This is a genomic window from Microbacterium timonense (assembly GCF_900292075.1).
Lineage (GTDB): Bacteria > Actinomycetota > Actinomycetes > Actinomycetales > Microbacteriaceae > Microbacterium > Microbacterium timonense.
Genome location: NZ_OLMV01000008.1, coordinates 1 through 113,721, shown reverse-complemented (window position 1 = coordinate 113,721; position 113,721 = coordinate 1). Strand labels below are relative to the sequence as shown.

Sequence of the window (113,721 nt, the reverse complement as noted above, 5' to 3'; positions counted from 1 at the left end):
TGTGCGGCATCGGCAACCGCAAGAACATCGTGTTCGAGCGCGTGCTGCGCGCCGAGGGCATCGCCGCCTACCCGGGGTCGCTGCGGCTGCTGGACGTGCTGGCCGCCGCCGGCACGCCGGTCGCCGTGGTGTCCAGCTCGAAGAACGCGCAGGAGGTGCTCGCCGCGGCCGGCATCCGCGACCGGTTCGCCGTCGTGATGGACGGCGTCATCGCCGAGCGCGACCACCTCGCCTCCAAGCCCGCACCCGACGTCTTCGTCGAGGCGGCACGGATGCTGGGGGTGGATCCCGTCCGCAGCGCCGCCGTCGAGGACGCGCTGAGCGGTGTCGAGTCCGCCGCCGCCGGCGGGTTCGGTCTCGTGGTCGGCGTCGACCGAGGTGCCGGCGCGCAGGCCCTCTCGGACGCGGGCGCACATGTCGTGGTGAAGGATCTGGAGGAGTTCGCACGATGATCGATCGCGATCGGTTCCCCGTCGACCCCTGGCGTCTCGTCGAGAAGTCGGTCGGGCTGGACGATGCCGGCGTCACCGAGACGTTGTTCGCCGTGGGCAACGGCTATCTCGGGCTGCGCGGCAACCACTCCGAGGGGCGGTTCGCGCACGAGCACGGCACGTTCATCAACGGGTTCCACGAGACGTTCCCGATCCGTCACGCCGAGCAGGCGTACGGGTTCGCGGAGGTCGGGCAGACCATCATCAACGCCCCCGACGCGAAGGTCATGCGGGTGTATGTGGACGACGAGCCGTTGTCGTTGGACATCGCGGATCTGCGGGAGTACGAGCGGGTGCTCGACATGCGCGACGGGATCCTGCGCCGGCATCTGCTGTGGGTGACTCCTTCGGGCAAGGAGGTGCGCATCGATGTGGACCGGATGGTGTCGTTCGAGGAGAAGCACCTCGCGGTGATGAGCGTCGAGGTGACGGTGCTCAACGCCGACGCGCCGGTGACGGTGTCGTGTCAGATCATCAACCGGCAGGACGGTGAGGACGTCTACGGCGGCACGCCGCCGGCGGCCACCCGCGCGGCGGCCAGGGCCGCGTTCGATCCGCGCAAGAGCGAACGGTTCCAGGAGCGGGTGCTGCAGCCGCAGGAGTACTGGCAGGCCAAGCTCCGCTCCGCTCTGTCGTACCGGGTGACGGATTCCGGCATGACGCTCGCGGTCGTGGCCGACCACCTGGTGGAGACCGAGAACCCGTACAGCGCCCGCACGCTGATCGAGCCGGACATCGCCAAGAACGTGTTCCGGGTGCAGGCAAAGGCCGGGGTGCCGATCCGGGTCACCAAGCTGGTGACGTACCACACCTCCCGCGGCGTGCCGGCGCGGGAGCTCGTCGACCGTGGTCGCCGCACGCTGGACCGCGCGCTCGCTGTGGGAGTCGACACCATCCGCGCCCGGCAGCGGGCGTGGCTGGACGGGTTCTGGGAGCGCTCGGACGTGCGCATCGGCGGGCACGACGATCTGCAGCAGGCGACGCGCTGGTGCCTGTTCCAGCTGGCGCAGGCCTCGGCGCGCGCGGACAGCCTGGGCGTGCCGGCGAAGGGGATGACGGGGTCGGGGTACTCGGGTCACTACTTCTGGGACACCGAGATCTACGTGCTGCCGTTCCTGGCGTACACGACGCCGCTGTGGGCGCGCAACGCGCTGCGCATGCGGTACCTCATGCTCCCCGCGGCTCGTCGCCGCGCCTACCAGCTGAACGAGGCGGGAGCGCTCTTCCCCTGGCGCACGATCAACGGGGAAGAGGCATCCGCGTACTACGCCGCCGGTACCGCGCAGTACCACATCAACGCCGACGTCAGCTATGCGCTCGCCAAGTACGTGCGCGCCACCGGTGACGAGGAGTTCCTGTTCCGTGAGGGCGTGGACATCGCGGTGGAGACGGCGCGGCTGTGGGCCACTCTCGGGTTCTGGCGCTCCAGCGACGGCGTCGTGGACGGCGAGGGCGAGACCTTCCACATCCACGGCGTCACCGGGCCCGACGAGTACACCACGGTCGTCAACGACAACCTCTTCACCAACGTCATGGCGAGGTTCAACCTGCGGTTCGCCGCCCGCACCGTGCGTGACATGGCCGAGGCGGACGGCGAGGTGTACCGGCAGATGGTCGACCGGCTCTCGCTGGATCCCGGCGAGCCGGACGCGTGGGAACGGGCCGCAGAGGCCATGCACATCCCGTTCAGCCCGGCCCTGGGCATCCACCCCCAGGACCACGTGTTCCTGGAGCGGGAGATCTGGGACCTCGAGAACACCCCGCCGGACCAGCGGCCGCTGCTGCTGCACTTCCACCCGCTGGTGATCTACCGGTACCAGGTGCTCAAGCAGGCCGACGTCGTGCTCGCACTGTTCCTGCAGGGCAACCACTTCTCCGCCGAAGACAAGCTCGCCGACTTCGAGTACTACGACCCGCTGACCACGGGCGACTCGACACTGTCGGCCGTGGTGCAGTCGATCCTGGCCGCCGAGGTCGGCTACCAGGACCTCGCGCTGGAGTACTTCCGGCAGTCCATCTTCGTCGACCTCGGCGACCTGCACCACAACGCCGCCGACGGCGTGCACGTCGCCTCCGCCGGCGGCGTGTGGACTGCGCTCGTCTCCGGCTTCGGCGGCATGCGCGATCACTTCGGCGAACTCTCCTTCGACCCGCGGCTGCCCGCCGACTGGCCCTCGCTCGAGTTCGCGCTGCAATGGCACGGCACCCCTCTTCACATCACCCTCACGCGCGACCAGCTGCGCGTGCGCGCCGGCCAGGGCGACCCCGTCGGATTCAGCGTCCGCGGCGTCGGCTACGTCGTCGGGCCGGACGAAGAGGTCACCGTGCCGCTCGACGGGCAGGGTCCGGTGATCTCCGGCCGGCCGACTCTCCGCGCCCTCGGCGACGCCCGCCGCGAGGACGGTTCGCTGCTGTCGGCCTCCGTCCCGACGGTGACCTCGACGATTCCGATCATCGTGGGAGCGGATGTCGAACACGGCGCGGACGTGTGATCGTGGCGCGGGTGCCCACGGTCGTGAGCGCCCGCGCCCGGCCCGCCGCGCTGCGACGCGTCGAGCCTGCCGCAGTGTCGGCGCCAAGCCGTAGGCTGGGGGAGTGACCACCGCCCTCTACCGCCGCTATCGGCCCGAGTCGTTCGGCGAGATGATCGGTCAGGCGCAGGTCACCGAGCCGCTCATGACCGCGCTGCGCAGCGACCGCGTGGGGCATGCGTACCTGTTCTCGGGTCCGCGCGGCTGCGGCAAGACCACGTCTGCCCGCATCCTGGCGCGCTGCCTGAACTGCGCGCAGGGGCCGACCGACACGCCGTGCGGCGAGTGCGACAGCTGCATCGAGCTGGGGCGCGGCGGCGGCGGCTCGCTCGATGTCGTCGAGATCGACGCGGCGAGCCACAACGGCGTCGACGATGCCCGCGACCTCCGCGAGCGGGCCGTGTTCGCGCCCGCCCGCGACCGGTTCAAGATCTTCATCCTCGACGAGGCCCACATGGTGACCCCGCAGGGCTTCAACGCCCTGCTCAAGCTCGTCGAAGAGCCGCCCGAGCACGTCAAGTTCATCTTCGCCACGACCGAGCCCGAGAAGGTCATCGGCACGATCCGCTCGCGGACGCACCACTACCCGTTCCGCCTGGTGCCCCCGGCCGCCATGCTCGAGTATGTCGAGCAGCTGTGCGCACAGGAAGGCGTCGAGGTCGAGGCGGGCGTGCTGCCCCTCGTCGTCCGCGCCGGAGGCGGCTCGCCGCGAGACACGCTCTCCCTCCTGGACCAGCTGATCGCCGGCTCCGACGCTGAAGACGGCGAGATCGTCGTGAAGTACGCGCGCGCCGTCGCCCTCCTCGGGTACACCCACGCGGAACTTCTGGACGAGGTCGTCGACGCGTTCGCGGCTGCCGACGCGTCCGCGGCGTTCGCGGCGGTCGACCGGGTCGTGCAGACCGGGCAGGATCCTCGCCGTTTCGTCGACGACCTGCTCGAGCGTCTGCGCGACCTCATCGTCGTGGCGGCGACGGGTCAGGGCGCGGCTGCAGTGCTCCGCGGGGTGTCGGCCGACGACCTCGCGCGCATGCAGCGGCAGGCGGACGCTTTCGGACCCGCGCGGCTGTCTCGCATCGCCGACCTCGTGATCGCGACGCTCGACGACATGTCGGGGGCGACCTCGCCGCGCCTGCAGCTGGAGCTGATGGTCGCGCGCGTGCTCGCGCGGGGCGCGGATGCCGCAGCCCCGGCGACTCCCGCCGCGTCCACCGCTGCGCCACCGGCTGTGCCGGCCGCGGCGCCGACGGGCCCGGCTGCCGCACCCCCGGCCGCACCGGCGCCCGCGGCGCCATCGACGCCCGAGGAGCGGGCCGCCGCTGCACCGGCCGTCGTCGCGCCGGAAGATGCGCCCGCGGCCGCGCGGACCCGCGAGCTGACCTTCGATGAGCTCGTGCACGCATGGCCCGACGTCCTGTCCCGCCTCGAGGGCATCAGCCGGTCCTCCTGGATGGTGGCCACCGGCGCGCGGCCGGTGGCGGTCACCCATAACGGGTCCGATCACGTCGTGACGCTCGAGTTCGCCAGCGCTGGTGACCTCACGAAGTTCAAGCCCAAGCCGCAGGGTCAGGGCGCGTTCCTCGACGTCCGCGGTGCGATCGAGCAGCTGTTCGGAACCCAGGTGAAGTTCCTCACCCGTCTCGGCGAGCCGGGACCGACGGGCCCGGGTCGGTCGGATTCTGGTGCAGCCGGCCCCAGCGCTGTGAGTCCCGCGCCGTCGGGTCCGGCCTCGAGCGCACCGGCTGCTCCTCCCTCAGCCGCGCCGGCCGGCGGTTCGACGACGTCCCCCGGCGCACGCGTCGCGCGGGCAGCGGCATCTTCGCCCGTTCCGCCGGCAGCTGCTTCGCCGTCCGCTGCCGCCGTGACCGAATGGGCGGTCGCCCCGATCCCGTCCGACGATGACGCCCCGCCGCCCGACCCGGGTCCCGCGGGAATGCCTGCCGGCGCCGTGCCGCAGTTCGCCGTCGACGACGAGCCCGAAGACGCCGCGGCGCGCGCGCGCACCGCGACCCTCGCGCCTCCGCGTGAGGGCGAGGTGCTTCCGCCGGCCGATGTCGCCCCGTCCGTGGAGCGCGACGACGAAGACGACGACACCGACGCGATCGCCGACGTCCCCGTGCCGCCGGTCGTCGCCCCGCCCCTGGCGCCGGTCGTGACGACGCGAAACGGCGGTGTGCAGCGCTACGGAGAGGCGGTCGTGCGCCAGGTGCTCGGCGCCACCTTCGTGCGCGAAGAGCCCTACCAGCCGCCGACGAGGTTCAGCTAGCCCATGTACGACGGCATCGTCCAAGACCTGATCGACGAGTTCGGGCGGCTTCCCGGAATCGGTCCCAAGTCGGCGCAGCGCATCGCGTTCCACATCCTCCAGACACCCAACTTCGACGTCTCGCATCTGGCCGAACTGCTCAGCGTGGTGCGCGAGAAGGTGCGCTTCTGCGAGGTGTGCGGCAACGTGTCCGAGCAGGAGCGCTGCGCCATCTGCCGCGACCCGCGGCGCAACCAGACGCTCATCTGCGTCGTCGAGGACGCGAAGGACGTCGCCGCGATCGAGCGCACTCGCGAGTTCCGCGGGCTCTATCACGTGCTGGGCGGATCGATCAGTCCCATCGCCGGGATCGGTCCCGACGATCTGCGCATCACGCAGCTCATGCAGCGCCTCGCGGACGGCACCGTGCAAGAGGTCATCCTCGCCACCAACCCGAATCTCGAGGGCGAGGCCACCGCGACCTACCTCAGCCGCCTGCTGCACACGCTCGACATCACGGTGACGCGCCTGGCGTCGGGACTGCCCGTCGGCGGCGACCTGGAGTACGCCGACGAGGTGACCCTCGGGCGCGCCTTCGAAGGCCGCCGGTCCGTCTGAGCACCATCGCCGGCGTTGCAGTGTCGGATGTCGGTGGTCCGCCGTAGATTGGCGGTCGTGCGTCTCGCCGGTCCGGGGCGCGCCTCGCAGACTGAATGGATGACGACGGTCATCACGAGAGACGAGACATGAACTCTTCGCAGCGGTTCGACACGCGGGCGTGGCTCCTGTTCGGCGCGATGGCGCTGCTGTGGGGCATCCCGTACCTGTTCATCAGCGTCGCGGTGGACTCCTACTCGCCGGCCGCGGTGGTGGCAGGCCGCACGCTGCTGGGCGCCCTCATCCTGCTGCCCTTCGCGCTGCGTCAGAAGGCGCTGCGCCCGGCGTTCGCCAAGATCGGCTGGGTGCTGCTGTTCGGCGCGATCGAGATGGCCGGGCCGTTCCTGCTCCTGGGCCACGCCGAGCAGACCCTGCCCTCGGGGCTGACCGGCCTGCTGGTGGCGACCGTGCCGCTGTTCGCCGCCATCATCGCCCTCGGCGGCGGCGATCGCTCGGTCCTCAACCCGGCGCGCGCCGTCGGGCTGCTCGTCGGGTTCATCGGGGTGTTCGTGATCGTCGCCGGACCGGGACTGGCCGTCGAGGGCGGCGGCGGCCTCATCGCGGTCGGCGAGGTGCTCCTCGTCGCGCTGCTGTACGCGATCGCGCCGTTCGTCATCGCCACGAAGCTGCGCGACGTGCCGTCACTCGGCACGATCACCCTGGCGCTGCTGGCGGTCGGGCTGTTCTACACGCCGATCGCCTTCCTCACCCAGCACGAGGTGCCGACCGTCGAGAGCACGGTGTCGCTGGTCGCCCTGGCGGTGCTGTGCACAGCGGTCGCGTTCATCACGTTCTTCGCGCTCATCGCGCGGGTCGGTCCGGTGCGCGCGCCGCTGTTCACCTACGTCAACCCTGTCGTGGCCATCGTGCTGGGCACCATCATCCTCTCCGAGCCGCTCACGATCGGGCTGCTGATCGGCTTCCCGCTAGTCGTCGTGGGCTGCTGGCTCGCGGCGACCGGCGGACGCCTCCGGGCGCCGCGGCCGCAGCCCGAGGGCGAACTGCCACCCGTCGCGTCGGGCTGATCCGCCGGCTCGTCCTGGGCCCGGGTTCGTCAGCGAAGCACCTCGACGAGCACGATCCACGACACCATCAGCGCGGCCATGATGGCGACGATCGAGCCCACCGCGAACCACGCCAAACCTCCGTCCCATCCTGCGGTCAGCAGAGCGCCACCGACGAGATACGCGACCGGAGCGATGAAGCCCACCGCGGCCTTGGCCACGCGCAGCCGGTTCGCAGGATGCCGGTTCTCGAAGATGCGCCGCGAGGCCTGCGCCTGGAACGCGGCCGCTCCCAGCGCCAGCGCGATCATCGCGACGCCGTAAGCCGGCGCGCCGATGTCGGGAATGAGACCGACCGCCGATCCGGCGAGAGCGAGCACGAGTCCGGCGATGCCGGCCGCCAGCCGCGCGGTCAGCGATGCCTCCTTGATGATGTCGCCGATGTTGACGCTCGCCGCCACGATCACCAGACCGGCCAACGCGGCGGTCGCTCCCACCATGGCGACGTTGAACTCCGACCACGCGGCGATCTGCTCCATGCGACGGATGCTAGCGCTCGCCCCCGTCACATGGCCGGCGGCGCATGAGGGCGTCCGTAAGATGGAACGTCGGGTGAGGCGCTCGTGCGCACCGACGCACGAGACGGTGCGTTCCTCCTCGCCCGCCCTCGAGACACGCGTGGAGACTCATCGTGGCGCTGATCGTCCAGAAGTACGGCGGATCGTCGGTCGCGGATGCCGAGAGCATCAAGCGCGTCGCCAAGCGCATCGTCGACACCCGCCGGGCCGGTCATGACGTCGTCGTGGCCGTGAGCGCGATGGGCGACACCACGGACGAGCTGCTCGATCTCGCCGCGCAGGTGGCGCCGATCCAGGCTCCGCGCGAGTTGGACATGCTGCTGTCGAGCGGAGAGCGCATCTCGATGGCGCTGCTGGCCATGGCGATCCACTCGATGGGGTTCGAGGCGAGGTCGTTCACGGGCAGCCAGGCGGGCATGATCACCACGGCCGATCACGGAGCTGCCCGCATCGTCGATGTGACGCCGGTGAGGCTGCGCGAAGCGCTCGACGAGGGCGCCATCGTGATCGTCGCCGGGTTCCAGGGTTTCAACCGTGACACGCGGGACATCACGACGCTCGGGCGCGGCGGGTCCGACACGACCGCCGTCGCGCTGGCGGCGGCGCTGGACGCCGATGTCTGCGAGATCTACAGCGACGTCGACGGCATCTTCACCGCCGACCCCCGCGTGGTGCCCAAGGCCCGCAAGCTGGGAGTCGTCTCGGCAGAGGAGATGCTCGAACTGGCCGCCAACGGCGCCAAGGTGCTGTACATCCGCGCCGTCGAGTACGCCCGCCGTCACGGCGTCCTGATCCATGCCCGCTCCACGTTCAGCTCGGGCGTGGGGACCTATGTGCTGGGGCCGGGGATGAGCGTTCCCGACGGCCAAGAGGGAGAACAGATGGAAGAGCCGATCGTCGCCGGAGTCGCCACCGACCTCGGCCAGGCCAAGATCACGATCATCGGCGTGCCCGACGTGCCCGGCAAGGCCGCCGAGATCTTCAAGGTCGTCGCGAAGTCGGGCGCGAACGTCGACATGATCGTGCAGAACGTGTCGGCCGCGACCACCGGCCGCACCGACATCTCGTTCACGCTGCCCAAGACCGACGCGGCGACGGCGCTCAAGGCCCTGGCCGCAGAGCAGGCCGAGATCGGCTTCGAGAGCCTCGTGCACGACGACCAGATCGGCAAGCTGTCGGTGGTGGGTGCGGGGATGCGCACGCACTCCGGCGTATCGGCGACCCTGTTCGAGGCGCTGTCCGTGGCCGGCATCAACATCGAGATGATCTCGACCTCCGAGATCCGCATCTCGGTGGTGGTGCGCGGAGACGACCTCGCCGAGGCGGCCCGCGTCGTGCACACCGCCTACGGCCTGGATGGCGACATCGAGGCCACCGTGTACGCCGGCACCGGCCGCTGACTCGCGTCGACGGTCGGATCGGATCGTCGGCGAACGGCAGGAATCCTGCGCACGATGGCCGCACGCCGCGGTAACACCAGGATCCGGGCCCAGGGTGGGCCGGTAGAATCGCGGGAACCCCGCGCGTCCGACGGTGCCCGCGCGTCCGCTCCCATTGCCCCGCTGAGGAACACCATGACCCGCATCTCCGATTCAGGACTCTCCGTCGCCGTCGTCGGCGCCACCGGCCAGGTCGGTGGCGCGATGATCGACATCCTCGAGGAGCGCGGCTTCCCGGTGCGGGAACTGCGTGCCTTCGCCACCGCGCGCTCAGCCGGATCCGACATCGTCTTCGCCGGTCAGGCCGTGACGGTGGAGGATGTCGCGACCGCCGACCTCGACGGCATCGACGTCGCCCTCTTCTCCGCCGGTGCCACCGGCAGCCGCGCGCACGCCCCGCGCTTCGCAGAGGCCGGTGCGATCGTCATCGACAACTCCAGCGCGTGGCGCATGGACCCCGACGTTCCGCTGGTCGTCAGCGAAGTGAACCCCCACGCCATCGGGGAGGCGCGCAAGGGCATCATCGCCAACCCGAACTGCACCACGATGGCCGCCATGCCGGTGCTGAAGGTGCTGGATGCCGAGGCCGGCCTCGAGCGGCTCATCGTCAGCACGTACCAGGCGGTCAGCGGCTCGGGCTTGGCGGGCGTGCAGGAGCTGCTCGGCCAGGTCGAGGGGGTGCTCGCCCAGGGCGACGTCGAGCGGCTCGCCCGCGACGGCTCGGCGCTGGATTTCCCGCAGCCCGAGAAGTACATCGCCCCCATCGCGTTCGATGTCATCCCCTTCGCCGGAAACCTCGTCGACGACGGCCTGAACGAGACCGACGAAGAGAAGAAGCTGCGCAACGAGAGCCGCAAGATCCTCGAACTGCCCGACCTGCGCGTCGCGGGCACGTGCGTGCGCGTGCCCGTGTTCACCGGCCACTCGCTCAGCATCAACGCCGAGTTCGCGCGCGAGATCACGCCCGAGCGTGCCCGCGAGCTGCTCGCGAGTGCACCGGGCGTGAGGCTCGAGGAGGTCCCCACTCCGCTGCAGGCGGCAGGCACCGACCCCAGCTACGTGGGCCGCATCCGCGCCGACCAGTCGGCGCCGGAAGGCAAGGGGCTCGTGCTCTTCATCTCGAACGACAACCTCCGCAAGGGGGCGGCGTTGAACGCGGTGCAGATCGCCGAGATCGTCGCAGCTCGCTCGCTGAGCCTGTCGACGGATGGCGCCAGCGCCTGACGGACGTCGGCGGTCGGGGGTGCATTCCGGCGGAACTAGGATTGACTGGTGACCGAAACGCCCTCCGACGCCCTCCCCAGCCCTGACGACAGCGACCTGCCCGGCGGCACGGTCGACGTCCTGCTGATCGGCGGCGGGATCATGAGCGCCACCCTGGGCACACTGCTGCACGAGGTGCAGCCGGACCTCAAGATCGCCGTCTTCGAGCGACTGAGCGACGTGGCGCTGGAGAGTTCGAACGCGTGGAACAACGCCGGCACCGGCCACGCGGCGCTCTGCGAGCTGAACTACATGCCCGAGGGCAAGGACGGCTCCGTCGATCCGGCGAAGGCCATCTCGATCAACGAGCAGTTCCAGCAGAGCCGCCAGCTGTGGACGTCTCTGGTGGAGGAAGGCGTCCTGGACGCGCCGTCGACGTTCATCAACTCCACCCCGCACATGACGTTCGTGCGCGGCGAGAAGGATGTCGCGTACCTCAAGAAGCGCTACGAGGCGTTGAAGGATCAGCCGCTGTTCGCCGGCATCCAGTACAGCGAGGACTCCCGCGTGATCAACCAGTGGGCGCCGCTGCTGATGCAGAAGCGTCGCAAGGGTGAGCCCTTCGCAGCGACGCGCGTGCCGGCGGGCACCGACGTCGACTTCGGTGCGTTGACCCACCAGCTCTTCGACCGCCTCGCCGAGAACGGCGCGGACGTGCGCACCAACACCGAGGTGCGTCGCCTGAAGCGGCTCTCCGACGGCACATGGCGGGTCCGGTACCGCCGGACGATCGGCCGCACGCCGGGCGAGATCCGCGCGAAGTTCGTCTTCGTGGGAGCGGGCGGCTGGGCGCTCAAGCTCCTGCAGCGCTCCGGCATCCCCGAGATCTCGGGCTACGGCGTGTTCCCGATCGGCGGTCAGTTCTTGAAGACCTCCAACCCTGCCGTCGTCGCGCAACACAAGGCGAAGGTGTACTCGCAGGCGTCTGTGGGGGCGCCGCCGATGTCGGTGCCGCACCTGGACACCCGCGTCGTCGACGGTGAGGCGTCGCTGCTGTTCGGTCCCTTCGCGACCTTCAGCCCCAAGTTCCTCAAGACCGGCTCCTGGTTCGACATCGTCGGTCAGGTGCGCCCGGGCAACATCGGCCCGATGCTCAAGGTCGCGTGGGACAACCCGGGTCTCATCAAGTACCTCGTCGGCGAGCTGCTGAAGAACCACAAGAAGAAGGTCGACAGCCTGCGCGTCTTCATGCCGACGGCCAAGGACGAGGACTGGGAGCTCATCCAGGCCGGCCAGCGTGCGCAAGTGATGAAGAAGGACCCGGAGAAGGGCGGCGTGCTGCAGTTCGGCACCGAGGTCGTCACCGGCGCTGACGGCACGATCGCCGGCCTGCTCGGGGCGTCCCCCGGAGCATCGACGGCCGTGTCGATCATGCTGGGGCTCATGAAGACGTGCTTCCCCGACCGGATCGCGGCGTGGGAACCGCGGCTGCGCGAGCTCATACCGAGCTACGGTGAGACGCTCAACACGCGACCCGAGGTGGCGCGCGAGACGCTGGACGAGACGGCCGCCACCCTGGCCCTCACCGCCTGAGCCTGCGCCATGCGGCTGTGGTCGTTGCATCCGTCGATGCTCGACCGCGCCGCGCTCGTGGCGTGCTGGCGCGAGGGGCTGCTCGCGCAGCGCGTGCTCGAGGGCGGCACCCGCGGATACACGCGTCATCCGCAGCTCGAGCGCTTCCGCGCCTGCGGCGATCCGCTCGACGCGATCGGCCACTACCTGCGCGCACTTCAGTCCGAGGCCGTTCACCGCGGCTACTCGTTCGACGGTTCGAAGGTACTGCGGCCGGATGCCGCGGCTCCGGGCATCCCGGTCACCACGGGCCAGCTGGCCTTCGAGCTGCTGCACCTGCGCGCCAAGGTGGCGGTGCGCGACGCCGTGTGGCTGCCCCGTCTGCCGGAGGCGGCGAGGGCAGCGCCGAGCTTCGCGGAGGTCGAGGGTCCGGTGGAGACGTGGGAGCGCGGCGTGGTCGACCCCTAGGGTGGGGACATGCGGGCACGGCTCTCCTGGCGGTCCTGGGCGATCGCGATCGGACTGGTCCTCGTCGTGATCCTGGCCGTGACCGTCTCCGTCTTTCGGGGGGCGACGTCCGCGTCCGCCGCTTCGCCGGGCATCGCCGCCCGTTCGGACGGGGTCGGCGCTGCCGCCGCCTTGCGGGTGAGCGGCTCGGTCGAGGACTTCTCCTACGACTCGTTCGAGGCGCAGTACTGGCTCGCGCGCGGCGCCGGGGGCCGCAGCGAGCTGTTCACGACCGAGAAGCTCGTCGCGCGGTTCCCGGACGCCGACCAGAACAAGGGGATCGTGCGGTGGATCCCCAAGTCGGACTCCGGGGTCGCGCACGACCCGCAGGTCATCGGCGTGACCGGGGCCGAGGGTGCCGCCATCCCGTGGTGGACCGAGGAGGACGAGGACTTCATCTACATCCTCACCGGTGACGACAGCTTCGTCCACGGTGCCCAGACGTACGTGATCTCGTACACGATGACGGACGTGGTGCTGCGGTACGACGACACCGACGCCGACGAGTTCTACTGGGACACGATCGGCACCGATCACGCCCAGCCGTTCCAAGACGTGCGAGCCCACATCCGCGTCGTCGGGGACGCGGCCGCCGGTGTCCTGCCCGACCGGACGTTCTGCTACACCGGACCTGCGCAGTCCACCGAACGATGCGGCATCCAGCCGTCGGAGGCCGTCCCCATGCCCGGCGAGGTGCTGGCGTGGGCGGCGGGCCGCGGCGTGATCGATGCCGCGCAGACACAGGTCGCCTTCACCGCCGGCGACACCGACCTGGGTGCCGACGAGAACGTCACCGTGGCGGTCGGCTTCGCCCTGGGTACCTTCAACGCTCCCACTCCGCCACCGCCGCCACCCTACCCGTGGTGGGAGTGGATCCTGCCCGGGCTGGGACTTCTCACGGGTTTCGGCGGACTCGCGTTCGTGTTCGTCATGAAGGCCGTTCTGCGCCGCAACCCCGACCGCTCGCCGGTGATCGTGCAGTACTCGCCGCCCGTCGACGAGTCGCCGACGCTCTCTGCCGGAGTCCTCGGGGTGCCCGCGCGGGCGCTCGCCGCGCACGTGGTCGACCTCGCGGTGCGCGACAAGGTCGAGATCACCGCCACCGGCGACAGGTCCGATGCCGACGACTTCCGCGTGGTGCTGCGAGATGTCGCAGGCCTCGAGCACGACGACCGCCGGATCGTGACGACGCTGTTCGGGAAGGATGCTGCGCCCGGTGATCGCGTCGACCTCGGCGCCTTCGCCGCCGACCCACCGGTGCGCGCGGTGACCTATGTGCGGCGCATAGAGGATTCGACGGTCGACCGCGGTTATCGCAGCCGGACCCCCGGATGGATCGCGGCTGTGCGCGGGTTTCTGCAGTTCGGAGGGCTCGCGGTCGGCGTCATGCTCGCCTTCTTCCTCGACGCCGTGCCGTCGGTGCTCACGGACCTCGGTCCGCTGGGCGGGTGGATCAACCTCCTGGCGATCGTCGGTGCCTTCGGCGCGTTCATCGTCCTGCCGTTCTTCACGCTCCCACGCACGACCTTGACCCTCGCGGGCGGCCGGCACCGGACCTACCTCGAGGGCATCCGGGAGTATCTCGCGCTCGCCGAAGAGGAGCGGCTCAACGCGGCGCAGGCGCCGCGGACGGCCGACCTCGTCTCGGCCGGGCGGCGCCAGTTCGGAGATCCCGCCAACGCCCCCGGCGCCGACGTCGTGAACCTGTACGAGCGTCTGCTGCCGTACGCGGTGCTCTTCGGGATGCAGCGGGAGTGGGCGGCCGTCATCCGCTCCGCGCAGTCGCTCACCGGCGCGGCGACCACGGGAACGCGGCTCGCGCTTCTGGACTCCGTCACCTCCGACTCGCTGTCGGACGCCTCGTCGTCCATCGGGCGCCTCTCGGCGACGCCGGTCTCGCGCGGCAGCTCGACCAGCTCGTCCGGCTCGTCATTCTCGAGCAGCTGGTCGTCGTCGGGTGGGTCTTCCGGCGGCGGCTTCTCCGGCGGCGGTGGGGGAGTTCTGGCGGTCGGTGAGGGCCGCCCCCGGCCGCCGGGCACCACCACCGACTACGCTCGGTTCGTGGCCAAGCTCTACTTCCGCTACGGCGCGATGAACTCCGGAAAGTCGACATCGCTTCTGCAGGCCGCGTACAACTACGAGGAACGCGGCCAGCACGTGCTCCTGGCCAAGCCCGCCATCGACACCAAGGGTGCCGACCAGATCGAGAGCCGGCTCGGCGTCACGCGCACGGTGGACTTCCTGATCGCGCCGGACGATGATCTCCGCGCACTGTTCGCCGAGCATCGCGCACGGGTGAAGGCGGATGCCGCGGCCGCCCTGGTGCCGGAGTCGGACGAGCACGAGGTCGACGTCGCGTGCCTGCTCATCGACGAGGCGCAGTTCCTGACCCGCCAGCAGGTGGACGACCTGCTGCGCATCGTCGTCCTGGACGGCGTGCCCGTGCTCGCCTACGGCATCCGCACGGACTTCCAGACGCAGGCGTTTCCCGGCTCTGCGCGGCTTCTCGAGCTGGCACACAGCCTCGAGGAGTTGAAGACCATCTGCCGCTGCGGACGGAAGGCGCTGTTCAATGCCCGGCTGGTGGGTGGGCGGTTCGTCTTCGACGGCGATCAGGTCGCCATCGACGAGCTGAGTGCCGATCGCGTCACCTACGAATCGCTGTGCGCGGAGGACTACCTGCGCGCCTCCGGCGGCCGCTTGGAGTGAGCTGCCGACACGGGGTGGCTCACGCCGGCTTCGGAGCTCGTCCTCGCCGGCGGGGGAGCGGGATCAGCATCGACGTCGTGCGTTGGTAGTCGCGGTAGGCGGGGTACTTGGACGCCGAGATCGACTCGGTGAAGATGGTCGATCCGATGAACAGCACCGTGAGAAGCGCCGCGCCGGCAATCGTCCAGTTCAGCCACGATCCGCCGCTCACGACGAGGGCGACCGCGCCGAGGGCGTAGAACACCCACCACTGCGCCTGCTCGAAGAAGAAGTTCGGGTGGCGGCTGTACGCGAACAAGCCGGTGGTGACGAAGCCCGGCTCCAGAGTGCCGCCGGCGGACGCCTTCGCCCGGTGGAAGTTCCACTGCTGCTGATCGGCGATGGTCTCACCGACCAGGAACGCGGCGAACAGCACCGCGAACGCGGCATCCCATCCGGTGGACGGGACGGGATGCTGCCACGCGATGTAGGCGGGGAGCGTGATGAGCACGAGCAGCGCGCTCTGGAACAGGACGATGAAGAAGATGTTGAACAACTGGAACTGCCACGTCGTCATCCGCCCGCGGAGGATGGCCCACCGGTAGTCCTCCATGCCGGTGTACCCGCCCTTGCGAGCGAAGTTGAACGTGAGACGCGCACCCCACGCGGTGACCAGCACCGCCATCACGACCAGTCGGGTCGCGTCGATGCCCGCGACGAGAGCCGCTCCGGCGAAGATCCAGACATAGACGACCGGCACGACCGACCACAGCCGGTCGATCCATGACGTCTCGTTCGTCACGAGCGAGGTGATCCAGCAGAACGCGGCGGCGACGCCCGCGACGATGAGCACGAGAAGCAGCGGATCCATGGCGCCAGATTAGCGGTCCGTCGGCGTCACATGGGTTGCCTGTGGTCGGACCACAGAGTATCGTGGTCAGACCACACCGCCCTTCACCGGAGACGGCGGCAATCCGACAGTGATGAGGAGATCCGTGGCCGGCACTGCGACCTCCGCGGCAGCGGGCGCACCCCCCGCGGCGCGCGCGTGGCGTGTCGTGCTCGAGAGGATCGAGCGCGACCTGCTCGAAGGTGCGCTGCAGCCGGGTGATCGGCTGCCGCCGGAGCGCGAGCTCGCAGCCACGCTGGGGGTGGGACGCTCCAGCGTGCGTGAGGCGCTGCGGGTCCTCGAGGTGATGGGGCTGATCCGCACCGGAACCGGCTCGGGCCCGACCTCCGGCGCGATCATCATCGCCACCCCGGAGGGCGGGATGTCGGCGCTGCTGCGGTTGCAGGTCGCGGCGCAGGGCTTCCCGCTCGATGACGTCGTCGCCACCCGTCTCGTGCTGGAGTCCGCGGTGGTCACGGCGCTCGCCGGCGACGCCGGCCGGTCGACGACCGCTGCCCGCGCCATGGTGGACGCGATGGATGCCGATGACCTGACCCCGAGCGAGTTCCTGGCGCTCGACGCACAACTGCACCTCGCGCTCGCCGAGGCCTCCGGCAACGTCGTCATCGCGGCGATGATGGGCGGCCTGCGCACGGCGATCGAGTCGTATGTGCAAGAGGGTGCGGCGCGCATCGCCGACTGGGACGCCACCGCCGATCGCCTGCGCGGCGAGCACCGCGCGATCCTCGAAGCAGTCGAGGCCGGCGATCCTGCGCGCGCTCGCACACTCGTCCATGACCACATCGCCGGCTATTACGCGCACGCGGGCCTCGCCCGCACCACCGCCGGCGCTCCCGCCCCCGCCACGACCCAGATCTGACCCTCGGAAAGGCTCCCATGGTCACCCGCCAGTTCCCCAGGCCCGCCGAACTGCTCGAGCTCATGCAGTTCCGCAAGCCCGAGTTCGACGCCAGGAAGCGCCGGCTCGAGTCCGCGCTCACGATCTACGACCTGCGCGCGATCGCCAAGCGCCGGACTCCCAAGGCCGCCTTCGACTACACCGACGGCGCGGCGGAGGGGGAGCTGTCGCTCGCCCGGGCGCGTCAGGCGTTCGAGGATGTGGAGTTCCACCCCGACATCCTGCGTCCGGCCGCGAATGTCGACACGTCGACCGAGATCCTCGGAGGCCCGTCGGCGCTGCCCTTCGGAATCGCACCGACTGGTTTCACGCGACTCATGCAGACCGAGGGCGAGACCGCGGGTGCCGGTGCGGCAGGTGCCGCCGGCATCCCGTTCACGCTCTCCACGCTCGGGACGACCTCGATCGAGGATGTGAAGAAGGCGAACCCGCACGGGCGGAACTGGTTCCAGCTGTACGTCATGCGCGACCGGGAGATCTCCTAGGCCCTGGCGCGCCGGGCTGCCGCCGCCGGCTTCGACACGCTCCAGTTCACCGTCGACACACCGGTCGCCGGGGCTCGCCTGCGCGACAAGCGCAACGGCTTCTCGATCCCGCCGCAGCTGACCCTCGGGACGATTATCAACGCGATTCCGCGGCCGTGGTGGTGGTACGACTTCCTCACCACGCCGAAGCTCGAGTTCGCGTCGCTGTCGACGACGGGCGGCACGGTGGGCGAGCTGCTGGATGCCGCGATGGATCCGACCATCAGCTACGACGACCTCGCGATCATCCGGGACCTGTGGCCGGGCAAGATCGTCGTCAAGGGCGTGCAGAACGTGGAGGACTCCCAGCGGCTCATCGACGCCGGTGTCGACGGCATCATCCTCTCCAACCACGGTGGCCGTCAGCTGGACCGGGCTCCGATCCCGTTCCGCCTACTGCCCGAGGTGGTGCGAGAGGTCGGCAAGGATGCGACCGTGATGATCGACACCGGCATCATGAACGGCGCCGACATCGTCGCCTCGATCGCGCTCGGTGCGAAGTTCACCCTCATCGGCCGGGCGTACCTGTACGGCCTGATGGCCGGAGGCCGACAGGGCGTGGACCGCACCATCGCGATCCTGCGCAGCGAGATCGAGCGCACGATGAAGCTGCTGGGCGTCTCGACTCTCGCCGAGCTTGAGCCGCGGCATGTCACGCAGCTCACGCGCCTCATGCCGCTCGCCGGCGCTCCCGCCGAAGCGGTGGGCGGCGGTGCGCCGCGCGTGCGCGTCGCGTCGGGGACGACCGCCCGTGCCCCGAAGGCGTCGGCGTCAGCATCCAAGGGCACAGGCTCGCGCGCGAAGAACTGACCCTCACACGTTCTCCATCACCCGGTCGTTGAGCGAGCGAAGCGAGACGAAACGCGCGAAGCATCCCGGTCGTTGAGCGAGCGAGGCGAGTCGAAACGCGCGAAGCATCCCGGTCGTTGAGCGAGCGGGGCGTTTCGTCTGGTCGCTGCGCTCCTCGCTCAACGGCCGGTGCTTCCCGCATCCCGGTCGTTGAGCGAGCGAAGCGAGACGAAACGCCCGACGCCTTGGGCGAGGCGTCAGATGCGGATCGTCCTCGGGCGTTTCGTTTTCGTCGCTGCGCTCCTCGCTCAACGGCCGGTGCCTCCGGCACCCCGGTCGTTGAGCGAGCGGAGCGAGTCGAAACGCGCGAGGCCCGGGGAGGCTTCAGATGCGGAGCGACCTCGGGCGTTTCGTCTCGTCGCTGCGCTCCTCGCTCAACGGCCGGCGCTTCCCGCAGCCCGGTCGTTGAGCGAGCGAAGCGAGTCGAAACGCGCGACGCCTTGGGGGAGGCACCAGATGCGGAGCGACCTCGGGCGTTTCGTCTCGTCGCTGCGCTCCTCGCTCAACGGCCGGCGCTTCCCGCACCCCGGTCGTTGAGCGAGCGAAGCAACCCGGTCGTTGAGCGAGCGAAGCGAGTCGAAACGCGAACCCCGGTCGTTGAGCGAGCGAAGCGAGTCGAAACGCGCGAAGCCCGGGGGAAGCGTCAGACGCGGACCGGGAGGGTGGGGATGAGGCTCTCGAGGTAGTCGGCGGTGTCTTCCCAGCCCTCGACCGCGTGGCAGGCGACTCCCATGGCGAGGACGGGGTAGTCGTTGCCGTCGGGGTCGAGGCGGTCGCCGACGAACAGCATGTCGTCGAGGTCGATCCCGGTCTGCTCTGCGAGCCGGCGCATGCCGTAGGCCTTGTCGATGCCTTGCTCGGTGATGTCGACGGACGTCGATCCGCCCGAGCGCACCTCGAGGTCGGGCAGGAGTGCGGCGACCGCCGCGCGCAGTGTGTTCTTCTTCTCGCCGGTGGGGTCCCACGCCATCTTCTCGGCGACGGGGGCCTTCTGGCCGAGCGCGGAGAAGGTGATCTGCGAACCGCGGTCCTCGAGGATCTCACCCCACGTGTTGCTCTCCCACAGGCCCAGGCGACGCGCCTCGCTCTCGACGGCGGCCAGAGCGCGGGACTTCTGGTCGTCGGTGAGAGACCGCCGGTAGACGGTGGTCACGCCGTCCTCCGAGAGCCGGTAGTACTGCGTCCCGCACGTGGGCAGGAGGTGGAACCGGGCGCGGACCTCGGCCGGAGCATCCGGCAGGCGGTCGACGACCTGTGTGGTGAATTGGGCGAGCTGACCACCGGAGATGATCGCCACCTCGACCCGCTCGGCCAGCGCGATCAGCAGCTCACCCATGCGCGCGTCGATGGGGCTCTTGGAGGGGGCCAGGGTGTCGTCGAGGTCGAACGCGACGAGGCGGGGAGGGTTGCTGTCGGCCACGCGGTCTGTTCCTTTCGCACAAGAGGCCCCGCCTTCCGGCGGAGCCTCTCTCTGGTCGGGGTGACAGGATTTGAACCTGCGGCCTCTTCGTCCCGAACGAAGCGCGCTACCAAGCTGCGCCACACCCCGTTTTGCAACCCTCCGAGTCTAACCGATCGGACGGGGTGCGCCTAACCGGCCCGAGGCCGCACGCCGACCCGGCCGAGGAGACGCAAGGAGCGCCACCCCGAGCGTCAGCAGGCCGATCGCCATCGCCGCCGAGGTCCGGATCATCTCGTCTCCGAGACCGGTCGCGGCAAGCGACGCACCGGCGGCGGGCGGAGGCGTCGGTGCCGTGACCCGGCTCGTCTCGTTCTCGATACCGCACCGGCCGGTGTGGACGAGGGCGCCGGCTGCGTCCGCCGCCGTCTCCTGCCAGTAGTACGTGCCGGCATCCGCCACGCGGGGTGAGGTGACGACGTGCTCGCCGGCAGCCGCGAGATGAGCGGGCTCACTCTGCCAGACGAGGTTCTCCGGTGTGCACGACTCGCCCGGTGGCACACCGTCGACGGCGCGGTAGAGCGCCGAACGCACCCAGAGGCCGCCGGAGGGAACGCCGCCCGTCACCCGGATCGTGTCGCTGAGCGGCTCCCCGACGAGCGCAGCCGGCGTCGCCTGGGTGCTGACCGCCGGCACGAGGGTCACCTGCGTCGGCTCACCGAAAGGCTCGGTCCACGTGTAATCGGCCCCGAGATGCAACGCCACTTCGGGTGTCTGGTCCGCGGCGCGGACCGTCCATACTGCGGTGTAGAACCCCGGAGCATCCATCGACCACTCCGACGTGACCGCGTAGGGCGCCTCGGGGCCGGTCGCAGGATCGGTGACCAGCTCGAGGATGCCGGCCGCGTGCGCGTCAGCGGGGACCGCCGAGCCGGGGACCGGTTCACTGTCGGTGCGGTACACCGTCGCGCTGGCGCGGACCGGCAGGTACGCGCCGTCCTCGGCGCGGGGCCACGAACCGCGTTCGGTGCTGATCGTGACGTGATCCACATACGCGCCGCCTGCCGCGTATCGCGCCGGGACGGTGGTGGTGATCGACGGCGCGAACGGCGGCACACGCGGCGCGGCATCGGCTCCCGCGACGTCGAAGTCGACGCTACCGGCGGGTCCGGCCGTCTCCTGGCCACCGGGAGTCGTGTAGTGGCGGACGGCCGCCGCTACGCCGGCCGAGAACCGGCCGCTGGCACTGACCGTGTACGGACGGCCTTCCGCCGACGGTGTCGTGCGGATCGCGTAGTCGGTGCCGGTGGTGACCCCGTCGCGCGTCGGTGACCCGGTGTCGGCGAAGACGGCGTCGACCAAGGTCAGCGATCCCGTCGCCGGAACGGTCGCGTCCACTCGCACCGTGCCGGTGCGATGGTCTGCGGCATCCGTCGTGAACACCACAGTGCCGGTCGCTGACGCGGCGGCCCCCGATACCCGTAGGGCCTCGTCGTAATAGGCGACGGCACGCTCCTGCACGGCGCGGTCCACGTGCGGAGCGAGGGCCGAGAACGTCCAGTGGATGGCTCCCGCGAGCGAGTCACCGCGGTAGCCGAACGCGTGGAGGGTCTCTTCCCGATTCGCGATGGCCTTCACCGCCCACGCGACGGCGGCCGCCTGTACGGGGTCGTCGGTCTGGCCGTATCGCGTGACGAGGAGGTTGATGCCGGCGAGCTGCTGCGGAGAAAGCCCGGCCGCCGAGCCGCTGATGCCGTGATCGCTGCTGGGACCTGTGGGCGCAGGAGCGCCCGGCGTGATGCAGTACGTGTGCACGCCGTCGATGAGCATCGAGCCGTGCCAGCCGTACGCCGAGATCGGCGCCCACGTGCCGAAGCCGACGCCGCGCTCGGCGGCTCGTGCCGGGGCGGGAGAGGCGAACTGGAGGGCCAGGAGGATCGCGGTCAGGGCCGCGAGCAGGAAGCCGGCGCGGCGGGCGAGCGGGGAGGGACGAAGCGGAATCGGAGTGTTTCTCGGCACGCTCCGAGACTGGACGCGCGGCACAGCTCGTGGCGCCCGGCCGGGACGATCGGTGGAGTTCGGCTGGCAGGGCCGGCCTGGGGAGGAACCGGCGAGATCAGGGCTTCGGCACGAGCGTCAGCAGCGACGCCTCGGGACGACACGCGAAGCGAACGGGCACGTAGATCGAGTGCCCGAGCCCTGCGCTGACGTTGAGCGGCACGGTTCGGCCCGCGTGCGTCCAGTCGCTGAGGCCCCGTGCTTGCTTCAGCGGGATGTCGCAGTTCGCCACGAGCGCGCCGAAGCCCGGCAGCCGTACCTGGCCCCCGTGGGTGTGACCGCCGAAGAGCACATCGGCTCCGAGATCGACGAACTCGTCCAGAACGCGACGATACGGCGCGTGCGTCACCCCGATGGTGAGATCCGGGCCCGTCGCGCGCAGCTCCGCCACCGGTTCGGGGAGTGCGTCGAGCTGATCCCAGTCACGGTGAGCGTCGCTCACGCCGAATGCGGCGATGCGAAGACCTCCGGCATCCAGCGGCGCGGCAGCGTTGTTGAGGTTGAGCCAGCCGAGCTCGTCGGTGAGATAGTCGTCGAGCGCGTCGGTGTCCAGCGGCTCGGACGTGTCCTTCACCTCGGACGGGCCGGTGAAGTACTTCACGGGGTTCCGCGGAGACGGCGCCGTGTGGTCGTTGGAGCCGTGCACGAAGACTCCCGGGATGCCGCGCAGCGGGTCGAACGCCGCGCGCAGGCCGCGCAACCCGTTCCTGTGCCCCATGTTGTCGCCGGTGTTCACGACGAGGTCGGGCTGAAGCTCGGCGAGAGCCGCGATCCACTCCTGCTTGCGTCGCTGCCATGGGGCCATGTGCGCGTCGGAGAGGTGGAGAACCCGGATGGGCGTCGCACCCCGGGGGAGTACGGCCACTTCATGGAATCGGACGGTGAAGAGATACCGCTCGATACCGATGCCCCAGACTGCGGTGGCAGCACCGACCGCCCCCACCGTGCCGAGCACGGTGAGGGCGGTGCGAGTCGCTGCGGGCGGCACTAGCCGTTGCCGCCGCCGTTGCCCCGGCCTCCGCCGCAATTCGGCGCCGAGTAATTGACGACGATCGCCGCATTCCTGTTGACGACGGTGCCGGCGCCGGGGTCGGTCGTGGACGACCGGCCATCCGGCGGAGCACCGGCATCCGCCGTGCACGTCCCGTCGCCGACATTGCCGAAGCCCGCGCTGCGCAGAGCCTTCTTCGCGTCCTCGAGCGAGCGTGCCGAAACGTCAGGTACGGCGATGCCCTGGCCGTTGCTCGGGTTGATCGTGACCGTCGTGCCGCCCGCGACCTTCCCGGCGCCCGGGTTCTGCGCCCCGACGACGCCCTCCGGCTGGTTGGAGTCAACGGGGTCACCCACCTGGACGGTGAAGCCGGCATCGGTCAGCGTCTGGGTGGCCTGGTCAACCGGCATTCCGACGACGTTGGGAAGGTCGGTCAGCTGCACCTTCGTGAGCTCATTATCGGGCTTGGCGAAGTCGCCGCCTGGATAGGCGTCGTTGGCAGCAGCCTGAATCGCTCGGGTGATCGGGAAGCGGATTTGGTTCAGTCGCGTGCCGTTGTACGAGGTCTTGGTGATGTCGCCGCCACCCTGGACGTTGCCTACCCAGGTAGCCGTGGCGACGCGCGTGCTGGATTCGATCATCCAGGTCGTGATCTCCTCGTGGGTACCCGTCTTGCCGATGAGCGGCGTGCCGTCGTTAGGGTTGCCGTCGCGGCCTGTGCCGCCGGAGTTCATGACGCCTTGCAGCGCATAGGCGGCGGTTGCGGCCACGTTCGGCGCGATCACCTGGGTGCAGGTGCGGACGGGCTTGGGCAGCTCGTTCCCGTCTGCGTCGGTGACACGGTCGATTGCCTGCGGCTGGCAGTAGACGCCGTTATTGGCGACGGTCGCATACGCCTCCGCCATTGCCATCGGGGAGACGAAGTTCGTGCCGATGACCGAGTTGAGGTTAGTCATCTCCACCTCGTCACCAGTGGCCTTCGTAACCCCCATCCTCGTGGCGACCTTCTTGATGTCGCAGAGGTCGAGCTTCTCGGCCATCGCGAAGAACCCGGTGTTCAGCGAGTCCTTGGTGAACCGCATGGGCGTTCCCATGTACCCCTTGTTGTTGCCGAAGTTCTTGATCAGGTCCTTCGAGACGTTGTACCAATCGCCTTCGCAGGAGTTCTTCATCTTCGGGAACACGTGCAGAGTGCCGTTGAGCGTCTCGTTGACTGAGTGGCCCTTCTCGAGCCAGTCGATGAGCGTGAACAGCTTGAACGTCGATCCCGCGGGGAAACCGGACGAGGTGCCGTACTTCATGTCGCCGGCGAACACGAGCGACGCGTAGTTCGGGTCGCTCGACAGCGCCGCGTCTTCGCTGAACTTGGTGTTCTGCGCGATGGCGAGGATCCTGCCGGTGGTCGCTTCGATGCTCACCGAGGTCGCTCCGAATCTTCCCGGGGACGGAACGGTGCGGCCGATCGGCATATCGGCGGAGGTTGGGGCGTACTTGCTCATCGCGTCCTGGGCCGCCGTCTGCACGCGCGGGTCGAGCGTGGTGTAAACGTTGAGGCCCCCGCGCTGCAACAGCGCCTGGCGTTCGTCCTGCGTGGCGCCGAACGCCTCATCGTGCAGGATGACATCCTTCACGTATTGGCAGAAATAGGCTGCGCCGCCGGCATTGCCGCAGCCGGTCTTCGGCTCGACGATGTCGGGTGTTATCGGCCAGACAGCCGCCTCGACGTACTGCTCACGCGTGATCTTGCCGTCGTCCAGCATGCGGCTGAGCACGTACAGCTGGCGGACCTTTGTCGAGGTGTACCCGTCCGCAGCCGCCAGCCGCTGTTCCTCCGTGATGTCGCCAGACTTCACGAGGTTGTCGAGTGCCGTGAGGTTGGCGCCCTCATCGATCACGCCGTCGGGCGCCTTGTTGAACGTCGCGCCATCAGAGCCGGTGATGGAGCCGCCGGGCCGGTCGATACGGTAGTTGTTCGGGTTCTGCACCATTCCGGCGAGGGTCGCTGCCTGGGCGACCGTCAAGTTAGCGGCCGTGGTGTTGAAGTAATGACGCGCCGCGGCCTCGATGCCGTACGTGATGCCGCCGAAGTTCGCGATGTTGAGGTAGCCGAGAAGGATGTCGTTCTTCGAGTACTTCTGCTCGAGGGCGATCGCGTACCGCATCTCCTGCAGCTTGCGCGCGTAGCCCTCCGTGCCTTCTGCGGTGGTCGCGTCGACCCAGCACTGCCGCAGGGCCTCGTCGCGGCTGACCTGGACAGTCTCGCCCTTTTCGTTCGTCTCCTCGTGCGCCTTCGCGTTCTGCTCGCACTTCTGGATGAGCACGTTCTTTACGTACTGCTGGCTGATCGACGATCCGCCCTGGGTCTCGCCGCCGCCCTGCGCGTTGGAGAGGAGGGCTCGGGTCGTGCCGATGAGGTCGATTCCACCGTGCTGGTAGTAGCGCGGGTCCTCACTGGAGAGGAGCGCGTCGTACATTACGGGGTTGATCTGCTCGAACGCCACCGGCGTGCGGTCCTGCTCGAGGAATTGCGTCAGCAGCACCGGCTGCCCCGTGCCGGGGTCGGTTGCGTAGAAGTTGCTCGGAAGCATGAGCTTGTCGATCTCGAGGACGCTCGGGAGATTGTCGAACATCGTGATCGCGCGCTCTGCCGCAGTGCTCGTGACGGCGACCGCGGGGGTGACGGTCGCAGCGATGAGGACACCGGCTGCGGCGCTGAGCCCGACGAGCCCGGCGAGTCCGCCGAGCACACCGGTGGCCGTGCGTTTGGTAACAGGCATAGGCTTGATCGTAGGGGAGATACCTGGGCGAATCCCTCAGAGACGTGCGCCCGCGGAGGTGTTTCCCAGCCTTCAACCGCTGTCACTTTCCCCCTATCGAGGAGTCGCGATGACGACGTGGGAGTACCTCACCACGCCCCTTCTGATCCACAACACGGCCGCGATCCTCAACAACTGGGGCAAGCAGGGCTGGGAGCTGGTGCAGGTCGTGCCCGGCCCTGAAGGCGGCCTCGTCGCCTACTTCAAGCGCCCGTCGGGCGGCGGCCAGGAGAACGCGGGACTGGATGCCGCGGCCCAGGCCGCCCGGCAGTTCGAGGAGGCGTGAGCATGAGCGTGAGCGCCCGTCTCGCCGAGCTCGGCATCGACCTTCCCGACGTCGTGCCGCCGGTGGCGGCATACGTCCCGGCCAAGGCGCACGGCGATCTCGTCTACACCGCCGGCCAGCTGCCGATGGTCTCCGGTGCGCTGCCTGCGACCGGCAAGGTGGGGGAGGGCCACGGTCTGGTGCCCGCGGCCGACGCTCAGGGCTACGCCCGGCAGAGCGCGCTCAACGCCATCGCTGCCGCCGCGGCGGCTGTCGGCGGCGTCGACCGGCTCACCGGCGTGGTGAAGGTGACCGGCTTCGTGGCATCCGTTCCGGAGTTCACAGGCCAGCCCGGCGTCATCAACGGAGCGAGCGAGGTGCTCGGCGAGATCTTCGGCGACGCGGGCAAGCACGCTCGTTCGGCCGTGGGCGTGCCCGTGCTTCCGCTCGACGCGCCCGTCGAGGTCGAGGTCGTCTTCTCCTTCGCCTGACCTCATCCTCGGGCGTTTCGTCTCGCTTCGCTCGCTCAACGACCGGGCCCGTTCGTTGAGCGAGGAGCGCAGCGACGAGACGAAACGCCCCGTTCCTTCGCGGAGATCCCAGGACGACCCGCCCCGCTCGTTGAGCGAGGGGGCGCAGCGACGAGACGAAACGCCCCGTGCCTTCGCGGGGGCCCAAGGGCGACCGGCCCCGTTCGTTGAGCGAGGAGCGCAGCGACGAGACGAAACGCCCCGTGCCTTCGCAGAGATCTCCGGACGACCGGGCCCGTTCGTTGAGCGAGGAGCGCAGCGACGAGACGAAACGCCCCGTGCCTTCGCGGAGCTCCCAGGACGACCGGGCCCGTTCGTTGAGCGAGGAGCGCAGCGACGAGACGAAACGCCCCGAGCTTTCTCGCACAGCCCAGGGCGTCTCGCTCGCTCAACGACCGGTCGGTGCTACTTCACCTGGGCGGAGATCACCGACATCACCGCAGTGTCGGCGAGGGTGGTCGTGTCGCCGACCTCGCGACCTTCTGCGACGTCGCGCAGAAGGCGGCGCATGATCTTGCCCGAGCGCGTCTTGGGCAGTTCGCCCACGATGTAGACGTCCCGCGGGCGGGCGATCGGGCCGATCTGCTCACCCACCCACAGTCGGAGCGTGTTCGCGAGGCCCTCTGCCGAATGCTCCGACAGGTACGACTGCTTGATGATGACGAAGGCCACGACCGCCTGCCCGGTGGTCTCATCCGACGCGCCGACGACGGCGGCCTCCGCGACCGCCTCGTTGCCGACGAGGGCCGACTCGATCTCGGTGGTCGACAGGCGGTGTCCTGACACGTTCATGACATCGTCCACGCGACCGAGCAGCCAGACGTCGCCGTCATCGTCGAGCCGCGCGCCGTCGCCGGCGAAGTAGTAGCCCTGCTTCTGGAACTTCTCCCAGTACGTCTCGACGAAGCGCTCGGGGTCGCCCCAGATGCCGCGCAGCATCGACGGCCACGGCTCGGTGATGACGAGGAGGCCGCCGTTGCCGTTGCCCACGTGGGTGCCGTCCTCGTCCACGACGTCGATCGAGATGCCGGGAAGCGGCACCTGCGCCGACCCGGGCTTCGTCTCGGTCACCCCGGGAAGGGCGGAGACCATGATCGAGCCGGTCTCGGTCTGCCACCAGGTGTCGACGATCGGCGCCGTCTTTCCGCCGATGATCGTGCGGTACCACATCCATGCCTCAGGGTTGATGGGTTCACCCACCGAGCCGAGGACGCGCAGCGAAGACAGGTCGAACTGCTTGGGGATCGCGCGGCCGAGCTTCATGAACGAGCGGATGGCGGTGGGGGCGGTGTACAGCACGGTCACGCCGTACTTCTGCACGATCTCCCACCAGCGGCCCGGGTGCGGGGTGTCGGGAGTGCCCTCGTACAGCACCTGCGTGGCACCGTTGGCGAGCGGCCCGTACGTCACATACGTGTGGCCGGTGACCCAGCCGATGTCGGCAGTGCACCAGTACACGTCCGTCTCGGGGTGGATGTCGTGCACGACCTTGTTCGTGAACGCAGACTGTGTGAGGTAACCGCCCGACGTGTGCAGGATGCCCTTCGGCTTACCCGTGGTTCCGGAGGTGTACAGGATGAACAGCGGGTTCTCGGCGGGGAAGGGCCGGGCCTCGTGGTCCGCGGGCGCGTGCGGCACCACGTCGTGCCACCACAGGTCTCGGCCCTCCGTCCACTCCACCTCGTTCTCGCCGCGCTTGACGACGAGCACGTGCTCGACGGTCTCCTGTGCGCCGGATCCCCGGTCGCCGAGAGCCAGATCGACGGCCGGCTTCAGGGGCGAGACCTTGCCCTTGCGGTAGCCGCCGTCGGCGGTGATGACGAGCTTGGCGCCGGCGTCATCGATGCGCGCACGCAGGCTGTCGGCCGAGAAGCCGCCGAAGACGACCGAGTGGATGGCGCCGATCCGCGCGACCGCGAGCATCGAGGCCACCGCCTCCGGGATCATCGGCAGGTAAATCGCCACCCGGTCGCCCTGGCCGATGCCCAGGCCCTCGAGCACGTTGGCGAGCCGCTTCACCTCGTCGGTGAGCTCGGCGTACGTCACGCGGCGCTCGTCGCCCGGCTCACCCTCCCACAGCAGGGCGACGCGGTCGCCGTTGCCGGCTTCGACGTGCCGGTCGAGGCAGTTGTACGCCACGTTCAGTTCCCCGTCGGCGAACCACTTCGCGAACGGCGGGTTCGACCAGTCGAGCACCTCGGTGAAGGGTGTGTGCCAATGCAGCTCGCGCGCCTGATCCGCCCAGAATCCGAGCCGGTCGGCCTTCGCCTTCTCGTAGAGCTCGGCGGTCGCCACGGCTTGGGCGGCGAACTCGGGGCTCGGCGCGAAGCGACGGTCCTCCGTGAGGAGGTGGTCGATCTGGCTGCTGCCCTGCCGTGCGTCGGCGGCCTGCGCTGTCGTCGGGTTCTGTTCGCTCATGGGAGCGCGCTCCTTTGCGGGCTGATGGGGCCGACGGGAATCGGCGAGTCTGCCAGGAAATGTACTCAGGCGACGGGGCGCCGACTACCTCCGATAGTAGGTGGCGGCTCGAATCTTGGACCCGACCGATATATCAGTGAGAATCCTCTCCTTTTCGTTTTGTCCGCACCGGCACCTCGCATATGCTGACCCGTGGCCGAACATCGATTCTGGCATTGCGGCGCCCGACGTCACCCCCCGAAATCGGGGCCGCGCACGGCGGCATCCCATTCCCCCCATGGGATGCCGCCTTCTTTTTGTCGCGCCAGCGCTCCTGGTCGCGCCCCGTTCCTCCCCAATCGGTCTGCGCGTCGCCTCATCCACTGATCCACCGCCCGGCCGGTCACTCGCACGGTCAAGCTCCTAGCTTCGGAGCATGTCCGCTCCCTTCGTCGTCCGCCCGCGTGCGGACACCGGCGCGCGTGCCGAGGCCCGCACACGTTCGGACGCGCGCGAGGTTTCCGAGGTGCCCGCGCGGACGGCGGAGCCGGGAAGCCGATGGGTGCCACGGCGCGCTGCCGCGGGGGAGGCCTCTTCCATGCCGGGCGAAGGGGCGGAGCGCCGCGCGAGCCGCGGTGCCAGCGCGATCGCGCGTCGCCACGAAGCGAGGCATCCGGTGCTGGCGCCGTTGGCCCCGTACCTCGACGACCCGAACGTCACGGATCTGTTCGTCAATGGCGCCACGGGTCTGTTCGTGGACCGTGGCGCGGGTGTCGAGCGGGCGCCCGAGTGGCGCGCGACAGAAGAAGAGGTGCGCGACCTGGCGGTCGCCCTCATCGGCCTCGGCGGCCGTCATATCGACGACGCGTCGCCGTGCGTGGACGTACGCCTGACGGGCGGCATCCGGGCACACGCGGTGCTGCCGCCGGTCGCGCCTGAAGGAACGCTCATCTCTCTCCGGGTGCCACGACAGGATGTCGCGACCCTCGACGACCTGGAAGAGAGAGGCATGTTCCCCGCCGGTGTCAGGCGCCATCTCGAGCGGGCCATCGGGGATCGGGTCAACCTGCTCATCACGGGCGCCGCCGGCGCCGGCAAGACGACGCTGCTGGCGGCCCTGCTGTCCCAGACGCCGTCGTACGAGCGGATCGTCACCATCGAGGACGTGGCCGAGCTGCGCATCGCCCACCCTCACCACGTCCGGCTCGAGGCCCGTCAGCCCAACATCGAAGGGTCGGGCGGCGTGGGTCTTGCCCGACTCGTCCGCGAAGCACTCCGCATGCGGCCGGATCGCCTCGTGGTCGGAGAGTGCCGCGGTGAGGAAGTGCGCGAACTGCTCTCGGCCTTGAACACCGGGCACGACGGAGGTGCCGGGACCCTTCACGCCAACGGCCTGCACGACGTGCCGGCGCGACTGGAGGCCCTGGGCGCTCTGGCCGCAATGGACGATCTGGCGCTCGCCCGCCAGGTCGTCAGCGCCATCGGTCTGGTCGTGCACGTGGAGCGTCGCCCGGATGGGGCGCGCCGGGTCGCGGGAGCCGGCCGGCCGGCGGTCGACGGTGCCGGGCGGCTCACCATCGAGGAGGCCCGATGGGACTGAAGACGCGGCTCGAGGCGCGGCGCGCGACCTCCCCGCCCGAGACACGCACGAATGGGCATGCCACGCTGCTCGGTGCGCGTCGTCACCGCCGGAACGCGGACGCAGGTGATGGCGATGCGGCAGGCACCGTCCTGCAGCTGGCGGTGCTGCTGCAGGCGGGCGTCGCGCCCGCGCGGTCATGGGAGCATGTGGCGTCGACGGGCGACGCCGCGGCGGCGCGCGTCGCGGCGGCCATCACGGCCGGCGCGTCGCCGGCGGACGCGCTCGCGGATCTGGGCACCGACGCGTGGCGCGAGGTCAGCGCCGCGTGGCGTGTCGCGTCGGTCGTCGGTGCTCCGCTCGCCGAGTGCCTCCGCGCGCTCGCTGCCGCCCTGCGCGACGCCCAGCAGGCGGCGGACGACGTGCGTGTCGCACTCGCCGAGCCGGCGGGCACCGCGCGCCTCATGGGCTGGCTCCCGTTGGTCGCCGTCGCGCTGGGCGCTGCGCTCGGTTTCGACACCTTCACGACACTGTTCACGAATCCCCTCGGCTTGATGTGCCTCGTCGGCGGCGCTGTTCTCATCGTGGTGTCACAACGGTGGACGGCACGTCTGGTCGCGCGCGCCCGGAGCGGCCGGACAATTCCCGGCCTGCACGCCGAGCTCATCGCCATCGCCCTGAGCGGCGGCGTCTCGCTCGACCGGGCCCGACGGGTCGTCGACGACGCCCGGGCCCGAGGCGGACCCGGGGCCCGAGGCGGACCCGGGGTCCGAGGCGGACCCGGCATCCCCGTCGGGCCTGCCGGGCCTCGCGGCGCGCCGGCATCCGCAGCGTCCGGGGACGAACGCGACGTCGACGCCGTCCTGGCGCTGTCGAGATCGGCCGGCGTCCCGGCCGTGGAGCTGCTGCGGGCCACGGCCGCCCACGCCCGGCACACCGCTCGAGTCGAGGGGCGCTTGCGGGCGGCCCGCCTGTCGTCCCGGCTGCTCATCCCGCTGGGCGTGTGCACCCTGCCCGCCTTCATCCTGCTCGGCGTGGCTCCCATGCTGCTGAGCGTCATGTCGACGATGTCGGTCTCGCTGTGAGCAGACCCCGTCCCACAGACCGTGCCCGCACCTCACCCGAACGATCGAACGGAGAACGTCATGTCCTTTCCCCGAATCCACCGGACCATCCCGCGTCTGACGCGCCGCCGGGCCGAGCGCCTCTTCCTGCGCCGTGACGCGGACGACACCGGTGCAGCCACCGCCGAATACGCGATCGCGACCATGGCCGCGGTGGCCTTCGCCGGGCTGCTCGTGGTCATCATGCGATCGGACGAGGTGCGCGGCATCCTCACCGATCTCGTCCGCCGCGCGCTCACGGTGGCGTGATGCGCCAGCGACGGGGTGACGAACGGGGATCGGTCGTCGCGGAATTCGCGGTGGCGCTCCCCGCCGTCGCCCTCGTCGTCGCGATCGGCGTCGGGGCACTCGCCGGCGCCGCCCGGCAGGTGCGCCTTCAGGATGCCGTCGCCGATGCGGCGCGGCTCAGCGGCCGCGGCGAGTCGGAGCAGCGCGTCCGCGCCGCCGTGACAGCGGCCGTGGCCGAGGCATCCGTCGCCATCTCGCCGCGCGGCGACCTCGTCTGCGTCACCGCCTCCGCGCCGGCCATGCTCGGCCTCCGGGTGGCGGCGTCGGGGTGCGCGCTGGCAGGTGGGCTGTGAGCCGCCGCGGCGCCGCGCGCGGCGAGAGGACCGGGTGATGGCCGGCAGCGTCGCCGCAATCGGCGTCATCGCCGCTGCGGCCGTCCTCGCGGCCGGACTGGGCCTGGGCGGTACGGCATCGGTCGCAGGGCAGCGTCTCGCGTCGGCGGCCGACGGCGCTGCCCTGGCCGCCGCCGATGCTGCATCGGGCGCGGTTCCCGGGGTGCCCTGCGACCGCGCCGCAGAGATCGCGGCCTCATTCGGTGCGATCATCGAAGTCTGCGATCTGGACGAACTGGTCTGCACCGTGACCGTCTCGGTGCAGTTCGGCCCCCTCACCGCCCGCGCGTCAGCACGCGCGGGGCCGCCACCCGGTCCGGACTCACAGCCCTCGCACCGGTAACCGGCGTGTATGGTTTGCGTCGAAGAAAGGACGCCCCCGTTGGCACAAGGCAAGAAGCTCGTCATCGTCGAGTCTCCGACGAAGATGAAGTCGATCCAGGGCTACCTCGGCGACGGCTACGAGGTGCTCAGCTCGGTCGGTCACATCCGTGATCTCGCGGACAAGCGCGACATCCCGGCCGACAAGAAGCAGGCGTACGGCAAGTATTCGATCGACATCGACAACGGCTTCGACCCGTACTACGTCGAGAGCGAGCGCGGCAAGAAGACCGTCGCCGAGCTCAAGCGCGCGCTGAAGGGGGCGGACGAGCTCCTGCTCGCCACCGATGAAGACCGCGAAGGCGAAGCCATCGCGTGGCACCTGCTGCAGACGCTGAAGCCCAAGGTGCCGGTCAAGCGCATGGTGTTCCACGAGATCACCAAGGACGCCATCCAAGCTGCGGTCAGCAACACGCGCGAGCTGGATCTGGCCCTCGTCGACGCTCAGGAGACCCGCCGCATCCTCGACCGGCTCTACGGGTGGGACGTCAGCCCGGTGCTCTGGTACAAGGTTCAGCAGGGCACGTCGGCGGGTCGCGTGCAGTCGGCGGCCACCCGGCTCGTGGTCGACCGGGAGCGCGAACGCATGGCGTTCGTGTCGGCGTCCTACTGGGACATCGAGGCGCTCGCGGCGCCCAACCGCCCGCAGGGGATCGACGAGTCGTTCTCGACGCGCCTGGCCCGTGTCGACGGAGCCGTCCTGGCACGCGGAACGGACTTCGACGACCGCGGTGAGCTGAAGAAGGCGGTGCTGGTCCTCGACGAGGCGGAGGTGCGTGAGCTCGCCGCCGCCATCGAGACAGCGGCCGAGGCATCCGTCACCGCGCTCGAATCCAAGCCGGGAACCCGCAGCCCCAAGCCGCCGTTCACGACCTCCACGCTCCAGCAGGAGGCGGGCCGCAAGCTCTCGATGAGCGCCAAGCACGCCATGGGTGTTGCGCAGCGCCTCTACGAGAAGGGGTACATCACCTATATGCGCACCGACTCCACCGCGCTGTCGACGCAGGCGGTGCAGGCGGCGCGTGAGCAGGCCGTGACCCTCTACGGCGCGGCGTCGGTTCCACTCAATCCCCGCACGTATCGCAACAACAGCAAGAACGCGCAGGAGGCGCACGAGGCGATCCGGCCCTCGGGCGAGACGTTCCGGACGCCGTCCGAGGTGTCGGGCCAGCTCGACCGCGACGAGCTGCGACTCTACGACCTCATCTGGAAGCGCACGATGGCCAGCCAGATGGCCGACGCGAAGTACGAGACGACCACCGTGACCCTCGAGGTCACCGCCGCGGGCCGCCGCGCCGAGTTCACGGCATCCGGAACCGTCTACACCTTCAAGGGCTTCCTCGAAGCGTACGAAGAGGGCCGCGACGAGAAGCGCAGCGACGCCGACAGGTCCGACGACCAGTCGCTGCCGGCCATGGCCGTCGGCGACGTGCTGCGTCTGCGCGAGGTCGAGCCGAAGGGCCACGCGACGAGCCCGAAGCCGCGCTACACCGAGGCGAGCCTGGTCAAGGCGCTGGAAGAGAAGGGCATCGGGCGTCCCTCCACGTTCGCGAGCATCATCGATGTGATCCTCAACCGCGGCTACGTCACCAAGCGGGGGCAGGCGCTCATCCCGAGCTGGCTGGCCTTCAGCGTGGTCCGGCTGCTCGAGCAGCACTTCGCCGACCTCGTCGACTACGACTTCACGGCGGCGCTGGAGGACGACCTCGACGCCATCGCCCGAGGAGAGCAGAAGCGGCAGGACTGGCTCAAGGAGTTCTACTTCGGCTCCTCGGACCACGTGGGGCTGCGCAACATCGTCGACAACCTCGGCGAGATCGACGCCCGGGCCCTCAACTCGACCCCCATCGGCGACGTCGCGACCCTGCGCTTCGGCAAGTACGGTCCGTACCTCGAGGTCGCCGACAAGGACGACCCGGATGCCGAGCCGCGCCGCGTGAACATCCCCGAAGACCTTGCGCCCGACGAGCTCACGCCCGCCAAGGCGAAGGAGCTGATCGACGCGCCCGTCGCCGGCGATCGCGTGCTCGGAGAGAACCCCGCCAACGGCAAGCTCGTCGTCGTGAAGGACGGGCGGTTCGGTCCGTACGTGCAGGAGATGGACCCGCCGGCGGCCGAGGAAGTCGATGAGGCGACGGGTGAGGTCGTCGCCGTCGAAGCGGAGGCCGCGCCCAAGAAGCGCGGAGCGAAGAAGGAGGCGGCGCCCAAGCCGCGCACCGCCTCGCTCTTCAAGTCGATGTCGGTCGACACCATCGACCTCGAAACCGCTCTGAAGCTCCTCGATCTGCCTCGCGTCGTGGGCACCGACCCCGAGACGGGCGCCGAGATCACCGCGCAGAACGGACGTTACGGTCCGTACCTGAAGAAGGGCACCGACTCGCGCACGCTGCAGAGCGAGCAGCAGATCTTCGACATCACCCTCGACGAAGCGCTGGCCGTCTACGCACAGCCGAAGTACGGCGCGCGCGGTGCCAGTTCGGCGCTCAAGGAGTTCGAGGCGGACCCGACCAGCGGCAAGCCGATCAAGCTCAAGGACGGCCGCTTCGGTCCGTACGTCACCGACGGTGAGACGAACGCCACGATCCCGCGCGGCGAGGACGCGATGGAGGTCACGTTCGAGCGTGCCGTCCAGCTGCTGGCCGACAAGCGCGCGAAGGGCCCCGCGAAGCGCCCGGCGCGTCGCACCACGACGCGCAAGACCGCGGCGAAGAAGTGAGCTCGGTGCCGGGCACGGGTGCGCGCCCGTCCGCGCGGACGCCTCCGCACCCCGCAGGGCTGTTCATCACTTTCGAGGGCGGCGACGGCGTCGGCAAGACCACCCAGGCTGCTCTGCTGGAGGAGTGGCTGACGGATGCCGGCCGCACGGTCGTGCGCACCCGCGAGCCGGGCGGAACCGAGGTGGGCGTGCTGATCCGCGACATCGTCCTGCATCACCGGGGAGAGGTGTCCGCGCGTGCCGAAGCGCTGCTCTACGCGGCGGACCGCGCCCATCATGTCGCGACGCTCGTCCGCCCGGCGCTGGCTCGCGGGGACGTCGTGATCCAGGATCGGTACCTCGACTCGTCGGTGGCCTATCAGGGGGCTGGGCGAGTGCTCGGCACGCAAGAGGTGCGGGACCTGTCGCTGTGGGCGACCGAGGGACTCCTGCCGGACCTCACCGTGCTCCTCGACCTCGACCCCGCGACCGCCCGGGCACGGCTGGACGCCGACGACAAGCCGTTCGACCGGCTGGAGGCCGAGAAGGAGCACTTCCACGCCCGCGTGCGGGAGGAGTTCCTCGCCTTGGCCGACGCCGAGCCCGAGCGCTTCCTGGTGCTCGACGCCTCCCGCCCCGCCGTCGATCTCGCCGCAGCCGTGCGAGAACGAGTCGAGCTTCTCCTCCACGCCGCGTAGCCCGCCGCCCGCGCGGCGCCGGGCACGGTCGGTGGGGTCGGGCATGGTCGGCGCCGCGGGCGGGCGGCGGCGTCGGCGGGGGACGGAGACCGGGACGGATCGGGTCGGGGCGTCGGTGGCCGCGGTTAGGCTGGGCGGGATGGATGCCGCAACCCCGCCCGCTGCGTCGGGCGCACCCGCTGCGCGCGACGACGCCGACTGCGTGCCCTGGGGCGAGGTGTGGGGGCAGGATGCCGCTGTGGCCGCCCTGCGCGAGGCCGCATCCGATCCGGCCTCGATGACGCACGCCTGGCTGATCACTGGTCCGCCCGGATCCGGCCGCTCCACGCTCGCCCACGCTTTCGCGGCTGCGCTCATCGCCGAGCCGGGCGACGAGCGCACGATGCGTCAGGTGCTGGCCGGAACCCACCCCGACCTCACCGCGCTGCGCACCGAAGGCGTCATCATCTCCATCAAGGACGCGCGCTCCCTCGTCGAACGGTCGTACTTCGCCCCGTCCCTGGGCCGGTACCGCGTGATCGTCATGGAGGATGCCGACCGCATGGCCGAGCGCACCTCGAACGTGCTGCTGAAGGCGCTCGAGGAGCCGCCCGAGCGCACGGTCTGGATCCTCTGCGCGCCGAGCGATGCCGACCTGCTTCCCACCATCCGCTCGCGGGTGCGCACCCTGCGCCTGCGCGAACCCGACGTCGCAGATGTCGCCGAGCTCATCGTGCGGCGAAGCGGCGTCGATCCGGCGGTGGCCGAGCAGTCCGCGCGGCATGCCCAGCGCCACATCGGCATGGCGCAGCGGCTGGCGACGGATGCCGCGGCCCGCGCCCGACGCGACTCCATGCTGCGAGCGGTGCTCGCTGTGCGCGGGGTCGGGGACGCGGTGGAGGTGGCGGGGGCGATCGTCGCCGCCGCCACCGAGGACGCCAAGGCGCTGACGGCCGAGCGCGACGAGGCCGAGCGGGCCTCGCTGCTGCGCACCCTCGGCATCGCCGAGGGCGCCGCGATCCCGCCGGCGGTCCGATCCCAGCTCTCGGCGCTCGAGGACGAGCAGAAGCGCCGGTCCACGCGAAGCCTGCGCGACGGTATCGATCGGGTGCTCACCGATCTGGAGTCGATGTTCCGGGACGTGCTGATGCTGCAGTTCGGCCGGGACACGGGCCTCATCAACCGGGAGCTCGAACCGGACCTGCGCGCGCTCGCCGGCGCCTGGGCGGCCGAACGCACGCTCACCGTCGTCGACCGGATCGCGGTCACGCGCGAGAACCTCGAACTCAACGCCGCGCCCGCGCTCGCCCTCGAGAGCATGCTCATCACCGTCGCCAGCGGAAGGATCCCGTGAACACGACCCGTCCCCGCCCAGCCCGGTCCGCGCGCAGGGCGAAGGTCCTCGCCCTGCTGACCGGCCTGGTCGCGGCATCCCTCGTCCTCAGCGGGTGTCTGTACGCGATGATCCCCGATGCGTCCCCGCGGCCCACGACCAGCAAGTCGCCCGACACGGCGGGCGTGGCGGCCGACCTGCTGCCCTTCTACGAGCAGACGCTCGATTGGACCCCGTGCAACGAGGCGTTCGACTGCACCACGGTCACGGCGCCCCTGGACTGGTCCGACCCCGGCCGCGGCGAGATCGAGCTATCGGTGATCCGCAGCCGGGCCGAAGGGACCGCCGAGCCGACCGGATCGCTGCTCGTCAACCCCGGCGGCCCTGGCGTCAGCGGTGTGGCCCTCATCCGCGACTCCGTGTCGTTCGCAGTGAGCGACCCGGTGCGTCAGCAGTACGACGTCATCGGGTTCGACCCGCGCGGGGTGGGGGAGTCGACCGCCGTCACGTGCTACGACGACGCCGACATGGACGCGTACCTGTTCGACATCCCCCGCAATCCGCGCGGGACGGATGCCTGGACCGACGAGCTGCTGAGCCGCCACTCCGCGTTCGCGGAGGCGTGCGAGGCAAACAGCGACGGCATCCTCCCGTACATCACGACCGAGAACGCGGCTCGCGACATGGATCTGCTGCGTGCGGTCCTCGGAGACGAGCAGCTGAACTATCTCGGGTACTCGTACGGCACCTTCCTCGGGGCGACGTACGCGAAGCTGTACCCCGAGAAGGTCGGCCGGCTGGTGCTCGACGGTGCGATCGACCCGTCGGTGTCCGGGCTCGACGTCGGCATCACGCAGGGCATCGGCTTCGAATCGGCGCTGCGCGCGTACATGGCCGACTGCCTCGCCGACGACGGATGCCCGTTCCGCGGCACCGTCGACGAGGCCATGGCGGACCTCGGCGCGCTGCTGGCCGGCGTCGACCGAGACCCGATCCCGAATTCCGACGGGCGCCTCCTGGGCGCGGACTCGCTCATGACCGCGATCGTGGCGGCCCTGTACGCGCGTGAGACGTGGGACTACCTGACGACGGCGCTGGCCGATGTGCTCCAGGGCAAGCCCGAGATCGCCTTCCAGCTCGTCGACTTCTACGACAACCGCGAAGACGGCGTCTACGTCGACAACTCCACGGAGGCGTTCCGCGCTTACAACTGCATGGACTATCCGGTGGATGCCACCGACGAGGAGCAGGCCGACGCGCAGGCGCTCCTGGAGGCCGAGGCGCCCACCATCGCCCCGTACTGGGAGGGCCCCGACCCGTGCGAGGTATGGCCGTACCCGGCGACCGGTGTGCGGGAGCCGATCACCGCCGACGGCGCTGCCCCCATCGTCGTGGTGGGCACGACCAACGACCCGGCCACGCCGTACGAGTGGTCGGTCGCGCTGGCCGATCAGCTGTCGTCCGGTGTGCTGGTCACCCGCGTCGGCGAAGGGCACACCGGCTACAACAAGGGCAACCCGTGCGTGGATGCCGCGGTCGAGACCTACCTGCTGGAGGGCACGCCTCCCGCGGACGGCCTGCGCTGCGAGTGAGCCAGGCGGTCACCGCCGCAGGACGCGGCGGGCCAGCGCGTTTCCGAGGAACTGCACCAGCTGCACGATCACGATGATCACGAGCACCGCGGCCCACGTCACCCACGGGTTGAACTGCTTGAACCCGTAGACGATGGCGAACTCGCCCAGTCCCCCCGCCGCGACCGCGCCCGCGATCGCCGTCATGTCGACCAGGGCGACGACGATGAAGGTGTATCCGAGGATCAGCGGGCCGAGTGCCTCGCGGGGGAGCAGCCGCAGGAGGATCCGCGATCGGCTGGCCCCCGTCGCCCGTGCGGCCTCGATGACCCCGGGCCGGACGGTCAGCAGGTTCTGCTCCACGATGCGGCTGATGGCGAACAGGGACGCGATCGTGATCGCGAAGACGGCGAACTCGGGTCCGATGCCCCGGATGCCGAGGCTGCGGGCGATCGGCTGCACGGCGGCGAGCAGGATCACGAACGGGATGGGGCGGAAGAAGTTGACGATCACGTTGAGGGTCCCGAAGAGGAACCGGTTCGGGAAGAGGCTCCCCGGTCGCGTGGCGTACAGGGCGAGCCCCACGAACAGTCCCGCGATGCCGCCGAAGACGAGGCTGAGCGATACGACGTAGAGCGTCTCGGCCGTGGCCGCCCACAGCTCCGGCAGAAGGTCGACGAGCCTATCCACGGGAATCCTCCTCGATGAGCGTCGTGAACGCGCCGACCGCATCGATCGCCCGCTGCACGGCGTCGTCGTCTCCCGTCAGCGCCAGGGTGAGGTGGCCGAACACGCGTCCGGCGATGTCGTTGATGCCGCCGTGGACCAGCTCGAACCGGACGCCGTGCGCGGCCAGCGCCGCGAACACGTCGGCCTGCGTCGCGTCGCCGTCGCCGACCGCTCCCGCCTCGCGGATCCGGAGGGTGACGATGCGTCCCGGGTGGCGGCCGCGGAGCGTGCGGAGCTGATCACGGTCGGGCACGTCCTCGATGATGCTCGCCACGAAACGCCTCGTCGCCGCGTGCCGGGGCTCCGAGAGCACGTCGAAGACGTCTCCGCTCTCGATGATGCGGCCGTGCTCCATGACGACGACCCGATCGGCGAGGGTGCGGATGACATCCATCTCGTGCGTGATGACGAGGATCGTGACGCCGAGCTCCGCGTTGATGCGACGCAGGAGCCCCAGCACCTCTTGAGTGGTGTCGGGGTCCAGCGCGCTCGTCGCCTCGTCGGCGAGCAGGATGCGGGGACTGGTCGCCAGAGCGCGCGCGATCCCGACGCGCTGCTTCTGGCCGCCCGACAGCTGCTCCGGGTAGTTCCGTGCCTTGTCGGCGAGTCCGACGAACCGAAGGAGCTCGTCGACACGCGCCCTGATCTCCGCGCGTGGACGCCGGGCGACCTCGAGCGGATAGGCGACGTTGCCCGCCACGGCGCGGGAGTCGAACAGGTTGAACTGCTGGAAGATCATCCCGATGTCCCCGCGCAGCTCCCGCAGGTCCCGCTCGCGCAGGTGCGTGATGTCGCGTCCGTCGATCTCGACCGTTCCGCTGGTCGGCGTCTCCAGCGCGTTCACCAGCCGCAGCACGGTGCTCTTGCCGGCGCCGGAGTAGCCGATGATCCCGCACACCTCACCGGCGGCGATCTCGAGCGAGACGTCGTCGACCGCGACGACGGGGGAGGCGTTCTTCGCGGACGCCGGGAAGGTCTTGGTCACGCCGGTCAGGCGGATGAGGCTCATGGGGCTCCTCGGGGGACGCGCCGGTGCGGCCCGCGCGCCGAAGCGCACGCGGGCCGCACCGGTGATCGCGTCGTCGGGTCTTACGAGTTGGCGCGGATGTCGTCCTCGACGTCGTTCAGCGAGGCCACGAGCTCGTCGACAGGGGTCTTCACGAGCACCGCGGTGCCCCCGGACGCGTCCACGACGCCGTCGAGCACCTCCTGGGTGTTCTGGTAGATCTCGACGAGCTTCCGGTAGGTCGGGTTGTCGGCGTCCTCTGCCTTCGCGGCGAAGATGTTGATGTAGGGGAAGGCACTCGGGTCGGAGGGGTCGTCGGTCGCGATGGCCTCGTCGAAGCTCAGCCCGGCGTCCTCGACGAAGTCGTTGTTGACGATGGCGGCGGCCACGTCGGGCAGCGACGTGGCGGTGAACGCGGCCTCCAGCGCCTCGACCTTCACCTTGGACTCCGGCAGGACGTCGGCCACGGTGGAGAAGACCGAGCCGCCGTCCTTCAGCTCGACCAGTCCCGCCGACTGCAGCACGAGCAGGCCGCGGGCCTGGTTGGACTCGTCGTTGGGCACGGCGACGGTGGACCCCTCGGGGATGTCCTCCACCGAGTCGTACTGCGTCGAGTACAGGCCGAGCGGGTAGATGGCGGTGGCGCCGATCGGCTGCAGGTCGTCGTCGCTCTGCACGTTGTAGGTCGCGAGGTAGATGATGTGCTGGAACTGGTTGAGATCCAGTTCGCCCGCCGACAGCGCAGGGTTGGGCTGGGTGTACTCGCTGAAGTCGACCAGCTCCACCTCGATGCCCTCCTCGGCGGCGGCCTCCTTGTAGGTCTCCCAGTACGGGTCGCCGGCCCCGACGACGCCGATGCGGACGACTTCGTCGTCGGAGGAGCCGGATGCCCCGGCATCCGCGTTCCCGGCGCAGCCGGCGAGGAGGAGGGCGACCGGCAGTGCGAGGGCTGCCGCGGCGGTGAGCTTCTTGGACGTGGACATGTGCGTGTACTCCTGTGGATCGAGGTCCGCGTCGGCTTGTGACCGCGCGCACGATCCACGGGACCGCGCACGCCTCATCGCGGACCGGATTCGAACCTATGGGCGAGGGCTCCGGCATCCGAATCGATTCGTAACACGTGGACACCGATCGCGCAGAGGGCGGCTGCGGATGTCGCGCACCGTGGTTCGCGAGCATCCGCGCGACCCTGTAAGATCGTTGCTTGTGCATCGCGCGAGCGAGGCGCGCCACCTTAGCTCAGTCGGCAGAGCGATTCACTCGTAATGAATAGGTCAAGGGTTCGATTCCCTTAGGTGGCTCAGAACCGGAACGGCCGCGGCAGCGGCCGTTTTCCGTATCCGAAGGACGGTGGTGCGGTGTCTCAGGCGATCGACGCCCTCGCCGAGATCTTCTCGTGGATCGGCTTCGGCGTCGGTGCGCTGCTGGCGGGCGTCGCCCTGATCATGTACCTCTTCGACGGCACGTGGGCGCCGACGAGAGCCGTCGTCGAGGACGCCCCGGACGGACGTCTCGTGCGCTGGTTCGACGACGAGGCGGGAGTGGGAGAGGCGTACCTCACGCCGGAGCAGGTGCATCGGATCGGCGACGCCGACATGGCCGACATCTTCGTCCGGCGCGGGTCGCGCAACCGGATGCGCCTCACCCAGGGTTCCCCCGCGGTGCGCGCGGTGGGGTTGCTGGCGTGCGGAATGCTGGCGCTGGGCCTGATCGCCCTCGTCACCTCGCTCGTCCTGCTGTTCGTGCGCGGCTGAACGGGGCGCCCCTCACGCGACGGCGAGCATCCCTCCGGCGGTCAGGGCGAGTGCCAGGCCGACCCACTGCACCCGCGCGACCCTCTCGCGCAACACGACCGCGGCCAGCAGGATGGTGCCTGCGGGGTACAGCGCGGTCAGCGCCGAAACGATGGCCAGATCGCCCGCCCGCAGCGCCAGCAGCATGAGCACATTCGCCGCGGCATCAGCGATCCCGCACCCGACCGCCCACCACCACGCCGCCCCGCGCGGACGGCGCTGAGCGGATGCGTCGACGCCCGCAGCGGCATGCTCGAGGTCCGCGCGACCGCTCGGCGTCGCTCCGACGCGGGCGCCGCCGGGCTCGAGCACGGAGCGTGCCGGTCGACCGCGACGCAGAGCGAGGAGGGCGAGCACCGCGACGACCGCGACCGTCACGATGCCGCTGGTGGCCCGGCTGACCACCAGCGGGACCAGGCCGCTGTCGACGGAGGTCTGGTCGATGACGATGAGGAAAGCCCCGATCGCCAAGCCTGCGCCGGTCGCCATGGCCAGCCCTCGTGCGTGCGGGCGCACGATCCGCTCGCCGGGAATGAAGCCGACGAGCACGACGGCGACGAGCGCCACGGCCAGACCCGCATAGCCCACAGGCTTCAGCGCGTCACCCTTGACCAGCAGTCCCCACAGCATCGGTGCGACGGCCGAGACGACGGCCGTCAGCGGCGAGAGGATGCTCATCGGGCCGATCGCCAGGCACGCGTAGAGGAGCGCGATCCCCACCACGCTGATGAGGCCGCCCACCACGCCCCAGCCGACGTCGCCGGTCGTCCACCTGCCTCCGACAAGCGGCTGCACGAGGCCGAGGCCGGCGAGCCCGGCGACGGCGGCGACGGCGGTCACGACGATGGACCGCAGTCGCCGCGCGGCCAGCCCGCCGAGGAAGTCGGCGGAGCCGTACACGACCGCCCCGATGAGGGCGAGCAGGGCGGAGAGCATCGGGAACGAGCATAGGAGCATCGAGGGTCGGGCTCGTCACTTCGGCCTATCGCTAGATAAGCTAGCGATATGGTCGCCCCTTCGCGCACGCGCCGCCGTCCCTCTCGCTGGCTGAGGGTCGGCATCCCGTCCCTGCTGGTCCTGGTGTGGCTCGTGGCCGGATCGGTCGGCGGGCCGTACTTCGGCAAGGTCGACGAGGTGTCGACCAACGACCGCTCGACCTTCCTTCCCGAGAGCGCCGACGCGACGCAGGTCGACGAGCGTCTGGCAGATTTCCTCGGCGACGACAGCATCCCGGCCGTGGTCGTGGTGACAGGAGAGGAGGCGCTGTCAGACAGCGACGTGAGCGAGCTGCAGTCGCTCGCCGACGCCATCGCGGGCATCGAGGGCGTGCAGGACGGGATCTCGCCGCCGATCCTCTCCGAGGACGGCGATGCCGCGCAGATCTTCGTGCCGATCGACGCCTCGGGCGAGGTCGGCGACACCGTCGCTGCGATCCGCGAGTCCCTCGCCGAGGATCTGCCCGAGGGATGGCGAGCGTGGGTCACGGGTCCGGCGGGCTTCACGGCGGACCTCGTGGCCGGGTTCCTCGGCATCGACGGTCTCCTGCTGGGGGTCGCCCTCCTCGCCGTGTTCGTGATCCTCGTCATCGTCTACCGCTCGCCACTGCTGCCCGTGCTGGTGCTCACGACGTCGGTCTTCGCCCTGTGCGCCGCGCTGCTCACGGTGTGGTGGCTGGCGTACGCGGGCATCGTGGTGCTCAACGGGCAGGTGCAGGGCATCCTCTTCATCCTCGTGATCGGCGCGGCCACGGACTACGCCCTGCTCTACGTCGCGCGCTACCGGGAGGCGATCGCCACGGGGGCTCAGCGATGGGATGCGACCACCAGGGCCTGGCGCGCGGCGTTCGAGCCCATCCTCGCCTCGGGTGGCACGGTCATCGCCGGCCTCCTGTGCCTGCTGCTGTCGGACCTGGCCACCAACCGGGCGCTCGGACCGATCGCCGCGATCGGCATCGTCTTCTCGATGCTGTCGGCGCTCACCTTCCTGCCCGCGCTCCTGGCGCTGTGCGGACGGGCGGCGTTTTGGCCCTTCATACCGAAGCGGCCGCTCACCATGATCCCGGACGACCCCACCGCCCCGGTCACCGGACTGTGGCCGCGCCAGGCCCGGTTCGTGGCCCGGCACGCGCGGGCCGTGTGGGTCGTGTGCACGATCGTGCTCCTGGCGGGAGCCGTCGGGGTCACGCAGCTGAAGGCGGACGGCGTGCCGACCAGCGATCTCGTGCTCGGCGCATCCGAGGCGCGCGACGGTCAGGCCGAACTGGCGGAGCACTTCCCCGCCGGATCCGGGTCACCCGTGTACGTCATCGTGCCGGAAGACGACCTCGCCTCGGCCGCGGAGCTCGTGGCGGACTCCCGCGGAGTCGAATCGGTCGCGGTCGCCTCAACCGACTCGCCCACGGGGCAGGCGCAGGTGACCGTCGAGGAGGGCGCGGCGGTGCTCACGGCGGTGGGCCCGCCGGGGACGCCGGCGCCCGAGCCGACCGTCGCCGACGGAGACGTCCTCGTCATCGGCACGCTGACCGATGCCGCCGACTCCGTTGCCGCGGAGGACACGGTGCGGCAGCTGCGCGTCGACCTCGACGAGACGCTGGGCGAGCACGTGGCGGTCGTCGGCGGGGAGACCGCGACCGACATCGACACCAATGACACCTCCACGCGCGACCGCACCGTCATCATCCCGGTGATCCTCGCGGTCATCCTGGTGATCCTGATGCTGCTGCTGCGCTCGATCCTCGCGCCGGTGCTGCTGATCGGCACCGTGATCCTCTCGTTCGCCACCGCTCTCGGGGTCAGTGCCCTCGTCTTCAACGGCCTGTTCGGCTTCCCCGGGGCGGACCCCGCGGTCCCGCTCTACGGATTCGTGTTCCTCGTCGCCCTCGGGGTGGACTACAACATCTTCCTCATGTCCCGCGTGCGCGAGGAGTCCCTCACCCACGGCACGCGGCCCGGCATCCTGCGCGGCCTGGTGGCCACGGGTGGGGTGATCACCTCGGCCGGGCTCGTGCTCGCGGCCACCTTCGCAGCACTGGGGGTCATCCCCATCCTCTTCCTGGCGCAGATCGCGTTCCTCGTCGCGTTCGGGGTGCTGCTGGACACCTTCGTGGTGCGGTCGCTCCTGGTGCCCGCCCTGTCCTATGACATCGGCCGCGCGATCTGGTGGCCCTCGAACCTCTGGCGCAGGGACGAGCCGGCCCCTGAAGCGCCCGCGCCGGTCGCCGATGACGGACGCCCGCTCACACGCGAGGAGTACCGGCGTACGCTCGGAACATGAGCAAGGCACTGTTCATCGTCGATGTGCAGAACGACTTCACCGAGGGCGGCGCGCTGGGCGTCGAGGGCGGGGATGCCGTGGCCCACGGCATCTCGCGGTACCTCGCGGCGCACGCAGGGGAGTACGCCCTCATCGTCGCCTCTCGTGACTGGCATCACGGCGAGGGCGACAACGGGGGACATTTCCACCCCGAGCCGGACTTCGTCGACACGTGGCCGGTCCACTGCGTGGGCGGCACGACCGGCGCCGAATACGATCCCGGCCTGGACACGGCGGCAGTGACACACCACGTCAAGAAGGGGCAGGGCAAGCCGGCGTACTCCCTCTTCGAGGGGAGGACGGATGACGGGGAGAGCGTCTCGGAACTGCTCGAGGCCCACGGCGTCGTCGACATCGACGTGGCAGGGATCGCGACGGACTACTGCGTGCGGGCATCCGCGTTGGACGCGATCGAGCACGGTCGTCACGTCCGGATCCTCACCGACCTCGTGGCGGGCGTGGCGAAGGACTCTAGCGACGCGGCGCTCGCCGAACTCGCCCACGCGGGCGCAGAGCTCGCGGTCGCGGGCGGGGGAGAGGCGTCGCCCGGTGCCTGAGCCGCACGGTACGCGCTAGCCTCTGGTTCGTGCCACAGATCCGCGCGCTCACGCCCGACGACCACGACCGCTGGCTGCCCCTGTGGCGCGGGTACCTGGAGTTCTACGAGGCGGCGCTGGGCGAAGAGCAGACCGTGCTGACCTGGAATCGGCTCGTGGATCCGCAGTTCCCGGTCCATGGCGCCCTCGCAAGCGACCACCGCGGCCACGCGGTCGGGTTGGTTCACTGGCTGACCCATCCCGCGACGTGGTCCTCGGGCCCGTACTGCTACCTCGAGGATCTCTTCGTGGCACCCGCCGCTCGCGGGTCGGGAGCGGGCCGCGCGCTGATCGCGCACGTGACGCAGTGGGCCCGCGCCCACGACGCGGCGAAGGTGTACTGGCTCACCCGCCACGACAATGCAACCGCCAGGGCGCTCTACGACCGGGTCGCCCACAGCACCGGCTTCGTGCACTACGAGATCCGGACGGACTCGTAGCGCGGCCCGTCCGGGCGAGTGCCGACCGCGGCTCAGGACCCGTTCAGCCGGGATCGCAGTGCGCGCGCGATGTCGCCGGCCGCGGCGACCTGATCCGGCGTGAGGGCGTCGATGAAGAGGTCCCTGATCGCACGGAAATGAGGGGCCGTCGCCCGGCGGAACGCGTCAGCGCCGGCAGCGGCGAGGACGACCTCGGCGCCGCGGTTGTCGGTGAGGCATTCCTCGCGGGCGATGAGACCCCTCCGCTCCATCCGGCCGAGATGATGTGAGAGCCTGCTGCGCTCCCAGGCGATCTGGGCGGCGAGTTCCGAAGACCGCAGTCGGTGAGCAGGAGCCTCGCTCAAGGCCAGCAGGACGACATAATCGCCCGGTGACAGACCCGTATCCGTCTGCAGTCGTCGGCCCAGCTCCGTCCTGACCGCCTCGGTGGTCTCGACGAAGTCTCGCCAGATGCGGAGTTCGTCGGAGCTCAGCGTGCTCCCGCGCTGTCGTGACGATGCCATAGGACACCTCCTGTGATTGACATGTCAATTATATCCGTGCATACTGATCAATCGCTATTGACGTGTCAACTGAAAATGGAGGATCAGTCAGATGGCCGACATCGAATTCGGGCTGGACACCTTCGGCGATGTGCCGATGGACGACAGCGGCGCTCTGCAGACGTACGGCTCCGCCATCCGCCAGACGGTCGACGAGGCGATCCTCGCCGATGAGCTCGGCGTGGACGTCTTCCTCGTCGGCGAGCACCACCGGCCCGAGTACGCGATCTCCAGCCCCGAGACCGTGCTGGCCGGCATCGCCACCCGCACATCGCGAATCCGGTTGGGCTCGGGCGTCACGGTGCTCAGCTCCGACGACCCGGTGCGCGTGTTCCAGCGGTTCGCAACGGTCGACGCCCTCTCGCACGGACGAGCCGAAGTGATCCTGGGCAGGGGCTCCTTCACGGAGTCGTTCCCGCTCTTCGGGTACGACCTAGCCGACTACGACGTGCTGTTCGAGGAGAAGCTCGAGCTGTTCGCCCAGCTCCTCTCCGAGGATCCGGTCACGTGGTCGGGGACCACCCGCGCGCCCCTGGTGGAAGCCGACGTGTTCCCCAAGACCGACTCCGGGCACCTGCGCACCTGGGTTGGCGTCGGCGGCTCGCCGCAGTCGGTGATCCGCACCGCGCGCTACGGCTTCCCGCTCATGCTGGCCATCATCGGCGGCGCTCCTGAACGGTTCGCTCCCTACATCGAGCTCTATCGCCGGGCGGCCGAGCAATTCGGCACAGTGGCGCACCCGGTCGGCATGCACTCGCCCGGCTTCATCGCCGAAACCGACGAGGAGGCGCGTGAGCTCGTCTGGCCGCATTACCGCGTCATCCGCGATCGCATCGGCGCCCTGCGGGGGTGGCCTCCCGTGCGGAGGGCGGACTATGACGCCGACATCGCGCACGGCTCGATGTACATCGGGTCACCCGAGACGGTCGCGCGCAAGATGGCGCACGCCATCAGGGCGCTGGGCGTGGGACGGTTCGACCTCATCTACACCACCGGCGCGATCCCGGCGCCCGCGAGACTGCGGGCGGTCGAACTGTACGGATCCCGCGTCGTCCCTATGGTCCGCGAGCTGCTCGCCGAGCAGGCCGCCGGCGGAGAGGACGCGGCGTGACGGACCGTCCGGGAGAAGCGGGGGGCGTGAGGACCCTGGGCATCCTCGGTGCCGGCAAGGTCGGCACGGTGCTCGCCCGGCTCGCCGTCGGCGCCGGATACCGCGTGCTCATCGCGGGCTCCGGCGACCCGGCGAAGATCTCCCTCACGGTGAGCGTCCTCGCCCCCGGGGCGATCGCCACCACGGCGCAGACCGCTGCGCGCGAAGCGGATGTCGTGATCCTCGCCCTGCCCCTCGGCAAGCTCCGCAGCATCCCCGCCGATGCGCTGAGGGGAAAGCTCGTCATCGACGCGATGAACTACTGGTGGGAGGTCGACGGGATGCGCGACGACCTCGGCGACCCCACGGTCTCGACCAGCAGCCTGGTCCAGGACTTCCTCTCGGGCGCGCGCGTGGTGAAGGCGTTCAATCACATGGGGTACCACGATCTGGAGGCCGAGGCACGCGGCGCGGGCGAGCCGGGCCGCAAGGCGATCGCCGTGGCCGGCGACGAGCCGGCGGATGTCGCCACCGCCTCCCGGATCGTCGATGCGCTCGGCTTCGACCCGCTCGAGGCGGGGCGCCTGGCTGACGGGGTCCGCCTGCAACCCGGCGCCGAAGCATTCGGGGCCGACGTCGAAGCGGACGAACTGCGGGCGATCATCGATCGCTTCCGCACTGTGGAGTGGGCCCCGTGGGGCTCGAACCCACGACCCGCGGATTAAAAGTCCGATGCTCTACCGACTGAGCTAGAGGCCCTCAGCCGTCAAGCCTAACTTGCCGTGGGTCCCTCCGAGGGCCGCCTCACCGGTTGCCCTTGCCGTTGTTGCCGCCCGGGCCGTTGCCGTTCCCGCTGTTGCCCTTTCCGTTGCCGCTGTTGCCGTTCCCGTTGCCGCTGTTGTTCCCGGGGCCACTGTTCGGGTTGTCGCCGCTGGTGTTGGCCGGCACCGTGGTCGGGGGTGCTTGCTCGCTCGGGATCGGCGCCTCCTCGCTCGGGATCGGCGCCTGTTCCTCCTGGAGCACCGGGGCCGGCGTCGTGGTGGACGGTGCCGGACTCACGGCGCCGGAGGGCAGTCCCGAGAGCCACAGCGCACCGACGAGCATTCCGAGCAGCGCCAGGAACGAGCCCACACCCGCGCCGATCAGGCGGCGACGGCGGGCAGCATCGCCCCCGCGCGTGACGGCGGGCGCCGGCGGTCGACGCCGCGCGGAACCACCGGCCGCGCGCGCATCCCGACGCCGTGCGACCGGCGGCACCGGAGCCGGCATCCTCTCCGTCGCCGCGGTGCTCTCGCCGGCAGGCGCCTGCGGGGGCAGTTCCACGGGGGCTGTCGCGACGTCCACGATCGACGCGACGTCGACCGTCGCGGGCGCGACGGTGCGTGCCAGCGCGATGGCGACGTCCAGCGCGGTCGGGCGGTCGTCGGGGCGCAGGGCCGTCATGCCGCGCAGCAGTCCCTGCCATGCGGCCGGCAGGTCGGCCGGCACCTCGGGTGGCGCCACCAGCCGCGCGACCACCGTTCCGATGCCTTCCGCGTCGGCGAACGGTCGTCGCCCGGTCAGCGCCTCCAGCAGCAGCAGGCCGAAGGAGTAGATGTCGGCCGGCGGCGCCGGCGTGGCACCGCGGGCCTGCTCGGGGGCGACATACGCCGCGGTCCCGACCAGCAACCCGGGAGTGGTGACACGCGTGGAGTCGCGCAGATACGCGATGCCGAAATCGGCGAGCTTGGCGCGCCAGGTGCGCCCCGGCAGGGGGGATGCCTCCAGGAGCACATTGGACGGTTTGATGTCGCGGTGCACGATGCCCGCGGTGTGCGCGACGTGGAGTCCTTCGGCGAGGTCCATCGCGATCATCCCGACCGTCTCGATCCCGACGGGTCCACGCGCGATGAGATCCCGGAGAGTGATGCCGTTGACGTGCTCCATCACGAAGTAGCTGGCGTCGTCTTCGGAGACGTGCGCGTCGTACACGGTCACCAGGGCGTGGTGACTGACGGATGCCAGGAGCGTGGTCTCGGACAGGGCGCGCTCCACCGATCCGATGCCGTCGGTCGTGTCGCGGAAGACCTTGACCGCCACCGTGCGCTGGAGGTGATTGTCCAAGGCGCGGTACACCCGCGCCATGCCGCCTTCGCCGATCCGCTCGAGCAGCTGGTACCGCCCGGCCAGCAGCTCACCGGTCGAAAGCGCGTCGGATTCGCGCACGTCGGTCATGATCCTCCCCGTCGCGGACCGCTGTGGAGGGAGTGCACGGCGGTCCGGACCTCCCCCAACGTAGGAGCCGCAGGAAATCGGCTCCACGGCCTTGACGCGGTGCCGATTCGATGCAAGCGGCCTCGGCAGACAGGCCGGGAGGGCCCGTGACGACGGTCTGAGGCATGCTGGAGGACATGGTGATCGACGGTCTGGATGTGCCCAAGGACGCGTCCGCCCCCGTGGACCGCGTCGGTGAGCTGTTGCAGCGCATCGCCTCGGGCGAGCAGGCGGCGCTGGCGCGCCTGTACGACCTGCTCTCGCCGCGTGTGTTCGGTCTGATCCTCCACCGGGGTCTCGACCGCGACGGGGGCGAGGAGGTGCTCGAGGCGGTGTTCGTCGATGTGTGGACGACGGCGTGGCGCTTCGACCCCGTCGCCGAAGCGGGCAGGGAGTGGGTGCTGGCGATCGCGGAGAGGCACGCCGCCGAGGCGGCCGGACGTCCCGCCGGCGACGACCAGCCGATGCTGCGCCGTGAGCGCCGAGGCGCCGCGCCGACGGCGGACGCGCCGCCGGCGGACGAGCGCACGCGGGAGGAGGTGCCCCCGCTGAGAACCCGATCCACGGTTCTGACGCGGATCTCTGGGACACCGCGGCTTCCCCCTGTCGATGCCGCCACCGCCGCCCAGGCGCCGCCTGGGGTGCCGTGGACAGCTCCGGACTCTGTCGACGCTGAGGAGTCCTTCGTCGAGCCCGCGCCCACGACGGCGACGATCCAGGCGGTCGAGCGCCGCAACTGGACCCGCGGAGTCGTGGGACTGGTGGCGGCCGTGGTGCTGCTCGTCGCCGTGGGCTTCGCAGTGGCCACCCTCAACGAGTACGTGAACCGTCCGCCCGAGGTCGCCGCCCTGCAGCAGATCCAGGATGCGCCGGATTCGCAGACCGCGACCGAGGAACTGACCGATGGTGGAGCGGCCACGGCGCACTGGGCGCCATCGGTGGGCCGTGCCGTCGTGGAGGCGACCGGTCTTCCGGCGATCGACCGCGACCGCACTTTCGAGCTGTGGCTGCTCCGCGACGGCGACGAGATCCCGGCCGGCACCTTCCGCGCCGGCGCCGACGGCGCGGCGACCGTCCTGCTGAAGGGCGAGCTCGCTCCCGGCGACACCATCGTGATGACCGTGGAGCCTGCCGGCGGCGCGCCCGAGGGCGAGGCGTCCGGCGAGCGCATCGTCGAGATCCCGACGGACTGAAGGCCGCCAGCCGCGGCCGGGCGCTAGCCTGAAGACGTGGCATCCGCCTCGCAGACGACCCAGACCCTCGCGCACCTGCGCCGTGCACGCGACCTCATGGACCGCGATTACGCGCAGCCGCTGGACGTGCCCACCATGGCGGCGGCCGCGCACATGTCTCCGGCGCACTTCTCGCGGGAGTTCAAGGCTGCGTACGGCGAGACGCCGTACGGGTATCTCATGACCCGCCGCATCGAACGGGCCATGGCGCTGCTGCGCGACGGGATCTCCGTGACGGATGCCTGTGTCGCGGTCGGCGCCACCTCGCTCGGCTCGTTCAGCTCGACCTTCCGCGACATCGTGGGGGAGTCGCCGAGCTCGTATCGGGCGCGCTCCCACGACGCGGCCGAGGCGATGCCGCTGTGCGTCGCGAAGATCCTCACTCGGCCCACACGCTACGCCTGACCGACCGGCGGCCCACCGGTGAACCGAGCACGATCGGAGAAGCACCCGCTGCCGGTCGCGCCGTAGCCTGACGGACATGACGAACATCTCACTGGCCTACAGCCCCATCACCGTCGACGACGTCGACGCCGCCATCCCCTTCTACCGCGACGGACTCGGACTGGAGATCGTCAACGACGTCGCGTACGACGGCCACCGCTGGGTGAGCTTCGGCTTCCCCGGTCAGCCCGGGCTGTCGCTGGTCGTGTCGGATCCGACCGCGGGGCGTTCGCCCGAGGACGGCGAAGCACTCCAGCGCCTCGTCGTGAAGGGATCCGGTCCCGGGCCCTACGTCTTCACGACGACGGACCTGGACGCGACGTTCGAACGGCTGCGCTCGTTCGGCGCCGAGGTGCTGCAGGAGCCGAAGGAGCAGGGCTGGGGTCCTCGTGACGCCGCCTTCCGGGACCCGGCCGGCAACCACATCCGGATCAACCAGGTCTGAGCGGGGCGTCGACCTTGTGCCTGCCCTGGGCCGCAGCGCTGGAGCGCGAGCCGGCGCTCGTCGCGGCGAGTAGCCTGGACCGAATGAGCGACTCGTCTCGGGAGTTCCACAAGCCCGTCCGCCGGCCGGCGGAGCTCTTCGACCGCGTGTTCTCGGCCGAGGATCCCGCCGAGGTGTCGCGCGTCGCGCACACCACGGCGCACGCGCTGCTGGCCCGGGTGCGGGCAGACCCCGATGGGGCGATCGTGGATCGCCTCGTCGCCTTCACCGACGAGCACGGCATCGACGACATCGCCGAGCTCTGGTCGCGCTCTCCGGCGCGGACTCTGCCCGGTGCGCTGTGGCGGCTGTACCTCGTGCAGCTGATGATCCACGACGACCCGCGCACGGCCGCCCTGCTCTACGAGCGCGGCCGCGCCGAACTCGCGTCCGCTGACGACGTGGTGGCGGGGGCGCCCTCGCCGGCTGGGCCGGAAGAGCTGGTGGCGCTCGTCGACACCATCCTTCGCGGGCTCTTCGAGGGCGACTTCGCCGTCGCGCTGGACCGGGCCGCGGCGTTCTGCCGCGTGCAGGCGTCCGGTGCGACCCACCTGGCGGACGACTACGAGGCCACCGAGCCCGAGCGCGCGTCGGCGTTCACCACGCGGGCCCTGCGGCTGTCGGACTACGCGGCGGACCTCACCGTCTGCGCCGGGCTGTGGCGCCGTGACGCGCTGAGCTGAACACCGCGCCCGCGAGGGCCGGGCATGACGACGATCCCGGACATGAAAGAGCCGGGCCGCAGAACGCCTCTCGGCGCAAGGCCGCTCGCAGCGGCAGAAGATGGAGCCCGGGGTTACTGCGGCCCGGCTGTTCCAGTGTAACCGAGGGGAGGGGCGTGGCATTCCCACGCCGTAGGCTCGGGGCATGACCTTGCGATTCGCGCTCGTGATCGACCCCGCCGCCGCCGACGATCCGCGCACCGACTTCGCCGGATCGTTCCGCGTCATCGACCCCTCGGCGCCGGCCCTCAGCGTCGGAGAGCTGAGCACGCAGCGAGGCGACGGCATCTTCGAATCGATCGCGGTCGTGGACGGCCACGCGCAGGAGACCGAGGCCCACCTGGAGCGGCTCGCGCATTCGGCCCGGATCTGCGATCTGGCCGCGCCGAACCTCGCGCAGTGGCGCCAGGCGGTCGCCGTCGCCGCGGCGCACGCCCCTGGTGAGGGGGAAGGTGTCATCAAGCTGATCCTCAGCCGCGGCGTGGAGCACGGGCCCGCGCCGACCGCCTGGGTCACCGTGGCCCCTGCGGCAGACAACACCGCCGCGCGCGAGCAGGGGATCCGGGTGGTCACACTGGACCGCGGCTACGGCATCGCCACCCCGGCCGCCGCTCCCTGGCTTCTGCTGGGCGCGAAGACGCTCTCGTACGCGGTGAACATGGCCGCACTGCGAGAAGCGCGAAGACGGGGGGCCGATGACGCGATCTTCGTGACCTCCGACGGCTTCGTGCTCGAGGCCCCGACGGCGTCCCTGATCCTGCGCATCCAGGGTCGGTTCCTCACCCCCGCGCCGAACGGCGGGATCCTCCACGGCACGACGCAGCTGAGCCTGTTCTCGCATCTGGAGGAGCAGGGGTACGAGACGGCCTACGCGATGCTTGACGTGAGTGCCCTACAGGAAGCGGATGCCGCATGGCTGGTCTCGAGTGTGCGCCTGGCCGCGCCCATCACGGCGATCGACGGCGTCGCGGTCCCGGTGGACGCCCCGCTGACGGCATCCTTCAACCGCTACCTGCTCAGCCCCCGGGACTGAAACGACGAAGCCCCCGCCGGTGGCGAGGGCTTCGGGAGGCCGTGGAAGCGACTTATCCGAACCGGCCGGAGACGTAGTCTTCGGTGGCCTGCACCGAGGGGGTCGTGAAGATGGCAGTCGTGTCGTTGTACTCGATCAGCTTGCCGGGCTTGCCGGTGCCGGCGATGTTGAAGAATGCGGTCTTGTCGCTCACGCGCGACGCCTGCTGCATGTTGTGCGTCACGATCACGACGGTGTACTCGTTCTTCAGTTCCCCGATGAGCTCCTCGATCGCGTAGGTCGAGATCGGGTCCAGCGCCGAGCACGGCTCGTCCATCAGCAGCACATCGGGCGCCACGGCGATCGCGCGCGCGATGCACAGGCGCTGCTGCTGGCCGCCCGACAGGCCCGAGCCGGGCTTGTCGAGACGGTCCTTGACCTCGTTCCAGAGGTTCGCGCCGCGCAGCGACTTCTCGACGAGCGCGTCGGCGTCCGACTTCGCGATGCGCTTGTTGTTGAGCTTGACGCCGGCCAGCACGTTCTCGCGGATCGACATCGTGGGGAAGGGGTTCGGGCGCTGGAAGACCATGCCCACCTGGCGGCGGACCAGCACGGGGTCGACCCCCGCGCCGTACAGGTTGTCGCCGTCGAGGAGGACCTCACCCTCGACACGGGCGCCGGGGATGACTTCGTGCATGCGGTTCAGGGTGCGCAGGAACGTGGACTTGCCGCAGCCGGACGGCCCGATGAAGGCCGTGACGCTCCGTGGCTCGATCGAGAGGGAGACGCCTTCGACGGCGAGGAAGTCGCCGTAGTAGACGTTGAGGTCATTGACTTCGATGCTCTTGGACAAGGCGGTTCTTTCGGGTCGGGGGTCAGCGGCCGGTCTTCGGCGAGAACACCTTGGCGATGATCCGGGCGATGAGGTTCAGGACCATCACGATGAGGATGAGCGTGAACGCTCCCGCCCACGCGCGGTCGACGTATGCCTCGGGCGGGATGCCCTGGTTCATGTACTCGGTGTACGTGAAGACGGGGAGGGTCTGCATGCGGCCGTCGAACAGGTCGTAGTTCATGCTGTTCGTGAAGCCGGCGGTGATGAGCAGGGGCGCCGTCTCGCCGATGACGCGCGAGATCGACAGCATGATGCCGGTCGTGATTCCGGCGATCGCGGTGGGCAGCACGACCTTGACGATCGTGAGCCACTTCGGAACGCCCAGCGCATAGGCCGCCTCGCGGAGCTCGTTCGGTACGAGCCGCAGCATCTCCTCCGTCGAACGTACGACGACGGGGATCATCAGCACAGCCAGCGCGATGGACCCCATGAAGCCCATGCGGATGCCGGGGCCGAGGAACAGCGCGAACAGTGCGTAGGCGAACAGGCCTGCGACGATCGAGGGGATGCCGGTCATGACGTCGACCAGGAATGTGATGCCGCGCCCGAGGCGCTTGCCCTCGCCGTACTCGACGAGGTAGATCGCCGCCATGAGTCCGATGGGGATGGAGATCAGCGCCGCCATGCCGGTGATGAGCACCGTGCCGACGATCGCGTGCAGAGCGCCGCCGCCCTCACCGACGACGTTGCGCATCGAGCTGGAGAAGAACTCGGCATCGAAGCGTGCGATCCCCTTGACGATGACCGTCCAGGCGACCGACACCAGCGGCACCATGGCCACGATGAAGGCGGAGGTCACGATGCCGGTGATGAGGCGGTCGACCGCCTTGCGGCGGCTCTCGACGATCGCGGAGATCGTGAAGATGAGCACCAGGTAGACCAGGCCCGACGAGACCAGCCAGCCGGCGAGGTTCAGATCCTCCTGCGAGCCCAGCGCGATGATCGCGAAGACGACGAGCATCACGACCAGCGAGCCGGCGACGAGCCCCCACACGGCCCACGTGGGGAGCCGGCCGGTCGTGAGCTGCGATCGCGTGGGGATGACGTCGGCGGTCGGAGGCGTAGCGGTGATGGTCATCAGTTGGCCCCAGAGAATTCCTTGCGGCGGTTCACGATCCACCGCGCGATGAAGTTGACGGCGAACGTCACGATGAACAGGATCAGGCCCGTTGCGATCAGGACGTTGATGTTGGTCCCGTATGCCTCGGGGAAGGTCAGGGCGATGTTCGCGGCGATCGTCGACGGATTGGTCGACGTGAACAGCTCGAAGGTGACGGTGCCGGTGGCCGAGAGGACCATCGCGACCGCCATGGTCTCACCGAGCGCGCGGCCGAGGCCGAGCATCGACGCCGAGACGATACCGCTGCGGCCGAAGGGCAGCACCGCCATGCGGATCATCTCCCACCGCGTGGCGCCGAGGGCCAGTGCCGCCTCCTCGTGGAGGACGGGGGTCTGCAGGAAGATCTCACGGCAGATGGCGGTGATGATCGGGACCACCATCACGGCCAACACGATGGCGGCGGTGAAGATCGTGCGTCCGGTGGCCGACACGTCGCCGCCGAAGAGCGGGAACCAGCCCATGTTGGCGTTCAGCCACACGTACACCGGCTGCACCGCGGGGGCGAGGACGAGGATGCCCCACAGGCCGAAGACCACCGAGGGGACCGCCGCGAGCAGATCGACGATGTAGCCGAGTCCCTGCGCGAGACGGCGGGGAGCGTAGTGGGAGATGAAGAGGGCGACGCCCAGCGAGAGCGGGACGGCCATCACGAGGGCCAGCAGCGCGGCCCAGATGGTGCCGAACAGCAGCGGCCAGACGTAGTCCCAGAAGTTCGTGGTGAGGAGCGAGGCGTCCTCGGTGTTCGCGCCGATCGCGGGGATCGACTGGACGATCAGGAAGATCGCGACGGCGGCGAGGGTGACGAGGATCATGGATCCGGCCGCGAGAGCCGTACCGGAGAACCACCGGTCGCCCGGGCGCTGTCTGGCCGGGATCTTCGTCGCGGCGGGGGCGGTGGCTGTCATCTCATCCGTCCTGGTCGGGGAATCATCGTGTGATCCGCATCAGGCCCCGGACGCGCGTGGGGCGTCCGGGGCCGATGAGGGTGTCAGCTGATCTGGTCGATCGCCGCCTGGGACTGCTCGGCGAGCTCGGGCGAGATCGGGGCGCTGCCGGCGTTGTCGGCCGCGGCCTGCTGGCCGGCCTCGCTCACCGCGGTCGAGAAGAAGCCCTTCACGAGCGGGGCGATCTCGGCGTCCTTGTACTCGACGCAGCCGATGAGGTAGCTCACCAGCATGACCGGGTAGGCGCCGGACTCCTCGGTGGTGCGGTCGATCTCGAACGCGAGGTCGGTCGGTGCGCGACCCTCCTCCAGCGGCGAGGCGTCGAGCGCCTTCGCCGCGCCCTCGGCCGAGGGCTCGACCCACTCGGAGCCGACCTGGACGTTCACCGCCGTGAGGTCGGTCGTCTGCGAGTGGTCGGCGTAGCCGATCGTGCCGTTGCCGCCCTTGATGGCGTTGACGACGCCCGAGGTGCCCTGCGCGGCCTCGCCGCCCTGGACCGGCCACTCCTCGACCGAGCCGTAGGTCCAGACGTCACCGGCGGTCTGCGACATGTAGTCGGTGAAGTTCGCCGTGGTGCCCGACTTGTCGGAGCGGTGGACGGGGGTGATCGCGAGGTCGGGCAGGGTCACGCCCGAGTTGGTCGCGGCGATCGCGGGGTCGTTCCAGGTGGTGATCGTGCCGGCGAAGATGCCCGCGATCGTGGCCGGGTCGAGGTTGAGCTCGTCCACACCCTCGACGTTGAACGCGATGGCGATCGGCGAGACGTAGGCCGGGATCTCGACGAGGTCGGACCCTTCAGCGCAGGCGTCGAACGTGCCGGCCTCGATCTCCTCGAGCTTGAACGCGCGGTCCGAGCCCGCGAACTGCACGGCGCCGGACTGGAACGACTCGCGGCCGGTGCCCGAGCCCTGCGGGTCGTAGTTCACCGTCACGTCGGGGTTGGCCGTCTGGAACTCTGCGGTCCACGCCTGGATGGCGACCTGCTGCGACGTCGCGCCCGAGCCGTTCAGCGTGCCGCTGAGCGTCGGGCCCTCGCTGGCGGAGGGGGCGTTGCCGCCGGCGGTCTCGTTGGAGGCGCAGCCTGCGAGGGCGAGGGCCGCGATCGCGGCGACAGCGCCCACCTGGGCGATGCGAGAGATCTTCACTGTGTGAATCCTTCACGTGTCAGGGAAACAGGCCGGACTGGCCTTCGGGTTCGAGCCCGGTGCGGGGCTCGATCTGAAACGTAGGCTCGGACTCTTAAGAGAGTGGGCTGTGCGGGTGAACGGAAGGTGAACGGGATGCCGACATCCATGCACGCCTATCCACGCCGGGCGACCGCTTCCGCGGATTCCCGCGACCGCGGGCGCCGTCTGTTCACCTGCGCCGGGAGGCGCCTTCAGACCTTCGGGACGTGCGTCTCGATGGCGACGATGCCGGAGCCCGGGTTGTCGACGGGGATGTGGACGACGGAGAAGGCCGCGAAGTCCAGCGACGACGCGCTGCCGAGGTACGAGCCGCGGAGCGTGCCCGTGGCCAGCGCCAGCTCGCTGAGCAGTTCGGGGAGCACCGGTCCGTGGCTGCAGAGCACGGCGGGCTTCCGGGCACGCACGCGCTGGCCGACGACCGTGCGGGGGTCGGATCTCCCCTCCTCCCACGCGTCCTGGCTGATGAGCTTGGACGCATCGATCTTGCGGTCCAGCTCGCGGGCGAGGGGAGCGACGGTCTTCTGGCACCGCACGGCGGGACTCGACACGATCTTCCGGACCCCGAAGGCCAGCAGGGGTCCCACAATCGAGCGCGCCTGCTTGCGCCCGCGCGGCGTCAGCGGGCGCGCGGCATCCTTCCCCTCCCACTCGTCACGCGGGACCGCCTTGGCATGACGCAGCACGACGAGCGGAAAGGTGCGGAGCACCTCCTCGTCGATCAGCCGCAGGAAGTTCTCCACGATCTCGACGTCGACGGGATAGCTCAGCCGGCGCAGGGCCTTCTTCGGCGAGACCCACTCGATCGCCGCGATCTCTTTGTTCGGCACGAACGCCGAAGCACGGATGGCGGCGTCGGTCGCCTCTGCGGACCAGTAATGCACGATCTTCGTGCGCTTGCTGGGCAGCCGGTAGCGCGAGATGCCGACCGGCACGCCGAGGGCGACACGGATGCCGGTCTCTTCGTGGATCTCGCGCACCGCGGTCTCGGCGAGCATCTCGCCGGGGTCGACCTTCCCCTTGGGAAGCGTGACGTCCCGATACTTGGTCCGGTGGATGAGCAGCACGCGGACCTTGTCGTCCACGATGCGCCAGACCACTCCGCCGGCGGCGTAGACGGCGGTCTCCGTCATCGCACCGCCCGCGCCCTGCGACGGCGCTGGATGTTCGTCATCGTGCGGTCCTGCAGGTCCAGGAGCGGCTTGCCGTCCTCGTCGTGGTTGTGCCGCACCCATTCGCCCTCAGGGCCGAGGTGCCATGAGCTCGTCGTGTCGCTCATGGCCAGGGTGAACAGGTCGTTCAGTTCCTTGATGTGCGCCGGTGTCGACACGCGCACGAGCGCCTCCACCCGACGGTCCAGGTTGCGGTGCATCATGTCGGCGCTGCCGATGTAGACCACCGGATCGCCGTCGTTCTCGAAGGCGAAGATGCGGGAATGCTCGAGGTAGCGGCCGAGGATCGAGCGGACCGTGATGTTCTCACTCATGCCCGCGACGCCGGGCTTGAGGGCGCAGATGCCGCGCACCCAAACCTCGACCTTCACCCCCGCCTGGCTCGCCCGGTACAGGGCATCGATGATCTGCTCGTCGACCATCGAGTTGACCTTGATGCGCACCGCCGCCGGCCGGCCGTTCAGGGCGTTGCGGCGTTCCTTCTCGATCAGCCGCAGCAATCCCTTGCGCAGGTGCAGGGGAGCCACGAGCAGGCGCTTGAACTTCTTCTCGATCGCGTACCCGCTGAGCTCGTTGAACAGGCGCGTGAGGTCGCGGCCGACGAGGTCGTCGGCGGTGAACAGTCCGAAGTCCTCGTAGATGCGGCTGGTCTTCGGGTTGTAGTTGCCGGTTCCGACGTGGCTGTAGCTGCGCAGCACGCCGTTCTCCTCGCGGATCACGAGGGCGAGCTTGCAGTGGGTCTTCAGCCCGACCAGGCCGTAGACGACGTGCACGCCGGCCTTCTCGAGCTTGCGGGCCCACACGATGTTGTTGGCCTCGTCGAAGCGCGCCTTGATCTCGACCAGGGCGAGCACCTGCTTGCCGGCCTCGGCGGCGTCGATCAGCGCTTCGACGATGGGGCTGTCGCCTGAGGTGCGGTACAGCGTCTGCTTGATGGCGAGCACATGAGGGTCCTTGGCGGCCTGCTCGAGGAAGGCCTGCACGCTCGTCGCGAACGACTCGTACGGGTGGTGCACGAGCACGTCGCCCTTGCGGATCGCCGCGAAGATGTCGGGGCGTTCGTTGTTGTCGCCCGGCTGGAACGCCAGCGCCGTGGTGGGCAGGTGCGGCTTGTAGCGCAGGTGCGGGCGGTCGATGCGGGCCAGGTCGAACAGCCCCCGCAGATCGAGCGGGCCGGGGAGGCGATAGACCTCCTGTTCGGTGATGTCGAGCTCCTTGATGAGGAGATCGAGCGTCACGTCATCCATGTCGTCGGTGATCTCGAGCCGGATGGGCGGGCCGAACCGGCGGCGCAGCAGCTCGGCCTCGAGCGCCTGGATGAGGTTCTCGGTCTCGTCCTCCTCGATCACCACGTCTTCGTTGCGGGTGAGGCGGAACGCGTGATGGTCGAGCACCTCCATCCCCGGGAAGAGGTCGTCGAGGTGGTTGGAGATGAGCTCCTCGAGCGGCAGATACCGCACGGTGCCCTCGACCGTCGGCAGCTCGACGAACCGCGGCAGCATGGGGGGCACCTTCAGCCGCGCGAACTCCTGCCGCCCGGTGCGGGCGTTGCGGATGCGGATCGCGAGGTTCAGCGACAGCCCCGAGATGTAGGGGAACGGGTGGGCCGGGTCCACGGCCAGCGGCATCAGGACGGGGAACACCTGCGCCTGGAAGTAGTCGTAGAGCTCGGCGCGCTCCTGCTCGCTCAGCGCGTCGTAGGAGAGGACCTGGATGCCGGCATCCGCCAGCGCCGGCTTCACCAGCGACGTCCACGCCTCGGCGTGACGCAGCTGCAGGCGGTGCGCCTCGGCGGAGATGTCGGCCAGGACGCCGGCGGGGGACCGCCCGACGTTGGTCGGAAGCGCGAGTCCAGTGACGATGCGGCGCTTGAGGCCGGCCACGCGCACCATGAAGAACTCGTCGAGGTTGCTGGCGAAGATCGCCAGGAAGTTCGCCCGCTCGAGGGTCGGCAGATCGGGGTCCTCGGCCAGCTCCAGCACCCGCTGGTTGAACGCGAGCCAGCTCAGCTCACGATCAAGGTAGCGATTCTCCGGAAGCTGCGAGTCGAAGGCCTCGGACACGTCGAAGTCGTCGTCGTCCGCGTCGCCCAGTCCCGCGTCGAGCACCTCGGGTTCGATCATCCCCTCATCATTGCAGGGTCACGTGACGAGAGTGTGAACGATCCTGAGGTGGTCCGGGCGGCCCGGCACGGCGCACTCGGCGCCGAGCGTGTGGTCGTCCGGTCAGGCGCCGGCCCGCTCCCGCGGTGCCGGCTCGGGCTCGTCCTCGTAGACGTTGAAGCGGTATCCGACGTTGCGCACCGTGCCGATCAGCTGCTCCATGTCGCCGAGCTTGGCGCGCAGGCGCCGCACGTGCACGTCGACCGTGCGGGTGCCTCCGAAGTAGTCGTATCCCCAGACCTCGCTCAGCAGCTGCTCGCGCGTGAACACGCGCGACGGGTGCGTGGCGAAGAAGTGCAGCAGCTGGAACTCCTTGTACGTGAGATCGAGCGGCCGCCCGTGCACCTTGGCGGAGTAGGAGGACTCGTCGATGGTGATGCCCGAGGTCTGGATGCGCGTGGACACCTGCTCGGCGGACTGGCGGCCGACGGCGAGGCGGATGCGCGCGTCGACCTCCGCGGGGCCGGCGGTGAAGAGGATGACGTCGTCGACCCCCCAGTCCGGTGAGACCGCGGTCAGCCCGCCCTCGGTGACCACCAGCAGCAGGGGAGCGTCGAGGCCGGTGGTGTTGAGGATCTTGCACAGCGACTTGGCGCCCACGAGGTCCACGCGCGCGTCGATGAAGATGACGTCGGCGCTCGGCGCGTTGACCAGCTGGGCGGGCTCGGCCGGGATCAGACGCACCCGGTGGCTCAGCAGTTCGAGCGAAGGCAGGACGGGACCGCCTCCGTGCGTGGAACTGAGAACCAGGAGCTGTGCCAATGGATCGCCTTCCCGGCGCGTGGGCGCGCGCCGCGAACCCAGTGTAGGGCGTGCGAAAGCAGCGCCCGCGCCGCGTGACGCCCTCGCTCCCACCGCGACGGGTGCAGCGGGGGGCTCGATGAGCCATGATGGACGACGTGGCCGTGCCGGAACTCGCCCCTCGCCGCACCTTCGGCGGCATCGTCGCCGTGTGGGTGCTGGCCGCGCTGATCGCCATCGCGGTGGGCATCTTCTCGACGCCCGATTGGCGCACCGCGTGGCTGGGTGTGGGGCTGGGCGGATGCCTCATCGCCGGGTTCGCGATCCAGCTGTGGAGCGGGCGCTCCCAGGGATTCACCGAGCGCGTGGCGGCGAGCGTCTTCGGCGCCGCGCTGGTCATGGGGGTGATCAGCCTGGGGTTCGGGCTGGCGGCCCTCGTTCCCGGCTAGACTCCTTGTCATGGATCTCGTCGCGCTCGAACTGTTCTACGTGGGCCTGCTCGGTCTGGCGTCGCTCGCGATCGTCTTCGTCTCCGCGGTCGTGATCAAGAACCTCTACCGCGGCCAGCGCTGACGGGTCGCCTCGTGATCGAGATCCCGACAGACCTGCCCGCGGAACTGGTGCCGCTATCGTGGCTGATCGGGCTCTGGGAGGGCACCGGTGTCATCGACTACGGCGATCACTCCTACACGGGCGAGTTCACGCACCGCGTGAGCTTCAGCCATGACGGCGGCGGCTACTTGAACTACTCGGCGGAGGCGTGGCTCCACGACTCCGACGATCCCGGCACGCGCACCCGGCTGGTGGCCGAGCTGGGCTACTGGCGACTGTCCATCCCCGCCACCGACTCCGATGCCGGGCCGGGTCTCCTCCCCGCCGTCGCACCGCCGGTCGCCCGCACCGCAGAAGACATCGAGTCGTTCCGCAATGCCGACGGTGGATTCGACCTCGAGGCGGCGCTGGTGCACGCGGACGGTGTGAGCGAGCTGTATCTGGGGCAGATCAAGGGCCCCCGCATCGACATCGCCACCGACGCGGTGGTGCGCCCGGCGGGCGCGAAGCCGTATGCCGCCGCGACCCGGATGTACGGCCTCGTCGACCGCCACCTGCTGTGGGCCTGGGACATCGCCGCCCTCGGGTACGAGCTGGGCGCTCACGCGTCGGCGCGGCTGGCGCGGGTGGAATGATGAGCGATTCGCCCGCCGCCCGCTTCGCCGGGGTCCCCGGTGCCGTCGTCGACGACGCGGGCCTGCAGCATCTCGGCAGCCCGCTGGTCGAGCAGCGACGCCTGTCCGCCGGTGCCGCCATCGCACCCCTGGGCGACCGCGCCGTGCTCGCGGTCCCCGGCGAGGACCGCCTGAGCTGGCTGGACTCCCTCTCGTCGCAGGCGCTGACCCGGCTGGCGCCGGGCGAGAGCACGGAGCTTCTCATCCTGGACCCGCAGGGTCACGTCGAGCACGCGGCATCCGTCATCGACGACGGTGAGACCACCTGGCTCATCGCCGACCGCGCCGACGCGGCAGGGCTGTACGACTGGCTGCGCAAGATGCGCTTCCGTCTGCGGGTCGATCCGCGCGTGGCTGACGACGTCGCCGTCTTCGGCGGGACGGCGGCCGCCCTGGAGGCGATCGCTCCGGCGTCACCGGCGGGCGTCCCGCTGGTGTGGCGGGACCCCTGGCCGCGGGTCACTCCCGGTGGGCACGCCTACGCTCCGGTGGAGCCCCACCCGGGCGCCGAGCGCGACTGGGCCGAGGCGATCGTGACGCGCGAGGAGGAGCAGCGGATCGCGGATGCTGCGGCCCGAGGCGAGCAGGAACTGGCGGGCATCGCGGCCGCCGAGGCGCTGCGCGTGGCGGCGTGGCGTCCGCGATGGATGACCGACGTCGACGAACGCGCGCTGCCGCATGAGCTGGACTGGCTGCGCACGGCGGTGCATCTCGACAAGGGCTGCTACCGCGGACAGGAGACGGTCGCCAAGGTGCACAACCTCGGCCACCCGCCCCGGCGCCTCGTGGCGCTGCAGTTGGACGGCTCAGGCAGCGTGCTGCCCGAGCGGGGTGCGGCGATCCGGCGGGGCGAGGACGAGGTCGGAGTCGTCACGTCCGTTGCGCTGCACCACGAGGAGGGACCGATCGCGCTCGGCGTGGTGCGCCGCACGACCCCGGTCGACGCGGCGCTCACGGTCGACACCTCCGACGGCCCGATCGCCGCTGCCCAGGAGGTCGTCGTGCCCCCGGATGCGGGGGCGACCGCCGACGTGCCGCGGATCACCCGGCTGTCGCGCCGCGCGTCCGCGCAGTAGGCGCGCGTCCCGGGCCTCGGCGGGGCGGGCTCACGCCGGCGCGACCGCATTCCAGGGCAGCGTGGCCTCACCCAGCTGCCAGCGCGATCGCTCGAGGACGGGCCACCCCGCGCTGTGAAGCGCCGACAGCGCCGTGCGCCAGCGATGCACGGGGCCGAACGGCGACACGTTCGCGGCACGCTCCCACTCGTCGTCCAGCGCCGTGAGGAACGCGTGCACGCGCTCACCGGGGACGTTGCGGTGGATGAGCGCCTTGGGCAGCCGCTCAGCGGCGACGGAAGGCCTCTCCAGTCCCGCCAGGCGCAGCGACACCGTGAACGTGCGGGGCACGGCGTCGGGTCCGATCGCCGCCCAGGTCGCGATGCGGCCGAGCTCGTCGCACGTGCCCTCGACGAGGAGGCCGCCCGGTGCGAGGCGGGTCGCCATCGAGCGCCACGCCGCCGGGACATCGGCCTGGTCGTACTGGCGCAGCACGTTCATCGCCCGGATGATCGCCGGGCGGCGCCCGCCGGCGACGGGCACCTCGAACCCGCCGCGCGCGAAGGACACGTGCGCGTGCGGGGCGAACGGCGTCGATCCCGCCCGCACGCGTTGCAGCTGTGCCCGGGCACCTCTCACGCGGGCAGGGTCGATCTCGAGGCCGAGCACCTCGACGTCGGCCCGCGCCGCCGCGAGCCGCGTCCACAGCTCGAACGCCGTCACGCCGCTCGCCCCGTAGCCGAGATCGATGACGAGCGGGTCAGCGGCACGACGCAGCACCGGGTGCCGGGCGATCCAGCGGTCGACACGCCGCAGGCGATTGGTGCCCGTGGTGCCGCGCGTGATCTGTCCGACCACCGGCCCAGCCGGGGGTCGGACAGAGCTCACGATTCCATCGTGCCATCGGCCGCCTGGGAGCCCGCGTGGAGCGTGACGGGACGTCATCGGCCGGGAGAGGCCGCGCCTGCGCCGATATCATGGGGCGCATGACCGCGCCCTACACGCTGATCCTCCTCCGACACGGCCAGAGCGAGTGGAACAAGACCAACCAGTTCACCGGCTGGGTCGATGTCCGCCTCACCGACCAGGGCAAGGCCGAGGCCCAGCGCGGCGGCGAGCTGCTCGCCGAGTCCGGGATCCTGCCCGATGTGCTGCACACCTCGGTGCTCAGCCGAGCCATCCAGACCGCCGACATCGCGCTGGATGCCGCCGACCGGCTGTGGATCCCCGTGAAGCGGTCGTGGCGACTGAACGAACGCCACTACGGCGCGCTGCAGGGCAAGGACAAGGCGCAGACGCTCGAAGAGTTCGGACAGGAGCAGTTCATGCTCTGGCGCCGTTCCTACGACGTGCCGCCGCCGCCCCTGCCGGCCGATGATCAGTACAGCCAGGTGGGCGACCCCCGCTACGTCGGCATCGACGGCGAGGTGCCCGACACCGAATCGCTCAAGCTCGTGATCGACCGCATGCTGCCCTACTGGCACAGCGACATCGTGCCCGACCTGAAGGCGGGCAAGACGGTGCTGGTCACCGCGCACGGCAATTCCCTGCGCGGCCTGGTCAAGCACCTCGAGGGCATCAGCGACGCGGACATCGCGGAACTGAACATCCCCACCGGGATCCCCCTGGTGTATCGCCTGGACGAGAACCTCGTGCCGCTCGGACCGGGGGAGTACCTCGACCCCGAGGCCGCCGCCGCCGGCGCCGCCGCGGTCGCGAACCAGGGCAACCGCTGACGGCCGGAGAACGTCGAAGAGCGGATGCCCTCCCCACGGGGCATCCGCTCTTCTTCTTCGTGGCCACCGCGACGCGCCGCGGCAGGGCACGCTAGGCCGACGGCGTGATGATGCCGATGGCGTCGGTCGAGCTGGTCCAGTCGCCGGTCGAGAGGTAGGCGACCTTCTTGGCCACCGAGACCGCGTGATCGCCGAAGCGCTCGTGGTACCGGCTTGCGAGGGTCGCGTCGACCGTTGCGGCCGCCTCGCCCTGCCAGCTGTCGCTGAGGACCTTCTCGAACACCGAGACGTGCAGGTCGTCGAGCCGGTCGTCGGCGTTGCGGATCTCGTCGATGAGCTCGCCATCCTGCGTGCGCAGCAGCTCCGCCAGTTGCCGTGCGACCTGGACGTCGAGCTCGCCCATCTTCAGGAACGTCGACTTCAGGCCCTTCGGGATCGCACGCTCGGGGAAGCGCATGCGCGTCAGCTGCGCGATGTGCTCGGCGATGTCGCCCATCCGCTCCAGCGACGCGCTCATGCGCAGGGCGCTCACGACGATGCGCAGGTCACGTGCCACGGGCTGCTGGCGCGCGAGGATCTCGATCGCCAGCTCGTCGAGGGCGATGGCCTTCTCGTCGATGACCGCGTCGGCCTCGATGACCTCCTCCGCCAGGGCGACATCGCTCGTGCCGAATGCCCGCGTCGCCTTGTCGATGGCGACCGTGACGAGCTCGGCGATCTCGACCAGACGCCCCTGCACGTCCTCGAGGGACTGGTGGAAGACTTCGCGCATTCGAGTGCACCTTTCCTGGTTCCCGGGAGGCTGACGCCTGCGCCCCGGTGATTGTCGTCAGGGAAGGTTAACGGATGGTGCTGCGCCGGTGAACAGTGGCGGGATCCTGCGGCGTCGGCTCCCTCGGCGTCGCGGCGGGCCGCAGCCGTGCCCGTACGCTGGTGCCATGGACACGACGCAGCTCGCGCTGCTCGCCCTCGTCGCGGGAATCATCATCGGCGGTTCGATCTGCGCCGTCGTGGTCGCGGCGTTCCGGGCGCGTGCGCGAGCCCGCGCCGTGACGTCGGTGGAGATCCCCGACGGCGTGCGCGGAGTGCTCCACGGGATGGACGACGCGGCCCTCGTCGTCGACGCGTCGTTCACCGTTCTGGCTTCGTCGTCGCCCGCTGCGGCGTTCGACCTGGTCGAGGGCACCGTGCTGCCCACGGACGAATTGCGGTCTCTCGTGCGCCGCGTGCGGACCGGCGACGACGAGGTCGGCCGCGCGGGGGCCACCGAGACGATGCGCCTGCGCCGCGGCGCCCCGCCCGCCGAGCCGCGTCTGGTGGCGGTCCGCGCTTCTCGGATCTCGCCGCGCCTGACCCTCCTCGTGCTGCGCGACATCACCGAGCGTGAGCGGGTGGAGGAGATGCGCCGCGACTTCGTCGCGAACACCAGTCATGAGCTGAAGACGCCGGTCGGCGCTGTCAGCCTGCTCGCCGAGGCGATCGAGTCCGCCGCGGACGATGCGCCCCAGGTGCGGATCTTCGCGGCGCGGCTGCAGGCCGAGGCGTCGCGACTGGCGCTGCTCACGTCGCGCATCATGAACCTCTCTCGCCTGCAGGCGGCCGATCAGCTGCCGGAGCGTGACGTGTCGGTCGACGAGGTCGTGGCGTCGGCGTTGGACGCCCACGCGATCCAGGCCGACTCCGCCGGTGTGGAGGTCGTGCGCGGCGGCGCCCGCGGGCTCTATGTGCGCGGTGACGCCCAAGTGCTCAGCGAAGCGGTCGGCAACCTCATCGCGAACGCCATCGCGTACTCGCCGCAGGGATCCAGCGTCGGCATCGGGGTGAAGTCGGTGGAGGGCATCGTCGAGATCGCGGTGACCGACCGCGGCATCGGGATCTCGGAGGGCGAGCAGGACCGGGTCTTCGAACGGTTCTACCGCGCCGACCCCGCGCGCGCCCGTCGCACCGGAGGGAGCGGCCTCGGCCTGTCGATCGTGAAGCATGCGGTGCAGCGGCACGGTGGTGAGGTGCGGCTGTGGTCGCGCCCGGGGCGCGGCTCGACGTTCACGATCCGGCTTCCCGAGGTCGAGCCGCCGGCGATGGAATCCGAACCCAAGCGGCGACGCAAGAAGAAGCGCCCGGCGACGCCGCCGGATCTGGCCACGGCCCCCACTGCTTCCGTCAGGAATGGAGAAACCGCATGACCCGCGTTCTGATCGTCGAGGACGAGCCGGACCTCGCCGACCCGCTCGCCTACCTCCTTCGCCGGGAAGGGTACGACGTCGAGATCGCCGAGGACGGCCCAGCCGCGTTGACCGCGTTCCGCGAGCGCGGCGCGGACATCGTGCTGCTGGATCTGATGCTCCCCGGGATGCCCGGCACCGAAGTGTGCCGCCAGATCCGGGCCACGTCCGCGGTGCCGATCATCATGCTGACCGCCAAGGACTCCGAGGTGGACATCGTGGTGGGCCTGGAGCTCGGAGCCGACGACTACGTCACGAAGCCGTACTCGGCGCGTGAGCTGCTCGCCCGGATGCGCGCGGTGCTGCGCCGGTTCGCGCAGATGGACGCCGACCTCGAGGACCGTGTGCTGGAGGGCGGGCGCGTCGTCCTGGACATCGACCGGCACACGGTCGCCGTCGACGGCGGCGAGATCAACATGCCGCTGAAGGAATTCGAGCTGCTCGAGGTGCTCATGCGCAACGCGGGCCGTGTGCTCACCAGGGGTCAGCTCATCGACCGGGTGTGGGGGAGCGACTATTTCGGCGACACCAAGACGCTGGATGTGCACATCAAGCGCATCCGCTCGCGCATCGAGAAGAACCCCGGCTCGCCGGAGATGCTGGTGACGGTGCGTGGTCTGGGCTACCGCTTCGAGGGGTGAGCCGCGATGATGCGAAGAAGAGGGCGCCCCGACCGGGGCGCCCTCTTCTTCACGTCTGCGCGCTCGCTCAGGGAACGAGCGGCGCCAGGTAGTTGAGCTCGCCGTCCAGCACGGGCACAGAGACGAGTACGCCCTCGGCGTCGCCGGACTGGAAGAACGCCGTCATGTCGGTGCCGGGCAGGGCGTCGAGGTCTTCGATGAGCAGCGGCTCGTCATCCTCCGAGCCGAGGCTGACCGTGGTGTTGGCCGGAACCCGCACCGTCAGGGCACTCGTGCGGCTCTCGCTGAGCTCGACGGTGAGGGTGTGCGCCTCGTCGGTCTGGTTGATGAGCGCCGCGACGAAGTTGCCCTCGGTGCCGTCTTCGTTGGCCACGATCTGGGCGTTGCGCACCTCGATCGGGCCGGAGCCGTACACGTTGGTGCCTTCGGCGGCCGAGTACTGGATGGTCGTCGACTGCGGCGACACCATGGCGCAGCCGCTCGCACCGACGACGAGGGCGCCACCGATCGCCAGCGACGCGATCACCCGCCGGGTCCGGGGCTCGAGAGCCACCGCGGAACGTCCGTGCGCAAGACCGTTGCGGCGCTGTATCGAGATCACGGATCCTCCCAAGACGGATGACGGTTCTCCAGCATTCTAGGGGCTCGCGCGCGGGCGCGCGGATCACCCACCGCGCGGGTGCGGGGCCGTCACCAGGGGGAGGGCGGAGAACCTTAGCGTATTTCTCCTGTGGTATCCTGGAGGTTGCCGAAAGGACATAACTCCATGCTTTTTGAGGTTGGCGAGACGGTCGTCTACCCCCACCACGGGGCGGCAACGATCATCGAGGTCAAAGACCGGATCATCAAGGGCGAGACGAAGAAGTACCTGAAGCTGAACGTCACGCAGGGTGATCTCATCATCGAAGTCCCCGCAGAGAACGTCGACCTGGTCGGCGTCCGCGATGTCATCGGCAAGGAGGGCCTCGACAAGGTCTTCGAGGTGCTGCGCGCTCCCTTCACCGAGGAGCCCACGAACTGGTCGCGGCGGTACAAGGCGAACCTCGAGAAGCTCGCCTCCGGCGATGTGATCAAGGTCAGCGAGGTCGTGCGCGACCTGTGGCGTCGAGACCAGGACCGCGGTCTGTCGGCGGGTGAGAAGCGCATGCTCGCCAAGGCGAAGCAGATCCTGATCTCCGAGCTGGCGCTCGCCGAGAAGACCGACGAGGAACAGGCCAGCGTCCTGCTGGACGAGGTCCTCGCCAGCTGAGACATCCGAAACGGCGCCCCACGGGGCGCCGTTTCGCTGTGTGCGCGAACAGGCATGCGCACCCGGCGCGATAGCGTGAGCGGGTGAGCATCACTCCCGTGCCGCGTGTCGGCGTGATCGTGGTGGCAGCCGGGTCGGGCACGCGACTGGGTGCCGGTGAACCCAAGGCGTTCGTCGGCATCGACGGGCGCAGCATCCTGCGCCACGCGCTGGACGGCGTGTTCGACGCGCCTTCGGCCCACGTCGTGGTGGTCGCCCCGCCCGGACGCGAGGGCGACGCCCTGAGTGAGGCGCTGGCCGCCTCGGGGGATCGTCGCGACCTGGTGTCGGTGGTCGCCGGCGGTGGCACCAGGCAGGCGTCGGTCGCGGCGGGCCTGCAGGCGCTGTGGGCCGACGTCGACATCGTGCTCGTCCACGACGCGGCGCGCGCGCTGACGCCGCCGGAGGTGTTCGCGCGCGTCATCGCCGCCGTCGAGGACGGCGCGGCCGGTGCGATCCCGGTGCTGCCGGTGATCGACACGATCAAGCGCGTCGCCGGTGACGAGATTCTCGGCGCGGTCGACCGGGCCGAGCTGGCCGCCGCGCAGACGCCGCAGGGCTTCCGCCGGGACGTGCTGGATGCGGCATACGAGGCCGCCACCCGGGACTACACCGATGACGCCGCCCTCGTCGCCGAGGCGGGGCATGCCGTGGCGGCCGTGCCGGGGCATCCGCTCGCCTTCAAGATCACCACGGCGGCCGACCTGGATCGTGCGCGGCACCTGCTCGCGGCGCCCACCGCTCACCTGCCGGCCCGACTCGAGAACACGCCGCTTCCGCCGCGCGTGGGCGTGGGCACCGACGTGCACGCGTTCGGGGGCGAGGGCGCGCTGTGGCTGGCCGGCCTGGAATGGCCGGGGGAGCCCGCGCTGTCTGGTCACTCGGACGGGGATGCGGTCGCCCATGCGATCGTCGACGCGCTCCTGTCGGCGGCAGGGTTGGGCGACATCGGCACGCACTTCGGAACCGACCACCCGGAGTACGCGGGCGCGCACGCCGACGCGTTCCTCACGCGGACGGCAGGACTGCTGGGCGAGGCCGGCTGGCGGATCGGGAACGTCTCGGTGCAGGTGCAGATGAACCGGCCGCGATTCGCCGCGCGCCGTGCCGAGGCGCAGCGCGTGCTGTCGGAGGCGCTGGGTGGCGCGCCGGTGTCGGTGACGGCGACGACGACCGACGGCCTCGGTTTCGCGGGCCGTGGCGAGGGCGTCTCGGCCTTCGCGGTCGCGCTCGTCATCCCGGCGTGATCCTTACCGTTCAGGACGACGGCGGGCGTCAGAGCGCGCGCGTCATGAAGACCGAGAACGGGTCGGGAGCGTAGTCGCCGAACGGAGGGCAGGGAGCGAAGCCCTCGGACTCGTACAGGCGCTGCGCCGGTGTGAACTCTTTCGTCGCGCCGGTCTCGAGCCAGAGGCTGGCCATTCCCCGGGCACGGGCGTCGGCGATGATGTGCTGCAGCAGAGCGCGACCGACCCCGGTGCCCAAGAAGCGGCCGTCCACGCGCATCGACTTGATCTCGCCGCGCGCACCGTCCAGCGCCTTCAGAGCGCCGACACCCGCCAGCTCGGCATCGACCCACACCGACCAGACCGTCACTGAGGGGTGACGCAAAGCATCCAGATCCAGCGCGTGCACGCTCTCGGGAGGCGAGCTCTCGTGCATCCCGGCCAGGTGGGAGGCGATGAGGCGCCTCGTGGCCTCACCGCTCAGATCGTCGATGCGGATGTCGATGGTGCGCTGCATGTCGCCGCCCAGTGTGCCAGCCTCGCGTTGCGGGGAGGTTTCGCAGCGGAGTTCACGCCTCCACCGCGAACGGTGCCGGGTCGCGCGGAGCGCGCGAGCCCCAGGCCAGCAGCCCCAGGCCCGCCGCCAGCACCATGAGTCCCACGATCGCCAGAGCCGACAGGCGCTCGCCCAGCACGACGATGCCCAGCACGCTCGCCGTCAGCGGTTCGCCCAGCGTGAGGGTCGCTGCCGTCGCCGCCGTCAGTCCGCTCAGCCCCCATGTGAACAGCACGTACGCGACGGCGATCGTGGCCAGTCCCAGCCAGATCGCCATGACGAGGCCCGCGGGCGCCCCGAGCCACGCGAGGTCGACGAAGGGCAGGGCGAAGGCGCACAGGACGGCGGAGCTCGCGCCCATCCCGCCCACAACGGTGAACGGATCCCAGCCGTCATCGAGCAGGCGGCGCTGCGCGTTGGCGATCACGGCGAACGACGCGCCGGCCCCCACGGAACCGGCAAGGCCCAGCGGATCGGTGCCGCCGGAAGCACCCCCGCCGAACCCGAGCAGCACGACGCCGATCGTGGCCAGCGCCGTGGCTCCCATCCACGTCGGTGTCGGCATCCGCCGGGTGAGCGCCCACTCCAACAGGCCCGCGAGGATCGGTGCCGAGCCCAGCGCGACGACGGTGCCCACCGCGACGCCGTTGCGAGCGGTGCCCAGGAAGAAGAGCGGCTGGTACAGCGCCAGGCACGCGCCGGTGAGCACGATGAGGCCGAGCGGGCGCAGGCCGCCGCGGCCAGGGGCGAGCGATCGCAGTGTCGGGGCATCCTTGTCGGTCCGGCGGCGGGCGTGCCGAGCGGCGAGCGTGAAGGCGATGAGCGCCAGCGCGGTCCCGCCGATCACCATGCGCATCACCCCGATCGACAGGGGAGTCGTTCCCTCGGGGCCGAGTGCCTGAGAGGTGCCTGTCGTCCCGAACAGCACGGCGGCGGCGAGGACGGCGAGAACGTGCACCCTCCAGTTCTAGCGGCTGGGACGCAGGGTCGTCGCATTCGCCCGGGCTCGGGGGGCGGGCAGGTGGCCGCCGGTAGGCTGGTGCGGTGACGGTTCAGCTCTATGACACCAAGGCGCAGGCCCTGCGCGAGTTCGTGCCGCTCGACCCCGGAAACGTCACGATCTACGTCTGCGGTCCCACCGTGCAGTCCGGGCCCCATATCGGGCACCTGCGGGGGGCGCTGAGCTTCGACATCCTGCGTCGCTGGCTCGCACACCGGTACGGCCGCGTCACATTCGTCCGCAACGTCACCGACATCGACGACAAGGTGCTCGCGAACGCGACCGACACCGAGCCGTGGTGGGCACTGGCGTACCGCATGGAGCTGGAGTTCACCCGCGCGTACACGGCGATCGGCATCCTCCCGCCGACGTACGAGCCGCGGGCCACGGCCTCCATCCCGCAGATGCAGGAGATCATCCAGCGGCTCATCGATGCCGGACACGCGTATGCCGCGCCGTCCGGAACCGGGGGAACGGATGCCGCAGGCGATGTCTACTTCGACGTCCGATCCTGGCCCGACTACGGGTCGCTGACCCGGCAGAGTCTGGATGCCATGGAGCCGGCCGCCGATGCCGATCCGCGCGGCAAGCGTGATCCGAGGGACTTCGCCCTGTGGAAGGGCGCCAAACCCGACGAGCCGTCGTCGGCCGCGTGGGAGTCCCCCTGGGGACGAGGCCGGCCCGGTTGGCACATCGAATGCTCCGCCATGTCGCGCCGCTATCTCGGCCCGGAGTTCGACATCCACGGCGGCGGGCTGGACCTCCGCTTCCCGCATCATGAGAACGAGCTGGCCCAGTCGACCGCTGCCGGTGACGGGTTCGCGCGGTATTGGGTGCACAACGGCCTGGTGACCGTCGGCGCACAGAAGATGTCGAAGTCGCTGTTCAACTTCATCCTCGCCGAGGACGTCCTGCGCGAGCGCGACCCGCTCGTCGTCCGCTACGCGTTGGCCGCGGCCCACTACCGCTCGAATCTCGACATCACGGCCTCGAGCTTCGACGAGGCCGAGGCGGCGATCGCCCGCATCCGCACCTTTCTGGAGCGCGCCGCGCGCACCCTCCGTGACGACACGGACGACGTGCGCCTGGAGGCGCAGGTGCCGGAGGCGTTCGCGGCGGCGCTGGACGACGATCTGGGCGTGCCCCAGGCCCTGGCGGTGCTCCATGAGACCATCCGCGACGGGAACAGCGCCCTCGACGACGGCGACCGCGAGGCGGCGCTGCGCGCCTTCGCCGACGTCGCCGTCATGAGCGGCGTGCTCGGCATCGACCCGCTCGACCCGCAGTGGCGGTCGGCGGATGCGTCGGCTGAGGCATCGGCTCTCGACGCGCTGGTCCGCACCATGATCGCGCAGCGCGCCGACGCGCGGGCCGCGAAGGACTGGGCGAGCGCCGACCGCATCCGCGATGCCATCGCCGCAGCAGGCATCGCGCTGGAAGATTCCCCAGACGGAACACACTGGAGCTTGATCGATGGCTAAGCCGACACGCCCCGGGGCGGGCAACAGCAAGAAGAAGGGTGCCATGAAGGGCACCGGCGGACACGGCCGCAAGTCCCTGGAAGGCAAGGGGCCGACGCCGAAGGCCGAGGACCGCGCCTGGCACGTCGCCGGCAAGCGCAAGGCGGCCGCCGAGCGGTACGCCGCCGCGGGCGGTCGCGGCAAGCCCGGGCAGCGTCCGCCGCAGGGCTCCAACCCCAACCGCTCGGGCCGCTCCAAGAGCGACGACACCGAGACGGTGACGGGGCGCAACTCCGTACTGGAGGCACTGCGCGCGCGAATCCCGGCGACCGCGCTCTACATCGCGCAGCGCGTCGAGATGGATGACCGCGTCAAGGAGATGCTCGCGATCGCCACTCACCGCGAGATCTCGGTGCTCGAGGTCACCCGCCCGGAGCTGGACCGCATGGCGGGCATCGACGGCGTCCACCAGGGCGTCGCGCTGAAGGTGCCGCCGTACGAGTACGCGCACCCGCAGGACCTCCTGGAGCAGGTGGTCGACCGCGGCCAGGTGCCGCTGCTGGTCGCGCTGGACGGGGTCACCGATCCGCGCAACCTGGGCGCCATCATCCGGTCGACGGCCGCCTTCGGCGGTCAGGGCGTCATCGTGCCGCAGCGCCGGTCGGCCGGGGTCAACTCCGCCGCCTGGAAGACGAGCGCGGGCGCCGCCGCGCGTATCCCGGTCGCCGTGGCGGCCAACCTCACCACCACGCTCAAGGAGTTCAAGAAGCAGGGCGTGTTCATCCTCGGACTCGATGGCGGCGGCGACGTGTCGCTGCCCGCCCTGCAGCTGGCCGATCGCCCCGTCGTCATCGTGGTGGGCTCCGAGGGCAAGGGGCTGTCGCGTCTGGTGACCGAGACGTGCGACCAGATCGTCTCCATCCCGATCTCGGCGTCGACCGAGTCGCTCAACGCCGGCATCGCGGCATCCGTCGCCCTCTACCAGGTGGCGACGCTCCGCAGCGCGCCCCCGGCGTGACGCGCCCCGACGCATTCACGGGAATGAAGCGGCCGGAGAGCCGCTTGTCTCACGCGAGGCCGGACAGGCGCCGGCACGACGACTGATCGAAAGGTACGACATGGCACGCATCGCCGTCATCGGAGGCTCGGGGTACGCCGGGCGTCACATCGTCGCCGAGGCGGTGAATCGCGGGCACAGCGTGCTCGCGATCGCCCGCCGCATCCCCAGCGAGCGCCACCAGGGCGCCGTGTACATCGAGGGGTCGCTGACCGACGTCCCGGACCTCCTGACGCAGCTGGAGGGCGTCGATGTCGTCGTGTCGGCGGTCGCGCCGCGTGGCGACATGCTGGGCCTGGTGCGCCCGAACATCGAGGCGCTCGTCTCGCTCCTTCCCGAGGGCGTCCGCATCGGTGTGATCGGCGGGGCCGGCGGAAGCCTTGTCGAGCCGGACGGCGAGCGTGTGGTCGACCAGCCCTCCTTCACCGAGGAGTACAAGCCCGAGGCGCTGGAGGCCATCGGCATCCTGGAGGACCTGCAGCAGGCTCCGGAATCGGTCGACTGGTTCTACGTGCACCCGGCGGGCGGCTTCGGCCAGTGGAACCCGGGTGAGCGCACCGGGTCGTACCGCACCGGCGGAGACGTGATCGTCACCGACGCCGAGGGCGAGTCGTTCATCTCCGGCGCGGACTTCGCCGTGGCGATCCTCGACGAGATCGAGAACCCGCGCCACGCGCGCGCACGCTTCACCGTCGGATACTGATTCCGCGCGCCGCTCGGCGGCCGGGCACCGGTCGCCGAGCGGTCAGACCAGGTCGCGCCAGTCGACCTGCTCGTCCTCGTCCTCGAGCACCGGATTGGGCGAGGTGATGACCGACAGCGACACCGTTTCGGTCGGCGGACCCATGAGAGTCGCCTCGTCGCGACGATGGCGCAGCACGTTGTCGATGTAGCTGGTCAGCGCCTCGGCCAGCGGCACGGATTTGCCGTTGGCCTGCGACAGGTACCAGCGGTGCTCCAGGAGCTGGTGGAAGACCTCGGCGGGCTCGAGCTTGGAGCGCAAGTCCCACGGGATCGCCTTCACGACCGGTTCGAACACGCGCGTCAGCCACTCGTGGGCCACCATCTCCTCATCCGAACCCAGCCGAGAGACGCGGGCACGGAACTCGTCGAGGTCGTTCAGCAGGCGACGGGCCTGGTTCTCCTCCACGTCGAGGCCGGTCAGGCGCAGCAGACGGCGTTGATGATGACCGGAGTCGACGACCTTGGGCTGGATCGACACCCTGGTGCCGTCGACGGTGGTGTGGATGGACATCTCGCCGATGTCGAACCCGAGGTCGTTGAGTCGCTGCACGCGCTCGGTGATGCGCCACGCCTCGTCGGCCCCGAACGTCTCCTCGTCGGTGAGCGCGGCCCACAGCGAGTGGTAGGACGACACGATGCCGTCGGCGATGGCGATGGCGTCCACGCCGCCCTCGAGCCGTCCGCCGGCCTCGAGGTCCATGATCTCGCCGGCGATGTTCGTGCGGGCGACGTCCAGATCGTGGGCGCGCTGACCGGGCGTCAGGCCGCCCTCATGCAGCTCGCCGGTCTCGGCGTCGACGAGGTACGCGGCGAAGGCCCCCGCGTCGCGCCGGAAGAGGGTGTTGGACAGCGACACGTCGCCCCAGAAGAACCCCACGTTGTGCAGGCGCACCAGCAGCAGGGCCAGGGCGTCCACGAGGCGCGTGGCGGTGTCGGGTCGCAGCACCTGGGTGAACAGGGCCCGGTAGGGGAGCGAGAACTTCAGGTGCGCGGTCACCAACGCTGCCGGAAGCGGCTCGCCGGCGGCATCCGCCCGCCCCGCTATCACCGCCACCCGCTCCACGCACGGCACGTCCAGGCGGGCGAGGTTGCCGAGCATGTCGTACTCGCGCTGCGCCATGGCCTGCGTCGTCTCCTTGATGGCCACGACGCGTCCCGAGAGGTTCGCGAACCGCACGAGATGGCGGGAGATGCCCTTGGGCAGGAACACGATGTGATCCGACGACCAGTCGCCCAGCGGCGTGGACCACGGCAGGGCCAGCAGCCCCGGATCGACGCTGCTGGCGGTGATGCTCAGGGCCTCGTGCACATCATCTCCTGGAAACGGCGCGACGGCGCGGGGGGCTCACCCACCCGCGCCGTCGCGATGCGATCTCTGCGGTTACGCCGAAGCGATCGCCTTGTCGGTGAGGCGCTCGCCCGACTCGATGTCGAACACGTGCACGTGTCCGGGGATCGGAGCCAGCGTGACCTTGTCGCCGGCCATCGGGTGACGGCGGCCGTCGACGCGGGCGACGATGTCGGTGCGCTTGCCGCCCAGGTCGGCGTGGCCGTAGAGGTAGCCGTCGGCGCCGAGCTCCTCGACGAGGTCGACGACCACCTGCAGGCCCTGGCCGTCCTCCGGGGCGACCTGGATGTCCTCGGGGCGGACACCGATGGTGACCTCGGCGCCGTGCGCCTTGCCCAGCGTGTCGGCCTCGACACCCACGACCTTGTCGCCGAACTGAACGCCGCCCTCGGCGATACTGGCCGGGAAGAGGTTCATGGCGGGGGAGCCGATGAAGCCGGCGACGAACACGTTGTTCGGCTTCTCGTACAGGTCGCGCGGGGTGCCGACCTGCTGCAGCAGGCCGTCCTTGAGGACCGCGATGCGGTCACCCATGGTGAGGGCCTCCGTCTGGTCGTGCGTCACGTAGACGGTGGTGACGCCGAGGCGGCGCTGCAGCGAAGCGATCTGCGTGCGGGTCTGGACGCGCAGCTTGGCGTCGAGGTTCGACAGCGGCTCGTCCATGAGGAACACCTGCGGCTGGCGGACGATGGCGCGACCCATGGCGACGCGCTGACGCTGACCACCCGAGAGGGCCTTCGGCTTGCGGGTGAGGTACTGCTCGAGGTCGAGGAGCTTGGCAGCCTCGAGGACGCGCGCGGCACGCTCCTCCTTGCCGACGCCGGCGATCTTGAGCGCGAAGCCCATGTTCTCGGCGACGGTCATGTGCGGGTACAGCGCGTAGTTCTGGAAGACCATCGCGATGTCGCGGTCCTTCGGCGGGACGTCGGTGACGTCACGGTCGCCGATGAGGATGCGGCCGGAGTTGACCTCTTCGAGGCCGGCCAGCATGCGCAGCGACGTGGACTTGCCACAGCCGGACGGGCCCACGAGGACGAGGAACTCGCCGTCTCCGACCTCGAGGTTGAGCTTGTCCACTGCGGGGCGCGTGCCCCCGGGGTACAGGCGGGTTGCGTTGTCAAACGTGACGGACGCCATGTTCTCTTCTCCTTCACCGGCAGGTACGTGCCGGACGATCCGTAGTGATGGAATGAGCGGGGGCTTTCCCGCGCGCCCGCCATCGGGCGCAGGAACAGTATGACACGGCCCGCGCGGAGGTTGCGTCTGGGCATTTCCCAGGGTGGCTGACTACCATCGTGGACGGCCGCTTTCCCGTGCGGCTACTGTGATCATCTGGTCGGGCCGACCATCGGCACCGTCCGCTCCGAGAGGTTCCATGTCGAGCGACGAGTCATCGAACGCTGCGTCCAGCGAGCGGCGCGACGCCGTGCGCGAGAAGGCGCAGCAGGTGAAGGCCCGCCAGTCGCGCGCCCGCGTCATCCGCCGTACCGCCCTCGCGGTTGCCGTCGCTGCCGTCGTGGCGATCGTGGCGGTGGTGGTGACCTGGACCGTCTCGTCGAGCGCGTCCCGGCCCATGATGAGCCCCGCCAACGGCGTCGACGACGGCTTCATGGTGACCGGGGTTCAGGGCCTGGGCGTCGCTTCCGAGCCCGCCGACCCCGAGGGCGCGCCGCAAGGCGAGGCCGGCCCGACGCCCACCCCGACCGAAGCCGCGCCCGCACCGACACCGACACCGACCGAGACGGAGAACCCCGCGGTCGACATCCGGGTCTATGTGGACTACCTCTCGACCGGCTCCCGCGAGTTCCAGCTGGCGAACATGAAGCAGCTGTCGGAGTGGGTGGACGACGGTGCCGCGACGCTCTCGTACTACCCGGTGGCCATGCTGACGGCGAAGTCCAACGGCACCAAGTATTCGCTGCGGGCCGCGGGTGCCGCTGCGTGCGTGGCGCAGAACTCGCCCGACTACTTCTTCGCGTTCAACGACGCCCTGCTCCGCGAGCAGCCCGACGTGAACACCGACGGCCACAGCGACGAGGAGCTGGCTGCGCTCGCCACCGCGACCGGGCTCGACCATTCCACGATCGTGAAGGCGTGTATTTTGAACCAGACGTACGCCTCGTGGGCCAAGACGGCCACCGAGCGCGCGCTGAAGGAGCTGCCCGGCACCGACGGCATCGCGCTGACGACCACCCCGATGGTGCTCGTCAACGGCACCCAGTACGTGGGGAAGCTCGACGACCCGAAGGAGTTCGCGCAGTTCGTGCTGACGATCGCGAGCGACTCCTACTACAAGGCGAGCCCGACCCCCACGCCCACCACCACTGCCACGCCCACGCCGGCGTCGTGACGGGCGGAGGCGTGCGCGCCGCTAGACTGGGCGCTCTGCCGACTTGGCGCAATTGGTAGCGCACCGTACTTGTAATACGGGGGTTACGGGTTCGAGTCCCGTAGTCGGCTCCATGCTGGTCGACTGTCGCACGTGCGATCGGGCGCCTTCCGGCACGGCAAGATGGATGGGGTGACCGCCCGCCGCCTGCCCGCCTGGATCGGCGTCGGGGCGGCCGCCGTGATCGGCATCCTCACCGCCGTGCAGGCGCGCATCAACGGCCAGCTGGGCGCGCGCATCGGCGACGGCTTCGCGGCCGCCGTCATCTCGTTCGGCTCAGGGCTCGTCGTGCTCATCGTGCTGTCGCTGGTGCTGCCGCAGGGCAGACGGGGATTCGCCGCGCTGAGCAAAGGCATGCGGGAGCGCACCATCCCGGTATGGATGCTGTGCGGCGGCGTGGCCGGAGCCCTCTCGGTCGCGACGCAGTCGCTCGCCGTCGGCATCATCGGCGTGGCGCTCTTCACGGTCGGCGTTGTCGCGGGGCAGACGGTCAGCGGCCTCCTGCTGGACCGCTCGGGCATCGGGCCGGCCGGCACCGTCGCGGTCACCCCCGCGCGGCTGATCGGCGGGCTGTTGGCGATGCTCGCGGCGGCGGTGTCGCTGGCCGGGGGAGTGCACGCGCCGCCCGTGTTCGTCATCCTGCCGTTCCTGGTCGGCGCCGGCATCGCCTGGCAGTCCGCCGTCAACGGCCGGCTGCGCCAGCGCGTGGGAACGCCGTTGACGGCCACCCTCGTGAACTTCATCGGCGGCACCGCAGTCCTGGGCATCGCCGAACTCGTGCACACCGGCGTCGCCGGGCCGCCCGCGGCGTATCCGGCCGACGCGTGGCTCTACGTCGGAGGAGTGATCGGAGTGGCGTACATCTTCCTCGCCGCGGCGCTGGTGCCCTACACCGGAGTGCTGCTGCTGGGGCTCGGCACGGTCGTCGGGCAGGTCGTGACCTCCGTCGTCATCGACGCGCTCTGGCCGACCAGCGCCGCACCCAGTCTCGCGCAGTCGCTCCTCATGTCGACGCTCGCGATCCTCTCGGTGGTCGTCGCAGCGGTGCCGTGGCGACGGATGCCGCGATCCGGCCGTTGAGCCCCGCGCAGGGGCTCACGGCATCCGGCTGAGGAACTTCTCCGCGTCGACGGTCTTGCGCCGCTCGGGGCGCGACCGCTCGGGCTTGCCGCCCACGTAGAGCCACCCCAGCAGCTCCTCGTTCTTCTTCAGCCCGTGCGCCTTCGCCACGGCCTTGCTGCGCGTGTAGTGACCGGTGCGCCAGATGACGCCCCAGCCCGCCTCGTCCAGCAGCAGGCTCAGCACATGCGCGACACCGGACGCGACCGCCTCCTGCTCCCACCGCGGCACCTTGTGGCTCTTGCGGTACGAGGCGACGACCGCGATCAGCAGCGGAGCGCGCAGCGGCTTGGACGACGCGCCCTCCTCGCCCTCGGCCTTGTTGATGGCGCGCCCCAGGCGTTCGCGGTCGGCGCCGCGCAGCTCGATCAGCCGCCACGGCTCCAGCGACGAGTGGTCGGCGACCCGGCCCGCGGCCGCGACGAGCTCGAGCAGCTCCTCGTGGGTGGGCGCCTCGTCGTTCACCTTCGACCACGACCGGCGCGCCAGGACGGCGTCGAGGGCTCCGGGCATCAGGCGTCGCCGGCGGGCTGCTCGGGAGTGAACTGCAGCGAGAGCGAGTTCATGCAGTAGCGGTCGCCGGTGGGTGTGCCGAAGCCGTCCGGGAAGACGTGACCCAGGTGCGAGCCGCAGTTGGCGCAGCGCACCTCGGTGCGCACCATGCCGTGGCTGTTGTCCTCGAGCAGCTCGACCGCCTCGGGGCGGATCGACTCGTAGAAGCTCGGCCACCCGCAGTGCGAGTCGAACTTGGTGCCGCTCTGGAACAGCTCCGCACCGCACGCCGCACACGTGTACAGGCCCGCACGGCTCTCATCGAGCAGCTCTCCCGTCCACGGGCGCTCGGTTCCGGCTTCGCGGAGCACCGCGTACTGCTCGGGGGTCAGCTCGGCGCGCCACTGCGCGTCGCTCTTGTCGACGGCGTAGGTCATTGTTCCTCCTCGGCCGGATCTCGGCACCCTCCATTCAACCGCAGCCGATGCCGCGTGGCGCCGCGACCGCCACATCGGCCCGGGGATCCCCGAGCGTTGCGGCAGGATGTGTGCGTGGCCGACGAGACATTCCAGGAGGAGACGCAGGCGGTCATCGCGCGCTTCACCCGATTCGCCCAGGAGGAGGCGCCGGGCCGGTCGGAGCTGTACGCCCACTGGGCGGCCGGAGTGGCCGGCGACGAGACGATCGCGGGCATCCTGGCGCGCATCCCGGCGACGCGGCGCCAGCCGCCGCTCGTCTTCGCCGTCACCCGCATGCTCGGCGCGCCGGAGGGCGCATACCCGGACTGGGCGCGCTGGGTCGCGCAGCATGCCGACGCCGTCGTGGCCGAGGCATCCCGGCGCCGGCTGCAGACGAACGAGCCGCAGCGGTGCGCACCCCTGCTTCCCGCGCTCGCCACGATTCCGGGGCCGCTGGCCCTGCTCGAGGTGGGTGCCAGCGCCGGCCTGTGCCTGTACCCCGACCGGTACTCGTACCGGTACCGCGGCCCGGACGGCGTCGTGGCGCTGGATCCGGCGGACGGCCCGTCGACGGTCGTCCTGGAGAGCGAGATCACCGGAGACGTGCCGTTGCGGATGCCGGAGGTGGTGTGGCGCAGCGGCGTCGACCTCGACCCGCTGGACGCCGCCAGCCCGAGCGACCGGCGGTTCCTCACGAGCCTGGTGTGGCCGGGTGAGAGCGGACGCACCGACCGCATCTCGGCCGCCCTCGACATCGTGGCCGCCGATCCGCCGCTGCTGCATGCCGGCGACGCGTCGGACCCGGAGGTGCTCCGTGGCGCCGCGGCGCTCGCACCCGCGGACGCGACGCTCGTCGTCACGACGCCGGGGGTGCTTCCGCACGTGCCCCGGGCCGGGCGCGAGCGTCTCATCCGGACCGTGCGGGAGCTTCGGGCCGTGTGGGTCACGATCGACCCACCGGCGTTGCACGAGGCGTGGCAGCCCCCGATCCCGGTGGAGGCCTGGGGCGGCTTCGTCCTTGGGCGGGACGGGCAGGCGCTGGCCGCGGTCGATCCGCTCGGCTCGTTCGTGCACTGGCGCGCGTCGTAACGGGGGAAGGCGGACGGCGCCGATTAGCGTGAACGCGTGCCCCTGACCGACCGCGACCGCGCCCTCCTCGACTTCGAGGCGGAGTGGCGACGCCACGCGGGCGCGAAGGAGGAGGCCATCCGCGCCGATCTCGGCATGTCGCCGGCCCGCTACTACCAGCTGCTCGGCCGGCTCATCGACACCGCCGAGGCGCAGGAGCACGACCCGATGCTGGTCAAGCGGCTGCGCCGGCTGCGCGATGCGCGCCTCCAGGAGCGCGCGGCGCGCGCCGCCGACGCCCGCTGATCCGCCATCGGCGCCACGCGGGGCTGTCGCGGAGGGGATGCCGAGCCGGCTCCCGGTAACATCGTCGGGTGCCGACCTCCAGCTTCCCCCGGGATCGCTTCGACGACGTGCCGGAGACGGATCGCGTCGGCGCGCACCGTGCCGAGAACCCCCGCATGCGCGGATGGGTGGTGCTGCTGTGGGCGGCCCTGGCGACGGTCGTGCTCATCGCCGTCGGCATCTTCGGCACCCTGCTGGCGTCCGGGCGCATCGAGCTGGCGCCCACGCCCACGCCGACCGTCACGCCCGCGCCCCAGGTCACTCCCGTCATCGACACCGCCTACGACGTGCTGATCCTCAACGCCACTCCCGAGCAGGGCCTGGCGACCCAGATGAAGGACGTCGTGGTCGGCGCGGGGTGGACGGACGACAAGGTCACCGCCGGGGAAGCAGGATCGCAGGACTTCCCGACGACGACCGTCTTCTACGTGGACCCCGCCGACGAAGCCGCCGCTGCGGGCCTCGCCCAGGTCATCGGCGGCGCCGACATCGAGCAGAGCGACGCCTACCCGGCGAGCTCGCCCGACGCGCGGCAGCTGACCGTCGTGATCGGACTCGACCGCACCCCGGCGGGGCAGTCGCCGTCGCCGACGCCCTGAGCCTCGACGGCTCCGTCCGGATCCCCGCGGCGGCTTGTGTTTCACGTCGGTAAACACTTGTGTGCCTGCGTGTCAACAAGTGACGAAAACGCCGCCGCGCTCTGCCGGCGCCTGCATACGATGAAGCCCTGCACCGCCGGCTACAGGAGATTCGCATGACCCAGGGCACCGTCAAATGGTTCAACGCCGAGAAGGGATTCGGCTTCATCACCGTCGCCGACGGCCAGGATGTCTTCGTCCACTACTCGAACATCGACATGACGGGCTTCCGCGTGCTCGAAGAAGGGCAGACGGTGGAGTTCACCGTCGGCACCGGCCAGAAGGGGCCCCAGGCCGAATCGGTGCGCGTCGTCTGAGACAGACGCCTCCCCGCAGACGCTGCCGGAGACGGGATGCCGTGGCATCCCGTCTCTTCGCGTTCCGCCATCCGTCTGCGCGGCTTGCACTCGATAGGGTCGAGTGCCAGAATGATTTAGCACTCACGTTTGTCGAGTGCTAATACCCAAAGCCAACGTTCCGGAGGGACGCACACACATGGCAAAGATCATCGCTTTCGACGAGGAGGCCCGTCGTGGCCTCGAGCGCGGCCTGAACACCCTGGCCGACGCCGTCAAGGTGACGCTCGGCCCGCGCGGTCGCAACGTCGTGCTCGAGAAGAAGTGGGGCGCCCCCACGATCACGAACGACGGCGTCTCGATCGCCAAGGAGATCGAGCTGGACGACCCGTACGAGAAGATCGGCGCGGAGCTCGTCAAGGAGGTCGCCAAGAAGACCGACGACGTCGCCGGTGACGGCACCACGACTGCGACCGTGCTCGCCCAGGCGCTCGTGCGCGAGGGTCTGCGCAACGTCGCGGCCGGCGCCGACCCCATCTCGCTCAAGCGCGGTATCGAGAAGGCCGTCGCGGCCATCACCGCCGAGCTGCTCGAGTCGGCGAAGGAGGTCGAGTCGAAGGAGCAGATCGCTGCGACCGCTTCGATCTCGGCTGCCGACCCCGAGATCGGCGAGCTCATCGCCGAGGCCATCGACAAGGTGGGCAAGGAGGGCGTCGTCACCGTCGAGGAGTCGCAGACCTTCGGCACCGAGCTCGAGCTCACCGAGGGCATGCGCTTCGACAAGGGCTACATCAACCCCTACTTCGTCACGGACCCGGAGCGCCAGGAGGCGGTCTTCGAGGACCCGTACATCCTCATCGCGAACCAGAAGATCTCGAACATCAAGGATCTTCTGCCCGTCGTCGACAAGGTGATCCAGGACGGCAAGGAGCTCGTCATCATCGCCGAGGACGTCGAGGGTGAGGCGCTGGCCACGCTGGTGCTCAACAAGATCCGCGGCATCTTCAAGTCGGTCGCCGTCAAGGCCCCCGGCTTCGGCGACCGCCGCAAGGCCCAGCTCCAGGACATCGCGATCCTCACCGGCGGCCAGGTCATCACCGAGGAGGTCGGCCTCAAGCTCGAGAACGTCACCCTCGACCTGCTCGGCCGCGCGCGCAAGGTCATCGTCACCAAGGACGAGACGACCATCGTCGAGGGTGCCGGCGACGCCGCCGCCATCGACGGCCGCGTGACCCAGATCCGTCGCGAGATCGAGAACACCGACAGCGACTACGACCGCGAGAAGCTGCAGGAGCGCCTCGCCAAGCTCGCCGGCGGCGTGGCCGTCATCAAGGCGGGCGCGGCCACCGAGGTCGAGCTCAAGGAGCGCAAGCACCGCATCGAGGACGCCGTCCGCAACGCCAAGGCCGCGGTCGAGGAGGGCATCGTCGCCGGTGGTGGCGTCGCGCTCATCCAGTCCGGCAAGAAGGCGCTCGATGGTCTGGAGCTGTCGGGCGACGAGGCGACCGGTGCGAACATCGTCAAGGTCGCGATCGAGGCTCCGCTGAAGCAGATCGCTCTCAACGCCGGTCTCGAGCCGGGCGTCGTGGCCAACAAGGTCTCGGAGCTCCCGCTGGGCCACGGCCTCAACGCCGCCTCGGGCGAGTACGGTGACCTGTTCGCGCAGGGCATCATCGACCCCGCCAAGGTGACCCGTTCGGCGCTGCAGAACGCCGCGTCGATCGCCGGCCTCTTCCTCACCACCGAGGCCGTCGTCGCCGACAAGCCCGAGAAGGTCGCGGCTCCGGCCGGCGACCCGACGGGTGGCATGGACTTCTGATCCGGTAGTCCACGACCGCGTCACCGCGTTCACAGAACGGCCCCTCTTCGGAGGGGCCGTTCTGCGTGCGGCCTCAGCGGAACAGGCTGGTCGTCGCCAGCTCCGTGTCGGCGTACTGCCGGCCCGCAGCGGCCAATGCGGCGTTGATGTGCGCGAGCGACTCCTCCACCTGACGCTGGGTCGCTCGCCATTGTTCGACGACGCCGGCGAACGCCGCCGACGCCGAGCCGGTCCACGATGACTGCAGCTGTGTGAGCTGGGCGAGCATCGCATTCGACTCGGCCTGCAGCCGGTCGATGGTGCCTCGGACGGTGGCAGTGGAGGACAGAAGCGAATCGCTGTCGACGGTGAACACGGCCATGATGTCTCCTCAGGGTGGGGGGCGCGGCCGGATGCCGGACCCGCGATGCCCGCAACGCTAGGCGGCTGGGCACCCGGGAACCGGACGAAGATGCTTCATCTGTGCACGGCGGCGGCGCGACGCTTGCTGGGGAGGAGCCGGCTCACTCCGACGCATCGGTCAGGCGGGGAAGCGGCTGGGTGGGGATGTCGAGGTGCTCGACCGCGTCGCGGGCGTCTGCAAGCGGGAAGGCGACGCGGAAGGTCGCACCACCCCCGGGGGTGTCGGTGACGTCCACCGAGCCGTGCAGGGCTTCCACGATGGACGCGACGATGGACAGCCCCAGTCCCGATCCGCCGGTCTCGCGAGTGCGCGAGTTGTCGGCCCTCCAGAACCGTTGGAAGATCTTCTCCTTGATCTGATCCGGCACGCCTTCGCCGTGGTCGACGACCTCGATCCACCCCATGCGGGCCCGTGGGTCCACGCCCACCCGGAGCTCGATGGGGGAGGCCTCGGCGGTGAACCGCCGCGCGTTGCCGAGCAGGTTCGTCACCACCTGCCGGATGCGGTTCTCATCGCCGAGCACCACGGGCACGAGCGTCTCGGCTGCCGCGGGCGGTTCCGGCTCCGACGGGGGCGCCGGCGGGGTGGTCGCGGCCTCGCCGCTGCCCGGCACCGCAGGGACGGGCTTCGAGCGCCGACGCAGCAGCGACAGCGTGGCCCCCGCCCGCGTGATCGCGGACGGACCGCCGGCGCGGCGCTTGGCCTCGGCCTCGGCCTCGACGGATGCCTCGTCGGGCGTCGGCGCCGGCTCTTCCAAAGTGGTGTCGATGACGGCGACCGGGCGCATCGGCGCCGCGGCTCGCACGTCGAGTGCGGCGTCACGGGCGACGGGTCGAAGGTCGACCGGCCCGATCACCACATCGCGCCGCTCGTCCAGGCGCGCCAGGGCCAATAGGTCCTCGACCAGCAGGCCCATGCGGATCGCCTCCTTCTCGATCCGGTCCATCGACTGTGCGATGTCCTCGTCTCCGCGCACGGCGCCCATCCGGTACAGCTCGGCATAGCCGCGCACCGTCACCAGCGGTGTGCGCAGCTCGTGGCTCGCATCGCCGATGAAACGGCGCATCTGCCGCACCGTGGCATCCCGCTGCGAGATCGCCGCGTCGACGCGGTCGAGCATGGCGTTGATGGCGGTCTTGAGGCGGCCCACCTCCGTGGTCGTGGGCTCGATATCCGTCATCCGCAGACTGAAGTCGCCGCCCGCGATCGCGTCGGCGGTCGATTCCACCTGACCGAGGCTGCGGAAGGTGAGGGTGACGAGGAACCGCGTCGCGAACGCCCCGGCAATGAGGATCACCAGCGCCAGGATCGAATAGATCGCGAGGTAGTTCGCGATCGTGCGGTTCACGCCCGCCAGCGGCACGGCGACCATCTGCGAGTACAGCAGCCCCGCGTTGGGGAACTCCTGGACGGTGACGGTGGCGCGGAACTCGGCATCGCCGTCGACCGAGCGGATGGTGACGAGCTGCAGCTCGTTCGTCTTGGCCAGATCGACGGGGTACTCGTCAGGGAACGCCGGCTGCGGACCGCCCCGGCCGCCGGCGATGGCGACCAGGCCGCCGTCATTGCCGTACACCGCGACGAAGTAGTCGGTCGTCGGCGCGTTGTCCAGCCGCTGCGCGGTCAGATGTCCGTCGTCCACTCCGAGATCGACCAGCGGGCTCGCGGCATCGGTCCGCGCGAGCGCATCGACCTGCGCGTCCACACCGTCGACCAGGGAGGTGCGCAGGAAGACCGCGGTGCCGACGCCGGCGACGATGAGGCCGAGCGCGAGGAGCGCGACAGTGACCCCGGTGACCTTCGCGCGCAGACTCGTGCCGCGCCACCACCGAGTGACCGCATCGGGCTTGTGCGCCAGGTCGCCCCCTCTGTCCGCTCCGCGCTCAGGCGGTCTTGCCGGCTTTCAGCATGTAGCCGAACCCGCGCTTGGTCTGGATCAGCGGCTCCGACGAGTGCGGGTCGATCTTGCGCCGCAGGTACGAGATGTAGCTCTCCACGATGCCCGCATCACCGTTGAAGTCGTATTCCCACACGTGGTCGAGGATCTGCGCCTTCGACAGCACGCGGTTGGGATTGAGCATGAGGTAGCGCAGCAGCTTGAACTCGGTCGGGCTGAGGTCGATGGAGACGTCCCCGACCTGGACGTCGTGGGTGTCCTGATCCATCGTGAGCTCGCCGGCGCGGATCACCGACTCCTCGTCCGCCTGCATGGTGCGGCGCAGGATCGCCTGGATGCGGGCCACGATCTCGTCGAGGCTGAAGGGCTTGGTGACGTAGTCGTCGCCGCCGGCGTTCAGTCCGGTGATCTTGTCTTCGGTCTCGTCCTTGGCGGTGAGGAAGAGGATGGGAGCGGTGTAGCCGGCGCCGCGGAGGCGCTTGGTGACGCTGAACCCGTTCATGTCGGGCAGCATGACGTCGAGAATGATGAGGTCGGGCTCCTCTTCCAGGACCGCCGAGATCGTCTGGGCGCCGTTGGACACGGCCCTGACCTGGAATCCGGCGAATCGCAGGCTCGTGATCAGCAGGTCGCGGATGTTCGGTTCGTCGTCCACGACGAGGATGCGCGGTGCGGTCATGCCCTCATTATGTCGGCGGAAGCGATCCCGTGCCTGGAAATCCGCCAGACCGGCCGAAATCGCTCACCGCGCTTCGGCACGGATCTCCACGCAGCAGCGCCCATCGGCGGGAGCGAGCACCGCGGTGCGCTCGTCGCCGGTTCCGGCGACGAGACCCCGCACCAGATCCAGGTTCGCGGAGCAGATGAGCTCGGTGTGGCGGGCCGCCAGCGCGTGGAACGGGCAGTTCTCGAGCACGATGTCGCCCGTGGTGGCCTCCTGTCCGGAGTCCGCGGAGCGGGCGCGCGGCGCGAAACCGCACGCCGTGAGCGAGCCGTCGAGGTCACCGCACCCGGAGCCGATCGCGACGCCCGTGGCGAACGCCTCGGCCCCGAGCGCTTCGCGGAACGGCAGCCCCTGGGCGTCGACGGCTTCCGCGGCCGCGGCGAGCAGCTCGCCGACGAGCTCGTAGTGGCGTTCCGGGATGCTGGCGGCCACCTCCGCCGCCGTGGCGCGATACAGCTTCGCGGGTCGACCGGCGCCGGGTCCGGTGCGACCGGAGCGTCGCTCGTAGCTGACCGAGAGGAGCCCCGCTTCCGCCAGGCGGTCCAGGTGGAACGCCGCGGTGCTGCGGGGGATGCCGAGGGTGGCGGCGACGTCGTCGCGCCCGATGGCGCGGTCCGTCGCGAGGCGGTAGAGGTCGCGACGCAGCGGATCGGCGAGGGCCGCCATCGCCTCGGCCCGGTCGGGCATGAGACTGCTCACAGAAGGAGTGTACCTCTAAAAACAGAATCCTTGACAAAAGAATTGAGCGGTTCTACCGTCGGGATCAAAGCCGGTGGGGGTGCCCACCGGCGGCGACCGAAAGGAGCTCGGGAATGTCGATCACCGCCCCGGCCACGTCGCTTCACGCCCTCTCCCTCGAGGCGCCGGTCGACCGCGAGGCGGCGATGGCGGCGGTCGCCGACCTTCTCGTCGCGCTGGGTCACGATCCCGACGAGGGCGACCTCGTGCAGACGCCGCGCCGCGTCGCCGACGCCTTCATCGAGATGCTGACCCCCGAGCCGTTCCAGATGACGACGTTCGCGAACGACGGCGGCTACGACGAACCGGTCGTGGTGCACGCCATCCCGTTCGTCTCGCTGTGCCGGCACCACCTGTTGCCGTTCCGCGGTGCCGCGACCGTCGGCTACGTGCCGGGAACCCGTCTGGTGGGGCTTTCGAAGCTCGCTCGAGCGGTGTCGCACCATGCGCGCGGGCTCCAGGTGCAAGAGGAGCTGACGATGCAGATCGCCCGCACCCTGGAGGAGGCGCTGACGCCGCGCGGGCTCGCGGTCGTCCTGGAGGCCGAGCACCTGTGCATGTCGATGCGCGGCGTCCGCGCCGAGGGAGCCCGCACGACGACCACGGTCTTCCGCGGGATGTTCGCCGAGGACGCCGCGCTGCGCGCCGGCGTCGCCAGGCCTCGTCCCGCCTGATCCAGCCCGACGAGAGGAGTCACCATGGCACACATGCTGATCATCGGGGGAGGGCTCGCGGGCGGCACGGCCGCCCAGACGCTGCGCGAGGAGGGATTCGACGGCGACGTGACGATCGTCGCTGCAGAGAACCATCCGCCGTATCAGCGACCGCCCCTGTCGAAGGGATACCTCGGCGGCAAGGAGGGATCGGATGCCGTCATCCTCCACTCGGCGCCGTGGTACGCCGAACACGGCATCCAGCTGATCGCCGGCGTGGCAGCGACGGGGCTGGATGTCGCGGCGCACGCCGTGGACCTCGCCGACGGCTCGCGGCTGGAGTACGACGCCGTGCTGCTGGCCACCGGCGCACAGCCGCGCATGGTGCCACTGCCCGGCCACAATCTCCCCGGTGTCATGACGCTGCGGCGCCTCGACGACTCCGACCGGCTGGCCTCTGAACTGCGCGGCGGTGGACGGCGACTGGTGGTGATCGGCGCCGGGTGGATCGGCATGGAGGTCGCCGCGACGGCCCGAGAACTGGGCAACGAGGTCGCCATCCTCGAGCGGGACGCGGTGCCCCTGGCGGCGGCGCTGGGCAGCCGGATGGGCGAGGTGTTCGCGCGACTGCATCGCGAGCACGGCGTCGATCTGCGCACATCGGTCGGTGTCGAGCGGATCATCGGCGGGCGGCAAGCGGAAGGCGTGGTCGTCGGCGGCGAGGTGATTCCGGCGGACATGGTGCTGGTGGGGGTCGGGGCGGCCCCCGATACGGCCCTGGCGGAGGCGGCCGGACTGGAGACTCTCAACGGGGTGCTCACCGACGCGTCGCTGCGCACCAGCGCTCCCGACGTCTTCGCGGCCGGTGACGTCGCGAACGCGTTCCATCCCGTGCTGCAGCGGCACCTGCGCAGCGAGCATTGGGCCAATGCCCTCAACGCCGGCAAGGTGGCGGCGCGATCGATGCTCGGGCAGCCGGCATCCTTCGACGACATCCCGTACTTCTACACCGATCAATACGATCTGGGCATGGAGCTGTCGGGGTACGCGCCGCTGATGACGGATGCCGAGGTCGTCGTCCGCGGCGATCTGCAGCGGCGCGAGTTCGTCGCGTTCTGGATGGATCAGGGCAGGGTCGTGGCGGGGATGAACGTCAACGTGTGGGACGTCAACGACACGGTGCAGCAGCTGATCAGGTCGGGGGAGCGGATCGATCCCGCCCGGCTGAGCGATCCCGGCCTGCCGTTGGAGGACCTGCTGTCGTGACGATCGCCGATGCGCGGCCGACGCTTCGTGAGCCGGTGCTGGACCTCGCCGGCACGCCGCTGGACCTATCGAGGCACCTCGCCGTGATGGCGATCGTCAATCGCACGCCCGACTCCTTCTACGACGGCGGGGCGACCTTCGCCCTGGACGCCGCCGTCGCCGCGGGCGTGGCAGCCGTGCAAGCCGGTGCGGATGTGGTCGACGTCGGCGGCGTGAAGTTCGCGCCCGGGCCGCCGGTGCCCGTCGACGAGGAGATCGCGCGGGTGATCCCCGTCGTGCGCGAGCTCGCTCCGCTCGTGCCGGTGAGCGTCGACACATTCCAGCCGGAGGTGGCGCGGGCGGCGATCGAGGCGGGTGCCGCGCTCATCAACGACACCACGGGACTGCGCGATCCCGCCATGGCCGGGGTCATCGCGGAGGGCGGGGCGGCCGTGGTGATCGCGCACAGCCTCGCCGCACCGCGTACGCCGCATCCGCTGCCCCATTACGACGACGTGGTCGGCGATGTGGCCGCCTTCCTCGCCGAACGACGGACAAGGGCCATCGACAGCGGCGTGCCCGACGACCGGATCGTGCTCGACCCCGGTCATGACCTCAACAAGAGCACACGGCAGACGCTCGAGCTCACGCGGCGGCTCGGCGAGCTGGGCGCGCTGGGCGCACCGCTGCTCGTGGCTCTGTCGAACAAGGACTTCGTCGGTGAGACGCTGGACCGCGCGAGGGGCGAGCGGCTGCCGGGTTCGCTCGCGGCAGCGGTGTACTGCGCGCTGCACGGTGCGCGCATCGTGCGTGCGCACAACGTGCGCGAGACGGTCGACGCCCTGCGCATGGTCGAGGCGATCCTCGGTTGGCGCGAACCCGAGTACGAGCTGCACAACACCCGTCCGGAAGGGAACGACTGATGCCGGCACGCTCCGAGCTGTATGCGGCGTACGCGCTGCCCGACCGTGATCGGCCGAGGGTGCGCATGAACTTCATCTCCAGTGCCGACGGCGCCGTGACGCTGGGCGCCCGCAGCGGTGCGCTGGGTGGCGCGACCGACCGCGCCCTCATGCAGGTGCTCCGCGCGATGGCGGACGTCGTGGTGGTCGGTGCCGGAACGGTGCGGGCCGAGGGCTACGCCGGGATCCAGGTGGAGGACTCCGACGTGCGGTGGCGACGCGCGCGGGGTCTTGCTGACCAGCCCGCGCTTGCCATCGTCAGCGGCTCGCTGCACCTCGACCCGGGCGATCCCGTGTTCACCGACGCCGCCCGCCGTCCGGTCGTCGTGACGACGGATGCCGAAGCCGCCGCTCGGCGCGAGGAGTTCGAGCCGGTGGCCGAGGTGGTCGCCTGCGGAGCTGTTCCCTCCGGCGCCGGGGTGGCGGCATCCCTCGACCTCGCCCTCATGCTCGACGCCTTCGCCCGGCGCGGGTGGACGCAGGTGCTCTGCGAAGGCGGGCCGCACCTCTTCGGCACGCTGCTGGATGCCGGTCTCGTCGACGAGGTGTGCCTGACCCTCGCGCCTCGCTTCGTGGGCGGCCAGGCGGGGCGGATCGTCCAGGGTGCGCGCGAGCACGATCGACGCTTCACGCTGGACGGGGTGCTGACCGACGACGACGGGTTCGCCTTCTTCCACTACGTCGTGCGCTGAGCCGGACCGGCTTCCTCTGGGGCGGGGAGGACGGAGCGGACCACTGGCTCGAGCGTGGGGCGCAGCGGGATGTCGGGCGCGACGGTGAGCCGGTTCACGATGAGCCCCGCGCTCACAGCCAGCACGGTGCGGGCCGCCGCCTCCACATCCGGCGCGCCGAGGGTCGTCATCAGCTCCCGCGTCCACTCTTCGAACAGCGAGCGCTGCGCGCGCATCGACGGCTGGGCATGCCTGGCGGCACTGGTCTCGAGGAACAGTGCGTACCGCGCGCGCGTCCTGACGGCCTGCGGGCCGGTCGCCTCGTCCAGGAGCTGAGTGAGCGCGTCGATCGCCTGCGCTGCGGTCCGGACCGTTGCCATCGCGACGGTCAATTCCGCCCTCTCCTGCTCGGCGATCCACACGAGCACGCCCGCCACCAGAGCATCCCTCGTGCGGAACCAGTTCGACGTCGACCCCTTCGGGAGTCCTGCCTCCTCGTCGACGCGAGCGTGAGTGAGTGCGCGGATGCCCTGTTCGCCCACCAGCCGCACGGCGGCTTCGAGCGCCCGATCGCGAGTGGCGGCCATGCCGGGAGAGTAGCAGAGAATACTACGATCGTAGTGACATCCTACTATGAACGTAGTAATGTGTGCCGCATGTCGTACGTGGTGCTCGCGTTCTGGATCGTCCAGAGTGCTGTCGGACTGACGCTCCTGGTCAGCTGGCTCCGGCATGCGAGCGGGCGCGGGGCGCGGCAGGTGATCCCGCACGTGGCCACCTCGGTCAGCGGTCTGGTGCTGTGGATCTGGTTCATCGCCAGCGGAGCGATCCTTCCGGCATGGCTTGCTCTGATCGCCATCACGATCGGCAACACGTTCGGCGACATCGTGCTGCTGGGGCGTGTGCGCCGTTTCGCCCCGCAGGCCCGAACGCTCGTCCAGCGTTACGGCGCCGCGATCGGCGGCGTCTTCCGAGGCCAGCTGTCGCCGCGCGTCTGGTTCCACGCCCTGTTCGCCGGTGTCGTCTACTTCACCTGCCTCGGAGTCTGCATCGGGGAGACGGTCGCCGCGGGCTGACCGCGACGGCAAGGACCCTGGCATCCGCGTCGTCCCCTGTCGCGGCGGCGAACCGTGCATTAGGTTGCTGGTGATCGCGCCCACGAGGACGCGTGCGGACGGCGGGCACAGGCGCCCGCCAGAAGGAGAGGGTGCTCTGTGCACACGCGCAAGACATCGATCGCACGGCTGACGGGAGGAGCGGTCATCGCCGCCACCGCGGTCGCGCTGGCGCTGACCGGCCCGGGCTCGGCTGCCTCCGCCGCGCCCGGCGGCGGGCACACGCCGAACGGGCCGACCATCGACATCCAGCTGCTGTCGTTCAACGACTTCCACGGCAACCTCGAGCCGCCGTCGGGGTCCAGCGGCCGCCTGGTGATCGACCATGCGCTCGCGCCCGCTGCGACCAAGCCCACTGATGTGACGACCGACACGCTGACCCCGCCCGGCGTGGGCGGTGTGGAGTACCTGGCGACGCACCTCGAACAGGCCCGCCAGGGGCACCCGTACTCCCTCACGGTAGCCGCCGGAGACTTGATCGGCGCCTCCCCGCTGCTGTCGGGCGCGTTCCACGACGAGCCCACCATCGAGGCGCTGAACGCACTCGAGCTCGACGTGTCGGCGGTGGGCAACCACGAGTTCGACGAGGGCTACGTCGAACTGCAGCGCATGGCCGACGGGGGGTGCATCGACGACGGCGAGGGGGCGAACAACCAGAACTCCTGCCCGGACGGTGCGTTCGCGGGTGCGGACTTCGACTATCTCGCCGCGAACGTCGTGAAGCAGGGGACGGACGAGACGATCCTGCCCGCGTACGCGATCGAGAACATCAAAGGCGCGAAGATCGGCTTCATCGGGATGACCCTCGAGGACACCCCCGACATCGTGACGGCGTCCGGCATCGCCGGTCTCGAGTTCAGAGACGAGGTGGCCACCGCCAACGCGCTGGTTCCCGTGCTCAAGGCACGCGGGGTGAACGCGATCGTCGTCCTCGTCCACCAGGGCGGGACGCCCGGTCAGGAGACGTGGTACCACAACGGTGTCCCGTACCAGGTGAACCCGTCGTACGACGCCGCGTGCGCGGACGGCGCGCAGCTTGATCCCACGAGTCCGATCATCCCGATCGCGCAGGGTCTGGACCCGGCGATCGACATGGTGATCTCCGGGCACACGCACCAGCCGTACATCTGCGACATCCCCGACCCGAGCGGTCAGTCGCGCCTGGTGACATCGGCATCCTCTTTCGGGCGCCTCTACACCGACACGACCCTGACCTACGACCGGCGCACCCAGGACATCGTGCGGACATCGGTCGCCAGCGCGAACGTGCTGGTCACCCGCGACGTGCCGAGGGACCCGGTCGAGACGGACCTGATCGCGCGATACAAGGAGCTGGTGAAGCCGATCGCGAGCAAGGTCATCGGACAGATCACGGCCGACATCACCCGGACACCCAACCCGGGCGGCGAGACGCCGCTGGGCGATCTGATCGCCGACGCGCAGCTGGCCGACCCCAGCGTCGTCGGACCGTACGCGCCGCCGCAGATCGCGCTGATGAACCCCGGGGGCATCCGCACCGACCTCACCTACGCGGCGTCGTCGTGGGGCGAGGCGCCGGGAGATGTCACCTTCGAGGAGGCCTTCAACGTCCAGCCGTTCAACAACTACCTGGTCTCGCTCGACCTCACCGGCGCGCAGATCAAGCAGCTGCTGGTCGAGCAGTGGAGCGGTGCGAACGCCAGCGCCAAGAAGATCCTCCAGGTCAGTGACGGCTTCGCGTACACCTACTCCGGAACCACGCTGGGCAGCGTCACGCTGAACGGTGTTCCGCTGGACGACGCGGCCGTCTACCGCGTCGTGACGAACAACTTCCTCGCCGGTGGCGGGGACGGGTTCCCGACGTTCCTGTCCGCCGGGAACGTGTACTACGGCGGGCTCGACATCGACGCGTTCGCCGCGTACCTGACCGCGCACAGCCCGTACGCGCCGGTCGCGCTGGATCGCATCACGCTGCAGTAGGAACCGTCGGCCCGGTGCTGCCCTGCAGCGCCGGGCCGATCCGCTGCGCGGATCAGGCCGCGGTCGCCTCGATCCGGTCGGCGTCCAGGATCGTGTAGGCGTAGCCCTGCTCGGCGAGGAACCGCTGGCGGTTCTGCGCGAAGTCCTGATCGACGGTGTCCCGGGCGATCAGCGTGTAGAAGCTCGCCGTGTGGTTGGACTGCTTCGGGCGCAACAGGCGTCCGAGGCGCTGGGCCTCCTCCTGCCGGGAGCCGAACGACCCCGACACCTGGATGGCGACGGATGCCTCGGGCAGGTCGATCGAGAAGTTCGCGACCTTCGAGACCACGAGCACCTCGATCGTGCCTTCGCGGAACGCCTGATAGAGCTCCTCGCGCTCATCCACCGGGGTCTGGCCGGTGATCTTGGGGGCGTTCAGCGCCTCCGCGAGCACGTCGATCTGATCCAGGTACTGGCCGATGATGAGGATGCGCTCGCCCTTGTGCCGCTCGACCAGCCGGCGCACGACGCCGATCTTGGCCGGCGCCGTGGCGGCCAGCCGGTAGCGCTCGTCGTCGGCGGCCGCCGCGTACTCGAGGCGGTCGCCGGCGGGGAGGTCGACGCGCACCTCGTAGCAGACGGCGGGCGAGATGAAGCCCTGCGCCTCGATCTCTTTCCACGGGGCGTCGAAGCGCTTGGGCCCGATGAGGCTGAACACGTCGCCCTCGCGTCCGTCCTCCCGGACGAGCGTGGCCGTCAGGCCCAGGCGCCGCCGCGCCTGCAGGTCGGCGGTGAGCTTGAACACCGGCGCGGGCAGCAGATGCACCTCGTCGTAGACGATGAGGCCCCAGTCCAGGGCATCCAGCAGGGCCAGGTGGGCGTACTGCCCCTTCCGCTTGGCCGTGAGGATCTGGTACGTCGCGATGGTGACAGGCTTGATCTCCTTGGCCTGGCCGGAGTACTCGCCGATCTCCTCGGGGCTCAGCGACGTGCGCTTGAGCAGCTCGTCCCGCCACTGGCGGGCGCTGACGGTGTTGGTCACCAGGATGAGCGTGGTGGTCTTCGTCTCGGCCATCGCGCCGGCGCCCACCAGCGTCTTGCCGGCGCCGCAGGGGAGCACGACGACGCCCGAGCCGCCCTCGGTGAAGGTATCGACCGCCTGCCGCTGGTACGGGCGCAGGTGCCAGCCGTTCTCGGCCAGGTCGATCGGGTGCGGCGTGCCCGGGGTGTAGCCGGCGAGATCCTCCGCCGGCCAGCCGATCTTCAGCAGCTCCTGCTTGATCTGACCCCGTGCCCACGCGTCGACGACGTACGTGTCGGGGGAGGGGTGACCGATCAGCAGCGGCTGGATGCGCTTGTTCTTCGACACCTCGGTGAGGACCGCGGCATCCGTCGACCGCAGGATCAGTTCGCCACCCGAGCCGTCCTCGGCGACAGGCGTGCGCTCGATCACCAGGCGTCCGTAACGGTTCACGGTCTCGGCGATGTCGAGCGAGACCGACGGCGGCACCGGAAAGCGCGACCACCGATCGAGCGTCGCCAGCATGTCGCCGGCGTCGTGACCCGCCGCCCGCGCGTTCCACAGCCCGAGCCGGGTGATCCGGTAGGTGTGGATGTGCTCGGGCGCGCGTTCCAGCTCGGCGAAGATCGCGAGCTCGTGGCGCGCGCTCTCGGCGTCGGGGTGCGCGACTTCCAGGAGCACCGTGCGGTCGCTCTGGACGATGAGGGGGCCGTCAGCCATAACGTGCCAGTCTACCGGCGTGCGAGCAGGATCGGCGCCGTGACCTGGGAGTCGCGCTCACACCGCGCTGACACGGAGGATGCTCGAGACCGGCAGCGTGCGCTCGATGTCGGCGGCGCGGTCGCGCCCGCGCAGACGCCCGCCGCCCAGCCCCGACGCCTCGAGCGTGAAGGTGCGTTGGGAGCCGTCGGGCATGCGCACGACGACGGCGATCTCGGCGCGGGCCCGTACGGCCTGCTCCAGCTCGCGCTCCAACCAGCCCTCCTCGCCGTCCGTCCCGTGGCCGCTGCGCAGGGTCTCGATGAGGCGGGCGTAGGTCTCCTGCGCGGTGGCGGTGGCCTGCGAGGGCGAGCCGGCGGCGCGACGATGCATGGGCTCGGCCGCACCCGCGGGATCCAGTGCGATCACCGGGTACTTGGCGTCGGCGAGAGTCCAGTACACGGCGTCCCGCGCCACGCGCGAGCTGAGCGCGCCGTCCTCGGGCAGGAGTCCCAGCGGACGCAGCGCCTGATCGATCGCGATCGTCTCCAGCAGAGCGGCGTCCGGGCTCTCCACGCGAGTGCGGCCGGTGCTCGTGTCGGCGCGGACCCGCACCATTCCGTGACGGGCCGCGGTGCTCTCGATGAGATAGTCCAACGGCTGCGGGATGCCGGTGAGCGAGAGGTCCGTCAGGAACGCGCGTATCGACTCGGCCGTCTCGCCCTCGGTCATGCCCGCCGTGACCGAGTCCGCGGTGAACCGGTACGTCGACGCCTGTGCGCGCGACTCCCGCACCGCGATCGAGCGCAGCCGCAGGTCCAGGGCCGGGGCGAGCGGACCGGGCGCGATCGCCGTGAGGTCGGCTTGCAGGTACACCCGGTCGATCTCGGCGGGAAGATAGGCTGCCATGCCCGCGGCATCCGCCCGCTCACCTGCCCGCAGTGCGGCCGTCCAGGGGAACTCGGCGTCGCCGGCGGCATCGAGCAGGCCCCATCTCGCGCCGATGCGCTGCAGCCGGACGACGCGGTCCGGCCACTCCGGATCGAGGGGATAGACGCCGGCCCACTGCGCCGGCGGCAGGAAACCGCCCGCCGCCGTGCGGACGCCGGGTGGCAGATCGCCGCGGAAGCCTTCCGCGATCTGCTCCCACCGCCCGGCCGTGGTCGTGGCCAGCCAGGTCTCGCCCTCGGCAGTCACCGTCCACTCGCGTTCCTGGGCTCGGGCGAGCCCGGCCGCGGCTGCCGAGGCCAGCAGGTCCTCGAGGTCGTCCGGGTGGGCGATGGCCCCCGCATCCACCAGCCGTCGCCGGTCCACCGCGCTCACTGGTCCCGCGCCGGTGCGGGCCAGCGGCGTGTGCAGGCACGCCAGCAGCACGTCGGTGAGCGCGCCCGCCGTGGTGAGTGCGCGCTCCGCGGCCGCGGCCGCCGAGCGCACGTCGGCCGCGGGCGGCGCGGGCGCGGGCGGCAACGGGCTGAACGCTGCGGGATCGGCGTGCGCCGCGGCGGCGACCCGCTCGGCGACGGGGCCGTAAGGCCGGCCGTCGGCGTCGACGAGGGCCAGACGCACCGGCCCACCGCCGGGCACGGCGGTTCCCGCCCGCAGCGCGATGAGATCGCGACGGTCCAGATGCATCAGGGCGCGGTCGATCGAGGCGGCTTCCAGGAGTCCCTCGGCGGCGTCGAAGAAGTCGTGCCACCCCGATTGCGACGACACGGCGCGGGCCGCAAGCGTTCCCGCGAGCGCGGCGTCGTCGAGATCGGCGAGCCGCGTCGCCAGAGCGCGCGCATCGGAGACCAACCCGGTCAGCCTCCCCGGTTCGCCCGAGCCCTTCGGACGAAGCTCATGATCAGGACCGTGAGCAACAGGGCGAATGCGACGATGGGAGCGATGTAGACCAGCACCCCGACGATCGGCCAGATGCCGGTGCTCATGTCGGCGCCGGCCGCCGAGGAGATCATGATCGCGAAGAAGCTGACGATCGAGAGCAGGAGCAGCCCCAGCGACATGAACGCCAGGATGCGGTCGATGCGGCGCACGGGGACGTCGCCGGTGGGGTTCGTGCTCATCTGCTCCAGCCTATCGGCTGGCATCGCCGGTGCGACGCGCGCGGCTGGCCGTCCGCGGCCGCTGCCGGAGCCTGACGGGGAGGGGTGTGCCGTAGGCTGGAGGGGTGGGGTTGCAACGCCCCGTATTCGTCATGCCGCCCGCGACCTCTCGCGGGCGCCGATCCAGCGAGGTCTCGATGCCCACCGGCAAGGTCAGGTTCTACGACGAGGAGAAGGGCTTCGGCTTCATCTCCTCCGACGACGGTCAGGACGTCTTCCTGCACGCCACCGCCCTGCCCGCCGGCACACCCGCACCCAAGACGGGTACCCGGCTGGAGTTCGGGATCGCCGACGGCAAGCGCGGACCTCAGGCGCTGTCGGTGCGCGTGCTCGAGGCGCCGGTGAGCCTCGCCAAGCGCGCCCGCAAGCCCGCCGACGACATGGCGATCATCATCGAGGACCTGGTGAAGCTGCTCGACGGCATCGGCGGTGATCTGCGTCGCGGTCGGTACCCGAGCGGCTCTCACGGCAAGAAGGTGGCCGCGGTCCTGCGCAAGGTGGCCGATGAGCTCGACGCCTGATCCGGTCGACCCTTCGGCCGACTTCCTGCTCGAGCTCGACGGCGCCGCCGCTGCGGATGCTCCCGCCGGGGCCGAGCCCGACCCGCAGCTGCTGGAGGCTCACGACCTCGCCCTGGCCGCGCTGCGTGAGATCACGCCCGAGACGACGATCGGCGAGCCCGCCGGATACCGCGTGGAAGCGGATGGCGTCGTCTCGCTGCGCTTCGCCAACCGGCTCGCCGGCTACCCCGGATGGTTCTGGACGGTGAGCCTCGCGCGTGTCGCGGATGCCGCGCCGACGGTGCTGGAGGTCGAACTGCTGCCCGGCGACGGAGCGCTGCTGGCGCCGGACTGGGTGCCGTGGGCGGTGCGCCTGGCCGACTATCACGCGGCGCAGGCAGCGCTCGCCGAGGCCGCGCACGCCGACGACGCCGAAGAGGGCGACGGTGAGGAGCTCGACGACGTCGACGACCTCGACGCGGCCGACTTCGATGACGACGGCTCGTCCATCCTCCATGCCGGGGATGTCGACGGCGTCGACATCGACGAGCTCGCCGACGCCGACGACGAGGACGACGAATCCGACGAGGACGACGAGGACGACGAATCCGACGAGGACGACTCGGACGACGAGGACGAGGACTCCGACGAGGACTCCGACGAGGACGACGACTCCGACTCCGACGAGGATGAGGACGACGTCGACGAAACCGACGAGGGCCGCTTCGAGGACGACTGAGACCGGCGACGCCGTCCGCGACCGATCGCGTGACGGCGCCGCCGGGTTCTCAGCGGGACTCGATCGCCTGGCCCTCCGCGACCGGCACGCCTCCCGACGATGCGGCCACGCGGAATCGTGCGCTGAGGAGGGTTTCGTCTCGCGATGACGACCCCACCAGCAGCTCGAACTCTCCGGGTTCGACCACGCGCCTGCCCGCGGCATCCACGATCGTGCAGTCGGCTACCGGCACCGACACCTCCACCGTCGCCGACGCACCGGGCGCGAGCTCGACGTGGCGATAGGCCTTCAGCTCCTTATCGGCCCAGCTCACGGAGGTGACGCTGTCGCGCACGTACAGCTGGACGATCTCGTGCGCCACCCGATCCCCGGCGTTGCGCACGCGTACGACGGCGCGGACGGTCTCGTGCGGCTCCAGCGAGGTCTCGACAAGACGCAGGTCCGAGTACTCCACGCTCGTGTACGACAGTCCTTCTCCGAAGGCGAACGCCGGGCTCTGCGTCAGGTCGGCATAACGGCTGCCGTGCTGTCCGCGGATCTGGTTGTAGTAGATCGGCAGCTGTCCGGCGTGGCGCGCGAACGAGAGGGGCAGGCGGCCCCGCGGCTCGATGAGGCCGAGCAGCAGCTCGGCGACGGCGCGTCCGCCCTGCATGCCGGGATTGGCCGCCCACACCAGAGCCGCCGCCTCCAGGACGGACGGGGGGAGCACGTGCGGCTTGCTGGCCAGCAGCACGACCACGAGCGGCGTGCCGGTCGCGGCGAGCGCCTCGAGCAGCGCGAGCTGTCCGCCGATGAGTTCCAGCGTGGCCGTCGAGCGTCCCTCGCCGACGAGCTCGATGCGGTCTCCGACGACGGCGACGACGTAGTCGGCCTCGCGCGCGGCAGCGACCGCCTCCGCGATCAGGTCAGGGTCGGGCGGGCTGGGGACGACGACCTGCGGCCGCGGTTGTCCATCGGGGAAGAACGCGCCGTCCGGGTCCTCCTCGAGACTGAGGATGTCGGCGCCGCGGGCGTAGGAGATGTCCCATGTCGCCGGAGCATGCGCACGCAGGCCGTCGAGCACTGTCGTGATCCGCTCGCGGGGATGCCCGTCCGGGATCCAGTCGACCTGACCGGATGACCCCGCCCAGTCGCCGAGCTGCGTCTGGGCGTCATCGGCGAGGGGGCCGACGACCGCGACACGGCGGGCACCGGCTGCCGCCGGCACGGCGCGTCCGGAGGCGTCGGCGTGGTGCCCGCCGGCGAACGGAAGCGTGCCGTCGTTGCGCAGCAGCACGAGCGACCGCCGGGCCGTCTCGAGGTTCAGCGCGGTGTGATCGGACGCGCCCACGGACGCCTGGATGCGCTCGGGATCGGGCAGGCGGGGATTCTCGAAGAGTCCGAACTCGAACTTCAGCAGGAGGATCCGGGTGACGGCGCGGTCCAGTGCCTCCTCCGTCAGCAGTCCCTGGGCGAGAGCGTCGAGTGCCCCCTGGAAGAAGCCCGGCGTCGTCATGATCATGTCGTTGCCGGCGTGCACCGCGGCAGCCGCGGCGTGCGCATAGTCGGGCTGCACCTTCTGCTCCCACACCATGCGGCCGACGTTGTCCCAGTCGGTGATGAGGGTGCCGGTGTACCCCCACTCGCCGCGCAGCACCTCGTTCAGCAGCCATTCGTTCACCGTGATCGGGACGCCGTCGGTGGTCTGGTAGCCGAGCATGAAGGTGCGGCATCCTTCCTTCGCCACCCGTTCGAACGGCGGCAGGAACCAGGAGCGCAGCTTGCGCCGGGAGATGTCGGCCTCGCTCGCGTCGCGTCCTCCCTGCGTCTCGGAGTACCCCGCGAAGTGCTTGGCGGTGGCGAGGATCGCCGTGGGGTCGTCGAGCCCGCCGCCCTGGTAGCCGCGCACCATGGCAGAGGCCAGTTCGCCGATGAGGAAGGGATCCTCGCCGAACGTCTCGTCGATGCGGCCCCACCGCAGGTCGCGGGCGATGCACAGCACGGGAGAGAAGGTCCAGTGGATGCCGGTGGCCGACACCTCCACCGCCGTGGCACGCGCGACCTCTTCGATCAGCGCCGGATCCCAGGAGGCGGCCATCCCCAGCTGCGTGGGGAAGATCGTCGCCCCTTCCCAGAAGGAATGGCCGTGGATGCAGTCCTCCGCCACGAGGAGCGGGATCTGCAGGCGCGTTCGCAGCGTCAGCTCGCGTGCGCGCAGCACCTTCTCGGGCGACGCGTGCAGGATCGACCCGGCGTGCATGCGCACGACCTGGTCCTCCAGGTCGTCGCGGGCGTCCAGCTGCAGCATCTGCCCGACCTTCTCCTCGACGCTCATGCGACCGAGAAGATCCGCGATCCGATCGGCGACGGGAAGCGAGACGTCGAGGTAGGCGGGACGGTGTCGCTCGTCCGTGCGTCGTTGTTCGCGAGGATGCGCGGCGTCTGTCACAGGTTCTCCTGTCGGGTGGGGGAGTCCGCGGTGCCGGATGCCGGCGAGGACGCGGAGGATGCCGTGCCACGGCCCGGCGCGCCGGGTGCGGTGCGCACCGCCGTCACGGCGCCGCGCGCCGTCATGCCCTTCTTGCGCAGGGCGCGCGAGCGCTCGCCCGCCGAGCGCAGGCGGGGGTTGACGTACTCGTCGATGCCGAAGTTGATGAGCGAGAGCGCCATGCCCAGCAGGGCGATGCACAGGCCGGCGGGGATGTACCACCACCAGTAGTCGGGGAACGCGCCGTTCTGCTGCGCCCAGAACAGGATGGTGCCCCAGTTCAGGTTGGTGATCGGGATGACGCCGATGAAGGCGAGGGTGGTGAGGCCGAGGACCGCCGCGGTGACCGTGCCGACGAAGCTCGACGCGATGATCGCCATGAGGTTCGGCAGCATCTCGACGGTGATGATCCTGCCCAGCGGCTCCCCGTTCGCCCGCGCGGCCTGCACGAAGTCGCGATTGCGCAGCGACATGGTCTGGGCGCGCAGCACGCGCGCACCCCACGCCCATCCGGTCAGGGCGAGCACCGCGGCGATGAGCAGCAGGCTCGGGTCCTCGAACTGCGAGGCGATGATGATCATCAGCGGGAGGCCCGGCAGCACCAGGAAGACGTTCGTGAGCGCCGACAGCGACTCGCTCTTCCAGCCGGTGACGATCCCGGCGGTGACGCCGATGGCGACGGCGATCGCGGTCGCGAGGACGCCGGAGAGCAGACCCACCACCAGCACGCCGCGCGTGCCGTAGATGATCTGGCTGAAGATGTCCTCACCCATGTGGCTCGTGCCCAGCAGATGCTGCCACGAGGGCGGCTGCTTGAGCGCGGAGTAGTCCTTCTCGAGCGGCCCGTACGGTGCGATGAGGTCGCCGAACACGGCGAGCAGCACGAAGAATCCGAGGATCGCCAGGCCCGTGAGCGACTTGCGATTGCGGAACATGGCGAACGACGCGCCGATGTGCGCGAGCGCGGACTTCCCGGCCGGCGGTCGCGGGGCCGCGGAGGCGGCGGCGGCACCGGGGGTCTCGGCATCCAGTGCGGTGGCGGTGGGGACGGTCATGTCAGGCCTCCTGGCGGGCGCGCGGGTCGAGGATGACGTACGCGATGTCGGCGAGGATGTTGGTGACGAGCACGGCGAGCGTGATCACGAGGAAGACGCCCTGCATGAGCGGGTAGTCCTTGGCGTTGGTGGCGTCCAGCAGCAGCTTGCCGATGCCCGGGTACGAGAACACCAGCTCCATGACCAGCGTGCCGCCCACGATGAACCCGAGCGCGAGGGCGAAGCTCGACAACTGCGGGAGCATGGCGTTTCGCGCCGCGTACGTCGTCACCACCCGCCGATCCGACAGGCCCTTGGCCTGCGCGACGGTGATGTAGTCCTCGTCGAGGACCGTGATCATCATGTTGCGCATGCCGAGGATCCATCCGCCGAGCGAGGCGATGACGATCGTGATGGCCGGAAGGGCCCCGTAGTAGACGACCTCGCCGATGAACTCCGGTGTGAGCCCCGGGCGGGTTCCCTTGCCGTACGCGTGGGATGCCGGGAACCAGCCCAACGCCGACGAGAAGACCGCGATCGCGATCAGCCCCATCCAGAAGTAGGGGACGGTGGAGAAGAAGGTCGCCACGGGGATGACGGCATCCGATCCGCGCCCGCGGCGCCAGCCGATCACGGCACCCACCGCCGTGCCGAGCACGAACGACACCACGGTCGCGATGCCGACCAGGCCCACGGTCCAGGGCAGTGCGGTGCCGATCACGTCGGTCACCGGGGCCAGCCCGTGCGAGAACGATCGACCCAGATCCCCGGAGAACAGCAGCTTCCAGTAGTCGATGTACTGCTCCCACAGGCTCCGTTCGGTGTCGAGGCCGAAGAGCGTGCGCAGGGCGGCGATCGCCTCGGGGCTGATCTTGCCCTGGTTCTTCTGCAGGTACGCCGAGACGGGGTCGCCCTTCATCATGCGGGGGATGAGGAAGTTGATGGTGATGGCAGCCCACGCCGTGAAGAGGTAGAACAGCGTGCGACGCAGCGCGAACCTCATGCCGGAACTCCTTCGGTGTCGGGGCGCGCGAAATGGCGGTCGGGGTCGGGGGAGGCGTTGCGCAGCGCCCGCGTGTAGGGATCCTGCGGGTTCAGGATCACGTCGTCTGCGGGCCCCGCCTCGACGACCCGGCCGCGGTTGAGGACCATGATCTCGTCGGAGAAATGACGGGCTGTGGCCAGGTCATGCGTGATGTAGAGCACGCCGAGGTTCGACTCGCGCTGCAGGTCGGCCAGCAGGTTCAGCACCCCGAGCCGGATGGAGACGTCGAGCATCGACACCGGCTCGTCGGCGATGAGCAGGCTCGGACGCGACGCCAGCGCGCGAGCGATGGCCACGCGCTGGCGCTGGCCGCCCGACAGCTCGTGCGGCCGGCGGTCGATGGTGCTCGCCGGATCCAGGCGCACGCGCTCGAGCAGCCGGCGGACCTCGGCTTCCACCTCATCCGCCGGTACGACCTTGTCCAGGCGCAGCGGGCGCTCGATGTGGTGACGGATCGTGTGGTACGGGTTCAGCGAGGCGAACGGATCCTGGAACACCATCCGCACCTGCTGGCGGTAGTGCCGCAGCCGGCGTCCGCTGCGCGGGATCGGCGAGCCGTCCAGCAGCACGTCGCCGGCCGTCTGCCGCTCCAGCTGCGTGATGATCTTGGCGATGGTGGACTTGCCGCTGCCGGACTGGCCGACGAGCGCGATCGTCTGCCCGCTGTGCAGGGTGAAGCTGACGTCGTCCAGCGCGAGCATCTTGCCGGCGCCGCGGACGCGGTAGCGCTTGGTGACGCCCCGGAACTCCAGCGTCGTCATGCCGTCACCTCCGTGGCGATGCCGGATGCCGCGGATGCGGCATCCGGCATTCCCGCGGTGCCGCGCACGAAGTCTCCGCGGTCGCCGGTGAGGCTCGGGAACGACGACAGCAGGCGCTGCGTGTACGCGTGCTGCGGACGGCGGTAGATGTTCTCGGCGGTGTCGAGTTCGACGATGCGGCCTTCGCGCATGACGGCGATGCGGTCCGAGATCTCCAGCAGCAGCGGCAGGTCATGGGTGATGAACACGACGGAGAAGCCGAACTCGCGGCGCAGCTCGGAGATCTGCGAGAGGATCTCGCGCTGCACGAGAACATCGAGCGCCGTGGTGGGCTCGTCCATGATCATGAGCTGCGGGTGCAGGGCGAGGGCCATCGCGATCATGACCCGCTGACGCATGCCTCCCGACAGCTCGTGCGGGAACGACTTCAGTCGCTCGCGACCGACGCCGACGAGGTCGAGCAGATCGCCGCACGCGCGGGTGCGGTCGGCGCGCGAGAGCTCCGGGCGATGCGTCGTGAAGACGTCGCCGAGCTGGCGGCCGATGTTGATGACGGGATTGAGGGCGTTCATGGCGCCCTGGAACACCATCGAGGCCTTGTCCCACCGGAATCGGCGCATCTCGTCATCGGTCAGCGCGCCGATGTCGATGGTCTCCCCGGTCGCGTCGTGGAAGACCGCGCGCCCCCCGGTGATGACGGCGGGCGGCTTCAGCAGTCGCTGGATGCCGTAGGCGAGCGTGGTCTTGCCCGAACCGGATTCGCCGGCCAGGCCCAGGATCTCTCCGCGCTTCAGTTCCAGCGACACGTCGCGCACCGCCTCCACGGGCGGGTCGACGTCGTAGGTGACGCTGAAGTCGGAGATCGTCAGCAGAACGTCTTGGGTCATCTCTCGGGTTCTCGGGGGTCGGGAGTGCAGGAGGGGCGTTGCCCGATGCGGACGGGGGCCGGGCCGAAAGGGCCCGGCCCCCGTCGCGTTCGGCTCTCAGTCCGCAGGCTGGAGCTTGGTGAGGATGTACACCGCGGTGGGCTGGGTGGGATCGGCGGGGACGTACGGGTCGTCCTCGCCGGGCCAGCCGACGAAGTTGCGGGTGTTGTACTGGCTGAGGAAGGGCCGCGTGCCGATCGGCATCGCCGGGACCTGCTCGACGAAGATCTTCTGGATCGTCTCGAGCGCGGTGGCGCGGGCGGCTTCGTCCGTCGTGCTGGCGTACTCGGCGAGCGCGGCCGTGGCCTCCGGGCTGTCGAAGCGGCCGAAGTTGAAGTCCGCCGCCTCGCCGATGGGCTTCAGGAACCGGCCGTCCATCTGGTCGCTGTACAGGTCGTAGGGCGTGGCACCCGAGTCAGTCCAGTGCAGGATCGCCTGGAAGTCGCCGGCGCCCTTGGCCTCCCACCAGGTGTCGGCATCCGGGGTGTCGACGGCGGCCTCGACGCCGAGCTCCTTCACGGAGTCGGAGATGAGGCTGATGCCGGTGACATAGTCGTTCCAGCCCTGCGGGACGGTCAGCGTGAAGGTGACCGCCTCGCCGTCGGGGTCGATGAGCGTGTCGCCGTCCCACGTGTAGCCGGCGTCCTCGAGCACCTTCTTGGCGCCCTCGACGTCGACGGTGTAGTCCTGACCCGCGTACTCCTCGGCGATGTACGCGTCGCCGGCCGGGGTCGGCAGGCCGGTGACGGAGGTGAGCTCCGGCACGCCGCCCTCGCGGGCGATCTCCTGGTGCTTCGAGCGGTCGATCACCATGTTCACCGCCTGGCGGAACGCGACGTCGTCGAACGGCTTGGTGGTGGTGTTCACGAACATCGTGTCGATTCCCAGACCCGCGGCCGCCCAGTAGACGTTGTCGGGGTCCTTGTCGAGGTACGCGCTCTGCACGTTGGGGATGAAGGCCTGCGCCCAGTCGGCATCCCCGTTGGCCAGGGCCGTGGTGAGCGCGGTGTTGTCGGCGTACGACACGTAGTACAGCGTCGGCACGGCGAGCTCCCCGCCCCAGTAGTCGTCGCGGGCGCTGAGCTCGACGGCCTGGGTGCTGAAGTTCGACAGCGTGTACGGGCCGGTGCCGACCGGGTCCTCGTTGGTGAACGTGGTGGGGTCGTCGACATCCTCCCAGATGTGCTGGGGGACGATCAGCTTGTGCAGGACCTTGTCCTGCTTGATGAACATCGGGTTCTCGAACGAGAGCGTGACGGTGTCGCCGTCGACGGCGATGTCGGTGAGGCCCAGCGCGGTGGTGTCGAGTGCCGGGTTGTCCTTGATCAACTGGAACGTGAAGGCGATGTCGTCGGCGGTGAACTCCTCGCCGTCGTTCCAGGTCACGCCGTCGCGCGCGGTCAGCTGCACCGAGGTGTAGTCGTCCGACCAGGTGATCTCCTTCGCCAGCCACGGCACGACATCCGCGGTCGGATCGACGAGGTTGACGATGCCGAGCGGCTCGAAGATGGCGTTGGCGTACCCCAGCCGCAGGGCCGACGAGTCGCCGACCCAGGGATTGTTGCCCTCTGTGGTGATGGGGCCGTCGGGCTTGGCGATCGTCAGGGACGTGCCGTCTCCGGACTCCGTCGAGTCGCCACCGCCGCCGGCCGCGCAGCCGGTCAGCGCGATCGCCGCGGCCAGGCCCACGGCGACGAGGGAGGATCTGAGCCTCATTGCTACTCCTTCGTTTGGCACGGCGTCGTGTTCGGGAGGTCGACCACGACGTCGAGGGGTGATTGCCGGATCAACTTACAATCAAGTAAGTAACTTTGCAACTATCGTGTGACAGGCACGCCGAGGGCGCGTGCGTAGACTCACAGACGCCGGCGAACCAGCGCAGACTCCGGCGAAGAAGGGGGTGCTGACGATGGCAGGACAGCGTCGGCAGCCGCGCTCGCGGCCCGAGACACTCGCGCGTCGGCGTGACATCCTCGACGCGGCCGTCGAGATCTTCGGCAGCAAGGGATTCACCGGCGGCACGCTGCAGGAGATCGCGGACCAGGTGGGGATGACCCACGCCGGGATCCTGCACCATTTCGGCTCCAAGCACGAGCTGCTCCTGGAGGTGCTCCAGCACAGGGACGAGACCGACGTCGCCGACCTCGACGAGCAGCACATCCCCGACGGCATGGACCTGTTCCGGCATCTGGTGCGTACCGCGTTCGTCAACGCGCACCGGGCCGGCATCGTGCAGGCGTACGTCGTGCTGTCGGCCGAGTCGGTGACCGACGATCACCCCGGCCGCGACTTCTTCGAGAAGCGGTACCGGACGCTGCGGGGCGAGGTGGCGCACGCCTTCTCGGTCGTGTGCGCCGAACGGGGCGTCACCGCTCCGGAGACCGTCGACCTCGCCGCGGCCAGCATCCTCGCGGTGATGGATGGGCTCCAGGTGCAGTGGCTGCTCGACCCGGACGCCGTCGACCTCGCGCGAGCCTCGGAGTTCGCGATCGAGGCGATCGTGTCGGCGGTGCTGTCACCGGCCCCGTCGCCCCTGACCGATGGGGCGCCGGCGGGTCAGCCGAGCCGTTCGACCGTGTAGTCGATGCAGCGGATCAGCTGACGCACGTCGTCAGGGTCGATCGAGACGAACGTCGCGACGCGCAGCTGGTTGCGTCCGAGCTTGCGGTACGGCTCGGTGTCGACGATGCCGTTCGCGCGCAGGCTCTTCGCCACGGCCGCGGCATCCACCGACTCGTCGAAGTCGATCGTCACGACCACCGGCGAGCGGTCGGCGGGATCGGCGACGAACGGCGTCGCGAACGAGGCGGCCTCGGCCCACTCGTACAGCGCCTGCGACGACTCGCGCGTGCGGGCGTCGGCCCACGGCAGCCCGCCGTTGCCGTTGATCCAGCCGAGCTGCTCGTTCAGGAGGAACAGGGTGGCCAGCGCCGGGGTGTTGAGGGTCTGGTTCAGCCGGGAGTTGTCGATCGCCTGCTTGAGGCTCAGGAACTCGGGGATGTACCGTCCGGACGCGGCGATGCGCTCGATGCGCTCGATGGCCGCCGGTGAGACGAGCGCGAACCACAGCCCGCCGTCGGAGCCGAGGTTCTTCTGCGGCGCGAAGTAGTAGACGTCCGCCTCCTGCAGCGAGAAGTCGATGCCCCCCGCCGCGCTGGTGGCGTCGATGACGGTGAGCGCGCCCTCGTCTCCCTTCACCCGCTCGACGGGTGCAGCCACACCAGTAGAGGTCTCGTTGTGCGGCCACGCGTAGACGTCGACGCCCTCGACGGGCTCGGGGGCGGTGCGCGTGCCTGCGGCGATCTCGCGCACGTCGGGCGCCTCGAGCCACGGTGCCTTCGCCGCCTTCGCGAACTTGCCGCCGAACTCGCCGAACACGAGGTTCTGGCTGCGGTTCTCGATGAGGCCGAACGCGGCGGCATCCCAGAAGGCGGTCGATCCGCCGTTGCCGAGGATCACCTCGTAGCCGTCGGGCAGCCGGAACAGCTCGCCCAGGCCCGCCCGGACCGAACCGACGAGGTCCTTCACGGGAGCCTGCCGGTGAGAGGTCCCCAGCAGCTCGGCGCCGCGGGTCGCGAGCGCCTCGACGTGCGCCGGGAGCACCTTGGACGGGCCGCACCCGAAGCGTCCGTCGGCGGGCAGGATCTCGCGGGGAAGCAGCACGTGGGACATGCGTCGATTCTAGAGAGGCCCGGCCCGGTGCCCCGCCCGCGTGACGGGCCGTGACGGCTGGGGCGGTGGTTGGGGGCGGTGCCGCTTGGTGCCGCGCCGTTCAACAGGTCAACCGCGCCTTTGCAGGAGATCTGCGCCGCTGTGCGTCCTGTAGAAGGCCGGTTGACCTGTTGAGGTGTGCCTTCGGCCCGAGGTGCCGGCATCCGGGACCGCCGCGTGTGCCGCGGCCCCACCGGGGTTCCCGGGTCTCGCCGCATTCAACAGGTCAACCGCGCGTTTGCAGGAGAGCTGCGCCGCTGTGCGTCCTGTGGAAGCGCGGTTGACCTCTTGAGGTGTGCCTCGGCCCGGGGTGTCGGCATCCGGGACCGCCGCGTGTACCGCGACGTGGTTGCCTCGGGTCTCGCCGCATGCAACAGGTCAACCGCGCCTTTGCAGGACAACTGCGCCGCTCTGCGTCCTGTGGAAGCCCGGTTGACCTCTTGAGGAGTGCCTTCGGCCCGGGGTGTCGGCATCCGGGACCGCCGCATGTACCGCGGCGTGGTTGCCTCGGGGCTCGCCGCGTGCGACAGGTCAACCGCGATTTTGCAGGACAACTGCGCCGCCGTGCGTCCTGTGGATGCCCGGTTGACCTGTTGCGCCATCTCCACAGGAGGGCGAATGGATGCCGTTGCGCCGAGTTGTCCCCATCGCCGCGCCGCGGGGAGGTGACCGTGCTGCCTGTTCGCCATGCTCTCCGCATGACGGATCTGCGAGGTGCGGTGGGGGAGCGCGGCGGTGTGGTGCGGGTCTCCAGGCTGATCGAGGCCGGGATCAGCCGGAACGCGGTGCGCGTTGCGGTGCGGAACGGAGTGCTCAGCAGCCCTCGTCGGGGCTGGGTCGCCGTGCCGGATGCCGATCCGTACCTCCTGGCGGCGGCCCGTGCGGGCGTCGTGGTGACGTGCGTGACCCGGGCCAAGCGATTGGGTCTCTGGGTTCGCACCCACGATGGGCCGCACGTCGGGGTGGCTCCCACCGCCTCGCGGCTGAACCTCGGCGTGGACTCGACGGTGCACTGGGCGGCTCCCGTCCAGCCGCGCAGCCCCGACACGCTCGAGGACGGCATCCTCAGCGCCCTCGTCATCCTCGCCGGCTGCCAGCCTTATGAGTCCGCGCTGGCGACGTGGGAGTCGGCGCTGCGCATGGGGCTCGTGAGGAAAGGCGAGTTGGATCGGCTCCCGCTCCGCCCGGCGGCGCGTCTGGTTCGCGACGCCGTTACCCCGTTCTCCGACTCCGGCCTCGAGACGATCTTCGCCAGCAGGCTCAGCTGGCTGCGCGAGCTGATCCGCCCCCAGGTGTGGATCGAGGGGCATCGTGTCGACTTCCTGATCGGCGATCGACTGGTGGTGCAGATCGACGGCGGGCATCACGTCGGTCCACAGCGCACTGCGGACGTGTCGCACGATGCCGCGCTGATGCTGCTGGGGTATCACGTCATCCGCGTGACCTACGTCCAGATCATCGAACGCTGGCACGAGGTGAGCGACCTGATCCTGCGTGCGATCGCTCAGGGACTCCACCGGGCGCCGTGACCCGGATGCCGCGACCACGACGGCGGCTCCTCTTCGACAGGAGCGGCCTCCTCTTCGACAGGTCAACCGCGCCTCTACAGGAAAAGCGAGGACCCGTTTCTCCTGCGGAAGTGCGGTTGACCTGTTGAACGCGGGCCCGGCGCCCCCGGCCCGCCGAGCGGCGCGCACCACCGCCGAGCGGCTGGCACTCGCGCTGCGCCTGCTCGCGGACCCGGCGTACGACGCGCTGCTGGGTGGCACGTCGTCGTGG

At 70.2% G+C, this 113,721-nt stretch carries 105 protein-coding genes, 4 tRNA genes and 2 pseudogenes (1 of these 111 only partly in view); 65 read left to right on the top strand and 46 right to left on the bottom strand.

Translation table 11 applies throughout. The annotated features are described in order from the left end of the window. From C9992_RS17165 to C9992_RS17145, 5 genes are all read left to right on the top strand, one after another. Nucleotides 1-452 carry the 3' portion of an HAD family hydrolase gene (locus C9992_RS17165; RefSeq protein WP_106816855.1) on the top strand. It extends 277 nt beyond the left edge of the window, so only the last 452 of its 729 coding nucleotides appear in the window; its start codon lies beyond the left edge, outside the window; its stop codon occupies nt 450-452. Further along, the gene (locus C9992_RS17160) at nt 449-2,983 is read left to right on the top strand and encodes a glycoside hydrolase family 65 protein (protein ID WP_106816854.1); all 2,535 of its coding nucleotides are present in this window, start codon (nt 449-451) and stop codon (nt 2,981-2,983) included. Before C9992_RS17165 ends, C9992_RS17160 begins: the two co-directional genes overlap by 4 nt. A gap of 103 nt (nt 2,984-3,086) precedes the next feature. Beyond that, a complete protein-coding gene (locus tag C9992_RS17155) occupies nt 3,087-5,288 on the top strand; it encodes a DNA polymerase III subunit gamma and tau (RefSeq protein WP_106816853.1) in 2,202 nt (733 codons plus the stop codon). Nucleotides 5,289-5,291: 3 nt separating this feature from the next. Continuing rightward, nucleotides 5,292-5,885 (top strand): recombination mediator RecR, encoded by a 594-nt coding sequence (recR, locus tag C9992_RS17150; protein WP_106816852.1) that lies wholly within the window; start codon nt 5,292-5,294, stop codon nt 5,883-5,885. A 128-nt stretch (nt 5,886-6,013) separates the two neighbouring features. Then, nucleotides 6,014-6,949 carry a DMT family transporter gene (locus C9992_RS17145; RefSeq protein ID WP_106816851.1) on the top strand — a complete coding sequence of 312 codons (936 nt, stop codon included), beginning with the start codon at nt 6,014-6,016 and terminating at the stop codon, nt 6,947-6,949. 29 nt (nt 6,950-6,978) lie between these two features. Here C9992_RS17145 and C9992_RS17140 read toward each other — a convergent pair whose 3' ends face one another. Further along, nucleotides 6,979-7,467, bottom strand: a complete 489-nt coding sequence (locus C9992_RS17140) for a hypothetical protein (protein ID WP_106816850.1) — start codon at nt 7,465-7,467, stop codon at nt 6,979-6,981. A gap of 152 nt (nt 7,468-7,619) precedes the next feature. Between C9992_RS17140 and C9992_RS17135 the strand changes: the two genes are divergently transcribed. From C9992_RS17135 to C9992_RS17110, 6 genes and pseudogenes are all read left to right on the top strand, one after another. Beyond that, nucleotides 7,620-8,906, top strand: a complete 1,287-nt coding sequence (locus C9992_RS17135) for an aspartate kinase (RefSeq protein WP_106816849.1) — start codon at nt 7,620-7,622, stop codon at nt 8,904-8,906. A 174-nt stretch (nt 8,907-9,080) separates the two neighbouring features. Beyond that, nucleotides 9,081-10,169, top strand: a complete 1,089-nt coding sequence (locus C9992_RS17130; protein ID WP_106816848.1) for an aspartate-semialdehyde dehydrogenase — start codon at nt 9,081-9,083, stop codon at nt 10,167-10,169. Between the two features lie 96 nt (nt 10,170-10,265). Next, nucleotides 10,266-11,741 (top strand): malate:quinone oxidoreductase, encoded by a 1,476-nt coding sequence (locus C9992_RS17125; protein ID WP_268807207.1) that lies wholly within the window; start codon nt 10,266-10,268, stop codon nt 11,739-11,741. Between the two features lie 9 nt (nt 11,742-11,750). Further along, nucleotides 11,751-12,188 (top strand): pyrimidine dimer DNA glycosylase/endonuclease V, encoded by a 438-nt coding sequence (locus C9992_RS17120; protein ID WP_106816846.1) that lies wholly within the window; start codon nt 11,751-11,753, stop codon nt 12,186-12,188. Between the two features lie 9 nt (nt 12,189-12,197). Continuing rightward, a pseudogene (locus C9992_RS17115) lies at nt 12,198-13,976 on the top strand (DUF2207 domain-containing protein); the annotation flags it as partial. A gap of 312 nt (nt 13,977-14,288) precedes the next feature. After that, on the top strand, nt 14,289-14,936 hold the full coding sequence (locus C9992_RS17110; RefSeq protein WP_106816886.1) for a thymidine kinase: 648 nt from the start codon (nt 14,289-14,291) through the stop codon (nt 14,934-14,936). Nucleotides 14,937-14,955: 19 nt separating this feature from the next. On the opposite strand, the gene C9992_RS17105 is transcribed toward C9992_RS17110, so the two are convergent. Next, a complete protein-coding gene (locus tag C9992_RS17105; RefSeq protein ID WP_106816845.1) occupies nt 14,956-15,786 on the bottom strand; it encodes a DUF1295 domain-containing protein in 831 nt (276 codons plus the stop codon). A 124-nt stretch (nt 15,787-15,910) separates the two neighbouring features. Here C9992_RS17105 and C9992_RS17100 point away from each other — a divergent pair, with 124 nt between their 5' ends. Both C9992_RS17100 and C9992_RS17095 read left to right on the top strand, forming a co-directional pair. Then, complete coding sequence (locus tag C9992_RS17100; RefSeq protein WP_235008308.1) at nt 15,911-16,684, top strand: FadR/GntR family transcriptional regulator; 774 nt, start codon at nt 15,911-15,913, stop codon at nt 16,682-16,684. A gap of 17 nt (nt 16,685-16,701) precedes the next feature. Next, nucleotides 16,702-18,057, top strand: a pseudogene (locus C9992_RS17095) (alpha-hydroxy acid oxidase). A gap of 682 nt (nt 18,058-18,739) precedes the next feature. On the opposite strand, the gene C9992_RS17090 reads toward C9992_RS17095, so the two are convergent. The 5 genes from C9992_RS17090 to C9992_RS17070 form a co-directional block, all read right to left on the bottom strand. Continuing rightward, entirely contained in the window at nt 18,740-19,516 is a 777-nt protein-coding gene (locus C9992_RS17090) for an HAD-IIB family hydrolase (RefSeq protein ID WP_106816843.1), read from the bottom strand. Between the two features lie 52 nt (nt 19,517-19,568). After that, nucleotides 19,569-19,645, bottom strand: a tRNA-Pro gene (locus tag C9992_RS17085). Nucleotides 19,646-19,663: 18 nt separating this feature from the next. Further along, nucleotides 19,664-21,514: a hypothetical protein gene (locus C9992_RS17080; protein ID WP_106816842.1), complete on the bottom strand. Its 1,851-nt coding sequence runs from the start codon at nt 21,512-21,514 to the stop codon at nt 19,664-19,666. 97 nt (nt 21,515-21,611) lie between these two features. Beyond that, on the bottom strand, nt 21,612-22,541 hold the full coding sequence (locus tag C9992_RS17075) for a metallophosphoesterase (RefSeq protein ID WP_106816841.1): 930 nt from the start codon (nt 22,539-22,541) through the stop codon (nt 21,612-21,614). Then, on the bottom strand, nt 22,541-25,321 hold the full coding sequence (locus C9992_RS17070) for a transglycosylase domain-containing protein (RefSeq protein ID WP_106816840.1): 2,781 nt from the start codon (nt 25,319-25,321) through the stop codon (nt 22,541-22,543). Before C9992_RS17070 ends, C9992_RS17075 begins: the two co-directional genes overlap by 1 nt. Before the next feature lie 109 nt (nt 25,322-25,430). On the opposite strand from C9992_RS17070, the gene C9992_RS17065 reads away from it, so the two are divergent. Further along, the gene (locus C9992_RS17065) at nt 25,431-25,646 is read left to right on the top strand and encodes a DUF4177 domain-containing protein (protein WP_106816839.1); all 216 of its coding nucleotides are present in this window, start codon (nt 25,431-25,433) and stop codon (nt 25,644-25,646) included. 2 nt (nt 25,647-25,648) lie between these two features. Next, a complete protein-coding gene (locus tag C9992_RS17060) occupies nt 25,649-26,116 on the top strand; it encodes a RidA family protein (protein WP_106816838.1) in 468 nt (155 codons plus the stop codon). Between the two features lie 444 nt (nt 26,117-26,560). Here the strand turns inward: C9992_RS17060 and acs are convergent, their stop codons facing one another. Further along, a complete protein-coding gene (gene acs, locus C9992_RS17055; protein WP_106816837.1) occupies nt 26,561-28,573 on the bottom strand; it encodes an acetate--CoA ligase in 2,013 nt (670 codons plus the stop codon). Nucleotides 28,574-28,988: 415 nt separating this feature from the next. On the opposite strand from acs, the gene C9992_RS17050 reads away from it, so the two are divergent. From C9992_RS17050 to C9992_RS17010, 9 genes are all read left to right on the top strand, one after another. Then, nucleotides 28,989-30,152, top strand: a complete 1,164-nt coding sequence (locus C9992_RS17050) for a TadA family conjugal transfer-associated ATPase (protein ID WP_235008307.1) — start codon at nt 28,989-28,991, stop codon at nt 30,150-30,152. Next, the gene (locus C9992_RS17045; protein ID WP_106816836.1) at nt 30,143-31,216 is read left to right on the top strand and encodes a type II secretion system F family protein; all 1,074 of its coding nucleotides are present in this window, start codon (nt 30,143-30,145) and stop codon (nt 31,214-31,216) included. Before C9992_RS17050 ends, C9992_RS17045 begins: the two co-directional genes overlap by 10 nt. A gap of 60 nt (nt 31,217-31,276) precedes the next feature. Further along, nucleotides 31,277-31,504, top strand: coding sequence for a DUF4244 domain-containing protein (locus tag C9992_RS17040; RefSeq protein WP_106816835.1), 228 nt, complete (start codon nt 31,277-31,279; stop codon nt 31,502-31,504). After that, nucleotides 31,504-31,836 carry a TadE family type IV pilus minor pilin gene (locus tag C9992_RS17035; RefSeq protein ID WP_106816834.1) on the top strand — a complete coding sequence of 111 codons (333 nt, stop codon included), beginning with the start codon at nt 31,504-31,506 and terminating at the stop codon, nt 31,834-31,836. Before C9992_RS17040 ends, C9992_RS17035 begins: the two co-directional genes overlap by 1 nt. A gap of 37 nt (nt 31,837-31,873) precedes the next feature. Next, entirely contained in the window at nt 31,874-32,218 is a 345-nt protein-coding gene (locus C9992_RS17030; RefSeq protein ID WP_106816833.1) for an Rv3654c family TadE-like protein, read from the top strand. A gap of 39 nt (nt 32,219-32,257) precedes the next feature. After that, nucleotides 32,258-34,972 carry a type I DNA topoisomerase gene (gene topA / locus C9992_RS17025; RefSeq protein ID WP_106816832.1) on the top strand — a complete coding sequence of 905 codons (2,715 nt, stop codon included), beginning with the start codon at nt 32,258-32,260 and terminating at the stop codon, nt 34,970-34,972. Then, nucleotides 34,969-35,649, top strand: coding sequence for a dTMP kinase (gene tmk / locus C9992_RS17020; protein ID WP_235008306.1), 681 nt, complete (start codon nt 34,969-34,971; stop codon nt 35,647-35,649). The genes topA and tmk overlap by 4 nt, the downstream gene beginning before the upstream one ends. A gap of 139 nt (nt 35,650-35,788) precedes the next feature. After that, entirely contained in the window at nt 35,789-36,982 is a 1,194-nt protein-coding gene (locus C9992_RS17015) for a DNA polymerase III subunit delta' (RefSeq protein WP_235008305.1), read from the top strand. After that, nucleotides 36,979-38,553: an alpha/beta hydrolase gene (locus tag C9992_RS17010; protein ID WP_106816831.1), complete on the top strand. Its 1,575-nt coding sequence runs from the start codon at nt 36,979-36,981 to the stop codon at nt 38,551-38,553. The genes C9992_RS17015 and C9992_RS17010 overlap by 4 nt, the downstream gene beginning before the upstream one ends. 9 nt (nt 38,554-38,562) lie before the next feature. On the opposite strand, the gene C9992_RS17005 is transcribed toward C9992_RS17010, so the two are convergent. The 3 genes from C9992_RS17005 to C9992_RS16995 form a co-directional block, all read right to left on the bottom strand. Beyond that, nucleotides 38,563-39,222: a methionine ABC transporter permease gene (locus C9992_RS17005; protein WP_106816830.1), complete on the bottom strand. Its 660-nt coding sequence runs from the start codon at nt 39,220-39,222 to the stop codon at nt 38,563-38,565. Continuing rightward, a complete protein-coding gene (locus C9992_RS17000; protein ID WP_106816829.1) occupies nt 39,215-40,270 on the bottom strand; it encodes a methionine ABC transporter ATP-binding protein in 1,056 nt (351 codons plus the stop codon). The genes C9992_RS17005 and C9992_RS17000 overlap by 8 nt, the downstream gene beginning before the upstream one ends. Nucleotides 40,271-40,350: 80 nt before the next feature. Further along, nucleotides 40,351-41,250: a MetQ/NlpA family ABC transporter substrate-binding protein gene (locus C9992_RS16995; protein WP_106816828.1), complete on the bottom strand. Its 900-nt coding sequence runs from the start codon at nt 41,248-41,250 to the stop codon at nt 40,351-40,353. Between the two features lie 245 nt (nt 41,251-41,495). Between C9992_RS16995 and C9992_RS16990 the strand changes: the two genes are divergently transcribed. Together C9992_RS16990 and C9992_RS16985 are read left to right on the top strand one after the other, a co-directional pair. Next, nucleotides 41,496-41,568, top strand: a tRNA-Thr gene (locus C9992_RS16990). Nucleotides 41,569-41,625: 57 nt separating this feature from the next. Then, complete coding sequence (locus C9992_RS16985; RefSeq protein ID WP_106816882.1) at nt 41,626-42,021, top strand: hypothetical protein; 396 nt, start codon at nt 41,626-41,628, stop codon at nt 42,019-42,021. A gap of 12 nt (nt 42,022-42,033) precedes the next feature. On the opposite strand, the gene C9992_RS16980 is transcribed toward C9992_RS16985, so the two are convergent. Further along, on the bottom strand, nt 42,034-42,996 hold the full coding sequence (locus C9992_RS16980; protein ID WP_106816827.1) for an EamA family transporter: 963 nt from the start codon (nt 42,994-42,996) through the stop codon (nt 42,034-42,036). Nucleotides 42,997-43,065: 69 nt separating this feature from the next. Between C9992_RS16980 and C9992_RS16975 the strand changes: the two genes are divergently transcribed. The 3 genes from C9992_RS16975 to C9992_RS16965 are packed head-to-tail and all read left to right on the top strand — an operon-like array spanning nt 43,066 to nt 46,408. Then, nucleotides 43,066-45,333 (top strand): MMPL family transporter, encoded by a 2,268-nt coding sequence (locus C9992_RS16975; RefSeq protein ID WP_106816826.1) that lies wholly within the window; start codon nt 43,066-43,068, stop codon nt 45,331-45,333. Continuing rightward, complete coding sequence (locus C9992_RS16970) at nt 45,330-45,929, top strand: isochorismatase family protein (protein WP_106816825.1); 600 nt, start codon at nt 45,330-45,332, stop codon at nt 45,927-45,929. Before C9992_RS16975 ends, C9992_RS16970 begins: the two co-directional genes overlap by 4 nt. A gap of 29 nt (nt 45,930-45,958) precedes the next feature. Beyond that, nucleotides 45,959-46,408 carry a GNAT family N-acetyltransferase gene (locus C9992_RS16965; RefSeq protein ID WP_106816824.1) on the top strand — a complete coding sequence of 150 codons (450 nt, stop codon included), beginning with the start codon at nt 45,959-45,961 and terminating at the stop codon, nt 46,406-46,408. A gap of 32 nt (nt 46,409-46,440) precedes the next feature. Here C9992_RS16965 and C9992_RS16960 read toward each other — a convergent pair whose 3' ends face one another. Further along, nucleotides 46,441-46,911 carry a MarR family winged helix-turn-helix transcriptional regulator gene (locus C9992_RS16960; RefSeq protein WP_106816823.1) on the bottom strand — a complete coding sequence of 157 codons (471 nt, stop codon included), beginning with the start codon at nt 46,909-46,911 and terminating at the stop codon, nt 46,441-46,443. A 91-nt stretch (nt 46,912-47,002) separates the two neighbouring features. On the opposite strand from C9992_RS16960, the gene C9992_RS16955 reads away from it, so the two are divergent. Then, nucleotides 47,003-48,061: an LLM class flavin-dependent oxidoreductase gene (locus C9992_RS16955; protein ID WP_106816822.1), complete on the top strand. Its 1,059-nt coding sequence runs from the start codon at nt 47,003-47,005 to the stop codon at nt 48,059-48,061. Continuing rightward, a complete protein-coding gene (locus C9992_RS16950; RefSeq protein ID WP_327317951.1) occupies nt 48,058-48,765 on the top strand; it encodes an NADPH-dependent F420 reductase in 708 nt (235 codons plus the stop codon). The genes C9992_RS16955 and C9992_RS16950 overlap by 4 nt, the downstream gene beginning before the upstream one ends. On the opposite strand, the gene C9992_RS16945 is transcribed toward C9992_RS16950, so the two are convergent. Both C9992_RS16945 and C9992_RS16940 read right to left on the bottom strand, forming a co-directional pair. Next, nucleotides 48,727-48,799, bottom strand: a tRNA-Lys gene (locus C9992_RS16945). The two genes, C9992_RS16950 and C9992_RS16945, sit on opposite strands and share 39 nt — an antisense overlap. Before the next feature lie 45 nt (nt 48,800-48,844). Next, nucleotides 48,845-50,254, bottom strand: a complete 1,410-nt coding sequence (locus C9992_RS16940; RefSeq protein ID WP_106816821.1) for a serine/threonine-protein kinase — start codon at nt 50,252-50,254, stop codon at nt 48,845-48,847. Between the two features lie 164 nt (nt 50,255-50,418). On the opposite strand from C9992_RS16940, the gene C9992_RS16935 reads away from it, so the two are divergent. From C9992_RS16935 to C9992_RS16915, 5 genes are all read left to right on the top strand, one after another. Next, nucleotides 50,419-51,486 carry an anti-sigma factor domain-containing protein gene (locus C9992_RS16935; RefSeq protein ID WP_106816820.1) on the top strand — a complete coding sequence of 356 codons (1,068 nt, stop codon included), beginning with the start codon at nt 50,419-50,421 and terminating at the stop codon, nt 51,484-51,486. Nucleotides 51,487-51,582: 96 nt separating this feature from the next. After that, entirely contained in the window at nt 51,583-51,930 is a 348-nt protein-coding gene (locus C9992_RS16930; RefSeq protein WP_106816880.1) for a helix-turn-helix transcriptional regulator, read from the top strand. Between the two features lie 76 nt (nt 51,931-52,006). Then, a complete protein-coding gene (locus C9992_RS16925; RefSeq protein ID WP_106816819.1) occupies nt 52,007-52,414 on the top strand; it encodes a VOC family protein in 408 nt (135 codons plus the stop codon). An 83-nt stretch (nt 52,415-52,497) separates the two neighbouring features. Next, nucleotides 52,498-53,136, top strand: a complete 639-nt coding sequence (locus C9992_RS16920) for a response regulator transcription factor (protein ID WP_106816818.1) — start codon at nt 52,498-52,500, stop codon at nt 53,134-53,136. A 184-nt stretch (nt 53,137-53,320) separates the two neighbouring features. Continuing rightward, nucleotides 53,321-54,208 (top strand): aminodeoxychorismate lyase, encoded by an 888-nt coding sequence (locus C9992_RS16915; RefSeq protein ID WP_106816817.1) that lies wholly within the window; start codon nt 53,321-53,323, stop codon nt 54,206-54,208. 52 nt (nt 54,209-54,260) lie between these two features. On the opposite strand, the gene pstB is transcribed toward C9992_RS16915, so the two are convergent. From pstB to C9992_RS16880, 7 genes are all read right to left on the bottom strand, one after another. Further along, nucleotides 54,261-55,040: a phosphate ABC transporter ATP-binding protein PstB gene (gene pstB, locus C9992_RS16910; protein ID WP_106816816.1), complete on the bottom strand. Its 780-nt coding sequence runs from the start codon at nt 55,038-55,040 to the stop codon at nt 54,261-54,263. Nucleotides 55,041-55,062: 22 nt separating this feature from the next. Next, the gene (gene pstA / locus C9992_RS16905) at nt 55,063-56,160 is read right to left on the bottom strand and encodes a phosphate ABC transporter permease PstA (protein ID WP_106816815.1); all 1,098 of its coding nucleotides are present in this window, start codon (nt 56,158-56,160) and stop codon (nt 55,063-55,065) included. Next, nucleotides 56,160-57,107: a phosphate ABC transporter permease subunit PstC gene (gene pstC, locus C9992_RS16900; protein WP_106816814.1), complete on the bottom strand. Its 948-nt coding sequence runs from the start codon at nt 57,105-57,107 to the stop codon at nt 56,160-56,162. Before pstC ends, pstA begins: the two co-directional genes overlap by 1 nt. Before the next feature lie 83 nt (nt 57,108-57,190). Continuing rightward, on the bottom strand, nt 57,191-58,291 hold the full coding sequence (pstS, locus tag C9992_RS16895; protein ID WP_106816813.1) for a phosphate ABC transporter substrate-binding protein PstS: 1,101 nt from the start codon (nt 58,289-58,291) through the stop codon (nt 57,191-57,193). A gap of 233 nt (nt 58,292-58,524) precedes the next feature. Further along, nucleotides 58,525-59,463, bottom strand: coding sequence for an NUDIX hydrolase (locus C9992_RS16890; RefSeq protein ID WP_106816812.1), 939 nt, complete (start codon nt 59,461-59,463; stop codon nt 58,525-58,527). Continuing rightward, complete coding sequence (locus C9992_RS16885) at nt 59,460-61,625, bottom strand: RNA degradosome polyphosphate kinase (RefSeq protein ID WP_106816811.1); 2,166 nt, start codon at nt 61,623-61,625, stop codon at nt 59,460-59,462. Before C9992_RS16885 ends, C9992_RS16890 begins: the two co-directional genes overlap by 4 nt. Nucleotides 61,626-61,727: 102 nt before the next feature. Next, nucleotides 61,728-62,426, bottom strand: coding sequence for a response regulator transcription factor (locus C9992_RS16880; protein ID WP_106816810.1), 699 nt, complete (start codon nt 62,424-62,426; stop codon nt 61,728-61,730). 128 nt (nt 62,427-62,554) lie between these two features. Here C9992_RS16880 and C9992_RS16875 point away from each other — a divergent pair, with 128 nt between their 5' ends. The 3 genes from C9992_RS16875 (at nt 62,555) to ygfZ (ending at nt 64,707) form a co-directional block, all read left to right on the top strand. Then, nucleotides 62,555-62,854: a hypothetical protein gene (locus C9992_RS16875; protein WP_327317924.1), complete on the top strand. Its 300-nt coding sequence runs from the start codon at nt 62,555-62,557 to the stop codon at nt 62,852-62,854. Between the two features lie 135 nt (nt 62,855-62,989). Then, entirely contained in the window at nt 62,990-63,592 is a 603-nt protein-coding gene (locus C9992_RS16870) for a nitrobindin family protein (protein WP_106816809.1), read from the top strand. Next, nucleotides 63,589-64,707, top strand: coding sequence for a CAF17-like 4Fe-4S cluster assembly/insertion protein YgfZ (gene ygfZ, locus C9992_RS16865; protein ID WP_407662259.1), 1,119 nt, complete (start codon nt 63,589-63,591; stop codon nt 64,705-64,707). The genes C9992_RS16870 and ygfZ overlap by 4 nt, the downstream gene beginning before the upstream one ends. 30 nt (nt 64,708-64,737) lie before the next feature. On the opposite strand, the gene C9992_RS16860 is transcribed toward ygfZ, so the two are convergent. Continuing rightward, entirely contained in the window at nt 64,738-65,574 is an 837-nt protein-coding gene (locus C9992_RS16860; protein WP_106816807.1) for a methyltransferase domain-containing protein, read from the bottom strand. 98 nt (nt 65,575-65,672) lie between these two features. Here C9992_RS16860 and C9992_RS16855 point away from each other — a divergent pair, with 98 nt between their 5' ends. Then, nucleotides 65,673-66,422 (top strand): phosphoglyceromutase, encoded by a 750-nt coding sequence (locus C9992_RS16855; RefSeq protein ID WP_106816878.1) that lies wholly within the window; start codon nt 65,673-65,675, stop codon nt 66,420-66,422. 91 nt (nt 66,423-66,513) lie between these two features. Here the strand turns inward: C9992_RS16855 and phoU are convergent, their stop codons facing one another. Further along, on the bottom strand, nt 66,514-67,194 hold the full coding sequence (gene phoU, locus C9992_RS16850) for a phosphate signaling complex protein PhoU (protein WP_106816806.1): 681 nt from the start codon (nt 67,192-67,194) through the stop codon (nt 66,514-66,516). 166 nt (nt 67,195-67,360) lie between these two features. Here phoU and C9992_RS16845 point away from each other — a divergent pair, with 166 nt between their 5' ends. Both C9992_RS16845 and C9992_RS16840 read left to right on the top strand, forming a co-directional pair. Beyond that, complete coding sequence (locus C9992_RS16845) at nt 67,361-68,605, top strand: sensor histidine kinase (RefSeq protein ID WP_106816805.1); 1,245 nt, start codon at nt 67,361-67,363, stop codon at nt 68,603-68,605. After that, on the top strand, nt 68,602-69,285 hold the full coding sequence (locus tag C9992_RS16840) for a response regulator transcription factor (protein ID WP_106816804.1): 684 nt from the start codon (nt 68,602-68,604) through the stop codon (nt 69,283-69,285). The genes C9992_RS16845 and C9992_RS16840 overlap by 4 nt, the downstream gene beginning before the upstream one ends. A 67-nt stretch (nt 69,286-69,352) precedes the next feature. Here the strand turns inward: C9992_RS16840 and C9992_RS16835 are convergent, their stop codons facing one another. Beyond that, nucleotides 69,353-69,886, bottom strand: coding sequence for a DNA modification methylase (locus C9992_RS16835; protein ID WP_235008304.1), 534 nt, complete (start codon nt 69,884-69,886; stop codon nt 69,353-69,355). A gap of 165 nt (nt 69,887-70,051) precedes the next feature. Here C9992_RS16835 and C9992_RS16830 point away from each other — a divergent pair, with 165 nt between their 5' ends. Together C9992_RS16830 and ispD are read left to right on the top strand one after the other, a co-directional pair. Continuing rightward, entirely contained in the window at nt 70,052-70,534 is a 483-nt protein-coding gene (locus C9992_RS16830; RefSeq protein ID WP_106816803.1) for a CarD family transcriptional regulator, read from the top strand. 83 nt (nt 70,535-70,617) lie between these two features. After that, the gene (ispD, locus tag C9992_RS16825) at nt 70,618-71,820 is read left to right on the top strand and encodes a 2-C-methyl-D-erythritol 4-phosphate cytidylyltransferase (protein ID WP_106816802.1); all 1,203 of its coding nucleotides are present in this window, start codon (nt 70,618-70,620) and stop codon (nt 71,818-71,820) included. A 28-nt stretch (nt 71,821-71,848) separates the two neighbouring features. On the opposite strand, the gene C9992_RS16820 is transcribed toward ispD, so the two are convergent. Both C9992_RS16820 and C9992_RS16815 read right to left on the bottom strand, forming a co-directional pair. After that, nucleotides 71,849-72,316, bottom strand: a complete 468-nt coding sequence (locus C9992_RS16820; RefSeq protein WP_106816801.1) for a GNAT family N-acetyltransferase — start codon at nt 72,314-72,316, stop codon at nt 71,849-71,851. A gap of 52 nt (nt 72,317-72,368) precedes the next feature. Further along, nucleotides 72,369-73,313 (bottom strand): DMT family transporter, encoded by a 945-nt coding sequence (locus C9992_RS16815; protein ID WP_106816800.1) that lies wholly within the window; start codon nt 73,311-73,313, stop codon nt 72,369-72,371. Between the two features lie 86 nt (nt 73,314-73,399). Between C9992_RS16815 and cysS the strand changes: the two genes are divergently transcribed. The 3 genes from cysS to C9992_RS16800 all read left to right on the top strand — a co-directional run bounded on the left by cysS (nt 73,400) and on the right by C9992_RS16800 (nt 76,575). Continuing rightward, on the top strand, nt 73,400-74,836 hold the full coding sequence (gene cysS / locus C9992_RS16810; RefSeq protein ID WP_106816799.1) for a cysteine--tRNA ligase: 1,437 nt from the start codon (nt 73,400-73,402) through the stop codon (nt 74,834-74,836). Beyond that, a complete protein-coding gene (gene rlmB / locus C9992_RS16805) occupies nt 74,829-75,833 on the top strand; it encodes a 23S rRNA (guanosine(2251)-2'-O)-methyltransferase RlmB (protein ID WP_106816798.1) in 1,005 nt (334 codons plus the stop codon). Before cysS ends, rlmB begins: the two co-directional genes overlap by 8 nt. Before the next feature lie 100 nt (nt 75,834-75,933). After that, the gene (locus C9992_RS16800; protein WP_106816797.1) at nt 75,934-76,575 is read left to right on the top strand and encodes an NAD(P)-dependent oxidoreductase; all 642 of its coding nucleotides are present in this window, start codon (nt 75,934-75,936) and stop codon (nt 76,573-76,575) included. A gap of 42 nt (nt 76,576-76,617) precedes the next feature. Here the strand turns inward: C9992_RS16800 and C9992_RS16795 are convergent, their stop codons facing one another. Continuing rightward, nucleotides 76,618-77,925: a DUF4032 domain-containing protein gene (locus tag C9992_RS16795; RefSeq protein WP_106816796.1), complete on the bottom strand. Its 1,308-nt coding sequence runs from the start codon at nt 77,923-77,925 to the stop codon at nt 76,618-76,620. A 72-nt stretch (nt 77,926-77,997) separates the two neighbouring features. Further along, complete coding sequence (locus C9992_RS16790) at nt 77,998-79,101, bottom strand: ABC transporter ATP-binding protein (RefSeq protein WP_106816795.1); 1,104 nt, start codon at nt 79,099-79,101, stop codon at nt 77,998-78,000. Nucleotides 79,102-79,339: 238 nt separating this feature from the next. Here C9992_RS16790 and C9992_RS16785 point away from each other — a divergent pair, with 238 nt between their 5' ends. The 3 genes from C9992_RS16785 to C9992_RS16775 all read left to right on the top strand — a co-directional run bounded on the left by C9992_RS16785 (nt 79,340) and on the right by C9992_RS16775 (nt 81,433). Further along, entirely contained in the window at nt 79,340-80,314 is a 975-nt protein-coding gene (locus C9992_RS16785; RefSeq protein ID WP_106816794.1) for a DsbA family protein, read from the top strand. A 37-nt stretch (nt 80,315-80,351) separates the two neighbouring features. Continuing rightward, nucleotides 80,352-80,427, top strand: a tRNA-Thr gene (locus C9992_RS16780). Between the two features lie 49 nt (nt 80,428-80,476). Next, complete coding sequence (locus C9992_RS16775) at nt 80,477-81,433, top strand: DMT family transporter (protein WP_106816876.1); 957 nt, start codon at nt 80,477-80,479, stop codon at nt 81,431-81,433. 15 nt (nt 81,434-81,448) lie between these two features. Here C9992_RS16775 and C9992_RS16770 read toward each other — a convergent pair whose 3' ends face one another. Beyond that, a complete protein-coding gene (locus C9992_RS16770; protein WP_106816793.1) occupies nt 81,449-81,985 on the bottom strand; it encodes a nitroreductase family protein in 537 nt (178 codons plus the stop codon). After that, nucleotides 81,985-82,401, bottom strand: coding sequence for a peptide-methionine (R)-S-oxide reductase MsrB (gene msrB / locus C9992_RS16765; protein WP_106816792.1), 417 nt, complete (start codon nt 82,399-82,401; stop codon nt 81,985-81,987). Before msrB ends, C9992_RS16770 begins: the two co-directional genes overlap by 1 nt. A gap of 114 nt (nt 82,402-82,515) precedes the next feature. On the opposite strand from msrB, the gene C9992_RS16760 reads away from it, so the two are divergent. From C9992_RS16760 to groL, 5 genes are all read left to right on the top strand, one after another. Next, complete coding sequence (locus C9992_RS16760) at nt 82,516-83,511, top strand: DUF2332 domain-containing protein (protein ID WP_106816791.1); 996 nt, start codon at nt 82,516-82,518, stop codon at nt 83,509-83,511. 36 nt (nt 83,512-83,547) lie between these two features. Further along, nucleotides 83,548-83,796 (top strand): DUF3263 domain-containing protein, encoded by a 249-nt coding sequence (locus C9992_RS16755; protein ID WP_106816790.1) that lies wholly within the window; start codon nt 83,548-83,550, stop codon nt 83,794-83,796. A gap of 68 nt (nt 83,797-83,864) precedes the next feature. Next, nucleotides 83,865-84,434, top strand: coding sequence for a LytR C-terminal domain-containing protein (locus C9992_RS16750; RefSeq protein ID WP_106816789.1), 570 nt, complete (start codon nt 83,865-83,867; stop codon nt 84,432-84,434). A gap of 155 nt (nt 84,435-84,589) precedes the next feature. Beyond that, nucleotides 84,590-84,790, top strand: a complete 201-nt coding sequence (locus C9992_RS16745; RefSeq protein ID WP_106816788.1) for a cold-shock protein — start codon at nt 84,590-84,592, stop codon at nt 84,788-84,790. Nucleotides 84,791-84,968: 178 nt separating this feature from the next. Continuing rightward, nucleotides 84,969-86,588 carry a chaperonin GroEL gene (groL, locus tag C9992_RS16740; RefSeq protein WP_106816787.1) on the top strand — a complete coding sequence of 540 codons (1,620 nt, stop codon included), beginning with the start codon at nt 84,969-84,971 and terminating at the stop codon, nt 86,586-86,588. Nucleotides 86,589-86,661: 73 nt separating this feature from the next. Here the strand turns inward: groL and C9992_RS16735 are convergent, their stop codons facing one another. The 4 genes from C9992_RS16735 to C9992_RS16720 all read right to left on the bottom strand — a co-directional run bounded on the left by C9992_RS16735 (nt 86,662) and on the right by C9992_RS16720 (nt 90,311). After that, the gene (locus tag C9992_RS16735) at nt 86,662-86,949 is read right to left on the bottom strand and encodes a WXG100 family type VII secretion target (protein ID WP_106816786.1); all 288 of its coding nucleotides are present in this window, start codon (nt 86,947-86,949) and stop codon (nt 86,662-86,664) included. Nucleotides 86,950-87,091: 142 nt separating this feature from the next. Then, nucleotides 87,092-88,696, bottom strand: coding sequence for a sensor histidine kinase (locus C9992_RS16730; protein ID WP_235008303.1), 1,605 nt, complete (start codon nt 88,694-88,696; stop codon nt 87,092-87,094). Nucleotides 88,697-88,874: 178 nt separating this feature from the next. Further along, nucleotides 88,875-89,567, bottom strand: coding sequence for a response regulator transcription factor (locus tag C9992_RS16725; RefSeq protein ID WP_106816784.1), 693 nt, complete (start codon nt 89,565-89,567; stop codon nt 88,875-88,877). A 63-nt stretch (nt 89,568-89,630) separates the two neighbouring features. Next, the gene (locus C9992_RS16720; RefSeq protein ID WP_235008302.1) at nt 89,631-90,311 is read right to left on the bottom strand and encodes a helix-turn-helix transcriptional regulator; all 681 of its coding nucleotides are present in this window, start codon (nt 90,309-90,311) and stop codon (nt 89,631-89,633) included. Nucleotides 90,312-90,424: 113 nt separating this feature from the next. Here C9992_RS16720 and folE point away from each other — a divergent pair, with 113 nt between their 5' ends. Genes folE through C9992_RS16700 form a run of 4 tightly spaced genes read left to right on the top strand, consistent with a single transcriptional unit; the run spans nt 90,425 to nt 93,902 of the window. Then, a complete protein-coding gene (gene folE, locus C9992_RS16715; protein WP_106816783.1) occupies nt 90,425-91,024 on the top strand; it encodes a GTP cyclohydrolase I in 600 nt (199 codons plus the stop codon). Between the two features lie 24 nt (nt 91,025-91,048). Next, entirely contained in the window at nt 91,049-92,269 is a 1,221-nt protein-coding gene (locus C9992_RS16710) for an NAD(P)/FAD-dependent oxidoreductase (RefSeq protein WP_106816782.1), read from the top strand. A gap of 2 nt (nt 92,270-92,271) precedes the next feature. After that, nucleotides 92,272-93,171, top strand: coding sequence for a dihydropteroate synthase (gene folP, locus C9992_RS16705; protein ID WP_407662261.1), 900 nt, complete (start codon nt 92,272-92,274; stop codon nt 93,169-93,171). Continuing rightward, a complete protein-coding gene (locus C9992_RS16700) occupies nt 93,171-93,902 on the top strand; it encodes a pyrimidine reductase family protein (RefSeq protein WP_106816781.1) in 732 nt (243 codons plus the stop codon). The genes folP and C9992_RS16700 overlap by 1 nt, the downstream gene beginning before the upstream one ends. On the opposite strand, the gene C9992_RS16695 is transcribed toward C9992_RS16700, so the two are convergent. Continuing rightward, complete coding sequence (locus tag C9992_RS16695; RefSeq protein ID WP_106816780.1) at nt 93,887-94,468, bottom strand: TetR/AcrR family transcriptional regulator; 582 nt, start codon at nt 94,466-94,468, stop codon at nt 93,887-93,889. The two genes, C9992_RS16700 and C9992_RS16695, sit on opposite strands and share 16 nt — an antisense overlap. Nucleotides 94,469-94,537: 69 nt before the next feature. Here C9992_RS16695 and C9992_RS16690 point away from each other — a divergent pair, with 69 nt between their 5' ends. Further along, on the top strand, nt 94,538-94,957 hold the full coding sequence (locus C9992_RS16690) for a hypothetical protein (protein ID WP_146145348.1): 420 nt from the start codon (nt 94,538-94,540) through the stop codon (nt 94,955-94,957). A gap of 138 nt (nt 94,958-95,095) precedes the next feature. Beyond that, the gene (locus C9992_RS16685; RefSeq protein ID WP_106816778.1) at nt 95,096-96,955 is read left to right on the top strand and encodes a bifunctional metallophosphatase/5'-nucleotidase; all 1,860 of its coding nucleotides are present in this window, start codon (nt 95,096-95,098) and stop codon (nt 96,953-96,955) included. 52 nt (nt 96,956-97,007) lie between these two features. Here C9992_RS16685 and C9992_RS16680 read toward each other — a convergent pair whose 3' ends face one another. Genes C9992_RS16680 through C9992_RS16670 form a run of 3 tightly spaced genes read right to left on the bottom strand, consistent with a single transcriptional unit; the run spans nt 97,008 to nt 100,720 of the window. Continuing rightward, entirely contained in the window at nt 97,008-98,675 is a 1,668-nt protein-coding gene (locus tag C9992_RS16680) for a DNA repair helicase XPB (protein WP_106816777.1), read from the bottom strand. 57 nt (nt 98,676-98,732) lie between these two features. Beyond that, nucleotides 98,733-100,451, bottom strand: a complete 1,719-nt coding sequence (locus C9992_RS16675; RefSeq protein ID WP_200826373.1) for a helicase-associated domain-containing protein — start codon at nt 100,449-100,451, stop codon at nt 98,733-98,735. A gap of 5 nt (nt 100,452-100,456) precedes the next feature. Then, the gene (locus C9992_RS16670; protein WP_106816775.1) at nt 100,457-100,720 is read right to left on the bottom strand and encodes a multidrug ABC transporter ATPase; all 264 of its coding nucleotides are present in this window, start codon (nt 100,718-100,720) and stop codon (nt 100,457-100,459) included. Nucleotides 100,721-100,896: 176 nt separating this feature from the next. Here C9992_RS16670 and C9992_RS16665 point away from each other — a divergent pair, with 176 nt between their 5' ends. Further along, nucleotides 100,897-101,280, top strand: coding sequence for a cold-shock protein (locus C9992_RS16665; protein WP_106816873.1), 384 nt, complete (start codon nt 100,897-100,899; stop codon nt 101,278-101,280). Further along, on the top strand, nt 101,264-101,998 hold the full coding sequence (locus tag C9992_RS16660) for a DUF3027 domain-containing protein (RefSeq protein ID WP_106816774.1): 735 nt from the start codon (nt 101,264-101,266) through the stop codon (nt 101,996-101,998). Before C9992_RS16665 ends, C9992_RS16660 begins: the two co-directional genes overlap by 17 nt. A 49-nt stretch (nt 101,999-102,047) precedes the next feature. Here C9992_RS16660 and C9992_RS16655 read toward each other — a convergent pair whose 3' ends face one another. From C9992_RS16655 to C9992_RS16630, 6 genes are all read right to left on the bottom strand, one after another. After that, complete coding sequence (locus C9992_RS16655) at nt 102,048-104,426, bottom strand: exo-beta-d-1,3/1,6-glucosidase (RefSeq protein ID WP_235008301.1); 2,379 nt, start codon at nt 104,424-104,426, stop codon at nt 102,048-102,050. Continuing rightward, the gene (locus C9992_RS16650; RefSeq protein WP_106816773.1) at nt 104,423-105,520 is read right to left on the bottom strand and encodes an ABC transporter permease; all 1,098 of its coding nucleotides are present in this window, start codon (nt 105,518-105,520) and stop codon (nt 104,423-104,425) included. The genes C9992_RS16655 and C9992_RS16650 overlap by 4 nt, the downstream gene beginning before the upstream one ends. A 1-nt stretch (nt 105,521) precedes the next feature. Then, on the bottom strand, nt 105,522-106,502 hold the full coding sequence (locus C9992_RS16645) for an ABC transporter permease (protein ID WP_106816772.1): 981 nt from the start codon (nt 106,500-106,502) through the stop codon (nt 105,522-105,524). Next, the gene (locus C9992_RS16640) at nt 106,499-107,305 is read right to left on the bottom strand and encodes an ABC transporter ATP-binding protein (protein ID WP_106816771.1); all 807 of its coding nucleotides are present in this window, start codon (nt 107,303-107,305) and stop codon (nt 106,499-106,501) included. Before C9992_RS16640 ends, C9992_RS16645 begins: the two co-directional genes overlap by 4 nt. After that, nucleotides 107,302-108,192: an ABC transporter ATP-binding protein gene (locus C9992_RS16635; RefSeq protein WP_106816770.1), complete on the bottom strand. Its 891-nt coding sequence runs from the start codon at nt 108,190-108,192 to the stop codon at nt 107,302-107,304. The genes C9992_RS16640 and C9992_RS16635 overlap by 4 nt, the downstream gene beginning before the upstream one ends. A 96-nt stretch (nt 108,193-108,288) precedes the next feature. Beyond that, a complete protein-coding gene (locus C9992_RS16630) occupies nt 108,289-109,947 on the bottom strand; it encodes an ABC transporter substrate-binding protein (RefSeq protein WP_106816769.1) in 1,659 nt (552 codons plus the stop codon). A 193-nt stretch (nt 109,948-110,140) separates the two neighbouring features. On the opposite strand from C9992_RS16630, the gene C9992_RS16625 reads away from it, so the two are divergent. Then, entirely contained in the window at nt 110,141-110,812 is a 672-nt protein-coding gene (locus C9992_RS16625; protein WP_106816871.1) for a TetR/AcrR family transcriptional regulator, read from the top strand. On the opposite strand, the gene serC is transcribed toward C9992_RS16625, so the two are convergent. Further along, on the bottom strand, nt 110,788-111,903 hold the full coding sequence (gene serC, locus C9992_RS16620; RefSeq protein WP_106816768.1) for a phosphoserine transaminase: 1,116 nt from the start codon (nt 111,901-111,903) through the stop codon (nt 110,788-110,790). The two genes, C9992_RS16625 and serC, sit on opposite strands and share 25 nt — an antisense overlap. 737 nt (nt 111,904-112,640) lie before the next feature. Between serC and C9992_RS16615 the strand changes: the two genes are divergently transcribed. Continuing rightward, nucleotides 112,641-113,471, top strand: a complete 831-nt coding sequence (locus C9992_RS16615) for an endonuclease domain-containing protein (RefSeq protein WP_106816767.1) — start codon at nt 112,641-112,643, stop codon at nt 113,469-113,471. Nucleotides 113,472-113,721: the final 250 nt, after the last annotated feature.

Excerpts from the sequence above, each read along its gene's own strand:
- C9992_RS17160 (WP_106816854.1), top strand. The coding sequence starts at position 449 with ATGATCGATCGCGATCGGTTCCCCGTCGACCCCTGGCGTCTCGTCGAG.
- recR (WP_106816852.1), top strand. The coding sequence starts at position 5,292 with ATGTACGACGGCATCGTCCAAGACCTGATCGACGAGTTCGGGCGGCTT.
- C9992_RS17145 (WP_106816851.1), top strand. The coding sequence starts at position 6,014 with ATGAACTCTTCGCAGCGGTTCGACACGCGGGCGTGGCTCCTGTTCGGC.
- C9992_RS17140 (WP_106816850.1), bottom strand. The coding sequence starts at position 7,467 with ATGGAGCAGATCGCCGCGTGGTCGGAGTTCAACGTCGCCATGGTGGGA.
- C9992_RS17130 (WP_106816848.1), top strand. The coding sequence starts at position 9,081 with ATGACCCGCATCTCCGATTCAGGACTCTCCGTCGCCGTCGTCGGCGCC.
- C9992_RS17120 (WP_106816846.1), top strand. The coding sequence starts at position 11,751 with ATGCGGCTGTGGTCGTTGCATCCGTCGATGCTCGACCGCGCCGCGCTC.
- C9992_RS17105 (WP_106816845.1), bottom strand. The coding sequence starts at position 15,786 with ATGGATCCGCTGCTTCTCGTGCTCATCGTCGCGGGCGTCGCCGCCGCG.
- C9992_RS17070 (WP_106816840.1), bottom strand. The coding sequence starts at position 25,321 with ATGCCTGTTACCAAACGCACGGCCACCGGTGTGCTCGGCGGACTCGCC.
- C9992_RS17065 (WP_106816839.1), top strand. The coding sequence starts at position 25,431 with ATGACGACGTGGGAGTACCTCACCACGCCCCTTCTGATCCACAACACG.
- C9992_RS17060 (WP_106816838.1), top strand. The coding sequence starts at position 25,649 with ATGAGCGTGAGCGCCCGTCTCGCCGAGCTCGGCATCGACCTTCCCGAC.
- acs (WP_106816837.1), bottom strand. The coding sequence starts at position 28,573 with ATGAGCGAACAGAACCCGACGACAGCGCAGGCCGCCGACGCACGGCAG.
- C9992_RS17050 (WP_235008307.1), top strand. The coding sequence starts at position 28,989 with ATGTCCGCTCCCTTCGTCGTCCGCCCGCGTGCGGACACCGGCGCGCGT.
- C9992_RS17045 (WP_106816836.1), top strand. The coding sequence starts at position 30,143 with ATGGGACTGAAGACGCGGCTCGAGGCGCGGCGCGCGACCTCCCCGCCC.
- C9992_RS17040 (WP_106816835.1), top strand. The coding sequence starts at position 31,277 with ATGTCCTTTCCCCGAATCCACCGGACCATCCCGCGTCTGACGCGCCGC.
- C9992_RS17035 (WP_106816834.1), top strand. The coding sequence starts at position 31,504 with ATGCGCCAGCGACGGGGTGACGAACGGGGATCGGTCGTCGCGGAATTC.
- C9992_RS17030 (WP_106816833.1), top strand. The coding sequence starts at position 31,874 with ATGGCCGGCAGCGTCGCCGCAATCGGCGTCATCGCCGCTGCGGCCGTC.
- C9992_RS17015 (WP_235008305.1), top strand. The coding sequence starts at position 35,789 with ATGGATGCCGCAACCCCGCCCGCTGCGTCGGGCGCACCCGCTGCGCGC.
- C9992_RS17000 (WP_106816829.1), bottom strand. The coding sequence starts at position 40,270 with ATGAGCCTCATCCGCCTGACCGGCGTGACCAAGACCTTCCCGGCGTCC.
- C9992_RS16995 (WP_106816828.1), bottom strand. The coding sequence starts at position 41,250 with ATGTCCACGTCCAAGAAGCTCACCGCCGCGGCAGCCCTCGCACTGCCG.
- C9992_RS16980 (WP_106816827.1), bottom strand. The coding sequence starts at position 42,996 with ATGCTCTCCGCCCTGCTCGCCCTCATCGGGGCGGTCGTGTACGGCTCC.
- C9992_RS16975 (WP_106816826.1), top strand. The coding sequence starts at position 43,066 with ATGGTCGCCCCTTCGCGCACGCGCCGCCGTCCCTCTCGCTGGCTGAGG.
- C9992_RS16970 (WP_106816825.1), top strand. The coding sequence starts at position 45,330 with ATGAGCAAGGCACTGTTCATCGTCGATGTGCAGAACGACTTCACCGAG.
- C9992_RS16960 (WP_106816823.1), bottom strand. The coding sequence starts at position 46,911 with ATGGCATCGTCACGACAGCGCGGGAGCACGCTGAGCTCCGACGAACTC.
- C9992_RS16955 (WP_106816822.1), top strand. The coding sequence starts at position 47,003 with ATGGCCGACATCGAATTCGGGCTGGACACCTTCGGCGATGTGCCGATG.
- C9992_RS16940 (WP_106816821.1), bottom strand. The coding sequence starts at position 50,254 with ATGACCGACGTGCGCGAATCCGACGCGCTTTCGACCGGTGAGCTGCTG.
- C9992_RS16935 (WP_106816820.1), top strand. The coding sequence starts at position 50,419 with ATGCTGGAGGACATGGTGATCGACGGTCTGGATGTGCCCAAGGACGCG.
- C9992_RS16930 (WP_106816880.1), top strand. The coding sequence starts at position 51,583 with ATGGACCGCGATTACGCGCAGCCGCTGGACGTGCCCACCATGGCGGCG.
- C9992_RS16925 (WP_106816819.1), top strand. The coding sequence starts at position 52,007 with ATGACGAACATCTCACTGGCCTACAGCCCCATCACCGTCGACGACGTC.
- C9992_RS16920 (WP_106816818.1), top strand. The coding sequence starts at position 52,498 with ATGAGCGACTCGTCTCGGGAGTTCCACAAGCCCGTCCGCCGGCCGGCG.
- C9992_RS16915 (WP_106816817.1), top strand. The coding sequence starts at position 53,321 with ATGACCTTGCGATTCGCGCTCGTGATCGACCCCGCCGCCGCCGACGAT.
- pstA (WP_106816815.1), bottom strand. The coding sequence starts at position 56,160 with ATGACCATCACCGCTACGCCTCCGACCGCCGACGTCATCCCCACGCGA.
- pstC (WP_106816814.1), bottom strand. The coding sequence starts at position 57,107 with ATGACAGCCACCGCCCCCGCCGCGACGAAGATCCCGGCCAGACAGCGC.
- C9992_RS16890 (WP_106816812.1), bottom strand. The coding sequence starts at position 59,463 with ATGACGGAGACCGCCGTCTACGCCGCCGGCGGAGTGGTCTGGCGCATC.
- C9992_RS16885 (WP_106816811.1), bottom strand. The coding sequence starts at position 61,625 with ATGATCGAACCCGAGGTGCTCGACGCGGGACTGGGCGACGCGGACGAC.
- C9992_RS16875 (WP_327317924.1), top strand. The coding sequence starts at position 62,555 with ATGGACGACGTGGCCGTGCCGGAACTCGCCCCTCGCCGCACCTTCGGC.
- ygfZ (WP_407662259.1), top strand. The coding sequence starts at position 63,589 with ATGATGAGCGATTCGCCCGCCGCCCGCTTCGCCGGGGTCCCCGGTGCC.
- C9992_RS16855 (WP_106816878.1), top strand. The coding sequence starts at position 65,673 with ATGACCGCGCCCTACACGCTGATCCTCCTCCGACACGGCCAGAGCGAG.
- phoU (WP_106816806.1), bottom strand. The coding sequence starts at position 67,194 with ATGCGCGAAGTCTTCCACCAGTCCCTCGAGGACGTGCAGGGGCGTCTG.
- C9992_RS16845 (WP_106816805.1), top strand. The coding sequence starts at position 67,361 with ATGGACACGACGCAGCTCGCGCTGCTCGCCCTCGTCGCGGGAATCATC.
- C9992_RS16840 (WP_106816804.1), top strand. The coding sequence starts at position 68,602 with ATGACCCGCGTTCTGATCGTCGAGGACGAGCCGGACCTCGCCGACCCG.
- C9992_RS16830 (WP_106816803.1), top strand. The coding sequence starts at position 70,052 with ATGCTTTTTGAGGTTGGCGAGACGGTCGTCTACCCCCACCACGGGGCG.
- C9992_RS16820 (WP_106816801.1), bottom strand. The coding sequence starts at position 72,316 with ATGCAGCGCACCATCGACATCCGCATCGACGATCTGAGCGGTGAGGCC.
- rlmB (WP_106816798.1), top strand. The coding sequence starts at position 74,829 with ATGGCTAAGCCGACACGCCCCGGGGCGGGCAACAGCAAGAAGAAGGGT.
- C9992_RS16800 (WP_106816797.1), top strand. The coding sequence starts at position 75,934 with ATGGCACGCATCGCCGTCATCGGAGGCTCGGGGTACGCCGGGCGTCAC.
- C9992_RS16790 (WP_106816795.1), bottom strand. The coding sequence starts at position 79,101 with ATGGCGTCCGTCACGTTTGACAACGCAACCCGCCTGTACCCCGGGGGC.
- C9992_RS16785 (WP_106816794.1), top strand. The coding sequence starts at position 79,340 with ATGTCGAGCGACGAGTCATCGAACGCTGCGTCCAGCGAGCGGCGCGAC.
- C9992_RS16775 (WP_106816876.1), top strand. The coding sequence starts at position 80,477 with ATGGATGGGGTGACCGCCCGCCGCCTGCCCGCCTGGATCGGCGTCGGG.
- C9992_RS16770 (WP_106816793.1), bottom strand. The coding sequence starts at position 81,985 with ATGCCCGGAGCCCTCGACGCCGTCCTGGCGCGCCGGTCGTGGTCGAAG.
- msrB (WP_106816792.1), bottom strand. The coding sequence starts at position 82,401 with ATGACCTACGCCGTCGACAAGAGCGACGCGCAGTGGCGCGCCGAGCTG.
- C9992_RS16745 (WP_106816788.1), top strand. The coding sequence starts at position 84,590 with ATGACCCAGGGCACCGTCAAATGGTTCAACGCCGAGAAGGGATTCGGC.
- groL (WP_106816787.1), top strand. The coding sequence starts at position 84,969 with ATGGCAAAGATCATCGCTTTCGACGAGGAGGCCCGTCGTGGCCTCGAG.
- C9992_RS16735 (WP_106816786.1), bottom strand. The coding sequence starts at position 86,949 with ATGGCCGTGTTCACCGTCGACAGCGATTCGCTTCTGTCCTCCACTGCC.
- C9992_RS16725 (WP_106816784.1), bottom strand. The coding sequence starts at position 89,567 with ATGACCGCACCGCGCATCCTCGTCGTGGACGACGAACCGAACATCCGC.
- folE (WP_106816783.1), top strand. The coding sequence starts at position 90,425 with ATGTCGATCACCGCCCCGGCCACGTCGCTTCACGCCCTCTCCCTCGAG.
- C9992_RS16710 (WP_106816782.1), top strand. The coding sequence starts at position 91,049 with ATGGCACACATGCTGATCATCGGGGGAGGGCTCGCGGGCGGCACGGCC.
- C9992_RS16700 (WP_106816781.1), top strand. The coding sequence starts at position 93,171 with ATGCCGGCACGCTCCGAGCTGTATGCGGCGTACGCGCTGCCCGACCGT.
- C9992_RS16695 (WP_106816780.1), bottom strand. The coding sequence starts at position 94,468 with ATGGCCGCCACTCGCGATCGGGCGCTCGAAGCCGCCGTGCGGCTGGTG.
- C9992_RS16690 (WP_146145348.1), top strand. The coding sequence starts at position 94,538 with ATGTCGTACGTGGTGCTCGCGTTCTGGATCGTCCAGAGTGCTGTCGGA.
- C9992_RS16680 (WP_106816777.1), bottom strand. The coding sequence starts at position 98,675 with ATGGCTGACGGCCCCCTCATCGTCCAGAGCGACCGCACGGTGCTCCTG.
- C9992_RS16670 (WP_106816775.1), bottom strand. The coding sequence starts at position 100,720 with ATGAGCACGAACCCCACCGGCGACGTCCCCGTGCGCCGCATCGACCGC.
- C9992_RS16665 (WP_106816873.1), top strand. The coding sequence starts at position 100,897 with ATGCCCACCGGCAAGGTCAGGTTCTACGACGAGGAGAAGGGCTTCGGC.
- C9992_RS16660 (WP_106816774.1), top strand. The coding sequence starts at position 101,264 with ATGAGCTCGACGCCTGATCCGGTCGACCCTTCGGCCGACTTCCTGCTC.
- C9992_RS16650 (WP_106816773.1), bottom strand. The coding sequence starts at position 105,520 with ATGACCGTCCCCACCGCCACCGCACTGGATGCCGAGACCCCCGGTGCC.
- C9992_RS16645 (WP_106816772.1), bottom strand. The coding sequence starts at position 106,502 with ATGAGGTTCGCGCTGCGTCGCACGCTGTTCTACCTCTTCACGGCGTGG.
- C9992_RS16640 (WP_106816771.1), bottom strand. The coding sequence starts at position 107,305 with ATGACGACGCTGGAGTTCCGGGGCGTCACCAAGCGCTACCGCGTCCGC.
- C9992_RS16635 (WP_106816770.1), bottom strand. The coding sequence starts at position 108,192 with ATGACCCAAGACGTTCTGCTGACGATCTCCGACTTCAGCGTCACCTAC.
- C9992_RS16630 (WP_106816769.1), bottom strand. The coding sequence starts at position 109,947 with ATGAGGCTCAGATCCTCCCTCGTCGCCGTGGGCCTGGCCGCGGCGATC.
- C9992_RS16625 (WP_106816871.1), top strand. The coding sequence starts at position 110,141 with ATGGCAGGACAGCGTCGGCAGCCGCGCTCGCGGCCCGAGACACTCGCG.
- serC (WP_106816768.1), bottom strand. The coding sequence starts at position 111,903 with ATGTCCCACGTGCTGCTTCCCCGCGAGATCCTGCCCGCCGACGGACGC.
- C9992_RS16615 (WP_106816767.1), top strand. The coding sequence starts at position 112,641 with ATGACGGATCTGCGAGGTGCGGTGGGGGAGCGCGGCGGTGTGGTGCGG.